This is a genomic window from Arthrobacter zhaoguopingii, from assembly GCF_009828595.1.
GTDB lineage: Bacteria > Actinomycetota > Actinomycetes > Actinomycetales > Micrococcaceae > Arthrobacter_D > Arthrobacter_D zhaoguopingii.
Genome location: NZ_WPNY01000008.1, coordinates 56101 through 170085, shown reverse-complemented (window position 1 = coordinate 170085; position 113985 = coordinate 56101). Strand labels below are relative to the sequence as shown.

The following is a 113985-nucleotide window of genomic DNA, read 5'->3' as shown; positions in this document are numbered from 1 at the left end:
CGCCGACGGACCAGCCGCTCCGCCACTGGCAGGAGGCGAATCGCCGGCTTCCGAACCCTGACAGCCTGACAGGAGCAGGGAGCCAACGACGACGACGCCCACACGCTGCATCCGCCTGCCCCGCAATGATCGCAGTGGGCGCACCGCAACCTCCAGCCCTGACTCGGATGTACCTTTGGCGGCTGTGATCCGGCCGCACCGGGTAAGCACTTTCAGATTAGTGGGCGCCGCACCACCGAGGCAGGGCGAATGACGGTATGCAAGAAGATTAGGTAGCCCGATTAGGGGTTTCGGGAACGCACCGGTGATCGGAGGCGGATTGCCGGTCCGCCTCCGCCGGCAAAGCCACCTACAGGATCGGCTGACCGCCGGTCACCGCGATACGTGCTCCGGACACGTAGGACGACTCGTCGGAGGCCAGCATCACATAGACCGGAGCCAGTTCCGCAGGCTGCCCGGCCCGCTGCATCGGCACCTGCTGGCCGAAGCTTTTCACCTCTTCCTCCGGCATCGTGGCGGGAATCAAAGGTGTCCAGATCGGTCCGGGCGCCACACTGTTCGCCCGGATCCCCCGCTCGGCCAGCAACTGCGCCAGCGACGCCGTCATGTTGGCGATCCCGGCCTTGGTCACGGAGTAGGGAACAAGGGTCGGCACCGGGTTGTCGGAATTTATCGAACTTGATCCGATGATGGATGCTCCGGGCCTCATGTGCGGCAATGCCGCCTTAGTGAGGTGGAAGAACGCGCTGAGGTTGATGGCAATGGTCCGGTCCCATTCCTCATCAGGGGTCTCTTCGATGGACTCACGGCTCATCTGGAACGCGGCGTTGTTGACCAGGACGTCGACCCGGCCGAACTCTTTCACCGCCCTGGTGATGACGGCCCTGCAGTAGGCGGGGTCGGCCAGGTCGCCCGGGAACAGCACTGCTTTCCGGCCGGCCTCCTCCACCCACCGGGCGGTGTCCCTTGCGTCTTCCTCCTCCTCTTCGAGGTAGCTGATGAGCACGTCCGCACCTTCGCGGGCATAGGCGATGGCGACGGCCTTCCCAATGCCGCTGTCCCCACCGGTGATGACGGCAGCCTTCCCTTCGAGCCTGCCCGACCCCCGGTAACTCTCCTCGCCATGATCAGGCTTGGGATCCATCGCGGCGGTGGTGCCAGGAGGCGTCTGCTGCTGGGCTGGCTGGCTCATTGGTGCTCCTCGCTGATGAGTGGCGTTTCCAAAATCGTTTGCAGAACAACCCTAGGCATCACCACCGGTAATTTGGAAGCACACTTAGTATTTAAGCATGACCCAGTCGACAGAAGGCGGCCGCCATGGTGTCAACGGTGGAGTACATCCTTCCCCTGAAGTGGACAGGAGAGGGGCCGATCGCCGAATTGGCCGACTACCTGGCGGCACTTCCGGACTGGGTCGAGGTCACTGTCGTTGACGGCTCTCCGCAAAACTGGTTCGAGCGACATGAGCGGGCGCTCCCCCCACGGGTCCGCATTCTCCGCCCCGACGCCTCCAGCACGGGCAACGGCAAGGTGATCGGCGTGCTCACCGGCGTGAGGGCGGCCCGCCATGATCGGCTGATACTGGCCGACGACGACGTGCGCTACAGCGCCGAGCAGCTTCGCGAGGTGGTATGCCGGCTCGACGACGCCGACCTCGTCCGTCCTCAGAACTACTTCCGCGAGCTGCCCTGGCATGCCCGCTGGGACACTGCACGCTCCCTCATCAACCGGGCCTTCGGCTCGGATTACCCCGGAACGCTTGCGGTCCGCCGGAGCATCCTCGAGGCGACCAGCGGATACAGCAGCGAAGCACTGTTCGAAAACCTTGAGCTGATCCGAACCGTCCATGCCGCAGGCGGCCGGGAGGCAAGGGCCGACGACGTGTTCGTCGCACGCATCCCGCCAACGGCACGCCATTTTCGAGCCCAGCGGATCCGCCAGGCGTATGACAGCTTCGCCCAACCCGGCCGCCTCGCAGCCGAGCTAGCCATCCTGCCGCTGGCCGCCTGCGCCGCGCGACGCCCTCACCGCCTCCTGGCGGGCATGGGCGCCCTGATCGCACTGGCAGAGGTGGGACGCCGACGGCAGGGGGGACGGCCGGTCTTCCCTCCGACCTCCGCCCTATGGGCGCCGCTGTGGGCCCTGGAACGGGGGCTCTGCATCTGGCTGGCCGTCCTGAGCAGGTTGCGGGGCGGCGCACCCTACGCCGGCGGACGCATGAGACTCGCCGCGCACTCCAAGGCGTGCCTGGGACGCCGTCACGCACAAGCACACACCCGACCGCGACAAGGAGCGGAAGCTCAGTAGACTGAGTAACAACCGAGCAGCCACCACGCGGGACCAGCCTGAAAGGAACTGACATGTCAGACACCCTAGGAAGCTCCACCCCTGAGCCGGCCGGCAACTTCGAACGCGACCCCTCCGACTGGGTCACCGGCGACGAACCGATGACCGATGCGCAGCGAAGCTACCTTGATACGCTCGCCCGGGAGGCAGGCGAAGAGATTCCGGCCGATATCTCCAAGGCGGAGGCGTCCGAGCATATCGACCGCCTGCAGCAGAAGAGCAAGCGACTCTCCGACTCCTAGGTCTCAGACTCACAAACAGCCGGACAGGCCCCCTCCGCCACGTGGCAACCCACGCTGGTGGCAGCGCCCGTCCACCGATGGGCGTCCCGACCGGTGAGCCCTGTACGCATCCGCGGGCTTACTGGTCTTACTGGGCTTACCCGGGCCCACCGGGCACGATGGCGCCGGGCGTACATCTCCGAGCGGACAGCAGCGCCAGCCGTTCGACTACGAGCGGACCGCAGCCCCGGCCTGGTCCCGTGCTGCGGCGAAGTTGAACTCCGTGCAGATGTCCTGGCCGAAGACGAATCTCCGCACCGGTGCTGTGCGTGCCTCGGCGAGCGCATCCGACCCCTCGAACCGCACACCGGGCACGCCGTCACCGACAAGCAGGGGCGCCGTCGTCAGGTAGAGACGATCCAACTCACCCGCCGCAAGGAAGGCGGACACGGTGCGGCCTCCGCCTTCGACGAGCACCCTGTCCAGCCCCTGTCCGCGCAGCAGCCCAAGGAGTTCCACCGGCTCAAACTGCCTGGGCTGCAGGCGAAGGATCCGGACATGAGCGGCCACTTCGTCCGGCACCTGGGCGTCGGTTCCAACGAGCCAGAGGGTGGGAGCGGCGCCGTCGGTGAGGATCCGGGATTCCGGCCGGACGCGCGCCGTGGGGTCGAGCACCACCCGGGTCGGGTTTGTTCCCGGAACGTCCCTTACGGTCAGCAGGGAGTCGTCGGCGACCACGGCGCCGGCACCGATGACGACGGCGTCGACCAAGGCCCGTAGACGGTGCAGGTGGATGCGGTCTTCGCGGGCATCGGCGACGGCGCCCTCGCCGCTGCGCGAGGCAATGAAGCCGTCGAGGCTCTGCCTGAGCTGGGCCAGGACGACCGGGCCCTCAGCTGCCGCGAGATACCCATAGCGGTGGACCAGGTCCTCAGGCTCCCCCACGAGCGGGGCAGCCGGCACCCTGCCGGCGGTGAGTTCGCCCCACGTGTCACTGGCCGGAGCGGGATCGTGGCGCATGCGCAACCGCTTCGTGGCGAGATACGCCGCGTTCTCAGCACGGTCGGGCACTGCGAGGTTCAGGCGCTCGGCGACAGAGATTCCCAGGTCTTCCAGCGCCTCCTGCTTCGCGGGGTTCCCCGAAAGCAACCGGATCTGGTCCACGCCGAGGTCCTGGAGAATTTCGGCCGCCTGGTGGTAGCTGCGCGAATCGACAGGCAGGCCAAGCGAGGTATTGGCGTCAACGGTGTCAACGCCCTGGTCCTGAAGGGCGTAGGCCTTGAGCTTTGCGAGCAGTCCGATCCCCCGGCCTTCATGGCCTCGGACGTAAACGAGCACCCCCCTGCCTTCATCGCTGATCGCAGCGAGTGCCGCGTCAAGCTGCTCGCCGCAGTCGCAGCGGAAGGAACCGAACGCGTCCCCTGTCAGGCATTCAGAGTGGACCCGCACCAAAGGCGCGGATCCGGCAGGCAGGGGCTCCCCGGCTGCCGTCGTCACATCATCGATCCCGCGCACCAGTGCGACGTGTTCGGTGTTTTCGGCGTCTCGGTATCCGACCATACGAAAAAGACCGTGCCGAGTGGGAAGCACCGTCTCGGTGACCCGCTCGACCGTTGAGGGAACGAGAAGCGGATCGAACGAAAAAGCCATGAATCAACCTTAGTCGGGAGCAGGGGGCGCACTAAATGGGGCCGACGGGTTGTTCCGTCGGCTCCACGTAGGAAGAACGTCCGGAGGGTGGGCTTTTATTGCCTGCTGGCTGTATCTTCCGCTGCTGTCTCCGTTCCCGGTCCGGCGTGACGCTCAGATCCGGCCGCCACCATGGCAGCCGAACGAGCCAGGACCTCCCTGCAGGCCAGCAGCGCCGGGCGGTTGGTGCTGGCCCGACGTGCCGAGGTGAAGACCGACCTCCTTGGATTGTCGGGAAGGTCGTAGAGCTTCACGGTGGTCTGCCTCCCGGTCCAGACGAGATCCGGCATGAGCGCCACCGCATTGCCTGACTCGATGAGGCGGATCTGCGCCTGCAGGTCCGCCGTCTCGTACCGGACGTCGGGCTCGAAGCCCGCGCGGCGGCATGCCTGCTCGGCCCAGTGGCGGGAGGCCGCGCCCCTGGGCTCCATCACCCACGCCGCATCGGCGGCCTCCGCGACCGTGCTGATCGGCGCTTGGTTGAGCGGACCGGGCGGCACGGCAAGCCGGATCGCATCCGTCGTGAGGGCGACCTGATCGAGCTCCGGATGCCGGGGCGCGGCATGGCCCGGGTACTGCTCGGCAATCACGAGATCGAAGTCACGGGCGAAGGTTTCGTAGAGCGCCGTTTCCGGTTCGCGCTGCACCATCTCGATCCGGACCTCCGGATACTCCTTCGTCATGATGGTCAGCGCATCGGGCATCAGCGCCAGCGCGGCGGATTGGAACACGGCAATGCGCACCGTGCCGGTGACCGTGGTGAGGGACGCCGCCAGGTCTGCCTCGGCGCGCTCCAGGATCTCAAGCAATTCCGCTGTGTGCGCCACAAGGACCTCCGCCTGGGGTGTCAGCGTCACCCCCCGCCCGGATTTCCGGAGCAGTTCAACCCCGACCTCCTTTTCCAGGAGGGCCAACTGCTGCGAGACCGAGGACGGACTGTAACGGAGGGCTGCGGCCACTTCGCTCAGGGTCCCGCGGATCTTCAACTCGCGGAGCAGGCGCAGCCGTCGGACGTCGAGCATTGTGCCACCAATACATTAGGGAATCTGAACAATATCATTCGCGAAACCTAGCTTTTCCTAAATGAAAATCGGCACCATAATGGATCAGTTCCCAAAGTGGCGGACACCACTGTGTTTCTCGTGCGACACCAGCGTGGCCGACCCTGCCCCTCTCCCAGACGGACCATTATGACGAACACATCAGACCGAGGCCTTCCGCCAACGGGTGGCTCTTCAACCTCCATTCTTCGGCGGAAGCCGATCGACGACGTCGAGGATGAAAAGGGTGGAACCAAGCTCTTCAAAAGCCTGGGACTGTGGCAGCTGACGGCCATCGGCGTCGGCGGAATCATCGGCGTCGGCATCTTCACCCTGGCCGGACTCGTGGCGAACGGCGGTGAGGACGGCCAGCCCGTTGGGCCCGCCGTCCTGATCTCCTTCCTCGTCGCAGGCCTGGCCAGCGCGGCGGCGGCCCTGTCCTACGCGGAGTTCGCGGGGATGATTCCGCGCGCCGGTTCCGCCTACACCTACGGGTACGTAGCCCTCGGGGAGATTATCGGCTGGTTCATCGGCTGGGACCTGCTGCTTGAGTACATTGCAATCGTCGCCGTCGTCGCCATCGGCATCTCCGGTTACTTCACCGAATTCATGTCCGGCATCAGTATCCAGGTCCCGGTCTGGATGCAGGGCACACCGGACACCATCGAGGGCGGGCTCGTCAACGTGCCCGCGATCGTGGTGTGCCTGCTCATCACCTTCATCCTCAGCCGCGGCACGAAGACCTTCGGCCGCTTCGAACTGATCGCCGTCGGGCTGAAAATCCTGCTGATCCTCGGCATCGTCGGCCTTGGGTTCTTCTACGTCAATGTCGACAACTACACGCCGTTCCTGCCCTCCGGCTTCGGTGCCATTTTCGCCGGCGCGGCCACAGTGTTCTTCGCGGTGTTCGGCTATGACGCCATGAGCACCGCCGCCGAGGAGGCGACGGACGGCAAGAAGCACATGCCCAAGGCGATCCTGCTCTCTCTGGCCATCGCCATGTTCCTCTACGTCCTGGCCACCCTCGTGCTGACCGGGATGCAGAACTACACCGAAATCAGTCCCACCGCCGGCTTCGCCTCCGCCTTCCAGTCGGTCGGCCTGCCCGTGATCGCGACCATCATCTCGGCGTTCGCCGTCATCTCGATCCTCACGGTCATGCTGACCTTCCTCCTCGGCGTCACCCGGGTTTGGTTCTCCATGAGCCGCGACGGCCTGCTTCCCGCCTGGTTCTCCGGGACCGACCGCCACGGCACCCCGCAGCGCGTCACCTGGATCGCCGGCATCGCGGCCGCCCTGCTCGCCGGGGTGTTCCCGATCCGCGCCGTCGCCGACCTCACGAACATCGGCATCCTCGCCGCGTTCGTCGTCGTCTGTATTGCGGTCATCGTCCTGCGCCGCAAGGCTCCTGACGCTCCGCGGACGTTCCGCCTGCCCTGGATGCCGGTCGTTCCGGCCTTCGGCGTGCTGGCCTCCGGTTTCCTGATGCTCCAGCTCGAATTCGAAACCTGGGTGCGGTTCGGCATCTGGCTCGTCATTGGCCTGATCATCTACTGGTTTTACGGCCGCAAGCACTCCCTGATGAACCCCAGCAGCCCGCGCCACACCAAAGTGTCCGGAACGCCTGACCCGGCGTAACCGGCCCCCGCTCCGCCCACCAGGGCGGCGCCAGTAACAGTTGAATGGATACAGAAATCATGACTAGCTCACTGTCCGACCGCGGAGACATCATCTCCGACGGCGGAACAGGCGCCGCTGGCGCCACCGGTCCGGACGCCGCAGGCTCCGGTCCAATTCCTGAGCACCTCGCGGCAGAGGCTACGGCGCTGGTGCGCCGCTGGCTCACGGAGGCTGCCAAGATTCCGGTCGACGCCTCCGCCGAGCAGCTGGCGGGCGTCCTCAAGGATCCGCACGGCCTTGAGTTCACCGTGGGATTCGTCGACGGCGTGATCCGCCCCGAGGATCTGTCGGTCGCGGCGCGCAACCTCGCCGCCATCGCCCCCAAGGTGCCCGGCTTCCTCCCCTGGTACATGCGTTCCGCTGTGCGCCTGGGCGCCACCGTGGCCCCGGTCCTGCCGCAGGTCGTCATTCCGGTGGCGCGGCGGGTGCTGCGTGAGATGGTCGGCCACCTGATCATCGACGCCTCCGACAAGAAGCTCGGCAAGTCGATCAGCAAGATCCGCAAGGACGACACCCGGCTGAACGTCAACCTCCTCGGTGAGGCCGTTCTGGGCGAGCACGAAGCAGAGCGCCGCCTCGAGGGCACCATGAAGCTCCTCGCCCGTCCGGATGTCGACTACGTCTCCATCAAGGTCTCCTCGACCGTCTCCCCCCACTCCCCCTGGGCGTTCGAGGAAGCCGTGCAGCACGTGACCGAGAAGCTGACGCCGCTGTACGAACTCGCTGTGTCCTCCACCCCGGCCAAGTTCATCAACCTGGACATGGAGGAGTACAAGGACCTCGACCTGACGATTGCGGTCTTCACCGCGATCCTTGACCGCCCCGAGTTCAAGAACCTCGAGGCCGGCATCGTGCTCCAGGCCTACCTGCCGGACTCCCTCGCGGCGATGATCCGCCTGCAGGAATGGGCAGCCAAGCGCCGCGCCGAAGGCGGCGCCGCGATCAAGGTCCGCGTCGTCAAGGGCGCCAACCTGCCGATGGAACAGGTCGAGGCCTCCCTCCACGACTGGCCCCTGGCCACCTGGGGCTCCAAGCAGGAATCCGATACCCACTACAAGCGGGTGCTCAACTACGCCCTTCACCCCGACCGCATCGGCAACGTACGCATCGGCGTCGCCGGCCACAACCTCTTCGACCTCGCGTTCGCCTGGCTCCTCGCCGGTGAGCGCGGCGTCCGCGACGGCATCGAGTTCGAGATGCTCCTCGGCATGGCCCAGGGCCAGGCGGAGGCGGTCAAGAAGGACGTGGGCTCGCTGCTGCTCTACACTCCGGTGGTGCACCCCCGGGAGTTCGACGTCGCCATCGCCTACCTGATCCGCCGCCTCGAAGAGGGCGCCAGCCAGGACAACTTCATGTCGGCGGTGTTCGAGCTCTCCTCGAACGAGGCCCTGTTCGCCCGTGAGGAGGACCGGTTCCTCCGCTCGCTCGAGGCCCTGGACGACACGGTGCCCGGCCCAAACCGCACGCAGGACCGCAACCAGCCCGAGCCTCCCGCGCCCGCGGCCGGCTTCACCAATACCCCTGACACCGATCCGTCCCTGCCGGCCAACCGCCGCTGGGGCCGCGCGGTGCTGAAGCGGGTCGAGAGTTCCGGCCTGGGCGAAGCGACGGTCGCCGCGACCACCCTGTTTGACTCCGAGGCCCTTGAGCGCGTCATCGCCGAGGCCATCGCCGAGGCCGACGCCTGGGGTGCCCTGAGCGGCGCTGAGCGTGCGGAGATCCTGCACCGCGCCGGTGACGCCCTGGCGGCCCGCCGTGCCGACCTGATGGAGGTCATGGCGGCCGAAACAGGGAAGACCCTCGACCAGTCCGACCCCGAGATCTCCGAGGCGATCGACTTCGCGCACTACTACGCCGAGCTCGCCCGCGGGCTCGACGACGTCGACGGCGCGGTCTACACGCCGGCAAAGCTCACCGTCGTCACTCCCCCGTGGAACTTCCCGGTGGCCATCCCCGCAGGGTCGACCCTGGCGGCTCTGGCGGCCGGCTCCTCGGTGATCATCAAGCCCGCTGGGCAGGCGCCGCGCAGCGGTTCGGTAATGGTGGAGGCACTGTGGGAGGCCGGCGTTCCGCGCGGCGTCCTCCAGCTCGTCCACCTCGATGAGCGTTCCCTGGGCACCAAGCTGATCTCCGACGCGCGCGTCGACCGGGTCATCCTGACCGGTGGGTACGAGACGGCCCAGCTGTTCCGTTCCTTCCGCCAGGACCTTCCCCTGCTGGCGGAGACTTCGGGCAAGAACTCGATCATCGTCACCCCGAGCGCGGACTTCGATCTCGCGGCCAAGGACGTGGCGTACTCGGCCTTCGGCCATGCGGGCCAGAAGTGCTCGGCTGCGTCCCTGGTGATCCTCGTGGGCAGCGTGCGGCACTCCCAGCGCTTCCGCAACCAGCTCGTCGATGCAGTCACGTCTCTGAAGGTCGGCTACCCCTCGGATCCGGCCACGCAGATGGGTCCGGTCATCGAGCCCGCCTCCGGCAAGCTGCTCGATGGCCTGACGAAGCTCGGCGAGGACGAGAACTGGCTGATCCAGCCCCGCAAGCTCGACGACACGGGCCGGCTGTGGAGCCCCGGCGTGCGCGCCGGCGTTAAGCGCGGCTCCGAATACCACCTCACCGAGTACTTCGGTCCGATCCTCGGCGTCATGACCGCAGAGACGATCGACGAGGCAATCGAGATCGCCAACCAGGTCGACTACGGCCTGACCGCCGGGCTGCACTCGCTCAACCCGGAGGAGATCGGCACGTGGATCGACTCCATCCAGGCCGGCAACCTGTACGTGAACCGCAGCACCACCGGAGCGATCGTCCAGCGTCAGCCGTTCGGCGGGTGGAAGAAGTCCGCCGTTGGTGCGGGCACCAAGGCCGGCGGACCGAACTACCTCGTCGGGCTGGGCAACTGGAGCACGCGCGAGTCAACCGCCTCGGCCGAGCCGGTTCCGGCTGCGCAGCCGCTCCTGGCCGCCGTGGCGCCCGACGCCGGCTCTGAGCTGCGCGAAGGCGACTTCGCGATGCTCCAGCGCGCGGCGGCCTCCGACGCAGCGGCCTGGGCGGACGAGTTCGGTGCGGCCAAGGACGTTTCGGCGCTCACGGCGGAGCGGAACGTGTTCCGTTACCTCCCGGTCCCCGTGACTGTGCGCCTCGCCGATGGTGAGCCGGTCGTCAAGCTGATCCGCGTCCTCGCTGCCGCGGCGGCCGCCGGTTCAACCGTTCGCGTGTCCTCGGCCGTGGAGCTGACCAGCGCGCTCTCGACGGCGGTCCGCACCTTCGCGGCTTCGGTCACCATCGAAACCGACGAGGAGTGGCTGGTGTCCGTTGCCCGCCACGAAGCCGGACGCATCCGCCTCATCGGCGGCGACCCAGCGTCCCTGGCCAGGGCAACCGGCGGACGCCCCGACCTGGCCGTGTACTCCCAGCCCGTCACCGAGGCCGGCCGGGTCGAAATGCTGCCCTTCCTGCACGAGCAGGCGGTCAGCATCACCGCCCACCGGTTCGGTACCAAGAACGAGCTCTCGGTGGGCCTGATCTAGCCCAGATACGCCCAACCAGAAGCGCCCCTCCCCGATACGGGGAGGGGCGCTTCCGCGTAGTCGGGACGACCATGGCACTGCGCGGGCGGCCGCCGGTGGTCGCCGTGCGGGCTGTCAGCGCAGGCCGGTCCTGCGCTCGAGCGCCAGTTCGATCAGCTCGTCGATGAGGTCGGTGTAGGTGAGACCCGACTTGGCCCACATCTGCGGGTACATGCTGATCGGGGTGAATCCGGGCATGGTGTTGATCTCATTGATGATCAGCTCGCCTGCCGGGGTGTAGAAAAAGTCGACCCGGGACAGCCCCTCGGCCCCCACCGCGTCGAAGGCCTGCGCAGCCAGGTCCCGGACCTGATCGGTGACGTGCGGCGGAAGGTCCGCGGGGCAGCTCAGCTGCGCGGCGTTCCCGTCGACGTACTTGGCCTCGAAGTCATACCAGTCGTGGCCGCCTTGGTGCACCGCGATCTCCCCGGGCAGCGAGGTCCGCGGATCCTGGGTGCCCCGGCCCTGCAGGACGGCGACCTCGATCTCGCGTCCGTCGATGCCCGCCTCGACGATGACCTTGGGGTCGAAGACCCGCGCGGCTTCGATGGCCTGCCGCAGGCCCGCCGCGGTGTCGACCCGGCTGATCCCCATCGATGATCCTGCGCGCGCCGGCTTCACGAACACGGGGAAGTCGAGGTCCGCGGCGCGCCGCAGGCACTCCTCGCTGTCCTTCTCCCACTGTCGGTTGGTGAACACCGCGTAAGGGCCCACCTTCAGTCCGGCCGACGCGAACACGACTTTCATGTAGTGCTTGTCCATGCCGACGGCGGAGGCCAGGACTCCGGCGCCGACGTAGCGGATGTCCGCCATCTCGAGCATTCCCTGGATCGTTCCGTCCTCACCGAACGGCCCGTGCAGCAGGGGCAAAACGACGTCGACGCCGCCGAGGCTGCGCGGCATCGAATCCGGTGCCGTCACCATCAGTTCCTGGCCCCGGGCAGCGCCGGGGAAGGCCGCCGAGGAGATAGCGACGGACTCGGATGAGGCCGTCACCTCGGGGAGGGTGCCGGAGCTCAGCGACCACTGGGAGGGATCCTCGGACACCAGCGCCCACTGCCCGTTCTTGGCGATGCCCACCGGAACGACGTCGTACTTCGACCGGTCGATCGCGTTGAGCACGCCGGCGGCGGTGACGCAGCTGACCGAGTGCTCACTGGAGCGCCCCCCGAACAGGACAAGGACGCGGGGCCTGCGCCCCGGAGTGGATTCACTTGTCACGGAGTATGTTCGCCTTCCGGTTTGAGGTCACGGGCCAGCAGGCGTGGTCCCAGATCGTTAACTGAAATACTCCCCTGGAGCACTGCCACAACATTATCGGTGATCGGCATGTCGACGCCGAGCTGGGTGGCGAGGTCGAGCACGGCCTGGGCCGACTTGATTCCCTCGGCGGTCTGGTTCATGCGCACTGTGACCTGCTCAAGGGTGAGGCCCTGGCCAAGCAGGTGCCCGGCGGTGTGGTTGCGGGACAGCGCGGAGGAGCAGGTGGCGATGAGATCGCCCATCCCGGCGAGTCCGGCGAGGGTCTCGGCCCGCGCGCCCAGCGCCACGGCCAGTCGAGTCGTCTCGGCAAGGCCGCGGGTGATGACCGAGGCCTTGGTGTTGTCCCCCATCCTCCGTCCCTCGCAGATGCCGACAGCCAGGGCGATGACGTTCTTGACGATGCCCCCGATCTCCACCCCGACCACGTCCGTGGTGGTGTAGGGCCGGAAGTAGGAGGCGGTGCAGGCGGTAGCGATCCAGGCGGCGACGTCGTGGTCCGAGCAGGCGACCACCGAGGCCGTGGGCTCCTGACGGGCGATTTCCATCGCCAGGTTCGGCCCCGACACCACGGCGACGCGGTCGGCGGGAAGGCTGAGCTCGGCGGCGATCACTTCGCTCATGCGCGCGTCGGTGCCGACCTCGAGGCCCTTCATCAGCGAGACGACGACGGCGCCGTCGGGGATCAGGGCCTTCCAGCCGGCCAGCTGGGGGCGCAGGGTCTGCGCCGGGACAGCCAGGACGACGAGCTGGGCATCCGCGAGGACGGCGCCGACATCGCTCGACGCGGTGATGTTGCCGGGCAGGACGACGTCACCAAGATACCTGCTGTTGCGCCGGGAGCCGTTGATCTCGAGGGTGACCTCTTCACGGCGGGCCCAGAGCCGGACCGTCGCATCCTTCGAGGAGTCGGCGAGGACCTTCGCGAAGGTGGTCCCCCAGCTTCCCGCTCCGAGGACGGCGACACGGGTGGGCACCGGGCGTCCCATGCGGGACGTTCCAGCACTCACTCGTTGTCCTCCTCCGCCGCGTCGAAGTCACGGCCTGTCCGTTTCTGGCGCTTTGCGGCCGGGTCCCAGCGCTCCGCCGGCGGCTGCTCTCCGCGCAGTTCGGCCAGGAGCGCGGTGACGGCGTCAAGGATGCGGTCGGTTGCCTCGTTCAGCGTGTCCCGGGTGATCGGGCGGTCCCGGAAGTCGCTGAGGTCCACGGGATCCCCGACGATGACCCGTGAGGTCTTCCGTGGGAAGAGGTAGAGGCGCCGGGCGTACCGGGGAAAGACCTCGTGCGCTCCCCAGTGCGCCATGGGCACCACGGGCGCGCCGGTCTGCAGAGCCAGGCGGGCGGCACCGGTCCGGCCCTTCATCGGCCACATCCCCGGATCGCGGGTGAGGGTGCCTTCGGGGTAGACGATGATCCCGCCGCCATCGGCGATGGCCTGCTGGGCCGCCTCGAGGGACCGGTTCGCTCCCGCGGTGGTGCGCTCCACCGGGATCTGCCGGGTGGCGCGCAGCGCGTGCCCCAGGACGGGCACCGAGAACAGCGACGCCTTCGCCAGGAAGTGGGGCATCACCTTGTTGTTGTAAAGGTAGTGCCCGATGACGATCGGGTCGATCTCGGTGACGTGGTTCGGGCACAGGATGAAGCCCGAGTCCCGGGGCAGTTTCTGCGTGTCAATCCACTGCTTGTTCATCAGCAGGTTCATGACCGGACGCAGGATTGCGGCGAGCACCGTAAAAGTGGCCCGTGACGTGCCTGTTTCACCCATGGCTGGTGCGCCCCGGGCCTAGAGGAGTCCCGCGGCGAAGAGCGGGGCTTCCTCCGTGATGTCGAAATCGGCGCCAAGGCCCTCGAGCTTGTCCTGGAAGCGCTCGTATCCGCGGTTGATGAGCTCGATGCCCGTCACCCGGGAGGTTCCTTCGGCCGCCAGGGCTGCGATGAGGTGGCTGAAGCCGCCCCGCAGGTCGGGGATGTCGATGTCTGCCCCGCGCAGCTGCGTCGGGCCCGAGATGACGGCGGAGTGGAGGAAGTTCCGCTGGCCGAAGCGGCACGGCACACTGCCGAGGCATTCCCGGTGGACCTGGATGTTTGCGCCCATGCGGATCAGGGCCTCAGTGAAGCCGAACCGGTTCTCGTAGACGGTCTCATGGACGATTGAGACGCCCGAGGCCTGGGTGAGCGCGACGACGAGGGGCTGCTGCCAGTCCGTCATGAACCCGGGGTGCACGTCCGTCTCGAGGACCAACGGCTTGAGCGGGCCGCCGGGGTGGTAGAAGCGGATCCCGTCGTCGTCGACGTCGAAGGCGCCGCCGACCTTCCGGTACGTGTTGAGGAAGGCGGTGAGGTCGAGCTGGCGTGCGCCCTCGACGTAGATGTCGCCCTTGGTGACCAGTGCCGCCGAGGCCCAGGAGGCGGTCTCGTTGCGGTCGGAGATGGCCTTGTGGTTGTAGCCGGTCAGTTCCCGGACGCCCTCGATGCGGATGACCCGGTCGGTCTGGACCGTGATGATGGCGCCCATCTTCTGCAGCACTGCGATGAGATCCATGATTTCGGGCTCGACTGCGGCGCCGGAGAGCTCGGTGATGCCTTCGGCGCGGATCGCGGTCAGCAGCACCTGCTCGGTGGCTCCGACGCTGGGGTAGGGAAGCGACAGCTTGGCGCCGTGGAGGCCCTTCGGGGCGGAGATGGAGATGCCGCCGGGGCGCTTGTCGACGACGGCGCCGAAGTTGCGCAGCACCTGGAGGTGGTAGTCGATGGGGCGGTCGCCGATCTTGCATCCGCCGAGGTCGGGGATGAACGCCTCCCCGATGCTGTGCATCAGGGGGCCGCAAAAGAGGATGGGGATGCGCGAGTCGCCGGCGTGCGCATCGATGTCCTTCGACTGCGCCATCTTCGCGGCGCTGGGATCCATGGTGAGGTCGCCGGTGACGGGGTCCTTGGTGACCTCCACGCCATGGAGGCGCAGCAGGCTGGTGACAACCTCAACGTCTTTGATCTCAGGGACGTTGCGCAGGACGGACGGGGTGTTTCCCAGCAGGGACGCCACCATGGCCTTCGGCACGAGGTTCTTCGCCCCGCGGACTGAGACCTTTCCGTTCAGTGGAACCCCACCGCGGATGGTCAGAACGTTACCCATGAATACCTAATTTCCTCATACAAATATGCCCCCGCAGAACGTGATTGCCCGAGTACAGCATAGGAGCTTGTCGAACCGAACTGAAATGCAAGGCTAGTTCATTCCTGCCTTGCCCAACGGTTAGAACCGCGGAACGGCGGGCAAGATTCCTTAACGCAAGCAGGATCACACCGGTTTTGGCGGGCAGTTCGGAACGGGGTCCGGAAAGCTTTGGCACTCCCTGAGCGGGGGGCGGTGCGCCGGACCGGGGCTAGGTGCGCACCGGGAGGGTGGTGGGCCGGAAACTCGGCCGGGTGGCCTCGAACGCGGTGATGTCGGGCTCATGGCGGAGGGTCAGCCCGATGTCGTCGAGCCCCTCGAGCAGCCGCCAGCGCGTGTAGTCATCGATCTGGAAAGGCGCACTCACCGGACCGCAGACGGCCGTGCGGGCCTGGAGGTCAACGGTCACTGTGGCCCCGGGCTCGTTCTCGAGCACCTTCCAGATCAGCTCGATGTCGTCCTGGGCGACCTGGGCGGCCACGAGTCCCTGCTTGCCCGAGTTGCCCCGGAAGATGTCGGCGAAGCGGGAGGAGAGCACGGCCCGGAAGCCGAAGTCCTTGAGCGCCCACACGGCGTGTTCCCGGGATGATCCGGTGCCGAAGTCGGGGCCCGCGACGAGTACCGAGCCGCGGGTGTAGGGCTCCCGGTTGAGGATGAAATTCTCATCCTTGCGCCAGGCCGCGAAAAGCGCGTCCTCGAAGCCGGTCCGGGTGATCCGTTTGAGATAGACGGCGGGGATGATCTGGTCGGTATCGACATTGCTCTGGCGCAGCGGAACACCGATGCCGGTGTGCGTGGTGATCTTTTCCATGGCGGCGCTCCTAGGCGGCTGGGGTAGCGGACGGGGTGGTCGCGAAGGCGCCCGGGGCGCCTCTTCCGCTGCTCGACGGCGGGACCGGGCCGAGGTCGGACGGCGAACTCAGGGTCCCCCGCACCGCCGTGGCGGCGGCGACGACGGGCGAGACGAGATGCGTGCGTCCGCCCTTGCCCTGCCGCCCCTCGAAGTTGCGGTTCGAGGTGGAGGCGCACCGCTCCCCCGGCGCCAGCTGGTCCGGGTTCATGCCCAGGCACATCGAGCAGCCTGCGAAGCGCCATTCGGCGCCGAAGTCCTTGAAGACCTGATCGAGGCCCTCCGCCTCGGCCTCGAGGCGCACCCGGGCGGAACCGGGAACGACCATCATGCGGACGTCCGGGTCCTTTGCCCGCCCGCGGATGATGTCGGCGGCGATGCGGAGGTCCTCGATCCGGCTGTTGGTGCACGAGCCGAGGAACACCGTGTCGACCCGGATCTCCTTCATGGGGGTGCCGGCCTCGAGCGCCATGTACTCGAGGGCGCGTTCGCAGGCGGCCCGGTCGTTCTCGTCGGCGAAGTCCGCAGGCGAGGGCACGGCCTGGGACAGCGAGACTCCCTGCCCCGGGTTCGTGCCCCAGGTGACGAACGGTTCGAGGTCGTCTGCGTTGAGGTACACCTCGGCGTCGAACACCGCGTCGTCGTCGGTGACCAGTCCGCGCCAGTTCTCGACGGCGGCCTCCCAGTCGGCGCCCTCGGGAGCGTGCGGCCGGCCCAACAGGTACTCGAAGGTCGTCTCATCCGGGGCCACCATACCGGCACGGGCCCCTGCCTCGATCGACATATTGCAGATGGTCATGCGCGCTTCCATCGACAGCGCACGGATGGCCGAACCGCGGTATTCAAGGACGTAGCCCTGCCCGCCTCCGGTGCCGATCTTCGCGATCACGGCCAGGATGATGTCCTTCGCCGTGACTCCGGGCTTGAGCGTGCCCTCGACCGTGATGGCCATGGTCTTGAAGGGCTTCAGCGACAGGGTCTGCGTGGCCATGACGTGCTCCACCTCGGAGGTGCCGATGCCCATGGCCAGGGCACCGAAGGCGCCGTGGGTGGAGGTGTGGGAGTCTCCACAGACGACCGTCAGTCCCGGCTGGGTGAGGCCCAGCTGCGGGCCGACGACGTGCACGATGCCCTGCTCGGCGTCGCCCAGGGAGTGGAGGCGGACCCCGAATTCGCGGCAGTTCGCCCTCAGGGTTTCGATCTGTGTCCGGCTGGTGGGGTCGGCGATCGGCTTGTCGATATCGAGGGTCGGGGTGTTGTGATCCTCGGTGGCAATGGTGAGGTCTGGCCGGCGGAGCCGGCGTCCAGCCAGCCGCAGGCCTTCGAAGGCCTGTGGTGAGGTCACCTCGTGGATGAGGTGGAGGTCGATGTAGAGAAGGTCGGGCTCGGCTTCGGCGCCAACGACCTCGCCCTTGCGGACGATGTGCGAGTCCCAGACCTTCTCTGCCAGTGTCTTGCCCATGGTGTTTCCTCCACCGCTCGTCCGCATTGGCGCAAACCTGCTGTTCGCCCGCCCTGCGGAGCCTTCGATCCCCAACTGTTCCAGTGACGCCACCCAACACGCCAGCGGAACGACTTGCGTCTCAGATATTGAGACGGCAATATCAGTCTATGGACAATTCTAGTGGTGTGGGAGTCATTGATAAAGCGGCAACCGTGCTGGATGCCCTCGAGGCGGGGCCGACGACGCTTGCACAGCTAGTGGCTTCGACGGGACTTGCCCGACCCACGGTGCACCGGCTGGCCCTTGCCCTCGTGCACCACCGGCTGGTCAGCCGCGACATTCAGGGGCGGTTCGTCCTCGGCAGCCGCCTGGTGGAGTTGGCCAGCGCGGCCGGCGAGGACCGCCTCATCGCCGCGGCCGGCCCGGTCCTGCAGCAGCTGCGCGATGCCACCGGCGAGAGTGCCCAGTTGTTCCGGCGGCAGGGCGAATGGCGCGTCTGCGTCGCCTCCGCCGAGCGTCCGGCCGGACTCCGCGACACCATCCCGGTCGGAACCCAGCTCTCAATGCGGGCCGGCTCGGCGGCCCAGTGCCTGCTCGCCTGGGAGGACCACGACCGGCTCCTTAAGGGGCTCCAAAATGCGCGGTTCACCCCGACAGTCCTCGCCGGCGTCCGCCGCCGCGGCTGGGCGCAGAGCCTCGGCGAACGCGAGCCGGGCGTCGCCTCGGTATCCGCTCCCGTGCGTGGTCCGTCGGGCCGCGTGGTGGCGGCTGTCTCAATCTCTGGACCGATGGAGAGGCTGACCCGCCAGCCCGGGCGGATCCACGCCGAGGTCGTCACCGAAGCGGCCCAGCAGCTTACCCTCGCCGTCAGCAAAGCAGCCAACGAGTGACGGCCGGCTCCGCGGCGGCCGTGCCCTGGGCCGTTTTCCTTCGGGGAGTCAACGTCCAGGGCACCACGATTCGCATGGCGGACCTGCTCAAGGCGCTCGAGGGGCTTCCGCTTTCCCATCCGAGCACCCTGCTGGCCTCGGGAAACCTCGTTTGTACTTCGGCGCTCGGGGCGCAGGAACTCAAGGACGCAATCGAACAACGCCTGCGCTCGGCCTTCGGCTACGACGCGTGGGTGGTGGTTCTGCCGGCGGCACGGCTCGCCGAGATTATTGAGGCCTGCCCCTTTCCCGCGGACGACCCTGCGGTGCATGCCTACGTCACCCTGAGCTCGGATCCCGCGGCGGTGGAGGACCTCGCCGCCGCCGCCCGGGCCGCCGGCGAGGCACTCACGCTGCTCGGACCCGACGCCGTCGCCTGGCAGGCGGCGCGGGGAGGAACCCTCGACTCCGGGCTGGGAAAGATCACGGCTAAGGGCCGCTTCAAGGCGACGACGACCACCCGCAACCTGCGGACGCTGGTGAAGGTCCACGCCGCGATGGCGGGCTGACTCCTGTCGCGATCCCGGCGTCCAGCACCCGCACCCACCGCGCGCCGCCAGCCCCGCCGAACCGCTCCGACCGCAGCCTCCGCTGGCCGTTGTCGTCTCCGCACCCGGCTTGTCAGGTGAGCCGCGGCCCGGTCATTTCGTGCGCGCCGCCGCCGCGAGCGCAGCGCGGAAGTCGTTGTACCTGCGGATTTCGGCGGTCACCGGCTGGGCGACCACCGTCTCGGCCACCTTCGCACAAGCGGCGCGGAGCCGGCGCCGCGCCTTGCGGCCGCGGGCCTTAGCCGCGAACCGGGCAATGACCGCGGCAAGTACCGCCAGGAGGATCCCCGCGGCAACACCGCCGGCGATCAGCAGGGTCGGCACCGGGAACCCCTCCATGGACGGAGCGTCGGGGACGTCGAATTGAAGGAATCCCATCGCCGCCATGACCCCGAGCCAGCCGATGCCGACGACGAGGGCGGCCAGCGCCAGCCACTGAAGCAGGCCCACCAGCGGCCACCACCAGGACCTTCGGCCGGTGTCGAGGTTGGTGCCGGCGAGGGCCTGGTCGAGTCCGTCGAGGAGCGTGGGCACGGTCCCGCGCGCCGCCGAGCGGATGGCGGAGCGCCAGGGCTCAACCGCCGATCCCGCTGCGGTGTCGGCGAAGGTCCGCAACGCCTGGTCGACCCGGGCCCGCTGGGCCGGCGCTCCGGAGGGCATCGAGGTCCGCCGCAGGGCTGCGTCGACGTCGCTCCGGCGCAGGTTGAGCCGCCGGAGCGGATCGGAACGAAAGGAACCCAGCCAGCGGGTCACGGGCCAGCCCGTAGCTGCGTGGGCATCACGGCGGTAGGAACGCACAACCGCGTCAACGACGGCGTCGACCCCGGCGGCCGCGGCAAGGCGGGCCGAGAGGTCGGCCTGGGCGGCCTTGCCGGGTATCGGAAGGTCCTCCGGTCCGGCAAACGGAGCAAGCTGTGTGGAGGCCGCCGCGACATCGGCCGCCAGGCGGGCGTTCGCAGCCTGTTTCCGCCCGGCGATCTGCCGGATGGCGCCAGCAAGGTCCTCGAGGCCGTCCCGCGTGCGGGCGGAGACGGGAAAGACCCGCACACCGCGAAGGCCTTCCTCTGCCAGGATCCCGGACAGGGAGGCGGTCACCTGCTCCTGCTGGCGGCCGGACAGCCGGTCCGCCTGGTTCAGCGCGACGAGGGTCACGGCGCCGTGGGAGGCCAGCGGGGCGAGGAAGTCATGATGAAGCGCCGCGTCCGCGTATTTCTGCGGGTCGACGACCCACAGCAGGACGTCCACCTGGCCCGACATGCGTTCGACGACGGTCCGGTGGGCTACGGCGGTCGAGTCGAAGTCGGGAAGGTCAAGCAGGATCAGCCCGCCGGTGTCCGAGCCAAGGAGCGCGGCGTCTGCGGGCATCTCATGGCGTTCATCGACCTCCAGCCAGTCGAGGAGCGGGCCGCTTCCCTCGGCCCCCCACACCACGGCCAGGGGCTTCGAGGTCGTCGGGCGGCGGGCCGCGACCCGCGCCACCTCGGTGCCGCTCAACGCGTTGATCAGTGAGGATTTGCCGCTCCCTGTGGGACCGAAGATTCCAATGACCGTATGGTCGGCGGACAGCGAACGGCGGCTGCTGGCCCGGTCGAGCACACCGAACAGGCCCTGCACGTGTTCGTCGGGAAGCCGCCCTTCGGCGAGCCCTCGCACAGAGTCGAGTGCCTCGAGTTGATTATGCAGACCGCTTCTGGACCCCGCACCGCGGTGCCGGCTCACCGGCTGCCACCGGCCGTGGTGCCTTCGGCGAGATCGGTTCCGGCGAGCCGGCGCGCATAGGCGAAGAGCGCTTCAGGCGGTGTCTGCGCTGCCACCGGGGTGAGGAGGACGATGAACTTTTCCTTTTCATCGTCGAGCAGGGCGCGGCACCGGCGCTCAAGGTTGTCGCGCGCCGTCTTGGCCAGCCGGCGGACGGCGTCCTCGCCGAAGACGGCCTCAAGGAGTTTCTGGCCGACGACGGCCGAGCCGCCGGCGATGCCGATCTCGGCACCGGACAGGCCACCGGTCGACGCAAACACGACCACCATCAGGGCCACCGCCACTCCGTTGACGCCGAAGGAAAGCATCCGTGCGGCGAAGCGCTTGTCGGAGCCTTCGGTGCTGACAAGCTCGAGCAGATCCTGCTGCCACTCCCTCACCTGCCGCGCGGCCTCGGCGGAAAACTCGTCGCTGACATAGGTGCCCCGGCCGGCAAGCAATGCCCGGCCGGCGTCGTCGCTGCGCCACCACTGCTCGGTCTGCTCGAACGCCTTCGCCGACTCCTCGACAATGACCGAGTGCAGCCCGGTCTCGATCGCCGCCGCAACCGTGGTTGCCGGGGCGGGCTGGCCGGTGAAGAACGCGGTGATCCGGTCACGCAGCCATCCCACCCGGGTCTCGATGCCCCGCATGAACTCTCCGGTGCCGACGAAGTCCTGCCAGCGGGCGAGGACCTCCCCACGGAGCATTGTTCCGTCCTCGGTGGAGCGGAGGATTGCAGCCAGGGCCTCCTGGTAGGCGGCCTCAGCCGCCCCTGAAAGGCGGGCAGCGGTCGCCTGCTGGACCTCGGCGGCCTCAGCAACCTCCTCGACGCGTCCAGCGAGAGCGCGCACCGCTCCGGCCAGGGTGCGGCGCGCGATGTCGGTGCGTCCCTCCGCGTCGGCGGCCAGCGCCCCGAGCCAGCGGCGGATGGGATCGACCGACCCGGCGGGGAGCATTCCGTTTTCGTCAAGGCCCGACTCCTGCACGACGAAGATCGGGGCGTGCCCGAGGGACTCGGCTGTGAGGAGGGTCATGAGGTCTTCACGGACATCCTCCTCCACCCCGGGCGGCACCCGGTCAAGCACCACGGCCAGGAGGATGTCGCGCCGGGCCGCCTCTGCGAGCAACTTCCACGGGACGGCGTCGGCATAGCGGTTGGCTGTGGTGACGAAGATCCAGAGGTCGGCTGCGGCGAGCAGCTGCCCGGCGAGGCGGCGGTTCTCGTCAGCGATTGAGTCGATGTCGGGGGCGTCGAGGATCGCCAGCCCGCGCGGAACTGTTGCCTCACCCTGCAGGAGGAGGGTTCCTGCTGCGGCTCCGACAGCATCCTGGGGGGCGAGTTCGCCCGCACCGGCCTGGACCCGGCTGAGCGACGGCAGAACCCGCTGGGAGGTAAACCATTCGGCTTCGGCGGGGTGGTGGAGCAGGATGGGCTGCCGCGTCGTTGGCCGCACCGCTCCGGTTCGGGTCACCGGGCGCCCGATGAGGGCGTTGACGAGGGTGGACTTGCCGGCCCCGGTCGATCCTCCGATGACGGCGAGAAGCGGAGCGTCGAGCCGGTCGAGCCGCGGAAGAATGTAGTCGTCGAGTTGCGCGGCGGCCGCGGCCGCCGCGGCGCGCGCTGCGGGGGCCCCTGCGAGGGAGAGCGGGAAACCGGCGCCCAGCAGTGCACCATGCACCTCTCGGAGGAATCCCGCTACCCCGCGGGCGTCGGCGGCGGTGAGGGATGCATTCATCTTTCCATTCTGCCAGCTTGCTTACTTTCCTGCTGGAGCAAACTGAATCACCCCAAAACACAAAGACGCCCCGGACATTCGATGAATGTCCGGGGCGTCTTTTCCGATGTCCTTCGATAAGGACGCTCGTGACCCCAGCGGGATTCGAACCCGCGTTACCGCCGTGAGAGGGCGGCGTACTAGGCCGCTATACGATGGGGCCAGTACTTTGATACTGCTTACTGCGAAACTACTTTTACTGCTGTACTACTTTACCTTACGGCTTGCATTTTACTGCGCTGGGGTACCAGGACTCGAACCTAGAATGTTGGTACCAGAAACCAGTGTGTTGCCAATTACACCATACCCCAATGGCACTCTCCGAAGCCCAGTGGTGCAGGCATCCGGCCGCGTTACCGCTCCGCGCCGAGAAATAACTCTACCGGAAAGATGGCAGGAACTGCAAAACGGCGTCGAGGGAGGTGATCCGGCGCAGCCCCTCCCCCGCCGTTCGGGCCTCCTCCGTTCCGCCCTCCGGGTCCTCGGAGGCCCTCGACGGAGAGGGTGAGCCGGCGGCACGCCGGTCCAGCCAGACGCCGACGAGGCCCGCGGAATCCGCAGCCCGGGCATCGATGGCAGGGTTGTCGCCGACATAGAGGGTGCGGGCGGGGTCCGTGCCAAGGCGCCGGGCACCTTCATGGAAAATAGCGGGGTCCGGCTTCGCGACGCCTACGGCATCGATCCCCACCAGCACCCGAATCCGGCGCAGCCCGGACCGGTCGAGCTTGGCCCGCTGGTAGTCGTGCACATTGTTGCTCACCGCGCCGTACGGGACGCCCCTTGCCTCGAGCTCGTCGAGGAGGGGCATCACGTCGTCGTACGGCCGGAAATGCAGCGGCAGCGTCGCCTCGTACGCGCTGGTCCACCGGTGGGCGGCCTCTCCCTCAAGGGGATCCGCGATAAAGGCAGCCTGGGCGTGGCGGGCGCGCCGAAGCCGCTGCTCGGCGAACGTCAGCTGGCCGGCGAGGAAGGCTTCGTAGTGGCCCAGGGGGTCCGTGGTGAAGAGCCGCTTGTATTCCATCCAATCGTCATCGCTCAAATGCCCGAAGGCATCCCCCGCGATGTGGTGGAGGGTCCTGCCCATGGCAGTCTCAAGGTCGACGAGCGTGTCATCGATGTCGAAGAGCACTCCCTCGATGACCGGCGCCCCCTCCCCCGGACCCGCGCTCATTAGCCGTTTGCCCCGGCGAAGGCGCGGATCCGTGCCAGGGAGGAGTCGCGGCCGAGAATGACCATTGACTCGAACAGGGGCGGGGAGATGCGCCGGCCCGACACGGCGGTGCGCACGGGGCCGAACGCAAGCCGGGGCTTGAGGCCGAGGTCGTCCACCAGGGCAGCCCGCAGGGCACCCTGAATCGACTCTGCGTCCCAGTCGGTCACGGCTTCCAGAGCCTCGCGCGTCTTGGCAAGGACCGCGGCGAGGTTGTCCGGCAGGCCCTTCCGCGCGTCGTCGGCGACGTCGATGGCGTCGTCCTCCTTGAAGAGGAAACCGAGCATCTCGGGGGCTTCACCGAGCAGGGTGATCCGTTCCTGGATAAGCGGCGCGGCCTCGGCGATGATTCTTTCCTCGCGCTCGGTCACCGGATGTCCAATCAGTCCGGACGCCTGGAGATAGGGGACGAGGCGTGAGCGGAAGTCCGCCGGATCGAGCAGCCGGACATGGGTGCCGTTGATCGCCTCGGCCTTCTTGAGGTCGAAGCGCGCGGGGTTGGCCAGGACGTCGCGGACGTCAAACTTCTCGACCAGCTGCTCGACGCTGAAGATGTCCTCATCAGCGGAGAGGCTCCAGCCCAGCAGCGACAAGTAGTTGAGCAGCCCCTCGCGGATGAAACCGCGGTCGCGGTGGAGGAACAGGTTCGACTCCGGGTCGCGCTTGGACAGCTTCTTGTTGCCCTGGCCCATGACATAGGGCAGATGCCCGAACAGCGGCATGTAGCGCGCGACGCCGATATCGATCAGGGCGCGGTAGAGGGCGATCTGCCGCGGGGTGGAGGAGAGCAGGTCCTCGCCGCGCAGCACATGGGTGATACCCATCAGGGCGTCGTCGACGGGATTGACGAGCGTGTAGAGCGGCGCTCCATTTGCCCGGACGACAGCGAAGTCCGGAACGCTGCCGGCCCTGAAGGTGATCTCACCTCGCACCAGGTCGGTGAACGTGATGTCCTCATCGGGCATCCGCAGCCGGAGCACCGCGCCCCGGCCCTCACTGCGGAACGCCTCGCGCTGGACCTCGGTGAGGGTGCGGTCGAAGTTATCGTAGCCGAGCTTGACGTCGCGCCCGGCAGACCGGTGGCGGTCCTCGACCTCCTCGGGTGTGGAGAAGGATTCGTAGAGGTGCCCGGCCTTCACGAGTTTCGCGATCACATCCTGGTAGAGGTCCCCCCGCTGCGACTGCCGGTACGGTTCATGGGGGCCGCCCACCTCGACGCCCTCGTCCCAGTCAATGCCGAGCCAGCGCATGGCGTCGAGCAGCTGGTTGTAGCTTTCCTCACTGTCGCGGGCGGCGTCGGTGTCTTCGATCCGGAAGATCAGCTTGCCGCCGGTGTGCCGGGCGTACGCCCAGTTGAAGAGGGCGGTACGGATCAACCCGACGTGCGGTGTGCCCGTGGGTGACGGGCAGAACCGCACGCGGACCGGGGTTGAGTCATTGACAGTGGGAATCTCGGCTGCAGTAGTCATGATGGGCCAATTCTAGTAGCCGGACCCTTCGCCCCCGGCCACCGGGCGCGGCAGCCGCAGCAGTCAGCGGCGGGCGGGGTTTGAAAGCCGCCCGATCCCCTCGATCTCGACCTCGTAGCGCTGTCCCTCGCTGATAAGCCCCACCCCTGCCGGCGTACCGGTGAGGATGATGTCGCCGGGAAGCAGGGTGAAGGCCTGGGACACGTAGGAAACGAGTTCCTTGGCTCCCCAAATCATCTGGCTGGTCGAGCCGTCCTGGCGCAGCTCGCCGTCGAGGCTTCCCTTGACCGCGAGGTTTTCGGGGTCAAGCTCGGTCTCGATCCACGGCCCGATCGGGCAGGAGGTGTCAAAGCCCTTGGCCCTCGCCCACTGGTCGTCGGTGCGCTGGGCATCGCGCGCGGTGAGGTCATTGGCACAGGTGTAGCCGAAGACAACGTCGTCGACCCGCTCGAGGGGCACGTCCTTGCAGATCCGCCCGATGACGATGGCCAGTTCCGCTTCGTAGGAGATCTCGTCCGAGAAGGACGGAAGGAGGATGGGGTCGCCGGGCCCGATGACGGAGGTGTTCGGCTTGAGGAACATCAGCGGAGCCGGCGGGACCTCATTGCCGAGTTCGGCAGCGTGGTCCGCGTAATTCCTGCCGATTCCCACCACCTTGCTGCGGGGAATCACCGGGGCCAGCAGGCGCACATCGGCCAGCAGGTGCCGCGCGCCAGTGAGCTGGATGCCGGAGTAGAAGGGGTCACCGTTGATGACCGCGAGCTCTTCGCTGCCGTCGGGGCCTTCGACGACGCCGAACATTGGATCGTTATCTACAACAAACCGGGCTATACGCATTGTCCTAGGCTACAGGCTCATTCCAGCCGACCCCGGGCAGCGGAAAGGCCGTGAACTCGCCCCCCAGGAAGCGGGTTCACGGCCCTTATCACACTGCCAGGCAGGTCCGGCCAGGTTTTTTCTTTACTTTCAACCGGTTCCCTTTAGAACCGACCGGAGAAAGAATCAGTACGGCCAGTTGTTGATGCGATCGGTGCTGACGGTCGTCGAACCCGACTTCGTCGAGGTCGAGCCGGCCGCGACGGCTGCAGAGCTTCCGGCTGTGACGAAAAGTACCGACAGCAGCAGCGCGGAGGTGAGCTTCTTCATGATTTGTCCTCAAGGTGAGATGGGAGCAAAAGACAAAAGCGGTCTTCTGCATTGCTATAGCAGATTCAGTCTACGAAATGTTGTTCCGCCACACCAGTCACAAACGTAACATTTTTTGACTAATTAATTCCGGGGGTCCATGCTGGCCTTCACTGGACGCTAGACTGCGCGGCGCCCACGTTGTTGGACGATGCCGTCAGGCGCCGTCCGCGAGCCGAAGGTGGTGAAGGTCCTGCAGGGAATATCAGGAGAGCAGGTCCTCCTCGAACTGCAAGCACGCAGTGCGTGGAACCAGCGGGATTACGAGCAGGCTCAGCGGATCGCCGAGCACGCGGCAGCCATGGCCGCCGAGCACAACGACGACAATGCCTGGTGGAACATGACCTTTCTGCAGGCCGAAAGCCTCCGCAAACAGGGACTCGTCAGAGAATCAGCACAGGTTGCCCGGACACTCCAGGATCACCCCATGACCGAGCAATCAGCGGCTCTCGTCGCGCGGGTGTGCACAATGACCTCGCTGGCACTGCAGGGCTCAGGCGACCTCGCTGATGCAGTAGTAGAAGCCCGTCGTGCGGCCGAGAGCGCCGCCCGCATTCCAGGGCAACAGGAACTGCACATTGAGGCACAGAATGCGTTGATCGCAGCGCTTGCCGACAGCGACCAGCTGCACGACGCCTGGACCGAATGCCTCGTCCTGGCCGATTTGCTCGAAGAAAATGCGAGCAAGCAGACCGCGGGCATGAGCTACTGGGCCATTGGCAACGTGGCATTCCTCCTCCAGCGCGTCGAAGATGGAACCAAATATCACCGCCTCGCTGCTGAGAACCTCTCACCGACCAACGACCTTGACCTGTGGGCGCGCTTCAACCGTGCTTCCGCTGCGCTGCGCCTCGCAGCGGGCGTCGTCGAGCCCGAGACCCTTGAATGCATCGACCGCGCAGAAATGGCCAGCTCAATTGTCGGGGGAAGTGAACGGGACCGGCTCGAACTGGCACTGACCCGCGCGCACTGGCTCGTACTGACCGGTCAGTTCGATGCGGCGATCGAACGACTGCGGGCAGTGACCTCCCAGGAGTCCCTGCTCGCTACCCACACCGCCGCCGAAGCCCGCTTCCTGCTGGGCCAGGCATATAACGCCCGGCATATCGAACTCGAAGCCCTGCTGAACCTCGAAGCGAGTGAGCAGCTCTTCGTCCAGTCCGGCGCCAATGACCGGGCCGCCGCCGCACGGCAGCTCATCCACCAGGTCCAGGGCGGCTGATCGAAGCGGCCGGCTCGAGCCACGGCACACCCGCCGACCGCCGTCCAGCGCTACGAATTCCCCTCTCAGCGAAGCGGACTTGCGGTTCAGGGTAGCTAGTTGTGTAGAGTCTTCTTTAAGCCCTGGCCGGGCTGGGCGTTTCCCCCCATTACTCCCACCCCGGCTGGGGCCTCTACATTTAAGCGCCGCTCCGCCGGTGACCCAATCGACTGCGGACCACCAACTCCGGCCCGGATTTTGTCGTGAGGAGCTCCGCCTGAGGGCGGGCCATGGTGCCGGTGTTGCGCGCATCCCACGGCGTGCGCTGCCATCGTGGCGAAATCATGGTCCGACGCCGTTCGGAGAGATTCCTGTCGGTGATCTCTGATATAACAAAGTTTCCGTCCTTCAATGGAGAAGTGGTGCAATGCAACGTTCGCCCCAAGGGGTGCTGCTGTTGCCGTATGGATGCTGGGGAGCATATGTCTAACTCGATCACCGGAACCTGCTCTTTCGAGCCGGAACAAAGTCCTGCCCGCAAACGTCGATGGGGCGCGGAAAGCCGCTCCGAGCCGCAAATGGTCCGCTGAATTTCGACACGGGATGGTTGGGGGACCGATGACCGACGAAATATTGCTCCACGACGACGCAGAAATGCTTGAGGCAGGCCCCGAGCCTGCCGCCGATGAACACCGGCGTGGTGAACAGACGCTTTCGCGGGATGGGATCACAGTGATCACGCTTCCCGCCGGAGAGCATGTGTCCCGGCGGCTGGCCGAATCCAGGGCGGAGGAGGCCCGTGCGCTCGCAGCGGGCGTGCCCCGACCCCTGCTGATCGATATCCGGGGCGTGAAGTCGATCGACCGCGATGCGCGCGCCGTCCTGGGCGCGGCCCAGATGTCGGCGGCGGTTGCCCTCCTGGGTGCCAGCCCGGTGGACCGCGTGCTGGGCAACTTCGTGATGGGAAGCCAGGAGCCACGATGCCCTGTGGCCTTCTTCGCATCGCGCAGCGAGGCGCTTGCATGGCTGGCGGGCTTCCTGCCGGTACCCTGAAAAAGATGAACGCCGAAAATAAGGATCCGCGGCTGGGCCAGCTGGTCGACAGTATCGTGCGCCTTTCGCGCGGCGAGTTGAGCAGCCGCATTGAGCCCTCTGAGGCAAGGGATGAAGTCGACGCGGTGATCACCGGCTTCAACCTGCTCGCCGAGGAACTCGAACAGGTCTACGACCAGTTCGAGAAGCGGGTTGAAAGCCGGACGGCGATGCTTCGCCAGGCCCACCGGGATATGAAGAAGATGGCAATGTCCGACGCCCTCACCGGCCTCGCGAACCGGGTGGCCTTAATGGAAGCCCTTGAGACCGCACTGGCCGAGGCCGCGGATGGGGCTCCCCCGCCGGCGCTGATCCTGCTTGACCTCGATTCATTCAAGAACGTCAACGACCGCTTCGGGCATGACGCGGGCGACCGCGTGCTCCAGGAGGTCGGCGTCCGGCTCAATGGTGTGGTGCGTGCGAGCGATGTCGTCGCGCGCCTCGGCGGCGACGAGTTTGCCATCCTCCTTCCAGCGGCCAGCATGGAGATCTGCATGCGCGTCGCACGCCGCGCCCTCGAAGTCCTTGGGGAGATCATCGAACTGGAGGACCTCCAGGTTCATTCGAGGGCGAGCATCGGGGTGCGGCTTGGTGATCCCCAGCAGAGCGCGGATGACCTGCTGCTCGATGCCGACACAGCCATGTACGCCGCAAAGCGAGAAGGCCGCAACATCATCAAGGTGTTCGAACCGGTGATGCAGTACTCCCGGCAGCTCCGTAGTCAGATGGCGGCGGAGCTCCGAGCCGCCGTCCGCCGTGACGAACTGGTTCTTCACTTCCAGCCGCTGGTTGAACTTGCGACAAGCCGCATCATTGGGCTTGAGGTGCTCGTGCGTTGGCAGCACCCGGTGCGCGGGCTCATCCCGCCGGACGTCTTCATCCCCCTCGCCGAGGAAATCGGAGTCATCCACGACCTCGACCGGTGGGTGATGTCGACGTCCCTACGCCACCTCGCCGAATGGCGCCGTGATCTCCAGCTCGACGACGACTTCCAGCTTCAGGTGAACCTCTCGGCTGTTGAGCTGAAGCAGCTGGACCTGGTCGACTTCGTCCGGGGCCTGCTGCGGGAAACGGGCGTCCCTGCCTCCTGCCTGGTCATTGAGATCACCGAATCGGCGATCGTGACGCGGGGCGAAGTGGAGATGTACTCGCTTCTCAGTCTGCAGCAGCTTGGCGTGGGAATCGAGATCGACGACTTCGGGACCGGCTATTCCTCAATCAGCTACCTGCGCGAGTTGCCCGTCAGTATGGTGAAGGTTGACCGCTCGCTTCTTGTCGACCTTGACACCAAACCCGGCCAGTTCGGGTTTGTCTCCGCCGTGCTTCAGCTGATCCGGGCGGCCGGACTTGAGGCTGTGTGCGAGGGCATCGAGACAAAGGAACAGGCCGACCAGCTGCGGGCCATGGGCTGCGCCAGCGGCCAGGGATACTACTTCAGCAGACCTCTGCCCATCGAGGAGATCAAGGCCCTGCTCGCTACGCACAGGTTCCTCAGCCTGCCGGCCTAGGCCTCGCGGCAACTCTCCAGCCCCGCGCGTGAAGCCCTTGGGCGGCACAACGGTGATGCTGCGCCGCCCAAGGAATGGAATCTAGACCAGCCGGGTCAGCCAGCCATGGATATCCTCGGCAGCGCCGGTCTGGATTCCCAGCAGTTGGCTGCGGATGGACATGGTCACCTCGCCGGGAAGGGCATCGGGTGCACCGATGATTTCCTCGCCGTCCTTCAGCTGCCCGATCGGGGTGATCACCGCTGCCGTGCCGCAGGCGAAGACTTCGGTGATGTCACCGGAGGCAATGCCGTCACGCCACTCGTCGAGAGTGATCTTGCGCTCGACGACATTCATGCCGCGGTCCCGGCCCAGCTGGATCACCGAGGAGCGCGTCACACCTTCGAGGATGGTGCCGGACAGCGCCGGAGTGACCAGCGAGCCGTCCTTGAACACGAAGAACACGTTCATGCCGCCGAGCTCTTCAACGGCGTTGTCATTGAACTGATCGAGGAAGAGCACCTGCTTGCAATCGTTGGCTTCCGCCTCAAGCTGGGCTGCGAGAGAGGCCGCATAGTTGCCGCCGCATTTCGCCGCGCCGGTCCCGCCCCGTCCGGCGCGGGCGAAGTTCCGGGAGACCCAGATCGAAACCGGCTTCAGCTCTCCGCCGAAGTAGTTTCCTGCAGGCGAGGCGATGACCCGGAAGGAAACCTCCCGTGCGGGCCGGACACCCAGGAACGCCTCAGTGGCAATCATGAAGGGTCGCAGGTACAGGCTTTCTCCATCACCGGTAGGGATCCAGTCACGGTCCGCTGAAACCAGCTGGCGCAGGGATTCGAGGAAGATCGGTTCCGGAAGCTGGGGAAGGGCCAGTCGAGCCGCCGACCTGTTGAGGCGTGCGGCGTTGGCGTCCGCACGGAAGGTCCAGATTGAACCATCGGCATGGCGGTAAGCCTTCATGCCCTCGAAAATCTCCTGGCCGTAGTGCAGTACGGCGGCGGCGGGGTCGAGTGCTATGGGGCCGTACGGCTCGACCCGGGCATTGCTCCAGCCACCCTCTCCATCGGCGTCGACCGAAAAGTCTACGATCGCTGTGTGGTCGGTGAAGTGGTTGCCGAACCCCGGATTGGCGAGGATGGCCTCGCGCTGCTCCACGGTCTTCGGAGTTGGAGAGAGATGCTGGGCGAACTCCAGATCGGTGGCTGTCATGATTCCTCCGCGCGTGACCTGCTCCGTGCGGAGCGGCGCTCCGGGAGGCTATTCGGTCAGTGATCAGGGCCGGCTGCTTCGCCGACGCTGGGTTAATGGTTCCTAACCACCTTAGGACAATGCGGCCGCAATCGCATCGCCCACCGCCGACGTCGTGCGCGGTTCTCCGGAGCGTCCGGCAATGTCGGCCTCAACCGCGTGCTCGATGCGTTCGGCTGCGGCATCCTGGCCCAGGTGCCGCAGCAGCAGCGCCGCCGATAGGATGGCGGCCGTAGGATCAGCCTTCTGCTGACCTGCGATGTCAGGGGCCGAGCCGTGGACCGGCTCGAACATTGAGGGGGCCGTGCGGTCCATGTTGAGGTTTCCGGAGGCCGCCAGGCCAATCCCTCCACTGATTGCCGCGGCGAGATCGGTGAGGATGTCGCCGAAGAGATTGTCTGTGACAATGACGTCGAACCGTGAGGGATCGGTTACGAGGAAGATTGTCGCCGCATCGACGTGCAGGTAGTCGTGGGTGACTTCGGGGAACTCCGCCGCGACCGCCTCCACAGTCCGCTTCCAAAGATGGCCCGCGAAGACCAGCACGTTGTGTTTGTGGACCAGGGTCAGCTTCCGGCGAGGGCGCTCGCTCGCGCGACGGAAGGCGTCCCGCACTACGCGTTCCACTCCGTGCGCTGTATTGAGCGAGACCTCGGTGGCAATCTCATGCTCCGTACCACCACGCAGGGTGCCTCCATTGCCCGCGTAGGGGCCCTCGGTGCCCTCCCGTACCACGACGAAATCGACGGCGCCGGGGGCGGCCAGTGGCGAATCCACCCCCGGGTACAGCTTGGAGGGGCGCAGATTGACGTAGTGGTCAAGTTCGAACCGCAGTTTGAGCAGCAGTTCACGCTCAATCAGCCCTGAGGGTATCCGCTTATCCCCTGGCGCCGCCCCCACCGCTCCAAAGAGGATTGCATCGTGGGCACGCAGCCGGATGAGGGTTTCCTCCGGAAGCGTCTCCCCGGTGACGAGCCAGTGCTGGGCGCCGAGGGAGTATTCGGTAAGTGCAAGTTCCACCTCATCGGGCAGTACCGCTGAGAGCACCTTCACCGCTTCCGCCGTGACTTCCGGGCCAATGCCGTCTCCGGGGATGATCGCGAGGTCGATTCGAGCAGTTGAGGCGTCCATCGACCCAGATTACGAAGTGGGCTCCCCTGCGGATAATCAGTCTCATTTTGTGAGACATCGGTGCATGGGGTCACCGGGTCCGATCACGATGCCGCTCGCACTGCACAAACAAGGACGGGCACCCTTTCGGGTGCCCGTCCCCTTAGTACTGCCTGATTCGTTCCTGCTAGATGCTAGCGTTCCGCTTCCGCTCAACGGCCCGGCCAGCCACCAGGCCCGCAGCGGTCAGGCTTGCCACGACAAGCCCTCCCAGCCATACCTGACCTGGGTCATCCGATGCCGCGGTCGCAGCCGACTGAACATTGAGGCCCTGGTTCGTACGAACCGTCCCCGTTGAAGCCGGCACGACCACTGTCCGCACCGTGACGGTGCCCGAAGTCTTCACTGGGACCGTTGTGACAGTTTTCCCTGGCACGACTGGGGCATGGGGAGCCTGCGGTACCTGAGGAGATTCTGGTGCGGAGGGAGTCTCCGGAGTTCCGGGGAGTTGCGGGCTCCCCTCGCCGGGGTTCTCACCGCCGGGGTTCTCACCGCCGGGGTTCTCACCGCCGGGGTTCTCACCGCCGGGGTTCTCACCGCCGGGGTTCTCACCGCCGGGGTTCTCACCGCCGGGGTTCTCACCGCAGTCGTCTTTGCCCTCGCCGGTGTTGTTCTCCCCGCCGTTGTTGCCCTCGCCGGTGTTGTTCTCCCCGCCGTTGTTGTCGCCGCAGCCGTTCCCGTTGCCGTTACCGGGGCCGTTCCCGTTGCCGGGGTTTTCACCGCAGTCGTCTTTGCCCTCGCCGGTGTTGTTCTCCCCGCCGTTGTTGCCCTCGCCGGTGTTGTTCTCCCCGCCGTTGTTGTCCCCGCATCCGTCACCGTTGCCGCCACCGGGGTTGTCGCCAGGGCCGTTCCCGTTGCCGTTGCCGGGGTTGTCGCCAGGACCGTTCCCGTTGCCGGGGTTGTCGCCAGGGCCGTTCCCGTTGCCGTTGCCGGGGTTGTCGCCAGGACCGTTCCCGTTGCCGGGGTTGTCGCCAGGGCCGTTCCCGTTGCCGTTGCCGGGGTTGTCGCCGGGGCCGTTCCCGTTGCCGGGGTTGTCGCCAGGGCCGTTCCCGTTGCCGGGGTTGTCGCCGCCGCCGTTGTTGTCGCCGGGGCCGTTCCCGTTGCCGGGGCCGTTCCCGTTGCCGGGGTTGTCGCCGCCGCCGTTGTTGTCGCCAGGGCCGTTCCCGTTGCCGGGGTTGTCACCGCCGCCGTTGTTGTCGTCGGGGCCGTTCCCGTTGCCGGGGTTGTCGCCGCCGCCGTTGCCGGGGTTGGTATCACCGCCGCCGCCGTTGCCGGGGTTGCTGTCACCACCGCCGCCGTTGCCGTTGCCGCCGTTGTTGTTGCCGTTGCCTCCGCCAGGATTACCAGCATTTGGCTTGCCGCCGGTTGCATTGCCTCCCTGGGCTGGAGATGCAGGAACGGTCGGCACCGCCGGAGCAGCTTCAGCCGGGGCTGCCGGAACGGCAGGAATGACGGCATCGACTGGAGTAGCCGGCACCGCTGGGACGGCAGGAGCAACAGGCGCCAACGGAGCGGCGGGCTCTGCCGGAACCACCGGAGCGGCGGGCTCCGCCGGCACCACAGGAGCGACCGGCGTTGTGGGCTGGGCGGGCGTTGCCGGCTGTACCGGTGCTCCCCCCTGGCCGCCACCGGAACAGTTTGCCCCGTTGCCCGCCGAGGCCTGTGCGCCGATGCCAGTGACGCCTGCCGAGTGGCAGGCATTATTCTGCGGAGGCGGTGCAGCGTAGGCGGGAGCGGTGGTGGCAGCGAAGGCGAAGCCTACGAGCCCGACAGTTGTAAGGATTGATTTCATGGCAGCTCTCCAACCAGATGGGGGCTTAACTGACCACTCCTGGGGGGATGAAATGCGGTGACGAATGGCGTTGCAAAAGACCGCTCGAATGCCGTGTGAGACCGACTCAAAACCTTGATGTTTCCCCAGCAGAATCATCAGTTCTTGATTACTTACTCAGGCTAGAAATGGCCCACTGGATAGTCGCGAGTGGTCAATACTCGACTGTTTTGGATGACTCCGAGTAATTACTCGAATTGCTACGCTTGCCTCGCTGAGAAGTACGTGGCGGTTCAAAAGCGCGTATCTTCAGCTTCAATGGGGTATCGATCCATCTACCCGGCGGGCTTGAGCCTGACACTTGACAGGGCTTCGGATAGTGTGAGCGCAAGCGACATGGGGAAGGGACGCCGTGAGCAAGCAAGACGTTAGCTGGGCCGGGTTCGGCGGCACAGCGGTCGTCGCATCGCCAAGCGATGAGGACGGCCAAGATCTCTGTGCCATTTTGCAGCAGGCCGGCTACGCCGCGGTCTCAGTAAGTTCAGGTTCGGCCCTCCTGGGGACCCTCCGTCAAAGCACGCCCGACATTGTTTTCCTCGACCTTCAATTGGCCGACGAAAGCAGCCGTGCACTCCTTGGCGTCCTCGAATCCGATTCCCGCTTCGCCGGACTTCCGGTCATCCTCCTCCTGCCCGACAGTGCGCCGTTGGAGCCTGGCGGGTTGCTCGAGAATCCGATCACCGATTTCGTTTTTAGGCCATATCAGGAGCGCGAGATCATTCAGCGCGCGGCGTCCGCCATCGCCCGACGCCGCCAGCACCGCGTACAGCGCGAGTCTGCGTCGCTGCTGCGCGAACGGATGCGCGAGATCTCCGCAGGCATCCGCGCCACCAACAGCCTCGAAACCATGGTCGGAAACTTCCTCGCCGGGCTCGGCCGCGCACTGGGCTCGGACTCGGTCTTCCTCCAGATTTTCCCCGACGACCGCGTGGCGGACCTGAGTTCACACTGGTCAAGTGCCGACGCTGACCCAATGGAAGTTCCTTCCCTGGCCCACTCCGGAAGGGCCAAAGCCCTAGCGCTCCGGCTGTGGGAGAGCTCCACCGGCGAACGCTTCCCTCCTGCGGAGGACTCCGCATCGGCGGGCACATCGGTCTTCGAGGATCTCGAGGACCTCTCCGGCATCACGAGCGGCGTCGTCGTCGCCCTTGGGGAGGGCACCACGCCGTTCGGGCTGGTCTGGCTGATCAATAACCACCGGCCCCTCGAGTGGACCCCGGTGGAGAATTCGCTGACCCAGCACGTGCTCGGCAACTTCGCCCACGGCCTGATCCAGGGTCAGCTGATCGCGCGGCAACAGCAGGCTGTAGAGAAACTCCGGCGCCTCAATAAGGCCAAGAGCGACTTCGTGGGAACGGTCAACCACGAACTGCGCACACCGCTCGCCTCAATGGCAGGCTACCTCGAGATGATCCTCGATGGCTCTGGCGGTCCGCTGCCCGAAGGAGCGCGGCGCATGCTCGAGACGGTCGAGCGCAACACGACCCGGCTCCGCGACCTGATCGAGAACATCACGGCCCTCTCGCCCACGCTCGACGAGCCGCACGGCCACCTCTCCGTGGACCTCGGCCATGTCGTTGCCGCAGCCGCCGGGGACCTCTCTGCCGCCGCGACGGCGAAGAACGTGGCTCTTCTCTGCCCGCCCAGCGAAGCGAGCATCCTCGTCGCCGGCCACTACGACCAGCTTAAGGAAGCAGTCGGGCTCGTCATCTCCAATGCCGTGAAGTTCACCGGCCCGGGCGGCGTGGTCGAGGTCAACACCCTCTGCCGTTCCACCGCCGGCCCGGCCGAAGTTGTCGTGCGGGACACCGGTATCGGTATCCCCGAAGCCGACATCCCCCGCCTCTTCGAGAGCTTCTTCCGTGCCTCGAATGCCACCGACGGCGCCGTCCCCGGCGCCGGGGTTGGACTGGCGATAGCGCAACGAACAGTGAACGCCCACAATGGTTCAATCACCGTCGACTCCACTGTCGGAGAAGGGACCACCGTGCGCATCGAAATGCCGCTGAAGGCTCCATCCACGGTCGCATCCCACAGCTAGCTGCCGGCATCGCCGGCGCCTTCGATTTGCACCCTGCCAAAGATCGATGAGGATGGGTATATGAACGATTACGAGCAGGCGCCTGACCGGACACGCCTCGATAAGGGAACTCTGTTCGCTTACCTCGACACCCATCTGCTGGGTGCCACGAACGGAGTCCGCCTCTTCGAAGCGGCCAGCCGTTCCTGGGACGGCACGGCAAGCGGTGCCGAGCTCGCCGAAATGGCGCGCGGCATCTCCGGAGAACGGGACACGCTCGTACGGCTCATCCACGCACTGGGACACCGCCCCGGCAGACTGAAGATGGCGGCAGCCCACACCGGCTCCCTGATTTCGTCGGTGAACCCGATCAACCTCCTGCGGCGGAGATCCGGCGAAGGAGCCCAGCTGGAGTTCGAAGCTCTCCAGTCCCTCCTGCGCGGGAAGGAAGCGCTCTGGGACACGCTGCTCTTTGTGGCTGGCACGCCCGCCGGCAGGCGCGAACCGGCGCTCGATCCCACTGAACTTGAACGGCTCCTGAAGGCCGCCCGGGAACAGCAGCAAACGGTCGCCCGGATCATGCGGGAGACGGCCGTCGAGCGGTTCTTCTCGAACTAAGGCATTGCGGCCCGGCTGCTACCCCTCGCTCGGCTCCTCGTACTTCGGGAAGATTGGCGCTGGGGCAGGAAGTTCAGTGCCCGGCAGCAGCGCCGTCGCGAGTGCCGCGAAGGCCCGCAGCGGGTCGGCGTCAGAGGTGCCCTGTCCCAGCACCGTGAGGAGCCGGGCGGCGCTCGTCGGCATCACCGGCTGGGAAAGCACTGCGACGATTCGCAGCACTTCCAGGGTCACGTAGAGAACGGTGTTCATGCGTTCTGGGTCGGTCTTGCGGAGCACCCACGGCTGCTGCTCGGCGAAGTAGGCGTTGGTGTCTCCCAGTACGGTCCACATCGCCTCCAGCGCGCGGGAAAACTCCTGCTTCTCGAAGGCCGACCGGCACGTTTCCAGGAGCGCCCCGGCGTCGGCGAGCAGCGCGGTGTCGGCCTCGGTGAAGGGACCCGGTGACGGCACGAGTCCGGCACAGTTCTTGGCAACCATCGACAGGGAGCGCTGCGCGAGGTTGCCGAAGTTGTTCGCCAGGTCCGAATTCATCCGGCCCACCACCGCCTCATGGCTGTAGGAGCCGTCCGCGCCGAAGGGAACCTCGCGCAGGAGGAAGAAACGGACCTGGTCCAGGCCGTATTGCTCCACCCAGTCCTGAGGCGCCACGGTGTTGCCCAGCGACTTGGACATCTTGACCCCCTTGTTGTGGAGGTGGCCGTGGATCATGACGCGCTTGGGCAGTTCAAGGCCGGCGGACATGAGGAACGCCGGCCAGTACACGGCATGGAAGCGCGAGATGTCCTTGCCGATGACATGGACGTCGGCGGGCCAGTACTTCCGGAACGACTCCGACTCCGTATCCGGGAACCCTGCACCGGTCAGGTAGTTGGTGAGGGCGTCCACCCAGACGTACATGACGTGCTTCTCATTTCCCGGCACCGGCACTCCCCACTCGAAGGTGGTGCGGCTGATGGAGAGGTCCTGCAGGCCGCCGCGAACGAAGCTGATGACCTCATTGAAGCGGGACTGCGGCGCGCCGAACTCGGGGTTCTTCTCGTAGAAGTCGAGGAGCCGCTGCTGGTAGGAGCCCAGCCGGAAGAAGTAGCTTTCCTCCTCGGTCCACGTGACCTCGGTGTCGGTCTCCGTGGCGTAGCGGATGCCGTCCTCGCGCAGTTCGGTCTCGTCCTCCGGCCAGAAGGCTTCGTCCCGGACGGAGTACCAGCCCGCATACTTATCCAGGTAGATGTCCCCGTTCGCTTCCATCCGGCGCCAGATCTCCGAGGCGGCCGCATAGTGGTCCTCGTCGGTGGTGCGGATGAAGCGGGTGTAGGAGATCCCGAGGGAGTCGTTCATCGCCCGGAAGGCCTTCGCGTTTCGCGTTGCCAGTTCCCGGACCGGAATGCCTTCCTTGTCCGCCGTCTGCTGCATCTTCAGCCCGTGCTCGTCGGTGCCGGTGAGGAAGCGGACGTCATAGCCGTCAAGCCGCTTGAACCGGGCCATGGCGTCGGTAGCGATCGTCTCGTAGGCGTGGCCGATGTGCGGGACGCCGTTGGGGTAGGAGATCGCCGTGGTGATGTAGAACGGAGTGTTTGAACCGGGAGAAGTCACTCTACGAAATTACCCTGTCCGCCGTCGAAACCCGATTCCGTTCCGGGTGTGCCGCGGGTGGGGCGGCTCACCGCACCGCGTCCCGGCCGAGCACGGCATGGACGCCCCACACCTCGTTGGCGATCTGCGTGACGCGCAGGTCAACCACGGTGCTCGCCAGCGCCAGGGCCTTCGTCCGATCCAGCCCGTACAGGGACTCCATCCACGTCAGCATCGCGCTCAGTGCTTCGGCGCTGGCCGCGTTCAGGTCGGAGTCGAAACCGAAGGTGATCCGGGCGGTGGGCGTGACCGCATGGATCGACTGCAGCGCTGAATCCTCCGCCAGGTCCAGCACCAGTTCCGAGGTCATGGGGCACTCGATCGCCGTACCGCCCACTTCCCCGTCCCCCTGGCGGGCGTGCCCGTCTCCCACGCAGAGCATCGCTCCGGGAACGGTCACCGGCAGGTAGAGGACCGACCCGGCGGTGAGCTCGCGGCAGTCGATATTGCCGCCGCCGGCGGCCCGCGGCGGGACTGTCGGGAAGTCCCCCGGCTCGTTGGGTGGCATGCCGACGACGCCGAGGAACGGGCTCAGCCCAACCGCATGCCCCAGCTGATTCACTCCCGTGCCCTGTTCGGGATCAAGGTCCCACAGGAGCCACTGGGGCTCGGCCTCGTCCATCCCGAGCGCACGGGCGAGGGCGTCCCGACGGTGGCCGGCGATCGTCCATCCCCAGTCCCCCGGTGTCAGGGCGGTGAAGGACACCGCAAGCACGTCACCCGGCACCGCTCCCCGGACCGCGATGGGGCCGGTCAGGCAGTGGCCCAGGCGGTCGGGGAACATCAGCGGTTTCGCCTCCCCCGGCGACGTCGGGGCCTCCAGGTGGCCCGCAGCGTCGAGGGAGGACACCACGACCGTGTCGCCCGGGTCGACCTCCAGCACGGAAGGACCCGACCGGTTGAACGACTGCAGGACCGTGCCGCGTCCGGCGGGAAGGGTGTGGACCGTCATCGGCTTCCTTTCGAAACGGCTGAAGGTCGGGCGTGCGGGGCTGGGTGTACTGCTAGGACTGCAGGTCGACCTCGCGCGCCACCGTTGCGCCGATCTCGGCCTTGACGGCGTCGAGCACGTTCTGGGGAACCGCGCTGTCCAGCGTCAGCAGGGACAGCGCCTGGCCGCCCTCCTTGTTCCGTGCCACCTGCATCCCCGCGATGTTGATGTCCTCCTCGCCAAGCAGCCGGCCGAGGGCGCCGATCACGCCCGGACGGTCGGTGTACAGCAGCACCAGAAGATGCTCGCTGATCGGAATCTCGAGGTCATACCCGTTGACGCCGACGAGCTTCTCGATCTGCTTGGGGCCGGTGAGGGTTCCGGCGACCGAGATCTGGGATCCGTCCGAGAGCGCGCCGCGGATCCGCAGGACATTGCGGTATTCCTCCGATTCCGACGTCGTCGTCAGCCGGGTGGCGATTCCCCGCTGCTCCGCGAGCACCGGGGCGTTCACGTACGACACCTGATCCGAGACGATGTCGGTGAACACACCCTTAAGCGCGGCAAGTTCAAGGGCCTTCACATCCAATGAGGCGATTTCGCCGGCGACCTCGACTTCGATCTGGGTGAGCGAGTCATGGGTCAGTGCCGTGAAGATCCGGCCGAGCTTCTCCATGAGTGGGATGCCGGGGCGGACGGCCGGGTCGATGATGCCGCCGGCGACGTTGACGGCATCGGGCACAAGCTCCCCGGCGAGGGCGAGCCGGACCGACTTCGCAACGGAGACACCTGCTTTTTCCTGGGCCTCGGCGGTTGAGGCTCCAAGGTGCGGCGTGACGACCACACTGTCGAGCTTGAAGAAGGGAAGGTCGGTGCTCGGCTCCGTGACGAACACGTCGACGGCGGCGCCGGCGATCTCGCCGCGCTCCAGCGCCGCATGGAGCGCCGGTTCGTCGATCAGACCGCCCCGTGCCACATTGACGACGTACGCGCTGTTCTTCATCTTCGCGAACGCCTCCTCGCCGAGCATGCCGACTGTCTCGGGCGTCTTGGGCATGTGGATGGTGACGAAGTCGGCCTCGGTGAGGAGCTCATCGAGGGTCACGAGCTGAACGTTCAACTGGGCGGCCCGCGCGGAGGTCACGTAGGGGTCGTAGGCGAGGATCTCTGTCCCGAATCCCTGCAGGCGCGCGGCGACGAGGGCCCCGATCCGGCCCAGGCCGATGATGCCGATCTTCTTCTCGTACAGCTCGATGCCGGAGTACCGGGAGCGCTTCCACTCCCCCGCCTTGAGCGCCGCACTGGCCTGCGGGATGTTCCGGGCGAGGCTGAGGATGTGGCCCACGGTCAGCTCCGCGGCCGAGATGATGTTCGAGGTCGGAGCATTCACCACCATGACCCCGGCGTGCGTGGCCGCCTTGATGTCCACGTTGTCCAGGCCAACCCCGGCCCTGGCGATCACCTTGAGCTTCGGCGCGGCCGCGATGGCTTCGGCGTCCATCTGGGTGGCCGAGCGGACCAGGACGGCGTCGACGTCGCCCAGGGCTGCGAGAAGCTGGGTGCGGTCGGCGCCGTCAGTGCTCCGGATCTCGAAGTCCGGGCCGAGGGCCTCGACGGTGGCGGGCGAGAGTTCTTCGGCAAGGAGAACTACGGGTTTTTCCACAGGGATTTTCCTTCACTGCTGCAATGCGGGGCGGGTGGATTGTACGGCCAGCTTAGGGTGCAGGAAAGGCCGGGCCCGCTATGTTACTCAGCAGTGAGCCCGGCCTTCGTGTCCTGATTGTTCCCCAGCGGGGGCGGGCAGCCTGGGGCTGCCCCGGCGCCTAGCGTGCGACCGAACCTTCGGTGTAGTCGTCGTTGGTCTGGATCCAGGAGAACAGCTTCCTCAGTTCCCGTCCGGTCTTCTCGATCGGGTGGTCCTCGCCCTTCTTGCGCAGGGCGGCGAACTCGGGGGCTCCGGCGTCCTGGTCATCGATGAACCGCTTGGCGAAGGCACCGCTCTGGATGTCGGCAAGCACCGCCTTCATGTTTTCCTTCACCGACGGATCGATGACGCGCGGGCCCGAGACGTAGTCACCGTACTCGGCGGTGTCGGAAACGCTCCAGCGCTGCTTGGCGATGCCGCCCTCGACCATCAGGTCGACGATGAGCTTTAGTTCGTGGAGCACCTCGAAGTAGGCGACCTCGGGCTTGTACCCGGCCTCGGTGAGGGTCTCGAAGCCGTACATGATCAGCTGCGACGCGCCGCCGCAGAGCACCGCCTGCTCGCCGAAGAGGTCGGTCTCGGTCTCCTCGGTGAAGGTGGTCTCGATGACGCCGGCCCGCGTACCGCCGATGGCCTTGGCGTAGGACAGCGCGAGCTCACGGGCCTTGCCCGAGGGATCCTGCTCGACGGCGATCAGGTCGGGGACCCCGCGCCCGGCCTCGAACTCGCGGCGCACGATGTGCCCGGGGCCCTTCGGGGCGACGAGGGCGACGTCCACGTCGGCCGGCGGCTGGATGTAGCCGTAGCGGATGTTGAAGCCGTGGCCGAAGAACAGGGCGTCGCCGGCCTGAAGGTTCGGCGCGATGTCCTCCGCGTACACGTGGCGCTGTACCTGGTCCGGGGTGAGGATCATGATGAGGTCGGCCTCGGCGGTGGCCTCGGCGACGGAGAGGACCCGGAGGCCCTCCGCCTCGGCCTTGGCACGTGACTTCGATCCTTCCTTCAGCCCGACGCGCACGTCGACGCCGGAGTCGCGCAGGCTGAGCGCGTGGGCGTGGCCCTGGCTGCCGTAGCCAATGACGGCCACGGTGCGGCCCTGGATGATGGAAAGGTCGGCATCGTCGTCGTAGAACAACTCGGTCACGTGGATATCTCCTCTAGTGGATTACCTGGAAAACTTGGTGGGTGAAAAGGGCGGTGCGGACTCAGGCGCTGCGGAGCGCCCGGTCGCTCATCGACTTCGCCCCGCGGCTGATCGCGAGGGTGCCGGACTGGACGATCTCCCGCACCCCGAACGGCTCGAGCACCGACAGGAGGGCGCTGAGCTTTTCGGGGGTGCCGGTGGCCTCGATGATCAACGAGTCGGTGGAGACGTCGACGACGGAGGCCCGGAACAGGTCGGCGGCCTGGGTGACCTGCAGCCTGGTTGAGGCATCGGCGCGCACCTTGACCAGGATGTGGTCGCGCTGCACCGACTGTTCGGAGGTGAGCTCGACAATCTTGATGACATTGATGAGCTTGTTCAACTGTTTGGTGACCTGCTCGAGCAGGTCACCTTCCGCCTCGACCACGACGGTCATCCTGGACATACCGGGAATCTCGGTGGGGCCGACCGCGAGGGAGTTGATGTTGAAGGCGCGGCGGGCGAAAAGGCTCGCGACGCGGGTCAGGACGCCGGGGACGTCCTCGACGAGTACTGAGAGCGTGTGACGGGTCATGGCTAGTCCTCCTGCTCCCAGACGGGGGTCATGTTGCGGGCGATCTGGATGAGGTCGTTGCTCACTCCGGAGGGCACCATCGGCCACACCATCGAATCGCGGCTTACGACGAAGTCGACGACGACGGGCCGGTCGTTGATTGCGAGGGCCTGCTGGATGGTGGCGTCGATGTCCTCGTCACGCTCGCAGCGGAGGCCGGCGCACCCGTAGGCGTCGGCGAGCTTGACGAAATCCGGGACGCGGACGGTGTCGTGCCCGGTGTTCAGGTCGGTGTTGGAGTACCGGCCCTCGTAGAACAGGGTCTGCCACTGCCGGACCATGCCGAGCGATGAGTTGTTGATGACGGCGACCTTGATCGGGATGTTGTTGATGACGCAGGTCGCGAGTTCCTGGTTGGTCATCTGGAAGCAGCCGTCGCCGTCGATGGCCCAGACCACCCGGTCGGGGTTGCCGACCTTGGCCCCCATGGCGGCCGGAACCGAGTAGCCCATGGTGCCGAGCCCGCCCGAGTTCAGCCAGGCGTGCGGGCGTTCGTACTGGATGAACTGGGCGGCCCACATCTGGTGCTGGCCAACGCCCGCAACATAGACCCCCTCGGGGCCGGTGAGCTCACCGATGCGCTTGATCACCTGCTGGGGCGCCGAGAGTCCGTCGTCGGGCTGGGCGAAGCCGATGGGGTACGTCTCGCGGAGCCGGTTGATGGTGTTCCACCAGGCCGAGGTGTCCGGGGCTGCCCCGCCGTCAAACTGCTCGCGGACGGCGGAGACAAGTTCGGGAATGATCTCCTTGACCGATCCCACGATGGGCACGTCGGCGGTGCGGTTCTTGGAGATTTCCGCGGGGTCGATGTCCGCGTGGATGACCTTGGCGCCCGGCGCGAAGCTGGAGAGCACTCCGGTGACCCGGTCATCGAAGCGCGCGCCCAGGGTGATCAGCAGGTCGGACTGCTGCACTGCGGTGACGGCCGAGACGGAGCCGTGCATGCCTGGCATCCCGACGTGCTGGGGATGGGAATCCGGGAATACACCGCGGGCCATGAGCGTGGTGACGACCGGCGCGCCGACCAGTTCGGCCAGCTCCTTCAGCTCCGCGGCGGCGTGGGCCTTGATGACTCCGCCACCGACGTAGAAGACCGGGCGGGTGGAACCGGCGATCAGGCGGGCGGCCTCGCGGACCTGCTTGGAGTGACCGCGCACCACGGTGCGGTAGCCGGGGATGTCGATCTTCGGCGGCCAGGAGAAGGTCATCTTGCCCTGCTGGGCATCCTTGGCGATATCGACGAGCACTGGTCCAGGGCGGCCGGTCGAGGCGATGTGGAAGGCCTCGGCGAGCACGCGGGGAATGTCGTTGGCGTTGGTGACCAGGTACGAGTGTTTGGTGATCGGCATGGTGATGCCGACGATGTCCGCCTCCTGGAAGGCGTCCGAGCCGATGACGGCGCTCGCGACCTGACCGGTGATGGCGACGAGGGGCACCGAATCCATGTGCGCGTCCGCGATGGCGGTGACGAGGTTCGTTGCGCCGGGACCCGAGGTGGCGATGCAGACTCCCGGGCGGCCGGTGACCATGGCATAGCCCTGGGCGGCGTGCCCAGCGCCCTGCTCATGCCGGACGAGGATATGTCGGAGCTTCGTGGAGGCCATCAGCGGGTCGTAGGTCGGCAGAATGGCTCCGCCGGGAAGTCCGAAGATGTCGTCGACGCCGAGCTCTTCAAGGGACCGGACGATCGCCGAGGAGCCAAGCATTTCGGTGGGGGGCACAACGTTGTTGGGCCCCCGGACTGCGCTTACCTGCACCGGCTGGGCGGTGTCCCTGCCCGGGGCTGCAGGAGCGGCCGGCCTTGCTGCCATCAGCGCCGGGCTGATGGGCGATCCCTTGGACATCTGAAACTTCCTTCGGAACGTGTACTGCATTGACGTGCTGGACAGTTGGTGCGCGATTTGTCCTGTGGAAACAAAAAACCCCTCCGCCTGGTGGGCTGGTGAGGGGTTGCGCGTGACGTAGGGTCTACCGGTCGGGCTTTAGGCCACGCGCTTGGTAAGGACGACGATTACGTTCACTGACTGCATATTTGAAGTGTCCTCGTACGGGTTGTGCAGTGTCAACAGCACTCCCCCGTGTCTCACATGCTGGACAAAGCGTCCAGTTAGTGGACACTAACTGATTCGGAAAGCCGTGCGCCCGGGGTGCATAGCTGGCGACAGAGGCACAAACCCAGCCCGCGCAATAAGGCGCTGAACCGAGGGCCCAAAGGTGCCATGCGCTTCAGCGCGTGGCTGGTGAGGAAGGCAGGAGGCCGGCCACCCACAATAAGGGTAGAAACCGAGGGGCCCCTAAGCCCGCGCGCTTAGCGCGCGGCGGCGACAGAGGCACCGAGCCAACTACCCACAATAAGGCGATGAACCGAGGGCCCCAAGGTGCCATGCGCTTCAGCGCGTGGCTGGTGAGGAAGGCAGGAGGCCGGCCACCCACAATAAGGGTAGAAACCGAGGGGCCCCTAAGCCTGCGCGCTTAGCGCGCGGCGGCGACAGAGGCACCGAGCCAACTACCCACAATAAGGCGATGAACCGAGGGCCCCAAGGTGCCATGCGCTTCAGCGCGTGGCACCTTGGGAGGTTCTAGCCGCAGTAAGCCCCCTCGGAGGCCGAGTGCACCAGCTTCGCGTACTTGGCCAGGACGCCCTTGGTGTAACGGGCCGGCAGCGGCTCCCATCCGACCTTGCGGGCTTCCAGCTCGGCCTCGTCAACGAGCAGGTCGAAGCTCTTGTTGGGGATGTCGACGCGGATGCGGTCGCCGTCGCGGATGAATGCGATCGGTCCGCCGTCCACGGCTTCGGGGGCCACGTGCCCGATGCACAGGCCGGTGGTGCCGCCGGAGAAGCGCCCGTCGGTGACCAGGAGGACATCCTTGCCGAGCCCTGCGCCCTTGATCGCCCCGGTGATGGCGAGCATCTCGCGCATGCCAGGGCCGCCCTTGGGTCCCTCGTAGCGGATGACGACGACGTCGCCGGCCTTGATGGTGCCTTCGGCGAGGGCGGCGAGGGCCCCCTGCTCGCGTTCGAATACGCGGGCCGTTCCCTCGAAGATGGAGGCGTCGAACCCTGCGGTCTTCACCACGGCGCCTTCGGGGGCGAGGGATCCCTTGAGGATGCTGATGCCGCCGGTCTTGTGGACGGGGTTGTCCATGGCCCGGAGGATCTTGCCGTCGAGGTCCGGCGGGTTGATCTCCGCGAGGTTCTCGGCAACGGTCTTGCCGGTGACGGTCAGGGCGTCGCCGTGGATGAGCCCGGCGTCGAGCAGTGCACGCATGATCACGGGAACGCCGCCGACCCGGTCGACGTCGGTCATGACGTACCGGCCGAAGGGCTTGAGGTCGCCCAAGTGGGGAATCCGGTCGCCGATGCGGTTGAAGTCGTCGAGGGTGAGGTCTACCTCGGCCTCGCGGGCAATGGCGAGGAGGTGCAGGACGGCGTTGGTCGAGCCGCCGAAGGCCATGGTGACGGCGATGGCGTTCTCGAAGGCCTTGCGGGTCATGATGTCCCGGGCGGTGATGCCGAGACGCAGCAGGTTCACGACGGCCTCGCCGGACTGGCGGGCGAAGTGGTCGCGGCGGCGGTCCGCCGAGGGCGGGGCGGCGGAGCCGGGCAGGGACATGCCGAGAGCCTCGCCGATGCAGGCCATGGTGTTCGCGGTGTACATGCCGCCGCAGGCACCCTCACCGGGGCAGATCGCCTTCTCGATGCGGGTGAGGTCCCCCACCGACATCTTCCCGGCGGCGCAGGCGCCGACGGCTTCGAACGCGTCGATCAGGGTGACTTCCTTCTCGGTGCCGTCCTCGAGCTTGACCCAGCCGGGCATGATCGTCCCGGCGTACAGGAACACGCTGGCCAGGTCGAGGCGGGCCGCAGCCATGAGCATCCCGGGCAGGGACTTGTCGCAGCCGGCGAGGAGGACCGAGCCGTCGATGCGCTCGGCTTCCATGACCGTCTCGACCGAGTCGGCGATGACCTCACGCGAGACGAGGGAGAAGTGCATGCCCTCGTGGCCCATGGAGATGCCGTCGGAGACGGAGATGGTGCCGAACTGCATAGGGAACCCGCCACCTGCGTGCACGCCCTCCTTGGCTCCCTGGGCGAGCCGGTTGAGTGAGAGGTTGCAGGGGGTGATCTCGTTCCAGGAACTGGCAACGCCGATCTGGGGCTTGACGAAGTCGTCGTCGCCCATGCCGACGGCCCGCAGCATTCCGCGCGCCGGCGCCCGCTCGATTCCATCGGTTACCGCACGGCTTCTTGGCTTGATGTCAGGGGTAGTCACGGTCATGCCTGAAAGTCTATGGGTAACCGTCGCGGCTTTCTGTTTTCTATTTCCGGGCTGTTACCGCCCGGCGGTTCGAACCTGCCCAACCTCCAGTTGGAAGGGTCCCTCCGGTACAATCGGCCGCAGTGGGCGAGCGCCCGCGGGCCGTGGGGGTTCGATGCCGCGGCCGACCCACCAGCCGGCACCCTAACTCCTTGGCGGAACATGACGTCCGAGCCTGCATCGTCTCCAGAGCATCTTTCCGGCGGCCAGGGGCTGAAGAACGCCCTCCGCCGGATCTTCGACTCGCAGATCCCGAACTACGGCGCCTACAACCTCGTCTTTGCCGCACCGGAGGAACCCGAAGAACCGGAGCAGGGGGAGCCTCCCGCGCCGGACGGGACGTCCTACGTGCTCGGCTACCGCTGGAAGCCGGCCGAACTGATGATTGCGCCTGTCCGGGTCGCGGACCTCAGTGGCGCAGGGTCCCCGGTGGAAATAAATATGACGAACCTGGCGCATGCGACCATGTGGGACGACAACACCTACGAGGTCGGCACCAGCACGGGGAAGGTCTTCCGGTTCGCCGTGGAGGACCAACCCGTACTCGATGTCGGTCCGGGCAACGGCATCGTCCTCGAGCAGGACGTCGACCGGATCGATTTCGACGCCTTCATGGAGGCCTTCATCGGGCTCGCCTAGCCCCTACCCCCACGGACCGCGCTGAACCAGATTCTCGGGGGCGGCGCTGCTGCCCAGCAGGTGGAGCTGACGCTCCAGGAGCCGGACGATGCGGGGCCAGAACGCCCCGGAATTGCCTCCGACGTGCGGGGTGATCAGCGCACCGGGCGCCCGCCACAGCGGGTGTTCCGCCGGCAGCGGTTCGGGATCCACGACGTCCAGGGCGGCGCGGAGCCTGCCCGCCACCACCTCCCGCGTCAGCGCTTCGGTGTCAACGACGGGGCCGCGGGCGACATTGACCACCAGGGCGCCGTCCGGAAGGGCGGCGAGCACCTCGGCCCCGATCAACCCCTGGGTCGCCTCCGTCAGCGGCGTGATGACGATGACCACGTCGTGGGTGGGCGCCAGTGCCACGAGCTCCGAGGCCGCGTGGACGTGCCCGGATTCGTCGTCGCGGGCGGAACTGCCGACCCGGGTGAGAAGGACGTCGAAGGCGTCGAGCCGGCGTTGAATCTCCCGGCCGATGCCGCCCACGCCGACCAGGAGCACGCGCCGGTCGGCGAGTCCCGGGTACCGCCGCGGCCGCCACAGGCCCTCGCGCTGATTGCGGACGGCGTCGTCGATTCCGCGCAGCGAGGCCAGGGCCAGGCCGACGGCGAGCTCGGCGGTCGCGGCGGCATGGACTCCCGAGGCGGTGGCGATGCCGACGCCGGGCCCGACGAGATCGGTCACCCCGTCGTAGCCGGTGGTCTGGGTTTGAACGAGCTTCAGGCCCGGCGCCGCGGGCAGGGCGGAGCGCAGGTCTGGGCTGCCGGTGTAGGGAAGGACAACGGCGTCGACCTCCGCCGGGTCAATTCCCGCCGGGGCGCTGTCGAAGTCCCAGACCGCCAGCCGGATGGCGCCGGCGGCGGGGGCGAGGGCCTCCCGCAGCTCCTCCGAGGGGACGGTGAGGGTTCGAATCGCCTGGCCGGGACTGCCGCTGGTCTCCATCGGGCCAGCCTAACGGCCGCCGCGGGCCGGAGCGCACCGCCGGTGCGGCGGCGCCGCCGCTGCGGGGGCGTGTGTGATCATACAAGGACCGGCGCCGCCTGCGAATGAGCTGCCGCCTGCCCACCACAGTTCAATCACCCCCGTTCAGCCACCTCCGGAGCCGCAGCTTGGATCGAGCCCTGTCGTACCTTACGTTCAACCCGGAGCACTTCGAGCGGCTCTCTCCGCGCCGTCGGATGCTGCTCAGCCAGGTGCCCCTTACCGCGACGGCCCTGATCCTCCTGGCCGTGGTGGCCATCTTCGCGCCGGCTCTCCTTGCAGGGACCCTGCTGCAGCTGTGCATGCTGATGCACCTGCTGCTGCTCGTACTCTGCGCCGCAGTCCCCTGGCACCGGCTCCCCCTGGCCGCGACGCTCGCGATACCGGTCCTCGAATTCGTTCCGATCGCCCTGATGCGCGAAGGAGCCGGCACCGAATTCACGGCCCTCGGCTTCCTCGCCGTCTTCCCGGTCATCTGGCTGACCGCATCGGGGATCCACCCCCGCGCCGCGATTCTCACCGGGGTGCTCGCCTCCCTGGCCGTGGTGTGGCTGCCGCAGTTTCTTCGGGGGCCCGTCACCGCCGAGGAACTGGCCCGGCCCATGCTCCTGCCCATCATGATGCTGGCCATCGGAATCACCATCAGCGCCATCACCGGGGGCTTTAGGAGCCAGCGGAGGATCCTTCAGAGCAAGGACGCCGAACTCCGCTCGCTCCTTCAGGCCAGCGCCCTGCGCGAACGGCTGCTCCACACCGTGGTGAACGCCGTCGACGTCGGGGTGCTCGCCGTCGACTCCTCAGGCAAGGAGATTCTCGCCAACCAGAAGCAGCGGCGGCTCATGCCCTCCACCGCGGCACCGGGCGGCGCCGTCCACGGCGAGGCCGCCGCCCCCATGTTTGAGGAAGACGGAACCACCGTCCTGCCGCCGGAACGGCGTCCGCTGTACCGGGCGGTCGGCGGCGAAATCTTTTCGAAGGAAGTGGTGCGGATCGGCGCCGGCCCGGAGCAGAAGACCCTTTCGGCGTCGGCGGCCCGGATGAAGTCCGACGACGGGCGCCATGACGGCACGGTTGTCACCTTCAGCGACGTGACCGAACTGATGTCGGCGCTGAACGCGAAACAAACCTTCATCTCCAACATCACCCACGAACTGCGCACCCCGCTGACCTCGATCGTGGGCTACGTGGAGATGCTCTCAGGCGTCGACGGCGCACCTGCACCGATGGTGGCCGGCCTCGACGTCGTCTCCCGCAATGCACAGCGCCTGCTCGGACTGGTCAACGACCTGCTGGGGACCGCCGACGGCCCGACGGCGCTGGACCCCTCCCCCATCGACTACGTCCAGGTGGTCTCCCAGGCCATCGCCTCGGCCACGCCCCGCGCCATCGAGGCGGGGGTCGTGCTCGACACCGATCTGGCGGACGGCCTGCGGGTGGTGTGCGACCCGGGGAAGATCGGGCAGGTGCTCGATAACCTCATCTCCAACGCAATCAAGTATTCGCCGCGCGGCGGCACCGTCACGGTTCACGCCCGGTCCGAGGACGGCCGGCTGCTGTGCACCGTGGCGGACACCGGGATGGGAATGAGCGAGGCCGACTGCCGCAACGTGTTCACCCGGTTCTTCCGCAGCCCGGAGGCGGTGCGTGCGGCGATCCCGGGCGTGGGGCTGGGCCTGGCCATCGTGAAGGAGATCATCGACCAGCACGACGGCGGGATCGAGTGCCGGAGCCGGCTCGGCGAGGGCACGTCCATGACCTTTTACCTGCCCCTGAGGCAGCCGGCCCTGAGCGTAAGCTGAGCGGCCGGTCCCTCGATTTTTCGATTCCGCAGGAGTGCTGGTAGAGTTTCATGCTGTTGCGGATGACACGGACTCGCAAAAAAGACCGTCTCGACGCCACGCACCTCTAGCTCAATTGGCAGAGCAATTGACTCTTAATCAATGGGTTCCGGGTTCAAGTCCCGGGGGGTGCACAGGGAAAATAGCGGCTCCTGCCCGACATCATGTCGGGTAGGGGCCGCTTTTCTTTTGCCTCAGGCCAGACCCCACTGGGCGACGTCGGGCCGGCCGTGAGGGGTTATGGAAATCCCTGGTTGGATCGGCCCATACCCAATCCATACTCGGGCCCGGCCCGCGGACCCCACGCCGGTGGTCACGGGCTGGCCCGGGCTGCGTCTATGCTTAAGACAGAAGCTCCCAGCGGGCTTCGAGGAACCCGGCAAGCTCTCGCCAGCTGCCGGGTTCCGTTCGTTGTAAGGTAAGTACGTCGCCACAGCCCAACCCGTGGGGCCGCAATCGACTCCTTCCGGCCTTCAGGAGCTCCGCGTGAAATCCAACGCCGATGACCCGCAGCGGTTCGACTTCCATCCCTGGCCGCAGCTGCCGCGTTCCGGCGGACGCTCCACTGCACGGATCGTGATCGGCAGCATCATTGTGGCCGTCATCGTCATCGACACGGCCCTTTCCGGGCCCAACCTCGGCCGCATCATCGTCGCCTGCATCATCCTGTACGTCGTGACCGTCTGGATGAGGCGCCAGCGCCCGCAGCAGCCGGACCGGTAGCCCGGCAGCGCTAGTCGTCGGCGGAGTGGCGTGACTCCTGGACCGCCGCGGACATAGCCACCGGCGGGCCGTCCACCGCGCAGTGGCGCAGGGTCGCGGCACCGGTCACAGCCGACCCGGTAGTCCATGCACCGGCAGCGCGGGCGGTGTCGGCGGTCTCAGCGCCGGTGGCGCCGGCGTCTGCGGGCTTCGGCGTCTTTGTTGTCGGTGCCGCCGGGCGATCCGCCCCTTCGGGCAGTGCGGGGTTGCGGATCGTCACTGCGGCCAGGACCGCTGCGGCGGCAAGGACCCCGGCGCACATCATCGCCGCGAACCGGAACCCTTCGGCGAAGACCGGCGGATCCGTGTAGGCGTCCCCGGACAGTCCGGCGAGGGCCGGAAGCACCGCGATGGCGAGAAGGCCCGCGGCGCGGGCGACCGCGTTGTTGACGCCGGATGCGAGGCCGGCCTGCGCGTCGGGGACCGAGGACAGCGCCGTGGAGGTCAGCGGCGCGACCAGCAGGGAAAGCCCGAGCCCAAGGACGACAACCGAGGGAAGAACATCGATCCAGTAGGAGGACCCCTCGCCGATGCCCAGCATCATCAGCGCCGCTATTGCGCAGATGGCCGGGCCCACCGCCATGGGCACCCGCGGCCCGATACGCACGCTCAGCGCACCTGCCCGGGAGGACAGCAGGAGCATCAGCACGGTGACCGGCAGCAGGGCAATTCCCGCGGCAAGCGGAGAGAACCCGGCGACGACCTGCAGGTGGACGACGAGCAGGAAGAAGATGCCCCCGAAGGCACCATAGATCAGGAAGGTGACGGCGTTGGTGGCACTGAACTGGCGCACCGCGAAAATGCCCAGCGGCAGCATGGGCCGCGCCAGCCTGCTTTCCGTGACGAAAAAGGCGATGGTGCACACCGTGCCAAAGGCGGCCGCGGTGACCACCGGCGCGGCCAGAGGCCCGGCGGTGGGGATGTCGATCAGCGCGTAGGTCCAGCCGCCCAGCGCCCCCGCCCCCAGCAGGCCGCCGAGGTAGTCGGGGGTGCCGGTGGCAGAGGGATTGCGGGTTTCCGGGACGTGGCGGTGGGAGATGATGACGACGACGACGGCGATCGGCACGTTGATGAGGAAGATCCACCGCCAGGAGACGCTCTCGACAAGCCAGCCGCCCAGGAAGGGCCCGATGGCCGTCGCCACACCTCCGAGTCCCGACCACGCGCCGATGGCCCGCGCGCGGTCCTCCCACACGAATGATGCCTGGATCATGGCCAGACTGCCCGGCGTCAGCAGGGCCCCTCCGATGCCCTGCAGGGCACGCGCGGCGATCAGGGTGCCGGCATTGGGGGCCAGCCCGCACAGCAGCGAGGCCACGGCGAACCATACGACGCCGATGACGAACACGCGCTTGCGGCCGTACCGGTCGCCGAGCGATCCGCCCAGCAGGATGAAGGCGGCCAGGGTCAGCGTGTAGGCCGTGATCGTCCACTGCAGGACCTCGAAGGGGGCATCGAATTCCTCGCCGATCGCGGGAAGCGCCACGTTGACGACCGTGGCGTCGATTCCCGCGATTGCCGACCCCAGAATGGAGGCCAGCAACAGCCAGCGGCCTGACGCCGACCCAAACCGTACAACCTCGTTCATGAATTCTCTGCTTCCCGGCAGGCCTCCCGTCGGCTGCCAAGAGTCAGTGTCCCATCCACCCGAAAGCCAAACAAGGAAGGGGCCCGGGAACCTGCCAGCATGACGCGGCGGCTCCCGGGCACCGGCGGGCGCTCAGGAGCTGGAGGCCTCCTTGTTGACGTCCGTCGGTGAGTCATACTCCCGGTCGGGCAGCCCCCGCAGGGTCTGCATCACCTCGTCACCGGCGCCTGAGCCCTCCGCGTGCTTCACCAGGTCGTCCTTGGATACGGGGTAGTCGATCCCCCCGAGCGCCTTCTGGATATCGATCGGGCTTGGATTGGCCATTGCGTGCATCCCTTCTGTTGATGGACCGATTCACTGGCCGAGGATCGCCCCGGCAGCGTCTGTGGCACGGTCGGTGACCGTCGTCGGGTCGGCGGCCCCGGCCGGCACGCCCCGGTCCTCCGACCCGCGCCGGGTCACGACGCGCCCTCCACCACCGGGCCCGGCCCCCGGATCTTCCGCACCACCGCCGAGGTGGACCGTTCGGGAACGTAGTCGAGGATCCGCACCGACCCGCCGCAGGCCTCCACGGCCGGTGTCTCGGCGAGCATCTGTTCGGAGTAGTCGCCGCCCTTGGCGTAGATGTCCGGGCGGAGGGCCTCGATCAGGGGCACCGGGGTGTCGGTGCTGAACACCGTGACGTAGTCGACGCAGCTCAGGGCGGCCAGCACACCGGCCCGGTCGGCGACCGGGTTGATGGGGCGGTCGGGGCCCTTGAGCCGCCGCACGCCGTCGTCGTCGTTAACGGCGACGACAAGCACGTCACCGAGCTGCTTGGCCTGGTTGAGGTAGGCGGTGTGGCCGCGGTGGAGCACGTCGAAACAGCCGTTGGTGAGCACGATCCTCCGTCCCTCCGCCCGCTCCCGCCGGATGGCCTGCAGCAGCTCGTCCGGTTCGAGCGCCGTCCCCGCGAAGCTGCCCAGGTGCTGGGCGAGGTCGGCGGCCGAACAGACCGAGGTGCCGGCGCGGTGCACCACGATGTCGGCGCCTGCCTGGGCGAGGTCGAGGCTTGTCGTCAGCGGCAACCCGGCGGCGCGGGCGGCGGCCAGGCAGGCCACGAAGGTGTCCCCCGCGCCGGAGGCCTGCTTCTCGGTGGCGGGCCTCGCCCAGGTGCGGTGGAACTCCCTGTCGGCGGTCAGCAGGACCGTGCCGTCCCGGTCGAGGGTGACGACGACGGCGGCCGCTCCACTGGCCTCGAGCAGGTCGGCGGTGCGCTCGCGCACCGCCCGGGCCCGGTCCCCCCGCGGGTCGAGCCGCTCCCCGAGCAGTCCTGCCGCCTCGCGGGCGTTGGGCGTGACCAGGTCGGGGCGCAGTGCGGCCCACGCGGCCGGGTCGTGGGCGTCGACGAGGGTCAGACGGTCCCCTGGTGCGGCCGCGAGCGCGTCGCGGACCTGACCGTCGAGGACGCCGGAGCCGTAGTCGCACACGATGACGGCGTCGCTGCCGTCGACCGCAGCCGCGGCCTCGGCGGCTACCCGCGCAGCGGCACCGGCCGGCACCCTCCGTGGGGTCTCATCGAGGCGCAGCAGCACCTGGTCGCCGCCGAGGATGCGGTACTTGGTGGTGGTGGTGATGGCCGGATCCTCGACGAGGTGGGTGACGTCCACACCCGCCGCGGCGAGTAGTCCGCGCAACCGGGCGCCGGCGTCATCGGCGCCCGTGAGCCCGCACAGGCGCACCCGGGCGCCGAGGGCGGCGAGGTTCATCGCGGTGTTGGCCGCGCCGCCCGGTGCGTAGTCCCGGCGGTCGAGCTCCACCACCGGGGCCGGAGCCTCCCGGCAGAGCCGCTCGATGGTGCCGCTGAACCAGCCGTCGAGCATCACATCACCCACCACCGTGATGACCGGCGATATCCCGGCGATGCTCAGCGGAACCCAGCCGGCCAGGCCGCGGACCTCCTCGAGGCCGCCCATCAGGGTTTTCCCACCGGAGGGGAACTGATGTGCACCACCTTGACCAGGGTGAACTCGTCGAGCAGTTCGGGCCCGTAGCCGAACCCCTCGCCGCTGATCCCCCGCGGCTGGGCCGAGCCACCGGGGGCACCGCCGAAGACGGCGTTCACCTTCACGGTGCCCACGGGAAGGGTGGCGACGGCGCGCTGGGCGTTGGCGATGCTGCCGGTCAGCACGGTCGCGGCCAGGCCGTACCGGCCGGACGCCGCGCGGGCCAGGCCCTCTTCGAAGCTCTCGACGACGCTCACCGGGGCCACCGGGCCGAAGGTCTCCTCGGTCATCACCCGCATCACCTCGGTGCAGCCCAGGAGCACCGTGGCCGGGTAGTGGGCGCCCGGGCCCTCCGGGATCCTCCCCCCAATGGCCCGCACCGCGCCGAAGGTGATCGCCTCGGAAACCTGGGCGTGGACCTCCTCGCGCAGCCGAGTGTCAACAAGGGGCGCGAATGCTCCGCCGTCGTTGCGGCGCCGGGCCTGCTCGACGAGCGCCTCGGCGAAGCGCCCGAAAATCCCGCGGTGCACGTAGATCCGCTCAACGGCCGTGCAGATCTGCCCGCTGTTGCTGAACGCGCCGACCGCGGCCTGTTCCGCGGCCCACACCGGGTCCACGTCGTCGTCGATGACGAGCGGATCATTGCCGCCGTTCTCCCGCAGCACATGCGAACCGGTAAGCGCAGCGGCACGGGCGATGCGCTCTCCCGTGGCGCTTGAGCCGACATGGGCGAAGACATCGACCCCGCTCTGCCGGGTCAGGATGGCGCCGACCTCGGCTCCGCCGGTGAGGGTGATGAGCACCCCGTAGGGGAAGGCCTGCGAGAGGACCTCCCCGAGCCGAACGCCGAGGTGGGGGCAGCGCTCACTGGGCTTGTGCACCACGGTGTTGCCCGTCACCAGCGCCGCCGCGATCAACCCCACAGCGACGGCCACCGGGTCGTTCCAGGGGGTCAGCAGGACGGCGACTCCACGGGGCCCGGCCAGTGTGTAGTCCGCCGCGAGCACCGCTCCGCGCAGGGCGTGACCACGGTGCACCGGCCCCAGCTCGGCGTACTGCTCAAGGGCCGACACCCCCGCGTGCACCCCGGCCAGTGCCTCCTCCACCGGGCGTCCCGTCTCGCGGGCGTTCAGCTCCGCGAGCTCCCGCGCCGCGGCCCGCAGGGCATCGGCCGCCGAGCGCAGGTGGCGGCCGCGGGCCGCCGGGTCGGTGGCGGCCCACTCGGGGTGGACGGTGCGGGCGAGGGACAGGGCAATCTCCACCTGCTCCGGGGTCGAGGATTCGAGGGTCCCGACAAGCGTCCCGTCCCGGGGATCCAGCACGGTAATTGCGTCGGCCGCCGCGGGCGAATCGACGTGGGAGTTGGTGGACATCGCGCTCCTTGGCAGGTTCTCCGGGTCGGCCCTCGGCGGCTCAGATATTCCGGCGGGTAGCTAGACCAATACCCCGGCGTCCATGAATTTACACAGCCCCGGCGTGGAGATTTAGAAATTGTCCTGCGTCCCTGCCGGAACCTATGGTTTCCTCAGCACGGCCAGCGGAGACGGTGCGTCAACGCCGGAATGGACCCGGGATGCGGCCCGGAGGTGAATCAGGAGGGATCATGAACCACGCCCTGCCGGCGGTGGCCGAAAGCACTGACGCAACCACCCGGGGAGTCGGGCCGGTGGGTCCGGCCTTCGAGGATGTCCAGCGCATTGCGGTACTGCGCGGCGGAGGCCTCGGGGACCTGATGTTCGCCGTGCCCGCCATCGACGCCCTCAAGGCCCGGTACCCCCAGGCACGCATCACCCTGCTGGGCACCCCGCTCGCCGCCGCGCTGCTCCGGGACCGCCCCGGCCCGGTGTCCGACGTCGAGATCCTTCCGGTGGCGCCGGGTATCCGCGAGGGGTTGGCCGACCCGCTGGCGGTGGAGGAGTTCTTCCACCGGATGGCTGCGCTGAACTTCGACCTGGCCGTCCAAATCCACGGCGGCGGGCGCAACTCCAATCCGTTCCTGCTCCGCCTCGGCGCCCGTCACACCATCGGCACCCGGACCCCCGACGCTGCGGCACTGGAACGCACGATTCCCTACATCTACTACCAGCACGAAGTCTTCCGTGCCCTTGAGGTTGCCGGCCTCGCGGGGGCCGAACCGCGGATCCTCGAACCGCGGATCGCGGTACGGGCCGGCGAACTCGACGACGCCGCCCGGCTCGTGCCCGGCGACGGCCCGCTGGTGACCCTCCATCCGGGCGCGACGGATCCGCGCCGGCGCTGGCCGGCGGAATCCTTCGCGGCGGTGGCCGCCCTGGCGGCCGCGGACGGCGCCCGGGTCCTCGTCGTGGGCGACGAGGGAGACATCCCGGCCGCGCAGGAGATCCTTCGGCGCGCACGCCGGCAGGCGCCCGGCTCCTCTATCACCTCACTTGCCGGAGACCTTGACCTGGGCCAGCTGGCCGGCGTGCTCGCCGCAAGCACCGTAGTCGTCGGCAACGACAGCGGACCACGCCACCTGGCGCAGGCCGTGGGCACCCCGACCGTCGGGGTCTACTGGATCGGCAACGTCATTAGCGCCGGCGCCATCGGCCGCGCACTGCACCGGGTCCACCTCGCCTGGGTCATCGCCTGCCCCACCTGCGGGGTGGACGTGACCCAGGTGGGCTGGACGGCCGAACGGTGCGAGCACGACGACTCGCTGGTCGGGTCCGTCCAGCCCGACGCCGTCTACTCGGACGTACGCGAACTCATGGCCACGAACCTTCCTCTTCGTGGCAGATGAGCATCTGGCGCACCTCGCAGCCCGTCGGCTGCGACAGGGCGAACAGGATGGCGGCGGCCACCCGCTCGGGGTCGTTGAGCCGTGAGTCGTCCTGCGGCTTGTATCGTTCGTCGCGGTCGTCGAAGAACCGGGTCTTCATGCCCCCCGGGATGATGGTGGTGACCCCGATCCGGCCGGAGGTTTCGGCTGCGAGGGCGTGGGAGAAGCCGACGACGCCGAACTTCGAGGCGCAGTAGGCGGTGGCGTCGGCCACCGCCCGGATGCCGAGGGTGGAGGCGATCGTTACCACCCGTCCGTGGACGGGCAGGAGGTAGGGCAGGGCGGCGCGGACGGTGGAGACGGTGCCGAGCAGGTTGACGCCCAAGACCTTCTCCCACTGCTCGGCCGGGACGTCTTCGAGCTTTCCGCAGCGGTCGATGCCGGCGGCGGTCACCACGGCGTCGAGCCCGCCGAGCGTCTCGCCCGCCTCCCGGACGGCGGCCTCGACCGCGCTCCGGTCGGCTACGTCGACCTCGAAGGCCTTGACCCCGGAGACCCGGCTGACGTCGAGGTCAAGGACGACCGGGGTGCCGCCGGCGGCCAGGACGGCCTCCACGACGGCGGCGCCGAGGCCGGAGCCTCCCCCGGTGACGAGCACCCGCCCGGGGTTGGACGCGGCCGGGGACTGGTGGTCAGTTGCTGGAGGTGTCATTTCTTCCTTTCGGTTGCTGCTTCAGGTGCCCCGGCCCGGCGGATCGACCGGGCCGTCAAGAGAGCGGGGCCGCTCAGCCCACGCGGGCCAGGGCGGCCGCGAGTATCGTGGTGGAACGGGCCGGAATGTAGGGAACGGTGACGGTCCTGCCGCCCCAGCCGGCGACGAGGCGCGCCTCCGGCAGGTCGGCGGCGGCGTAGTCGCCGCCCTTGACCCAGATGTCCGGCCGCAGGCGTTCCAGGGCGTTTTCCGGGGTCGATTCCTCGAAGACCAGCACCGCGTCGACGCATTCAAGGGCAAGGAGCAGTTCCACCCGGTCCTGAAGCTGCATGATCGGCCGGGTTTCGCCCTTGAGGCGGCGCACCGAGGCATCCGAATTCAGGCACACAATGAGGCAGTCTCCCAGCCCGCGGGCGGCGGCGAGGGTGCGGGCATGACCGGCGTGGAGCAGGTCGAAGCAGCCTCCGGTGGCCACCACCGTGCCGCCCGCCCCGCGCGTCCGCCGGGCCGTGTCCAGGGCATCCGCGCCGGGGACCGCGAGTGCCGCCGGTTCCCGGACGGCGCGGAGGGAGGACACCCCGCCGGCGCCCAGGAAGGCGGCTGCGGCCTGCACCGCCTCCTGTGCGGCGGCGTCGAGGGGATACCCGCTGGCCAGGGCTACAGCGAGGGTGGCGGCGAAGCGGTCTCCCGCGCCGCAGGGATCGGGGGCGGTGACCTTCGGGGCGGGCACGGCCTGGGGCAGGGCATCCTCCGCCGAAACCAGTGCACCCCGTTCCCCCAGGGTCACCACCACGGCGCGGGCCTTCCACCGCGTGCGCAGGCGGTCTGCGGCCTCGGCGGCCGCGGCGGTGGGCTCGCCGTCGACCCCGGCGAACCGGAGCGCCTCGGCGAAGTTGGGCGTCACCGCGGTGGTTCCGGGCAGCGGGTCGGCCCCCGACGGGTGCGGGTCCCAGACCACCGGGACCCGTCCCACCTGCCTCGCCAGCGCCCGGCGCAGGTCGTCGTTGAGCAGCAGCCCCCGGCCGTAGTCGGCCGCCACGATCGCCTCGGCGCGCTCAAGGGCGGCCACCATCTCCGGGGTGCAGGCCGGCACCGGTGCCGGCGCGCACCCCTCATCGAAGCGCACGATCGCGTGCCCGGCGGCCCGGACCCGGGTCTTCACCGGGGTCGGGGCGCCGGACGGGCCTGCGGTCACGGTGATCCCCTTGAGCTCGGCGCGCAGGAAGACCGCGGCGTCGTCGTCGGAGAGCACCGTGACCAGTTCGGTGTCGTGGCCGTCCCGCTGGAGCATCCGCGCCACCAGCCCGGCGCCGCCGGCCCGCCGCTGCACCGTGTCGACGTCGACGACCGGCACGGGGGCATCCGGGGAGAGGCGTTCCGCCGCTCCGGACAGGTCGGCGTCCAGGAGGACATCGCCGATCACCAGGACCCTCATGAGCGTTCCTCCCGGTACCGGCGCACTTCCGAATCGAACGCCCGGCAGAGCGCGTGCAGGGCGATCAGGTGTCCCTCCTGGGCGTTGGCCGAGGCCGCCTCCACCGCAACGTAGTCGTCGACGCAGCAGCTGAGCGGGTTGGGCGCCGGACCGGTGAGGGCCCAGGTGATGATGCCCGCCGCGCGGGCCGCCTCCACCGCGTGCAGCAGGTTGGGGCTTTTCCCGCTCGTGCTCAACAGGATCAGCACGTCGCCCCGCCGGCCGTGGGCGCGCACCTGGCGGGCGAACAGCTGGTCGTACCCGTAGTCGTTGGCGATCGCGGTCACCGCCGAGCTCTCGGCATGGAGGGAAATCGCGGAGAACGGTTCGCGCTCGCCGTCGAACCTTCCGACCAGTTCGGCGGTGAGGTGCTGCGCCTCAGCGGCCGACCCGCCGTTTCCTGCGGCGAGCAGCCGGCTCCCGGCCAGGAGGCGCCCGGCCAGCTCCACTCCCCAGCGGGCGAGGTGGTCCGCCTCTGCGCGCAGGGATTCGAGGGCGGGAAGGACCGCCGCGAGGTGGTCCACGACGGCCTTCAGGGAGTGCGCATGCCGCTCGTCGGAGAATCCGTCGAGTCCGGCCGGAAGGTCCCGGTGGTGGGCCGGCAGGGTTCCAAGTGGCCGGCCGGCGTTGAGGTATTCGGCGGTCACAGCGCCCTCCCTCCCGTGCTCTCCAGCGGGCGCGGCAGCGGAAGCCCCTGCGCCTCATCGGCCAGGCGTGCGCTGCCCAGTGTCAGCAGGTAGGCCTTTTCGGTGTCCGCGGCGATCCGGTTCCAGGAATACCGGGCCCGGACCCGCCGGTTTCCGTTCCGGCCAAGTTCGGTGCCCCAGCCGGGGCTGTCGAGGATCTCCTTGACCGCACCGGCGATGGCACCGGGGTCCTGCGGCGGAACGTGCCTGCCGGTGCGTCCGTCGACCACCGTGTCGACAAGTCCCCCGACGGCCGCGGCGACAACGGGAACCCCGCACGCCATGGCCTCGAGGGGGACGATGCCGAAAGGCTCATACCAGGGGGCGCAGACGACGGCATCGGCGCTGCGCAGGACCGGGGGCATGTCCTCCCGCCCCACCTGGCCCGCGAACACCACCCGGTCCTCGACCTCCAGGTCGGCGGCAAGGGCCTTCAGCCGCCGTGCCTCAGGATCCTCCTCGAGGCGGGCCGCGTTTCCGGGGCCGCCGACGAGCACAAGCTCGACGTCGTAGCCGCCGTCGGCGAGGATCCGCAGGGCGCGGATCGCCAGGTCCATGCCCTTGCGTGGAACGAGGCGTCCGACCGAAACGATCCGGTGTGCGCGCCCGCGGGGAGCTGCGGGCCCCGACGGGGAAAACAGGTCGAGGTCGACCCCGCACGGTGCAATGGAGACCCGGGTGCCGGGGATGCCGAGCGCCTTGAGCTCGAAAACCTCGTCGCTGCAGGTGGCGATGATCCGGTCCGCATCCCGGCCGACGGCCGTCTCAAGCCGGATGCGCTCCGCGGGACTGGTGTCCTCACCGCCCTGATGTCGCCGCTTCACCGTGCCCAGGGCGTGGAAGGTCTGGACAACCACCGGCCGGCGGGTGGGAGGGCACTGCGCGGCCGCGTCGAGGCAGGCCAGCCCGGACATCCAGAAATGTCCGTGCACCACCTCGGGCGGGCGGGCCCCCCAGTCCGCCAGGATGCCCCGGGCGAAGTCCGGCATGAACGGCAGCAGCTGGTCCTTCGGCACTGCACGGGGAGGACCGGCATCCACGTGGACGATGTCGAGGCCCGCGGCGGAACGCACGCGCCGGGGCAGGCCGGGATCGTCCCGTCGGGTGTAGACCGTGACGTCGTGGCCGCGCTGCGCGAGGGCACGGGACAGCTCCGCGACATGCACGTTCTGCCCGCCGGCGTCGACTCCGCCCAGGGCCGCGAGCGGACTCGCGTGTTCGGAAACCAGGGATATCCTCACTGCGCTCTCCTTTTGGTTACTGCCAGGACCCGTCCGCGCCCGGCGGCGGCATCCAGCACGTCGTCCCAGTCCGCAAGGAACCGGGCGAGGGAATAACGGTCGAGGGCCGCCCGGCGGGCGGCGCGGCCGCGGGAACGGGCCTCGTCCGGGTCGGCCAGCAGCCGCGCCGCCATGGCCGTGAGCTCACCGACGTCCGTCGAGACGGCTCCGGCCTCGGGCGGGACAGCCCGGACTGCCTCGGTGGTCGCGAGGACCAGCACGGGCATGCCAAGGTGCATCGCCTCGAGCAGGGCGAGGCCAAGCGAAGTCCACCGCAGGGGGTGGAGGTAGGCGCGGGAGCGGGCCAGCCGGGAGTGGAGCTGCGCGGTGGGCAGGTCGCCTCCGAGCCGCAGCCGTTCCGGGGGCAGCCCGAGCAGGTCCGGAAGGCCGTCGCCGCCCATGCCGAACACCTCAAGGGGTGCGGTGGGGGCGAAGCGGGCCAGCAGGTCGGTGCCGGTGACGCGTCCCCTGCGGACGGGTTCGTTAATGACCACCGCGAGCTGTTCCAGGTCCCCGGTGTAGAGCGGGCCGGGATCGACAATGCCGTGTTCGACGACGGTGGTCCGGGCCATCCCGTTGTCCCACATCAGCTCGTTGAAATGGGTGACATGGACCACGGGGATGAGGTCCTGCCCCCCGAGGGGATGAAGCGCCGACGGAACGTCGCCTTTGGGGGTGTTGTGCTCGAGGAAGACGGCCGGCAGGTCCCGTCCGGGCGTGCGGTTCAGGAGCCGCTCGCACTCCGCGATTTCCTCGACCCGCTGCAGGACGACGACATCGATGTCCTGCCCGGCGAGCTCCCCGGGCTCCACCTCACGCACAGAATCAGGCCAGTCCCTCCCCGCGCGTCCCAGACCCCACGGCCCGCCCTCGGCGGTGGTGGGAAGCAGGTAGGTGTGGCTGCCGCGCACGAAGGCGTCGGTCCACCCTCCATGGACGTGCCAGAGCAGGATTCTCATTGGCTTCCCCGTTCCCGGCCGCGCGCCTCCGCGCGGCCGATGCGGCGCCGCGAACCGAGCGATGCCACCCCGGCGGTCAGCCGGCGGACGGCGTCGACGACCTCCTCGGGCTGGACGCTTGAGAGGCACGGATGGCCCGGCACCGGGCAGGTCCGGGCGCGGCTCCCGGCGCAGGACGCGCCCTGGTCTCCGAGGAGTTCAACGGGCACCTTGTAGGGCGCCCACCGCACGGCGGGGACCACGGGGGAGAACAGGCAGGCCACCGGAGTCCCCACGGCGGCGGCGAGGTGGGCCGGCCCGGTGTTGCCGGTGATGACGGCCGCAGCGCCCTGCACGACGGCGGCCAGGGAGGCAAGGTCCGTGCGGCCTCCGAGGTCGAGGCCCTCGGGGCCGGCGACCGTCGCGGTGAGCCCGGTCTCCGCAGGTCCGCCCGTGACGACCACCCGGAAGCCCGCGGCGGTGAGCAGTTCGACGGCGGCCGCATGGTGCAGCGGAGGCCAGGCACGCGCCGGTACGGCGGACCCGGGATGCACGACGACATAGGGTGCCTCCCCCACCAGGGCCGATATGTCGGGGAGACCGGTGACGTGGAGACGTCCGTCATCGTCCGGGGGGAGCTGGTAGCCGGCGGCCGCGGCGATGCGCAGCGCGCGTTCGGCCTCGGGCTGGTCCTCGGGGAAGTCCTCGCCCGGCTTGAGCCGGACATCGAGCAGGGACCCGGCGTAGTCGACCGACGCCCCCGTGATGCGCCCGATGCCGGCGAGCCGCAGCGCGAGGGCCAGCGGCAGCGGCGACTGGTGGAAGGAGGTGAGGATGACCGCCTCCGCGGCGCCGGATGCCTCGGCGTGGTCGATGACCTCCCGCAGCAGGCCGGAGGTGACCGGCGGTGCCGGATCGACGATCCAGGGCGCCGCCCAGGTGAGCACGTCCACGACGCCGGGCAGCAGCCGGGCCGCCGGGGCGCCCTGCGGCCCGCACAGCATGACAACCTCGGAGGGTGCTCCCCCGCGCCCGGCGGCGACGGCGCGGACAGCCGGTCCGGCGAGCAGGACGTCCCCCACGCTGTCGAGGCGGGCCACCAGCACGCGCCCGGTCACCGCGGATCCCGCCAGAGCAGCTCCACGGCGGCCCCGAGGGAGGAGGCGACGGCAGGTGCGGCCGCGATCTCCTCCGGGCGGGTGACGGCGGTGGGCACCAGGACACCGGCCGCCCCGGCGGCCCGGGCGGCCCCCATGTCGGCTCCGATGTCCCCGATCACCGCCACCTGGCCGGGCTCGAACCCGAGCCTGCGGCAGGCGCCCAGGACCATGCCGGGCTCCGGCTTCCGGCAGGCACACCCGTCGGCCGGGCCGTGGGGGCAGACCTCCCAGACGGCGAAGGGGCCAAGGATCTCCTCGATCCTGGCGTGGACGGCATCCACCTGCGCGCGGGTCAGGATCCCCCTCGCGATCCCGGACTGGTTCGTCACGACCCCCACGGCGACGCCGGCGCCCCGCAGCCGGTCGAGGACCTCCCGGGCACCGGGCATCTCCTCGACGAGCGCGGGCTCGCCGTTGTACGGGACGTCGACTACAAGCGTCCCGTCGCGGTCGAACAGGACCGCCTTCGGAGCGGCCGCAGCCAAAGCCCTGCTTCTCATACAAGCTCTGTTCCCGAGAAGAAGCAGTGCTAAACACTTGAGGGTCAACTTCTTTCCGCCCGGCCGCCGGGAAGTGCCCGGCCCGGCGTCCGCTTCCTCTGCGAGGATGGGGCCATGGCATCGAACGTCTCCGCGCCCCCGCCCCCGGACGGCCGGCCGGAACTGCTGGCTCTGCGCGCCCTGAAGCTGGGCGATCTCCTGGTAGCCGTGCCCGCACTGCGCGGACTGCGCCGTGCCTTTCCCGGGCACCGCATCCGGTACGCCGCCCAGGCCTGGCTGGCACCCATCGTGGCGCTGACCGACGCCGTCGATGAGCTGCTTCCCACGCACGGACTCGACGACCCCCTGGACCTTGCCCCCGGGAGTATCGACATCGCCGTCAACCTCCACGGCAACGGACCGGAGAGCCGCGGGCGGCTCGAGGAGATCGTTCCGGCCCGCCGCATGGGCCACCGCTCACCCGGGTGGGACGGCCCGGCCTGGCAGGACGGCGTCCACGAGCGGCACCGGTGGGCCGACCTCGTGTCCTGGCACGGCGTGCCGGCCGATCCGCTGGACCTGCGCCTGCGCGTCCCCGATGAGGAAAGCCCCGCGCCCGGGGCCGTCGTCGTGCACGTCGGGGCAGCGTATGGGAGCCGGCTGTGGCCGGTGGACCGCTTCGCCGCCGTCTCCAAGGCCCTCACCGGGGCCGGCCACAAGGTGCTGTTGACCGGCAGCGCCGGTGAGCGGGCGCGGGCGCTGGCGGTTGCCGAGGCCGCGGGGCTTCCCGAGCGCGCAGTCGTTGCCGGGGAACTGCCGCTCGAGCGGTTCGCGGCGCTCGTGGCCGGGGCTCGCCTCGTCGTGTCGGCCGATACCGGTGCCGCCCATCTCGCCTCCGCCTACGCCCGCCCCTCCGTTGTGCTCTTCGGGCCGGCGCCGGTCGAGGAGTGGGGCCCTCCGCCCGGGCCGCACATCGTGCTCACCGACGCCTCAAAGCGGGTCGGCGAAACCTTCGCCACAGACCCGGACCCGGCGCTGCTCGCGGTGACCCCCGATGCGGTGCTCGCCGCGGCCTCCCGGCTCGGCGTGTACTAGCGCGGGCTCGATGGCCCTTGCCCACCGGACACCCCTGGGCGGACCGCACGGGTTCAGGCGATCCGGATGTCCGCAGGTCCGCGGCCCGCCGCGCCCGTCAGCCGCTCCTGAAGCAGCACCAGGATGCGGGCCAGCTTCCGGGACACCTGCATCTGGGTCATCCCGAGGTGCTCACCGATCTGCTGCTGGGTCTCCTCCTTAAAATACCTCCGGTACAGCAGTTCCTTCTCCGCAGGCGTGAGGCCGTTGACCGCCGCCCGCAGCGAAACGATGTCGTCGCTGCGCTCGATGCAGTTATCCGGCGAGGGCAGAGTGTCCCCCCAGCTCTTGCCGTCGAAGGGTGCGTCGAGGGATTCCGGCCGCAGGCTCGTTGCGCAGGTCAGCGCCTCGGCCACCACCGACTCCTCGGCGCCCAGCTCGGCCGCCAGCTCCCTCGCAGTCGGTTCCCGCCCGAGCCGCTGCGCCAGCACGGGGGCGGCCCGCACGGCTTCGGTCCTCAGATCCTGGAGGTGGCGTGGCGGACGGATCACCCAGCAGCAGTCGCGCAGGTACCGCTTGATCTCACCGGTGATGGTGGGAATGGCGAACGAGGCAAAGGGCACTCCCCGAGCTGGATTGAACCGCTGCACGGCTTTGATCAGGCCGAGGTAGGCCACCTGCCGGATGTCCGCGGCGTCCGGGCCGAACGAGGAAAAGGACCGCGCGACCGACTCGGCAAGGTCCAGGTGGCGCAGTGTGATGTCGTCCCGCAGGGCGGTCCGCAACGGTCCGTCGGTCCTGCCTTGAGGCTCGAACGGGGGCGTCGGGGCGTCGGCAGGATTCGGCATATGGTTCTCCAGTTCGGCGTGTCCAACTGACCCCCCCAAGGAACCATGGGCACTTGTACCCTGCAACGATTAGCTAAAAGTTCTGCTCCCGAAAATCTTCTATTTTCAATTCCGATGGAGTATGCGTTCTGACGCCGGGTCAGGTGCTGATGGTGGCCGCCGGCCCGGAGGACTCCGGCCCGGGAACGGCGTCGTCCTGGAGTGCTGAGGCGACCTCCGGGGCTGCCGCGGCGGCCGCCCAGTTCCATCGGGGGGCGCCGAGTTCCTTAATCACGCTCTGGAGGTGCGTGCGGAGTTCATCGGAGACAAGGCCGCCGCCTGCCACGAGGGTGCGTTCGACGTCGTCGGCCCGGATGAGCACCTCACGGCCAGCGTCGGTGATGGAGACAAGGTGGGACCGGCGGTCGAGGTCGTTCCGCACGCGGGCCACATGGCCGCGGGATTCGAGCCGGGCAAGGGTTTTGCCCATGGTCTGGGCCTGGACCCGGACGATCTGGGCAAGGCTCGCCTGCGTCATGGCGCCCTGCGACGCGAGGACTCCCAGTGCGATCACTCCGGCGTGGGTAACGCCAATGTCCACCAGCCGCTCATTCCAGGCGTGCTCGACCAGGCGGGCAGCCGTCGTCAGCAGTCGGCCCGTGGGCCATTGCTCCAGATCCGGCATGAAATTGTGCACTCCCTTTCGCTAAGCTGATCAACGCTCATGGATGGCGCCAACCCGTCCCCTTTATGATAACTAGGCGTCCCAGTCATTTTTAATGCCTTCGCGCCGCCCCTATTGAACTGAGGAACCCGCATGACACAACAACTGTCGGCCGGAGATCATGCCCCCGACTTTACGCTCACTGACGCGTTTGGCAACTCGGTGTCGCTCTCGGAGTTCCGCGGCGAGAAGGTCGTCGTCTACTTCTACCCGGCGGCCGCCACCCCCGGCTGCACCACCCAGGCGTGCGATTTCCGTGACAACCTCTCCTCCCTCGCAGCGGCCGGGTACCGGGTCCTGGGAGTATCCCCCGACGCCCCGGACAAACTCCGTGCCTTCAGCGAGGACGAGCACCTGACGTTCCCGCTGCTCTCCGATGAGGACCACACGGTCGCCGAAGCGTGGGGCGCGTGGGGCGAGAAGAGGAACTACGGAAAGACCTACGAGGGCCTGATCCGCTCGACCGTCGTCCTCGACGGGGACGGGCACGTGGCGCTGGCACAGTACAACGTCAAGGCCACCGGACACGTCGCCAAGCTGCGCCGCGACCTCGGGGTTTCCTGATTCCCGTAGACTAAAGGCCGACGCTGCGCTTTCGCGCAGCGTCGGCGCGCGAGTGGCGGAATTGGCAGACGCGCTGGATTTAGGTTCCAGTGTCTTCGGACGTGGGGGTTCAAGTCCCCCCTTGCGCACTTCAACGCCGGCCCCTGGCCGGCACCCAACGGCACCTTGGTCTTCGGACCGGGGTGCCGTTCTTTCGTTGGGCCCCGCCGGCCCCGGCCCCGCCGGCCCCGGCCCGCCCCGGCGAGAATTTTCAGGTCCGACCCATCCGACTTCGACGCACTGTCGAAGTACCTCCGAGACATCGACACGATGCGCTCCACCCCCCCCCCAGCAAGCGGCCCCGAACTTCCCCCACCGGGCCAGGTTGATCAAGGAGAAATCTCATGGAACTCACCAAGCGCAGGAACCTTTCCGTCCTCGGACTCGCAGCCGTCTCGGTGCTCGGTCTGTCGGCCTGTGGCGGCGGCGAAGCCGCCTCCGAGTCGGCCCCCAGTGCCGAGAGCATGGAGACCGAGGCAGCCGAGTCGATGGCACCGGAAGCCACCGAAGAGGCCTCCGGCGAGGCAATGGACCCGGCGGCGAACCTCGTCGGGCCCGGCTGCGCCGACTACGCGGCCGAGGTTCCCGACGGCGCCGGCTCGGTCGAAGGCATGGCCCTCGACCCCGTCGCAGTAGCGGCCTCGAACAACCCCATCCTGACCCAGCTCACGGCCGCCGTCTCCGGCGAGCTGAACCCCGACGTCAACCTCGTCGACACCCTCAACGGCGACGAGTTCACCGTCTTCGCCCCGGTCGATGAGGCCTTCGAGGCGCTCCCCGCCGAGACCGTCGAGGCCCTCAAGACCGACAAGGACCTGCTCACGGGCATCCTGACCTACCACGTGGTCCCCGGCAGGATGCTTCCGGCCGACCTTGAAGGAACCACCCAGACCACCGTGCAGGGCGGCGACGTCGAGATCACCGGATCGGGCGACGAGCTGATGGTCAACGGCATGAACGTCATCTGCGGCGGCGTCCAGACAGCCAACGCGACTGTGTACCTGATCGACGGCGTCCTCACGCCGCCGGCCGGCTAGGAACCTCCCTGGTGTAACTCCTCTAACGTGACCAGGGAACCTGGATGGGCCCCCGCACTCGCCGTGCGGGGGCCCGTCCTCTGTGCGGAAGGGTCGTCGGCCGGCATGTGCGGGACGCCGACGCCTTCGCGGCCGGACCGGCCGCATCGCCTAGACTGAACTCTTCAACCACCTAGCCCGGGCGCTGCGCCCCTTTGGAGAATCTGGCTGTGAAGAATACCGCCGGGCGCGTCCGGTCCCGTCGCGTCCTCCGAGTCCTTGCCGCGGCCGCCGTAGCGCTCACCCTTCCCGCCTGCACCGCCGCGCCGCCCGCGCCGCCGTCCCCGTCGGCCCCGGCGCCGGCGACCGCCGCAGCCCCCGACACCACGTTCCGGTTCGGGGCGGCAGCTGACCCGACCGGACTTGACCCCGCGATGGCCACCGACAGCGAGACTTTTCGGGTCACCCAGCAGCTGTTCGAGGGTCTTGTCGGCGTCGACCCGCTGACGTCCGAGCCGGCACCGCTGCTGGCCGAATCGTGGGAGGAGCGCAACGAGGGCCGGGCCTACGCCTTCGAGCTCCGGAAGGACGTCGTCTTCCACGATGGGGAGTCCTTTAACGCCAGGGCGGTGTGCGCCAACTTCTCGCGCTGGTTCAACACTCCCCCCGCGGCGCGCGCCGCGGCAGCGGCAGCCCTACCCTTCGAAACAGTCTTCCTGGGCTTCTCGGACAACGCCGAGGCTTCCCTGTACAAGGGCTGCCGGCCCCTGAGCGAGTATGAGGTGCTCATCGAGCTGAACAGCCGGATGACCGAGTTCATCCCCGCCCTCGCGCAGCCCTCCTTCGCCATGTCCTCCCCGCGGGCACTGGAGCAGCTGGCGGCGGATGAACTGACCGAGACCCGGGAGGGAGTCCGGCTGTCCCGGTATGCGCTGGCACCCGTGGGCACCGGGCCGTTCCGGTTCGAGAGCTGGACCGGGGACGAGGTGCGGCTGACTGCGTCCGACTCCTACTGGGGGGACCCCGGCGAAGTCGCGGACGTGGTGTTCACCACCATCGCCCAGCCAGATTCCCGCCTGCGCGCCCTGAAGGCGGGCCGCATCGACGGCTACGACTTCGTCACCGTGGAGAACGCCGCCGAACTGGCCCTGGCGGGCCAGCAGCTGCTGCAGCGCGACCCCTACTCCGTGCTGTATCTGGGGCTGAACCAGAACTTCCCTGGCGTCGACGACGTGCTCTTCCGCCAGGCCGTTGCCCACGCCATCGACAAGGAGGCGCTGATCGAGGGCCGCTTCCTCAACGGCACCAAAGCGGCCCGCCAGTTCCTTCCCCAGAAGCTCGGCGTGAGCAGCGAGGCCGTCCCCTCCTACAACCATGACCCGGACAGGGCCCGGGAGCTGCTTGAGGAAGCGGGGTATACGGGCACCCCCCTGCCCTTCTACTACCCGCGCAACATCTCCCGGCCGTACCTGCCGGCCCCGGAGAAGATCTACGCCGAACTCAGCAGGCAGCTCACCGCCGCCGGGTTCAACCTCAAACCCGTGCCGGTCGACTGGAACGAGGGCTACCTCGACCGCGTCCTTGAGGACGGCGACCGCGCCTTCCACCTGCTGGGCTGGAGCGGGAGCTACCAGGACCCCGACAACTTCGCCGGTGCGCTCTTCGGTAAATATTCAAGCGAGTTCGGCTTCGAGGACCATCAGCTGTTCAGTAAGATCACCCGGGCCGGGACCCTCCCCAACGGCGAGGACCGGCGGCAGGCCTACGCCGACGTCAGCAGCCAGATCGCCACGCGGCTGCCGGCCGTTCCGCTGGCCTTCCCGATCTCGGCACTGGCCATGGCCCCCCGGGTGGCCTCCTACCCGGTGAGCCCCGTCATGAACGAAGTATTCAACCGGATCGACCTCGCCGGGGTACCGGCTCCCGGTGGCGACGCAAGCGCCGGCTGATTTAATTAAGGGGGCTCCCAGCCGTTAGGCTTCAAGGGCTAGGACCTCGCGACTGGAGACAACGTTGACTGCACAAAGCCAGGCGGCATCACCCGCATCCACCACCGACGTTGTCCTGATCGGCGGGGGCATCATGAGCGCCACGCTGGGGGCGTTGCTGAAGCAGCTTCAGCCGGACTGGGACATCTCCGTCTTCGAGCGCCTCGACCGCGCGGGCCTCGAAAGCTCCGACCCGTGGAACAACGCCGGGACCGGCCATTCGGCGCTGTGCGAGCTCAACTACTCCCCTGCGGGCAAGGATGGTTCGGTCGATCCGGCCAAGGCCGTGGCGATCAACGAGCAGTTCCAGGTATCACGCCAGTTCTGGGCCTCCATGGTCTCCAACGGGCACCTCGGGGACCCCCGCAACTTCATCAACCCCGTGCCCCACATGAGCTTCGTCTGGGGCACCGCGAACGCGGCCTACCTCCGCCGGCGGCATGAGGCCCTCAGTGCACAGCCGCTCTTCCGCACCATGGAGCACTCCGAAGACCCGGCAACGATCGCCGAGTGGACCCCCCTGATCATGAAGGACCGCAACCCGGGCCAGCCCGTGGCCGCTTCCCGGGTCGCCGGCGGGACCGATGTCGACTTCGGCGCCCTGACGCGCGGGCTCACGACCTACCTCGAGGGCAACGGCGTCGAACTGAACTACCACCACGACGTCGTCGATGTCTCCCGCGCCTCCAGCGGGCGCTGGGACATCAAGGTGAAGAACCGCGGCACCGGTGCCACCCGCACGGTCAGCACGAAGTTTGTCTTCATCGGCGCCGGCGGCGGCGCCCTCCACCTGCTGCAGCGCAGCGGCATCCCCGAGGGCAAGGGCTTCGCAGGCTTCCCGGTGTCCGGGCAGTTCCTGCGCTGCACCGACCCGGACACGGTGAACCAGCACAACGCCAAGGTGTATGGCCAGGCCTCGGTCGGCGCCCCGCCCATGTCGGTGCCGCACCTGGACACCCGGTTCGTCAACGGGGAGCGGTCCCTGCTGTTCGGGCCCTATGCCGGGTTCTCCACCAAGTTCCTCAAGCGGGGCTCCTTCCTGGACCTGCCCGGGTCGGTCCGCCCCTCCAACCTGGTGCCGATGCTCGCTGTCGCCAAGGACAACGTCCCGCTCACCAAGTACCTGATCTCCGAGGTCCTGAAGAACCGCGACGCCAAGAACGAGGCCCTCAACCAGTTCGTTCCGTCGGCCAACGGCGGCGCCTGGGAACTCATCACCGCCGGCCAACGTGTACAGGTCATCAAGAAGGCCCCCAAGACGGGTGGAATTCTGCAGTTCGGAACGGAAGTCATCACCTCGGCCGATGGGTCGGTGGGGGCGCTCCTCGGCGCATCACCGGGGGCGTCCACAGCGGCTCCGATCATGGTCGAACTCCTGAAGCGGTGCTTCCCGGCGAAGATGTCTGGCTGGGAGGCGAAGCTGAAGGAGATGATCCCCGGATACGGCGTGAAACTCAATGAGAACGAGGAGCTTGCCGCGGAAGTCCAGTCGATGACGGATCGGGTCTTGAAACTCCAGTAAGCCGCGGCTGCCCCGGGACACCAGGCACCGTCAGCACCGAAGGCAGGCCCATGTTCCGTCTGGCGCAGCTCTCCCTGGGAAACCGGGCCCTGATTGCGTTGATCACCGTTTTCGCCTCGGTGTTCGGCGTGATCACCGTCGGCTCGCTCAAGCAGGAACTCATCCCCTCGCTCGAGTTCCCCCGGATCACCGTGATCTCCTCGGTGCCCGGCGCCTCCCCGGAATACATCGACAAGCAGGTCAGCGGCCCGCTCGAGACCGCGCTCAGCGGTGTCGAGGGGCTCGAAACCTCTTCGGCCACCTCCCGCAGCGGCGTCTCCACCGTCAACCTTGAGTTCGTCTACGGGACGAACCTCGACCGGGCCCGCGCCCAGGTGGACCGTGCCATTTCCGCAGTGCGGCCCAACCTCCCCGAGGACGTCGAGCCGCAGGCCCTGGCCGGCAGCATCGGCGACTTCCCGATCGCCTTCCTGGCCATCTCCTCGGACCGTACGCTCAGCGAGCTCAATGACGAGCTGACCCGGCTGACGGTTCCCCGGCTGCAGAAGCTCGAGGGGGTCCGCTCGGCGGACATCACCGGCGGCTCACGGCAGCACATCTCGGTGCTTCCCCGCGACGGCGCCCTCGCCGAGGCCAGGGTGCAGGTCGGGGACATCGTCGACACCCTGGAAGCCAACGGCGCCCTCTTCCCGGTGGGCACGCTCGAGGAGGAGCTGCGGTCCCTCACCATCCAGGCCGGCAGCCCCGTCGCGTCCCTCGACGACATCCGGGGCCTGCCCGTGCTGCCCTCCGAGCCGGCCGGGACGGCCGAACCGGCCCCGGAGGCCCCCCAGCCTCCGGCCGCCCCCGGCTTTCCGGCGCCCGGCGTTCCCGGTGGCGTTCCGGGCTCCCCCGGCGGCACGGAGCCGGAGACCGCGCTGCCCGCCGAGCCGGCACCTGCGCCCCCTGCCGATCCGGTCACCATCGGCGAGATCGCCGACGTCGAACTCGCCGACGACGCCGCCACCTCGATCACCCGGACCAACGGCGTCGAAACCCTCGGCCTCACCATCACCAAGGTGCCCGACGGCGACACCGTGCGCATCTCCCGGGCGGTCGGCGAACTCATCCCCGAGCTTGAGACGGAGCTGGGCGACGGCGCCAACATCACGGTGGTCTTCGACCAGGCGCCCTTTATCGAACGCTCCATCAAGGACCTCACCACCGAGGGGCTGCTCGGCCTCGCCTTCGCCGTCGTCGTGATCCTGGTGTTCCTGCTTTCGGTGCGCTCCACCCTGGTCACCGCGATCTCCATCCCGCTCTCACTGCTGGTGACCTTTATCGGTCTCTACGCGGCCGGGTACTCCCTGAACATCCTCACCCTCGGGGCGCTGACCATCGCCATCGGCCGGGTGGTCGACGATTCGATCGTCGTGATCGAGAACATCAAACGGCACCTGAGCTACGGCGAGGAAAAACGCACGGCCATCCTGACGGCGGTGCGCGAGGTCGCCGGGGCGGTGACCGCCTCGACCCTGACCACCGTGGCGGTGTTCGCGCCCATCGCGTTCGTCGGCGGGCTTGCCGGTGAGCTGTTCCGTCCCTTCGCCGTCACCACCGGGATTGCCCTGCTGGCCTCCCTCGCGGTGTCCCTGACGATCATCCCCGTCCTCGCCTACTGGTTCCTGCCCCGCACCCGGACCACGGACCTCGACGACGGCGCCGCGTCCGAGGCGGCCCGGCAGGCGCGCGCCCGGGCGGTCGAAGAGGCCCACCGGGCCGAACGCCGCTCCTGGCTGCAGCGCGGCTACCTCCCGATCCTCCGCGGAACCCAGCGCCACCCCGTCTGGACGCTCACCGCCGGCGTGCTGGTGCTTGGGGCGACCGCCGCCATGGTCCCGCTGCTCCAGACCAACCTGCTCGGCAGCAGCGGCCAGAACAGCTTCAGCATCTCCCAGACCCTGCCGGCCGGCTCAAGCCTCGCCACCACGGCCGCGGCGGCCGCACGCACCGAGGAGGTGCTGGCCCGGGATCCGGCCATCCGCGACATCCAGCTGACCGTCGGCAACGCCCAGGGCGCGTTCGCCGCCCAGTTCTCCGAAGGGGCCTCGGTGGCAAGCTTCACCGTCACCACGGACGAGGACGCCGACCAGGACGCACTTCAGGCCCGGATTCGGGACGACCTCGAGCAGCTCACCGGTGCCGGGGAGTTCTCGCTCTCGAGCCAGCAGGGTGGCTTCGGCACCTCAAGCACCATAGACATCAACATCACTGCTCCGGTCCCGGAAGACCTTCAGCGCGCAAGCGACGCGGTGGTTGAGAGCCTCCAGGGCATCGACGGCGCCGGCGAGGTCACCAGCAACCTCTCCGCAGCCCAGCCGCAGGTCCAGATCAGCGTGGACCGGGCCGCAGCGGTCGCCGCGGGGCTCACCGAAGGGCAGATCGCCGGCCTGCTCGGCGGCAGCATCAGCCCGGTCCCCGCCGGAGTGCTCCGGCTGGAGGCCACCGACTATCCCGTCCTCATCGGGGAGGGAACGCCCATCACCAGCCTTGCCCAGCTGCAGGACCTGGTCATCCCGGCGGCCGGACGCCCGGTGCCCCTGACCGAGGTCGCCACCATCGAGGAGGTCCAGGTCCCGCTGACGGTCACCAGCGCCAACGGGGAACGCACGGCACGCGTCTCGGTCACCCCGGCCGGGGACGACCTGGGCGCCCTCACCGCGGCGGTGTCCGCGCGCCTCGACGGCGTGGACCTGCCGGCCGGAGCCACCGCCACGGTCGGCGGGGCGGCAGCGCAGCAGAGCGAATCCTTCGGCCAGCTCTTTCTTGCCCTGTGGGCGGCCGTCGCCATCGTCTACGTCATCATGGTGGCCACGTTCAAGAGCCTGCTCCAGCCCCTGATCCTGCTCGTCTCCATCCCGTTCGCCGCGACCGGGGCGATTGCGCTGCTGGTGATCACCCGCATTCCGCTCGGACTGCCCTCGCTCATCGGCATGCTCATGCTCGTGGGAATCGTCGTGACGAACGCCATCGTGCTGATCGATCTGATCAACCAGTACCGCAGGCCGCGGGACGGCGAGCCCGGGCTGGATGTGGCCGAGGCCATCCTGCAGGGCGCCCGGCAGCGGCTCCGCCCCATCCTGATGACCGCGCTGGCCACGGTCTTCGCCCTGACGCCGCTGGCCCTGGGGCTGACCGGCGAGGGTGGCTTCATCTCCCAGCCGCTCGCCGTCGTCGTCATCGGCGGGCTGGTCTCCTCCACCGCCCTGACCCTGATCCTGGTGCCCGTCCTCTACCGGCTGATCGAGGGACGGCGGGAACTGCGCGCCCGCCGCCGCGAAGCATCCGACCGCGCGGAGCAGGCCCGGGAAACGGTGCCGGCCTAGTCCCCGCTGGTCCGCCGGCCCCGGCGCCGGTCCGAAGCGGCGTATAATGGATGCAAATGCATCTACCCGAACGAGGAGACCCCGTGCAGATCGGCATATTCACAGTCGGTGACGTCACCGTTGACCCCACCAACGGGACCGCGCCCACCGAATACGAGCGCATCAAGGCGATGGTGACGATCGCGAAGCATGCCGAGGAGGTCGGGCTCGACGTCTTCGCCACCGGCGAGCACCACAACCGGCCGTTCGTGCCGAGTTCGCCGACCACAATGCTCGGGTACATTGCCGCGCAGACCGAGCGGATCATCCTCTCGACCTCCACCACGCTGATCACCACCAATGACCCGGTGAAGATCGCCGAGGACTTCGCGATGCTGCAGCACCTGGCCGACGGCCGCGTGGACCTGATCCTGGGCCGCGGCAACACCGCGCCGGTCTACCCCTGGTTCGGCAAGAACCAGCAGGACAGCGTCGAACTGACGGTGGAGAACTACAACCTGCTGCGCCAGCTGTGGGACAACGACGTCGTGAACTGGGACGGCAAGTTCCGCACCCCGCTGCGCAACTTCACCTCCACCCCGCGCCCGCTCGAGGGCGTGGCACCCTTCGTCTGGCACGGCTCCATCCGCACCCCCGAGGTCGCCGAGATCGCCGCGTACTTCGGCGACGGGTTCTTCGCGAACAACATCTTCTGGCCCAAGGAGCACTACCAGCAGCTGATCGGGCTCTACCGCGAGCGTTACGCCCACTACGGCCACGGAACGCCCGAGCAGGCGATCGTGGGACTGGGCGGGCAGTTCTTCATCCGCCGCAACTCGCAGGACGCCGTGCGGGAGTTCCGGCCGTACTTCGACAACGCCCCGGTCTACGGCCACGGCCCGTCCCTTGAGGAGTTCACCTCACAGACTCCGCTGACGGTCGGCAGCCCGCAGGAACTGATCGAGAAGACCCTGACCTTCCGTGAGTTCTTCGGCGACTACCAGCGCCAGCTGTTCCTGGTCGACCACGCGGGCCTTCCGCTGAAGACCGTCCTCGAGCAGCTGGACCTGCTGGGCTCCGAGGTCCTGCCGACGCTGCGGGCGGAGTTCGCCAAGCGCACCCCGGCTACGATTCCGGCTCCTCCGACCTTCGAGAACCGGCTCGCCGCGGGGGCAACCTCACCGGCGGTGTCCCGTGGGTGAGGGCCCGGAACTCCCTCCGGTGCGCCTCACGGCCGAGGCGTGGGAGTCGCTGTTCCGCGCCCAGGTCGCAGTGATGAAGGTCCTGAGGCAGGACGAGGCCTTCAAGCAGCTCGGCATCCGCGACTACGACGTGCTCTTCAACCTGAGCAGGTGCCCCACCGGGTGGGCACGGCTGAATGAGCTGAACGCGAACCTGCTGATCAGCCAGCCGAGCCTGAGCCGGATGGTGGAACGGCTCGAGGCCAAGGGGCTGATCCAGCGCCGGCAGGCCAAAAACGATCAGCGCGGCGTGGAGCTTTCCCTGACCGAAGAGGGCCGGGCGCTCCAGAAGCGCATCGGAACCTCGCACGTGCGGGTAATCCAGGAAACCCTGGGGCCGGTCCTGAGCGTCGAGGAACTCGAACAGCTCCGCCTGCTCACCACCAAGATCAGTGCCGGGGTGGAGCGCCCCTCCTGACCCAGGGCCGGGTGCCGGCCCCTATGCTGGGGACACGGCACCCACCAGGGGTCAGCCGTACGAGCGAAGGCGGCCCCATGCACAGCTTCACCCCCGACGACGTCCCCGACCTCACCGGCCGCCGCGCCATCGTCACCGGGGCCAACAGCGGCATCGGCCTCCGGGCCGCCGTGGCCCTGGCCCGGAAGGGCGCCCACGTGGTGCTCGGCTGCCGCGACGCGGGGCGGGGGCAGGAAGCCGAGCACCACGTGCGCTCCCTCAGCGGAAATTCGGCGGTGGAGATGCGCCTGCTCGATCTGGCCAGCCTCGCCTCCATCCGGCAGTTCGCCGCCGGCTGGGAGCACCCGTTGGACCTGCTGATCAACAACGCGGGGGTTATGGCGCCACCGCGCAGGGTTCTCACCGAGGACGGCTTCGAGTCGCAGTTCGGAATCAACCACCTTGGCCACTTCGCCCTCACCGGGCTCCTCCTCGGGCAGCTGCGGGCGGCCGGCGGTTCCCGCGTCGTCACCGTCTCAAGCCTCGCCCACAAACGCGGGCGCCTGAACTTCGGGGACCTCCAGTCTGCCCGGGCATACCGTCCCTGGGCCGCCTATGGCCAGAGCAAGGCGGCCAACCTCTACTTCACCATCGAACTCGACCGGCGCGCACGGGCGGCGGGGTGGCAGCTCACGGCAGCGGCGGCGCACCCGGGCCTCGCCCGCACCAACCTGGTGCGGAACCGCCAGGCGGGACCGGTGCTCGACCTGCTCGGCGGATTCCTCGGCGTGCTGAGCCAGTCCGATGAGGCCGGTGCGCTTCCGGTGCTCTATGCGGCCACCGGCCCCGACGTTGAGGGCGGGGACTACTACGGGCCGGACGGCCCCGGAGAGACCCGCGGAAACGTCCGCCTCGTGGCGCCCTCCCCGCGCGTCCTCGATCGCGAAGCCGCCGCACGGCTCTGGGATCGCAGTGTCGAACTGACCGGCGTCGACTACCGGGCCTTGATGTCCCGCAGCTGAAACCCGGGCGCACGGCCCCACAGCGGGCCGGGCTCCCGGCCGCCGGCACGCGGGAACCGGGGCAGCGGCGATCCCAGGCAGGTATGAGCAGGCAGCAGCGGCCTAGAGCCGTGCGGCGTGCGGGGCCCGCACCCGGCCAACGGCCTCGACGACCGCCGCGGCGGCCGCCTCCAGGTCCGCCGCCGTCACTTCCGAGGTCCAGGAGAGCCGCAGCGCCGTGGTGGCGGTATCGGCGTCGAGACCCATTGCGAGGAGGACGGCGGAGGGCTCATCCGACCCTGCGGCACAGGCGGAGCCGGACGATGCCACCACGCCGAGGCGCTCCAGTTCAAGCAGGACCGATTCGCCGCTGAGGCCGGGAAAGCAGAAGGACGCGAGGTTCGGCAGCCTCCGCTCCGGATGCCCGGTCAGGACGGCGCCCGGCACCCCGGCCAGGACGTGGGCGGTGAGCCGGTCCCGCAGCGCGGTGGAGACCTCCGCGGCAGCGGCCCAGCCCCGCCGGGCGGCCGTCAGCGCCGTCGCCGCGCCGACGGCGCCGGCCACATTCTCCGTCCCTGAGCGGCGCCCCCGCTCCTGGCCGCCGCCGTGGATCACCGGCTCCACCTGCACCCTGCGGCGGAGGTACAGCACCCCGGAACCCTTCGGTGCCCCGAGCTTGTGGCCCGAGATGCTCAGCGCGTCGACACCCAGCGCCTGGACGTCGAGGGGAAGCCACGCCGCGGCCTGGACGGCATCGGTGTGGAAGTACACCCCCCGGCTCCGACAGATTCCGGCGAGTCCGGCGATGTCCTGCACGGTGCCGACCTCGTTGTTGGCATACATCACGCTGCACAGCGTCGTCTCCGCGGTCAGTGCTGCCGCGAGCCCCTCAGGGTCGACCTTCCCTGCACCGTCCACCGGCAGGACAGCGATCCGGAAGCCGTGGAACCGCTCAAGGTACGACAGCGGTTCGCGGACCGCGGCGTGCTCGAGCGCGCTCGTGACGATGTGCCGTCCGCGCGGTGCCGCGAGGGCTATCCCCTTCAGCGCAAGGTTGTTCGCCTCGGTGCCGCCCGAGGTGAAGACCACCTCCGCCGGCCGGCAGTTCAGTTCCGCAGCGACGGCCTCCCGCGCGGAAGCGAGGGCGGCCGCGGCGGCCTCCCCGACCGCGTGGTGGCTCGAGGGATTGCCGAAACCGCCCGTCAGCAGCGGCCACATCGCCTCAAGCACCTCCCGCCGCACCGGCGTCGTGGCGGCGGCGTCGAGGTAGATCATGACCGCAGCTCCGCCGGGGACCGCCCAGCCGCCGCCGCGCCCGCCCCCGCACCGGCGTATCCGGAGACGGCGGGCCGGAAGTCGAGGCCGAGGTCGAGGCTGCGGACGCTGTGGGTCAGGGCCCCGGAGGAGATCAGGTCGACGCCGGTCGCGGCGATGGCGGCAACCGTCTCAAGCGTGACGTTGCCGCTGGCCTCGACCAGGGCGCGGCCCCCGACCCGGCGGACGCCCTCGGCGAGTTCGGCCAGGGAGAAGTTGTCGAGCAGAATCGTGTCGACCCCTGCGGCGAGCACCGGTTCGATCTGGTCAAGCCGGTCGACCTCCACTTCGAAATGCACGGTGTGCGGGAGCCGTGCCCGGGCGTCCGCGAGGGCAGCGGTGAGCGCCTCCGGGCCGTCCGCGGACAGCAGTGCAAGGTGGTTGTCCTTCACGAGCACCGCGTCCGAGAGGCTGAACCGGTGGTTGAACCCGCCGCCGCAGCGCACCGCATACTTCTCCAGCGCCCTCAGGCCGGGGGTGGTCTTGCGGGTGTCGACAATGCGCGCACCGGTTCCGCGGACCGCCTCGACATACCGGGCGGTGAGGGTGGCGATGCCGCTGAGCCGCTGAGCCAGGTTGAGCGCGGTGCGCTCGGCGGCAAGGATCCCCGCGGCGGGACCGGAGAGGGTTGCGAGCACGGCGCCCGGGGCGAAGGCGTCGCCGTCGTGCAGCTGCGGCTCCACGGTGATGCGCGGGTCGGTCAGGCGCATCGCGGACTCGATGACGTGCGCCCCGCAGAAGATCCCTGCCTCCCGGGCCGTGACGGCGCCGGTGGCCAGGACCGACGGCGCGATGAGGCCCTGACAGGTGATGTCGCCCCAGGGTGAGTCCTCGGCGAGCGCGGCTAGAATCACCGCGTCGAAGACCGCGGCGGACGGGGCGGAGGCGGCTGCCGGTGGGGTCATTGCGGGAATCCTTCCTGGGGGGTGGAAGCGCGGACGTACGCCGTGCTCTTAGGAATTGATCGCGGATCGGTCAGCGGGAAATCCGACCGGTGGTGGGCACCCCGGCTTTCCCTGCGGGCGGTGGCGGCATGCACCAGCAGCCGCGCACACAGCAGGAGGTTGGCGGTTTCGAGTTCCTCGGCGGTGCTGCCGGCGGGCGCATAGGCGGCCAGCTGCTTGGCGGCCAGTTCGAGCCCGGCCGCGTCCCGGACGACCCCGGCCTGCCGGGTCATCAGGCGCTGCAGCTGGGCCCGGTCGAAGGGTTCTCCGGCGTCCGGGGCTTCAAGGGCGAGGGGGTCGGCGGAGAACGCTGGCCACGGGGCCTCCGGCGCGGCCAGGGCTTCGGCCGTACGCTCCGCGAAGACGAGTCCTTCGAGCAAGGAGTTCGAGGCGAGCCGGTTGGCGCCGTGGACCCCGGTGCAGGCGGCCTCCCCCACCGCGTACAGGCCGGGGAGCGAGGTCCGGCCCGAGGTGTCGGTGCGGATCCCGCCCATCCAGTAGTGCGCGGCGGGCACCACCGGGACCGGTCCGCGCGCCCAGTTCAGGCCGTGGCGCGCCGTCAGGGACGTCAATGAGGGGAACCGGCGGGCGAGGAACGGACCGCCCAGGGCGGTCGCATCGAGGTACACACACCTTTCACCCCGCACGGCGAGGTGCTGCGCGATGCTGCGGGAGACGACGTCGCGCGGTGCCAGTTCACCGTCCGGATGGTAGGCGGGGAGGAAGCGGGTGCCGGAGGCGTCGCGGAGGACCGCGCCCTCCCCCCGCACCGCCTCGGAGATGAGCGGGCTGCCGGGGACATCGAGCGCTGTGGGATGGAACTGGAAGAACTCGGCGTCGGCCACCACCGCCCCGGCCCGCCAGGCCAGGGCCACGCCGTCGCCGGTGGCCACCGCCGGGTTGGTGGTGTGCTCATAGAGCCTGCCGGCCCCGCCGGTCGCGAGCACGACGGTGTCGGCCGCGATCTCCCGTTCACCAGCATCCCCGCCGGCGGAGGGGCCTGCAGGGCGGATGCGCACGCCCGTGACGCGGGGTTCGCCGGGCGGACCCGCCTGCAGCAGGTCCGTGACGAAGATGGATTCAAGGATCCGGACGGAGGGGTCGGCGCGCACCGCGCCGATCAGCGCGCCCGCCAGCGCACGGCCGGTCGCGTCGCCGCCGGCGTGGAGGATCCGGGCCGCGCTGTGCGCCGCCTCCCGGCCGCTGGACAGCGCTCCTCCGACGCTGTCGAAGCGGAACCCGAGGGACTCAAGCCAACTCACCTGGCCCTCTGCCCCGGCGCATAGCAGCCCGACCGCGTCCGGGGCGGCGAGCCCCGCGCCGGCGGCCAGGGTGTCGGCCGCGTGGGCAGCCACGCTGTCCGGACCGCCTGCCCGGGCGCCGGTCCCGGACGGGTCCTGTCCGGGAGCACCAGACAGCACCGCCGCCATGCCGCCCTGGGCGTACCAGGTGTTGCTCTCCTCGAGGGCGGCCTTCGTGATCAGGGTCAGCTGCGCGCCCGGCAGGGAACGGCGGATCCGGAGCACGGCTGCCAGCCCTGCTACACCGCCGCCCACGACGACCACCCGGTGCGGGGCGGCCGGGTAGTCAGCCGGGGCCGGGGTCATGGCCGGACCGCGAGCATGCGCTGCAGGGCGGTGCGGGCGGGGGCTGCAGTCGCGGCCGGCACGGTGATCCGGTTGCGCACCTCGCCCTCAAGCAGGCCCTCGAGCACCCAGGCGAGGTACCCGGGGTGGATCCGGTACATCGTGGAGCACGGGCAGATGACGGGATCGAGGCAGAAAATCGTGTATTCAGGATGTTCTGCGGCCAGGCGGTTCACGAGGTTGACTTCGGTGCCGATGGCGAACGTGGTGCCCGGAGCGCCGGCGGCGATCGCCCTGCGGATGTAGTCGGTCGACCCGGCCTCGTCGGCGGCATCGACGACGGCCATCGGGCACTCGGGGTGGACGATCACGCGCACCCCCGGGTGCTCGGCCCGGGCCTTTTCGATCTGGGCGACCGTGAAGCGCTTGTGGACGGAGCAGAAGCCGTTCCACAGGATGACGCGCGAGTCGAGGAGCTCCTGCTCCGCGAGGCCGCCAAGGTCCTTGCGCGGGTTCCACAGCGGCATCCGCTCCAGCGGGACACCCATCGCCTTGGCGGTGTTGCGGCCCAGATGCTGGTCGGGGAAGAAGAGCACCCGCTGCGCCCGCTCGAAGGCCCACTCCAGCACCGCGGCGGCATTGGAGGAGGTGCAGACGATTCCGCCGTTCTCGCCGCAGAACCCCTTGAGCGCCGCCGAGGAGTTCATATAGGTGACCGGGAGCACCGGAACCCTGCCCTCGGCGTCGGGTTCCGTGCCGTACACCTCGGCGAGCTGCTCCCAGCAGTCGGTCACCGAGTCGATGTCGGCCATGTCCGCCATCGAGCAGCCGGCGGCGAGGTTGGGCAGGATCACCGCCTGGTCCGGCCGGGAGAGCAGGTCTGCGGTCTCGGCCATGAAGTGCACGCCGCAGAAGACAATCGCCTCGGCCTCGCTGCGCTGGGTTGCCGCGCGGGCGAGCTGGAAGCTGTCCCCGACGAAGTCGGCGTGGCGGATGACCTCGTCGCGCTGGTAGAAGTGCCCGAGGATGACCACCCGGCTGCCCAGGGCGTGCCGCGCCGCGGTGATGCGCCGGTCCAGTTCGTCGTCGCCGGCCCTCCGATATTCCTCGGGCAGTTCGCCCTGGCGGGGGGTCGCGGCGGGCGCGGGGTCGGCCATCGAGGCGCCCGGTCCATAGGTGGGCACAGGGGTGTCGAAGGCCCACGGGCCCTCGGCGAGCGCGGGTGAACAGGTGCCACCGGCGGCCGGGGCGGCCTGTGCTTCGGCCCGGGTGATGAGCTGGACCGCGGTGTTGACAGAGGTCATGGGGTTCTCCTGGGGAAGCCGGGATTGGGTGAGGCGGCGCCGGTGTAGCGGTAGAGGCGGGGCGGACGGTGCCTGCCGCCCTGCTGGAACGTGTCGGTTGGAACGATGTCGGGGGTGGCCCGAAGGTGGCGGCGGAAGTTGGCCGGGTCGAGCTCCCGGCCAAGGACCGCCTCGTAGACCCCGCGCACCTGGGCGAGGGTGAAGGACTCACCGAGGAAGGAGAAGGCGATCGGCCCGTATTCCATCTTGTTGCGCAGCCGCCAGAGGGCGTATTCGACGATCGTGTTGTGGTCGAAGGCGAGGTCCGGCAGGGCGTCGGCCGGGAACCACTTCACGTTTTCCGATTCGCGCGCGAGGTCCGCCTCCCCCGGCTGCACGAGGGCCCAGTAGACGATGGAGACAAGCCGCTGGGTGGCGGCGCGGTCGAGCCCGCCGAAGGCGTAGAGCTGTTCGAGGTACCGGGGGGCGAGCCCCGTGGTTTCGTTCAGGTTCCGCGCCGCGGCGTCCTGGAGGGACTCCCGGCCCGACAGCGGCCCCCCGGGCAGTGCCCACTTGCCCAGGTGCGGCTCGCGGATCCGCCGTACCAGTGGCATCCAGAGCGCCTGCCGGCCGCCGTCGGAGCGGAGGGCGAAGATCACCGTGGAGATCGCCAGTGCCGGGGGGAGCTGGCTGCGTTCGGTCACGTTCGCCGAGCTGAAGTCCATGCCTGCACCGCCCTTAAAGTTCAGTCCGCCGCGGCAGCCTCGGTTAAAGTCACTATGACTATAACAGGCTTCCAGGTCCTGCGGCAGGGCCCCCGAAGGCCGCGGCCCGCATCAGCGGCAGGGTCCGCGCCTCGAAGTGGGTGTTGAGGACGATGACGCTCGAGGAGCGGATGACGGTCCGGGTTGCGATGATCGCGTCGATCACGCGCTGCAGATCGGCGTTGGAACGGGCTGTGACCCGTGCCAGCAGGTCGCTCTCCCCCGACACGGTGTGCAGCTCCTGAATTTCGGGGATCTCCGCGAGCGCCTCGGCCACCGCGTCGTGACCCGAATCCTGATGGATGATCAGCGAGCAGAAGGCCGTCACGCCGTACCCCATGGACCCCGGGTCGATGCGGGGGCCCCAGCCGCTGATCACCCCGCTGCGCTGCATCCGTTCAAGCCGCGCCGACACCGTTGCCCGCGCGACCCCCAGGACGCGCGATGCCTCGAGCACCGAGATCCGGGGGTTGTCGGCGAATAGGTCAGCGATGCGGACGTCGAGCCGGTCAATCTCCATGGGTTGCCTTCCTCCCGGACACACCGTGCCCTGCCGCGGCGGCGCCCTGACCACCCGGGCCGAGACTGTCCGGGCCGGGGCCGGCTAAGGGCGGACGCCTGTTTGTACAGACGATAACGGCTGAACGGAGCAGTCTGTACAGCCGGTTGCGCCCAGGCACCGTTAACTGCGGCAAACTGCGGAGGATCGACGCGGCAGATTGCGCAGGAGCTCGGGTACGGATACCGTCGCCCAAGACCCTCTACACAAGGACGCACCATGGAATCTCCGACACCTGCGGATCCGAGCGAGCTCGAGGAGCTCTACCGGCTCCTCGCCGCCGTCCGGCAGCTCGATACCGCCGCGGTCCGCTGGCAGCGCCAGGGCATCATCCCCGGCTACGCCCCCCTGCTCGGGCAGGAGGCGGCCCAGGTGGGCAGCGGCTACGCCGTTGACCCCACGCGGGATTTTCTATTCCCGACCTACCGGGAACTCGGCGTTGCACGGGCCGTGGGCGTGGACATGGTCGAATACATGGCCACCCACAAGGCCACCTGGCATGGCGGGCTCTATAACCCCGCCGCCACCCACTTCGCCCCCATCCAGGCCGTGGTCGGCGGATCGGTGCTCCACGCCGTGGGCTGGGCGCACGGCCAGAAGCTGGCCGGGCCCGGCGAGGACGGCTACAACGTCGCCCTGACCTACTTCGGCGACGGCGCCAGCTCCCAGGGCGATGTCCATGAGGCGATGAACTTCGCGGCCGTGATGAAGTCACCCGTCATTTTCTTCGTGCAGAACAACGGCTGGGCCATCTCCGTGCCCACCGAGCGCCAGGTGGCGGGCGGGTCGGTCGCCGCCCGGGCCGCCGGGTACGGCATGCCGTCGCTGAGCGTGGACGGCAACGACGTCACGGCGGTGCTTGAGGCCACCCGGCAGGCCCTCGCGCACTGCCGGGACGGCGGCGGCCCGATCCTCATCGAAGCCCGGACCTACCGGCTGGGGCCGCACTCTACGAGCGATGACCCCGGACGCTACCGCAGCCTGGATGAGGAGCAGGCGGCCCGCCGCTCCGATCCGCTGGCCGCCTGCGAGGCCCTGCTGCGCACACGCTTCGGCACGCCCGACCCCTTCTTCGCCGCGGCCCTCGCCGCGGGCGAGGCCGAGGCCGATGCCGTCCGGCAGGGCCTTGAGGGCCTTGCTCCCCGCCCGGGAAGCGAGATGTTCGACTTCGTCTTCCAGGAGCCGACCCCCGCACTGAAAGCCCAGGCCGCCGCCTGGAGGACGGAATCCGAGCATGTCTGAGACCCTGTCGAGCCCCCTGTCCCCCGCCGCCGGCGGCGACGGGCCGGCCGCACCCGCGCCGCTGACGCTCTCGATGCAGGGGGCCCTGAACCGTGCGCTCGGGGAGGTACTTGAGGACAACCCCAAGGCCCTCATCTTCGGCGAGGACGTCGGCCGCCTGGGCGGGGTCTTCCGCATCACCGACGGGCTGCAGGCCCGCTTCGGCGCCGAGCGCGTCTTCGACACCCCGCTCGCCGAATCCGGCATCCTGGGCATGTCCGTCGGCCTGGCGATGGCGGGCTTCCACCCCATCCCCGAGGTGCAGTTCGACGGCTTCGCGTATCCGGCCGTGAACCAGATCGTCTCCCAGGTCGGGCGCATGAACTACCGCAGCCGCGGGGCCCTGCCCATGCCGATCACCCTGCGGGTGCCCAGCTTCGGCGGGATCCGCGCACCCGAACTCCACGGCGAGAGCCTCGAGAGCCTCTTCGTCCACGTGCCGGGCCTGAAGGTCGTCTCCCCCGCGGACCCGCACCAGGCCTACCACCTGCTCCGCCTCGCCGGGTCGATGCCCGATCCGGTGATCTTCATGGAACCCAAGGCGCGCTACTGGCAGAAGGGCATCGTCGATCCCGCGGACGCCGGTGCACTTGAGGGTGCACGGATTGCCCGGCCCGGCCGTCACCTGACCCTGATCGCCTGGGGCGCCATGGTCGCCCGCTGCCTGCAGGTCGCCGAACTGGCGGCCGAGGACGGCATCGAGGTGGAGGTGCTCGACCTGCGCTGGCTCAGCCCGATCGACGCCGACGGCCTCGCAGAATCCGTCTCGCGCACCCGCCGCGCCGTCGTCGTCCACGAGGCGCCGCGCAGCAGCGGGCTCGGCGCGGAAATCGCCGCCCTCGTCACCGAAAGGTGCTTCAATACCCTCAAGGCGCCGGTGGAACGGGTGACGGGATTCGACGTCCCCTATCCGTCAGGCGACCTTGAGGACGAGTACATTCCCAACATTGACCGGATCCTGTTCGGAATCCAACGCGTATTGGAGCACCGCCGTGGCTGAACTCTCATTCCCCCTGCCCGACCTCGGCGAGGGCCTCATCGAGGCCACCATCCTCGAGTGGCTCGTCGCCGAGGGCGACCAGGTCGAGCGGAACCAGCCCCTCGTCGAGGTCGAAACCACCAAGTCCGCCGTCGAGCTGCCCTCCCCGCAGGCCGGTACAGTCGTGAAGGTCCACGGCGATGCGGGCGCGGTGATCGCCGTCGGCGATCCGCTGATCGTCTTTGAGGTGCCGGACGACACGGCCGGCATCGTGGGCACGGTGCCCGCCGAGAAGGCCCCGGCCCGGCGGGTACGGCTCAGCGCCGTGCTCGACGACGACTAGGCACCGGCCCGCGGAGCGGGATTTCAACGGCAGGAAAGGACAAGGCATGGGAAGGCACCGCGACCACCTGGTGGAGGGATCGGATCCGCAGCTGAGCGTGGCGCTGCATCCGCCCGCCTCCGACGCCGGGCTGCGCCCGGTGCTGCTCCTTCACGGCTTCGCCTCCTCGACGAAGCTCAACTGGACCGACACCGGCTGGATCCGCTTCCTCAACGAGGCCGGCCGGGCCGTTCTCACCGTCGACCTGCCCGGACACGGCGCCAGCGCCGCACCGGAGGCGCGCGACTCCTACTCCCCCAGCCGCATCCGCGCCGATGTCCTGCAGGTCCTTCAGGACCATCACGTGGTGCCCCTGCGCGAGGGCATGCCGGCCAGCGGCGTCGACATCATCGGCTACTCCCTCGGCTCCCGGCTGGCGTGGGAATTCGGCGCCACCCAGCCCGAACTGGTCCACCGCATGGTGCTGGGCGGCCCCGGCAGCGGTGACCCGCTTGCCGAATTCGACCTCGCCGCGGCGCAGGAGCTCCTCGCTGAAGGCACCCCGATCCAGGATGCCCGGACCGCCGAGCTGATGCGGATGGCCAGGCTCGTGCCGACCAACGACGTATTCGCACTGCTGACCATGGTGGAGGCGGTGAAGGACGAGCCGTTCATCCCCTCCGAGGCCGTGCCCCGGATGCCGCTGCTGCTGGTCGCCGGCGAGAACGATGACCTCGCCGCGACGGCGCAGGAACTGGCGGATCTGGCCCCGCAGGCGGAGCTCCTGAAGCTGCCCGCCCGGACCCACGCCAACGCGGTGACCTCGCGCGCCTTCAAGTCCGCCGCCGTGGCGTTCCTGTCCGCCTGAACCCGCCCCCGCGCAGGCCGCCGCCCGCTGCGGGTGGCTGGCGCAGCGGATAAACTTTAGGTAAAGGGACCTGCGCCGCAGGGCAAAAGACCGTAGGGGCAGGATACAATCGAGCCAAGTGCTCAGTAGACTTACCTTTTCTGCGCGCCCCACCTTGACCTTTCCAGCCACCACTTTCCCGGGAGAACACCCATGGATGTGCTCCTTGCCGAGCGGTACCAGACCACCGACCTGCTCGGCGTCGGCGGCGCCGCCTCCGTCTATAGGGCGGTCGACCGCAACCTGCAGCGCGATGTCGCGGTGAAGGTCTTCCAGCCCACCACCGCCGATGACGACGACTACCGCCGGCAGCACACCGAGACGCTCCTGCTCTCCACCCTGAACCACCCCGGGCTGGTGACCCTCCACGATGCGGGGCTGCACCAGGATGAGGACGGACGCACCACCGGCTTTTTGGTGATGGAACTCGTTGACGGCGAGGACCTGCGCAAGCTGCTGAAGAAGGGTCCCCTCGCCCCCGCCGCCGTCGCCCAGGTCGGAGCCGACCTCGCCGACGCCCTCGCCTACATCCACTCCCACGGGGTGGTGCACCGCGATGTGAAGCCGGCGAACATCCTGATGTTCCACTCCGGCGACAACGACACCCGGCTCTACCCCAAGCTCACCGATTTCGGCATCGCGCGCATGGTGGATTCCACCATGGCCACCGCCGTCGGGGCCACCATCGGCACGGCCAACTACCTCAGCCCGGAGCAGGCGCAGTCGGGCAACATCGACGAGCGCAGCGACATCTACTCCCTCGGCCTGGTCCTGCTCGAGTGCCTCACCGGCGACAAGGCCTTCCCCGGGCCCGTCGTGGAGGCGGCCCTGGCCCGCCTGCTCCGTGATCCCGAGATCCCGGAATGGCTGGGCGCCGACTGGGCGAGCCTGCTCACCAGCATGACCGCCCGGAACCCGCAGGACCGTCCGGACGCCCACGAGGTTGCCCTGCTCCTGCGGGTCCATTCCGACGAGGGCGCGGGCTTCTCGGGGATCGGGACACCCCAGGCGGCCGCAGGCTCCGCCCCCGCCGACGACGGCGACGGGGTCTCGACCGGCGGAATCACCACCGGGAACATCCACATCCCCGACCCGCCCTCGCACGCCCCGAGCCTCGGATAGTCCGGGACAGCGCTAGTCCGGGGCAGCGCTAGTCCGGATCAGCGCTGCTCCAGGGCAGCGCTCAGCGGGGTTCGCCGCCCTCGACGTCATCCTCTTCGGGCTCGAAGTTTGAGGGCTCATCGAGCGTCGTTGCGCCGATTCCCTCCTGGTTGTCGGGGATGGTGCCCTCGGGACCCTCCCCTGTGTCCTGCCCGTTGGTGCCTTGCCCGCTGGTGTCCTGCTTCTTGCCGTTCGGCGTCTCGGTCATTTCATCCTCCGGCGTAGGTGTTTGTTCCTTCGATCCTAGGAGCCCGGGGGGGCAACGCAAAAGACCGGAGGGCCAGGTTGGTTTCCTGGCCCTCCGGTCTTTTGTCTGCTGCGCGTGTGCGCCCGGACGCCCCGGTTGAAGGTCCCGGGCGTGCCGGCTCAGTGCTGGGAGACTCCAAGCGGCGCACCGCGGGTCTCCCGGGCCAGGGTGACCCCGACGAAGGAGATGGCGCACAGGATCATGATGTAGATCGCCACGGCCCCCGACCACTGGTAGGTCTCCAGCAGCAGCTGCGCGACCATCGCCGCGAACGCCCCGCCCAGGATCGCGCCCAGCGCGTACCCGATGGAAATGCCGGAGTAGCGCACGTTCGCGGGGAACATCTCCGCGTACATCGCGGACATGGGCCCGTAGGACAGTCCCAGGCCGATGGTCAGGACGAACAGGCCCAGCCCATAGAGGAAAATGTTGGCGGTGTCGACGAGCATGAACATCGGCAGCATCCACACGAACACCAGCGCATAGCCGATCTGGAAGGTCCGCACGCGGCCGATCCGGTCGGAAAGCCAGCCGCCGACCATGGTGAAGATCAGCCAGCCGAAGGAGGCGAGCGTCGTGGCCAGCAGCACCGGCACCACTGGCATCTCCAGCGCCGTGGTGGCGTAGGAGATGAAGAACGCGATGACCAGGTAGCCCGCGGCATTGTTGCCGATGAAGATGACGGCGGCAAGGAGCACCTCGCGGGTGTTCTTCCGGAACAACTGGCGCAGCGGCGCCTTGCTCTCACCCTTGCGGGCCAGCATCTCCTTGAAGACGGGGCTTTCACTGACGGCACGCCGGATCAGGTAGCCGACGATGATCAGCACCACCGACAGCAGGAACGGCACCCGCCAGCCCCACTCGAGGAACTGGTCCTCGGGGATGGCGGTGCGCAGCAGCAGCAGGGTGCCTGTGGCCAGGATCATGCCGATCGGAACGCCGATTTGCGGGTAGGCACCGAACAGGCCCCGCTTGCCCACCGGGGCGTGTTCCACCGACATCAGCGCCGCACCGCCCCATTCACCACCGGCGGAGAACCCCTGGACGATGCGCAGGAGGATCAGCAGGATCGGCGCCCACACCCCGATGGAGGTATAGGTGGGGAGGATCCCGATCAGCGCGGTCGCCGCGCCCATCAGGATCAGGGTAAAGACCAGGACCGACTTACGGCCGATGCGGTCACCGAGGTGCCCGGCGACGATCGCTCCGAGGGGCCGGAAGAGGAAGCTGATGCCGATCAGGGAAAAGGCGAGGACCTGGGCCAGGCCCGGGTTGGACTCCCGAAGCGGAGTGAGGAACAGCGCGCCCAGGACCGTGGCGGTGAGCTGGGCGAAGATGAAAAAGTCGTACCACTCGATGGTTGTTCCAACGAGGGTCCCGGCCAGGACGCGGCGCTCCTCGCGTGAGGTGCGATGCTCCGTGGCGTTCGCAGCGGTGAAAGACGTCATTGTCACTCCAAGGGACGGGAAAACATTACCGACAGAACGTTCGGTTACGTGAGCTAAATCATACGCAGGACCTCCCCGGGATGGGGGAGGTCCTGCGGATCAATTTCCGCGCGTCAGGAGTCCGCTGTGGCCGAGGTGCCGGCGGAGGCGGGGGCTGATCCCACAAGAGGCTGTCCGCGCGTCAGGAGCCAGTGGGACCGGAAGCGGCGGCGGTGGCCTCGACGGACCGGCGGTGCGCCCGGAGTCCGGCCGCACCGGCCAGGCCCAGCACCAGGAGCGCGGCGGCTGCCAGCACCGGCACCGCGAAGGCGGCATCGGTTCCCACCCTCTCCGCGAGGGACCCGGCGACGGCGGAGCCGAGGGCCGAGCCGGCGACAATGCCGCTGGCGAGCAGGGTCATGACCGTGCCGAGCAGGCGTCGGGGTGCCACCATCGACCCGATGCTGAAGATCGAGACCATGGTCGGCCCGACGGGGATGCCGAGGAGGAACAGCACGAGCACCATTGCCGGGATGCCCGAGGGCAGGAACAGCAGCGCCGCCAGGCCGACCATGCCGGCCGCCGAGGCGATCCACCGCCAGGAGTGCGCGAAGGTGGCGGGCCAGAACGCCACCGACAGGGCAGCGCCCGCCGAGCTCAGCCCCATCACCGCGTAGAGCAGCCCCGCGGCGGAGGCGGCGTCGAACTGCCCGGCGAAGGCGGTGAGCGTCGTCTGGGTCCCCCCGAAAAAAGTGCCCATCGCGACCATGCCCAGGACGGGAATGGAGATCAGCAGGCGAGACCGCCGGCCGGTCACGGCCGGCCCCGGCTCCTGGACGTCAGAGCGGCCGCGCGAGGATCCGACCAGGCGGCCGGTGGGGTGGACGGCGAACGCGCTCACCATGGCCAGGGTCAGCACCGCGGCAAGGGTCAGGGGGACCCAGGGGGCGGCGAGGCTTGCGAGGAGGCCGACCAGGGCGGGACCGAGGACGAACGTCAGCTCGTCGGCGGTGCTTTCGTAGGACATGGCCGTGTCGAGGTCGGAGGGCCTGCGCGTCATCGCCACCCACCGCACCCGCGCCAGCGGCCCGATCTGGGGAGAGGTGAAGCCGGTGAGGAAGGCGGCGGCCATGACGGGAACGGCGGCCGCGGCGGCGGTCCCGGTGAGGGCAAGGGCGAGCACCACCAGCGCCACGGTGGCGACGGTGTTCAGGGCCGCCGCCGGCAGCAGGACGACCCGCTGGCCGAAGCGGTCAGCGAGGAAGCCGAGGATCGGCGCGCCGAGGGCGGAGCCGATGCCGACGGCGCCGGCCGCGAATCCGCCCAGCGCGTAGGAGCCGCTGGCCGAGGTCACGATGGTGAGGGCGCCGACGGTCAGCATGGCGAGGGGCAGCCGTGCCAGGAACCCGACGGAGAGGAAGGAGGTGCCGGCCAACTGCGGGAGGCGGCCGAAGCGGCCGAACCGGCGGGGCCGCTCAGGGCCGGCGGGCGAACGTTCGGCAGCGGGGCTGAGGGAAGGAATTGCGTTCATTGTCATCCGGGTACTTCGAATCGCGCATCGTCCCTCCTCCCGATGCGCCCTACCCGGTAACTGAGTGAATTTACACCATCTGGAGCTGATCCACAAATTCCAGGCGGGAGCCCTCGCGGTCCTTGTGGACCTGGAGCTGGGCCGGGATGCGCAGTTTCAGTTCGGCGACATGGCTGACGAGGCCGACAACCCGGCCTCCACTGCGCAGGCCGTCGAGCGCATCCATCACCTGTTCCAGTGCCTGGTCATCGAGCGAGCCGAAGCCCTCATCGACGAAGAGCGTCTCGATGTCGATGCCGCCTGCCTCCTGCTGCACGACGTCGGCGAGGCCGAGTGCCATGGCCAGGGACGCCATGAATGATTCCCCACCGGAAAGCGTCGAGGTGTCCCTGCGGTTTCCGGTCCACCCGTCGATGACACTCAGCCCCAGCCCTGCCTTCTTGTTCCCGGTAAGCGCGTCGCTGTGCACGAGGGCGAAGCGCCCGTCCGTCATGGCCAGCAGCCGCTCGGTGGCGGCCTCGGCGACCTGCTCGAGGCGCGACGCGAGGACGTAGGTGCTCAGCGGCATCTTGTACCGGTTGTCGCCGCCGCCCCGGGCGGAGTCGGCCACCGAGCGCAGCAGCGCGTGCCGCTCCCGCAGCGGCGCAACGGCCGCTTCCTGTTCCACCAGGAGGGCGTTGTAGGCCTGGAGCTGGCTCAATGACTGGTCAAGCAGCCGCAGGGCCACCGCCTCATCGGCTGCCCTCTCCCCCAGCGCGGCGTAATCGCGGCCAGCGGCCTGGACCTCGTCCTCGGAGGGGACGGAGCGGCCCTCTGCCTCGTCCTGAAGGGCGGCGGTGATATCGGGGCTTTCCCCCTCGGCCTCGAGCCGGTGCCCTGCCGCCTCATGGGCGCGGATGCGGCGCAGGGTCTCCTCAAGCGCTTCTGCTTCGAGGAGGGCCTCCCGGACGGCAGCGGCCCCGTCGAAGTGGGAGCCGGCGAGGGCATCGGCGAGGGCGCTTACGGCCTTGTCCCTGCGCCCTGCGGCCCGGTCGAGGGCCTCGAGGGCCTCCCGGGCCGCGACGAGCACCGCACGGGCGGAGTCGACCGCCTCCGCGCGCTCGTGGAGGGTACCGAAACCGCGCCGGTGGTGTTCGAGGCGCGCGGCGAGCTCCGCGGCCTGGTCCTCAAGGCTCCGCAGCTGGGCGGCGGCCTCGGAAGCGGCCCGGCCCGCGTCCTCCAACTGCGCAAGGATCTGCTGTTCCCTGGCGACGAGCGCGTCGATCCGTGCCGCAGCGTCCTCAAGCTCCTGCTGGGCCCGGCGCGCTTCGGTGAGCCGGGCCTGCGCCTGCTGGGTCGCCTCCCGGGCAACGGCCGCGTCCCGTCCGCCACCGAGGGCGGCGAGCCGGGCCGCTTCAAGCGCCGCTGCGTCCCGCAGTGCCCGCGCCTCGTTCAGGCGTGCCTCCGCCGCTGCGTGGGCCTCCCGGGCCGCCTGTTCGTCGGCGTGGGTGACCCTTTCGTCGTCGCCGGCCCGGGCCGGGTCCGGGTGCTCGAGGCTGCCGCAGACGGCACACTCCTTGCCGTCCTCAAGCTGGGCCGCGAGCTCGACGGCGGCCTGCTCAAGGCGCAGCTGCAGCCGGGTCAGCCACATCTCCTTGCGGCGGAGGTGCTCCTCGTGCGCTGCCGCGTAGTTCTTCTCGGCTACCGAGCGCCGCTGGTCCGCCTGCGCATGCTCGGCGATGGTGGCCTCAAGCGCCCGGGCGGCCTCAAGCGCCTCGGCGCACCGGGTCTCCTCCCCCGCGGTTTCCCTCAGCCCAACGGCCTCCTGCTCAAGCAGCGCCTTGTCCGCGCGCAGCTCGGCCAGCCGTTGCTCCAGCCCGATCGTCCGCTCGGCCAGTGAGGCGCGCTTCGCCGAGATGTCCCGGATACGTTCGTTGAGTCCCTGCAGCCTGTCCTCGTCAGGGAGCGCAGCCTGCAGCACTCCCAGATCCGAGGCCGCGGCACGGGCCGCGGCCTCGAGCCGGGCGGCAGTGGGCGCCAGGTCGAAGAGGGCGTCGGTACCGTCACCGGCACCCGCGAGGTAGGTGGCCGCGGTGCCGTCGGCCCGCAGCGTGTCGAGGGCTCTGTCGCAGCGCGTGCGGCAGTCTTTGTGTTCGAGGCCGGCGTCTTCGGCGGCGTCGAGGACCCCGGCCAGCAGGCGGGCATCCTGGTGCCGCTCCACGGCCGCGGCCAGCGCCGCCGCCTCTGCGGCACCGGCTTCGTGTTCGGCCTGCGCGGTACGGTGCCGTTCGAGCGCGACCGCCCGTGCCCGAGCCGCGGCGAGCCCGGAGTAGCGCGCCTTGTCCTGTTCCAGCTGCCGTCCGGTCCGGTCCGCCGCCGCCGCCGCTTCGGCAGAACGGGCAGCGACGGCTTCGAGCAGCGTGTGCACGACCGCCTGGCCGCCCGGCGCCGGCTGACCCTCGGCCGGAACGTCGGCTTCGATGCCGTGCCGCGCCGCCTCGTCGAGCGCCCGTTGGATGGTCTGCCGCTGTCCGTCCTCCGCGGTGGCCAGGCGGGACGCCGCCTGGCCGGCCTGCTCGCTCAGCAGTTTTTCAATGTTCTCGAATCGATCCGTGGAGAACAGGCGCTGAAGCAGCTCCCGCCGGGAACCGGCATCGGCGCGCAGGAAGGCAGCGAACTCGCCCTGCGGCAGCATCACCACGCGGGTGAACTGTTCCTTGTCCATGCCCAGCACATTCAGCAGCTCCAGGCCGGCCTCGTCGTTGCGGGCGGACTTCTGAACCCAGGCGCCGTCGACGAATTCGGAAAGCAGGGTCCGGGCCTGCTCGGTCGTGGTTCCACCGCCGCGCTTCGAGGGCCGCTCCCACTGCGGGGACCGGGTGACCGAGAACCTGCGCGCGCCGACGGTGAACTCAAGCTCGACCTCCGGAGCGAGCCCGATGGGCGCATGGTCGCTGCGCAGGCGCTTGGCGCCCTGCCGGACTCCGGGCACCGATCCGTACAGCGCGTAGCAGATCGCGTCGAGGACACTCGACTTCCCCGCACCCGTCGGGCCGTTGAGCAGGAACAAGCCCTGGGCGCTCAGCGCGTCGAAATCCACGACCTGCCGCCCGGAGAAGGGACCGAAGGCCTGGATTTCAAGGCGGGAGATCCTCACGCTGCGTTTCCCCTGTTCATGTTCACTGGGCTGCTTCCGGGCCCGTCATCGTCTGCGTCTGGTGCTTTCCAGGTCTGGTCTCCCGCCACCGCCGCTCACCGCTCGGAGTTGAGGCTGAGGGCGGCGTCCACGGTCGCGGACAGGAGTTCCCGCTCTTGGGGTGAAGCCTCGCGCGAGCGCACGTGCTCGAGGAATCCGCAGCAGATTTCGGCGTCATTCGTCGCCGCGGCGATGCGCTGGCTGTAGGTGCGCAGGTCACCGGCGTGCCCGCCCTCAGGCTCGAAGGCGAGGACGAGGGTGTCCGGGAAGCGGGCGCGGAGCCGTTCCATGGCGCGCGGCGGGCGCTCGGCATCGGTGAGGGTGATCGAGCAGTACGCGTGTTCGGCGTCGGCGAGGGACTCATCGCTCAGGAGGTCCTCGATGCGGCCCCTGAGCACGGCGAGTTCCTTGGGTGCCGGCCACTGCACGGGCGTCACCGGGCCCAGTCCCGCGGCCGTGATCTCCACGAGCCAGGCACCCTTAGTCTGGCGGGCCTCGGAGAAGGAGTAGGCAAGCGGCGAACCGGAGTACCTCACCGTGGGCGAAAGCTTCTGTTGCCCGTGCAGGTGGCCCAGGGCCGTGTAGTCGAAGGCATCGAACAGGTCCAGCGGTACCGCGCCGAGCCCGCCCTGTGCCAGTTCCCGCTCGCTGTCCGAGCTGATGCCGCCGCTGGCGAACGTGTGGGCCATCACCACGGAGTGCACGGTGCCTGCGGACCTCCGGCGGCGCAGGTCCTCCTGGATCAGCCCCACGGCGGCCCGGGTGACGCTTGAGTGGGTCGGCTCGGCCGACAGGGCGCCGGCAACGACCCGGGGCTCCAGGTAGGGGATGCCGTAGACGGCGAGGTCGGCCCCGGGCCCGAGCGGAAAGGTGACCGGCCGCCCGATGTCCTCGGTCCGGGTCCGCAGGTGCACTCCTCCGCGTTCGAGGATGCGGCCGCCAAAGCCCAGCCGGGTCGCGGAGTCGTGGTTGCCGCTCGAGATGATGACCTCGGCGCCCGCCCCGCGCAGCCGGTCGAGCGCCTCGTCGAAGAGCGCGACGACATCCACCCCGGGCAGGGCCCGGTCATACACGTCCCCGGCGACGAGCACCACGTCCACCTGGGCGTCACGCACCGTCTTCTCGAGGTTGTCTAGAAACATCCGCTGGGCCGCGAGGGTTCCCGCTCCGTGGAAGGAACGGCCGAGGTGCCAATCCGAGGTGTGGAGTAACAGCATATTTTTACGCTACCGCCCGCCCCGGACATTCCTGCGGGCACCGCGCGGGCGCCGGCGAAATTCCACCCCCGAAGGAGTTTCCCGGCGCCCGCGGCCGGGGAGAGGAGCCGTTAGCCGCGGCCCGTCGTCCCGGGTCCCTTGTCGAAGAAGGAGCGCGCGTCGTCCGGGGAACCTATAGAAGCCGCCGGGCCGGCTGGGGGCGCCGCCGGAGCTGCAGCGCCGGTTCCGACCGTATCCGTGCCGGTGGAGTCGGAGGGGGCAGCGGTGGTGGCTCCGACGGGCGCAGCGGGCGCCGATACGGACTTCCGGCCGGCCGCGTCGAAGCTTCGGAAGGCCAGGCCGGCGATGATCGCTCCGACGAGCGGCGCCGCGAAGAACAGCCACAACTGGGCGGTGGCCCAGTCACCGGTGAACAGGGCCGAGGCGGTGGATCGTGCCGGGTTGAGCCCGCCGTTGGTGACCGGGAGCAGCAGGGTGAGCAGGGCGGCATAGGTCAGGCCGACCGCGAACGGTGCCGTGCTCCGGCCGGCGTGCCCGGCGGTGGCGCCGAGGAACACGGCGACCAGGAGGGCCGTGCAGACGGCTTCGGCCAGGAACACGCTGCTCAGCGGGAACTGCGCCGCCGAGTGCTCCTCGAAGCCGTTGGAGGCCGCCGCGAAGAGTCCGTTGACGTCGGTGAGCTGGGAGTTGGCGCTGAGCAGAAGCCACAGCAGGCCGGCGGCGGCAAGGCCGCCGACAAGCTGGGCCAGGATGTAGGGCAGCACGGAGCCCCACCCTGTGCGTCCGGCGACGGCCGAGCCGAGGGTGACGGCGGGGTTGAAGTGCCCACCGGAGATGTATCCGAAGGCGATCATGGCCGCGAGCAGCGCGAATCCGAAGGCCAGGGTCGGAGGCACGCCCGACTGGGTGTTGAGCATGGTGACGCCCAGTCCGGTGAGGACGACAGCAAACGAGCCGACTGCCTCGGCGGCAGTCCGGGCAGCCGGGCCGTAGGAGCGCAGGGGCAGGGCTCCGGTCCGGTCCTGTCCGGCGTCCGTGGAGTGATGGATTCCGTGCGACATAAGGCAGTGCGTCCTTCGGTTGGGGCCATTGGCTGTGCCCGCCGCCCTCGCTCGCGCTCCCGGGCGGCGGGCACAGCCGTCCAGTCTCCCATCCTAGGCGGACCTAGACTTGAACGATGGCATACCACGCAACCTACCCCCAGCGGGTCTCCGGGAGTCTGCTCGGCGGCGCGCTCGGAGACGCCCTCGGCTACACGGTCGAACGCGACAGCCTTGAGGCGATCCGTACCCGGTTCGGCCCCGGCGGGGTAACCGCTCCGCCGGAGGACGGTTCGCCGTTCGTCTTCTCGGACGACACCCAGCTGACCCTGTACACGGTCGACGGACTGGTCGAGGCGCTTGAATGGGCAAATGACGGCGTGTCGGCCGATGAGATGGCCATTCTCTGGCTGGCCTACCTGCGCTGGCTTGCCACGCAGGGCGAAACCCCTCCGGATCCCGCGCCGGTTTCGCCGCCGCGGTGGATCGACGCCCAGGAGGTCCTGCACCACCGCAGGGACCCCGGCAAGGCCTGCCTCTCCGGGCTGCTCACCGGGGTGATGGGAACCCGGAAGCGTCCGCTCAACCCTCAGGCCAAGGGGTCCGGGGCGCTGATGCGCTCCGCTCCGTTCGGCCTGGTGCCCCGGATTCCCGGGGAGATGGCGGACCGGTTGACCCTCGACGCCGCGGCCCTGACGCACGGCCATCCCGCCGCGCAGACTCCGGCCGCCGTCTTCAGCCACCTCATCCGGTCCCTGGCCCTCGACGAGCTGGGCCTTGAGGCCGCCGTGCAGTCCGCCGTCGCCCATGCCGGGATCCTCGGCGATACCGAGCTCGCCGGGAACCTCACGGCTGCGGCCACCCTTGCCGCCGACGGTCCTGTCGCGCCCGAACGGCTGCCCGACGAGCTGGGCCGCGGATGGCTTGCCCCGGAGGCCCTCTCCCTCGCCGTCTATGCCGCGCTCGCCTCCGCCCGGCCGGACCCCGCGCAACACTTCACCGCCGGCGTCGTCCTGGCCGTGAACCACGACGGCGACAGCGACACGACCGGCTCGGTCACCGGGAACATCCTGGGGGCACTGTACGGGGAGGCCGCCCTGCCACGGCCGTGGCTCGACCGCCTGGACGGCACCGAGGTGATCAGGGCCGTGGGCTCCTCCCTCATCAAGGCGGCAACCGGCGAGTAGCCGGGCCCGGCCCGCGGTGGAACCTGCGGCGGGGCCTACTGGCTGCCGACGGGCCAGAGGCCGCCGATCATCTGCAGGAACTCCGCTTCCGAGAGCACCTCGATCTGCTGTCCACGCTCGTGCAGTTCAAGCACCCGGCGCGCCTTGCCCGTGACGCGGCCGTTGCGCAGGTCGGAGGCCACGAAACCATTGCCGACCACCAGCACCGTGGTGCGCCGGGTGACCGCGCTGGCCGGCTGAGCCCCCACCCGTGCCGCCCGTTCCTTCGCCTGCGGGCGGGGCATGCCAAGGTCGCCGGTGAAGACGACGGTCTGCCCGTAGAGCGGGTGGTTCGCATCGGCGGCCGGGTTGGGCGGCGGGTTGTCGCCCTCCTCCGGCCATCCGGCCCACCCTGCCGCAGCGCCGCGCTCCAGCGCCGTCCGGGTGGCCTTTGAGAGTTCATCGATACCGGGCTCATAGGGCTCGGCGCGCGAAAGCGGGAGCCGCTGCACGGCCATGAGCTCCTCAACCGTCGACGCGCCGCTGCGCCGAGCGATGTCCACGAAGATGCCCGCGCAGGCCCGCGCGTCCTCCACGGCGTCATGGTGGTTCAACAGCGGAACCCCCGCCGCCTCGGCAACGAACGGAAGGGAATACGAGGCCAGGGAGTAGCTGCGGCGCGAGAGCATCACGGTGCACGCATAGTCCCAGCCGGGCCCTGAGAGCTCCGACACTTCGAGCGCCGAGCGGATCACCCCGAGGTCGAAGGCGGCGTTGTGAGCCACCAGGATGTCCCCGCCGATGAAGCCGCCGATCTCGGGGAACAGCTCTCCGAACCGGGGCGCGGTGGCCACCTGGTCGGCGGTGATGCCGTGGATGGCGGTATTGCGGGAATCGAAGTAGTCGTGGCCGGCGGGTGGACGCATCAGCCAGGAGGCCTCGTCCACGACGCGTCCGTCCCGGACCTTCGTGAGTCCCACTGCGCAGGGTGACCCCCGAAACCCGTTAGCTGTTTCAAAGTCGATCGCCGTGAACTCAATTCCCACTCTCCAAGGCTACCTGTGCCGGATGGCGAAACCGTTCATCCAACGTTCACCCCGGTGGCGTGCCGGGAACCGCCGGGTGGTCGTACGCTGAACCATGCCCGGTTTCCTCCCTCCCCCGCAGTGGTATCTCTTCGATTACGGAATGGTGATCTCCACCGAGCCCACGAGCGAGGACTGGGACCGGCTGGAGGAAGAGGCCGGCGTTCCGGGGCTGCGGGAGCGCTCGTCCGCCTACTGGCAGCACCGCGACGGCTACGACGCCGGAGACCTGAGCCCGGTGCTGTACTGGTCGCGGGTGACCGGACACGCAGTCAGCGACGCCCGCGCCTCATGGCTCGATGTCCTCGACGCCAACCAGTGGTCGCACTACAACCTTGAGACCCTCGACGTGCTCGATGAACTGTCCGGGTCCGGCGCACGCCTGGCGCTGCTTTCCAATATGCCTGCCCCCATGGTGGGGCACTTCGCCGGAGCCCCGTGGACTCGACACTTCGAAAAGCTGTTCTTCAGCTCGTCGCTGCGCCTGATCAAGCCGGACGGCGCCATCTTCTCCCACGTCCTCGCCGAACTGGGCACCGAGCCCGGCCGCGTGCTGTTCATCGACGATTCGGCGGCGAACATTGCGGCCGCACGCGGCCTCGGGATCGACGCCCGCCTGCACCTGCGGGAGACCGATCTCTCGCGCGAGCTCAGGCGCCTGCCAGTATAGGCCGGACGGCCTCGACGCCTTCCACGGCAGCCGTCCACTCCGGGCGGCGGAAAACTTCACGTGCCAGCAGCAGCAGCTGCTGTTCGCGGACCTCGCCCGGGCGTGCCTCGGCGAGGGTGGTGCCGTTGGGCTGGTACCCAAGCGCCGCCGACACCCCGAGCGAGGCCGCGTTCCAGACGGCGGCGTCGGAGACGGCCGAGTGCGCCCCGAGGTGGTCGAAGGCGAAGGAGAGGACGGCGGAGCGCATCTCCTTGCCCAGGCCCCTGCCCTGCGCTTCCAGCGTCAGCCATGAGCCGGTGCTGACCCGGCGCAGCAGCGCGAAGCTGCGCGCCGAGAGGTCCTGGACGCCGATGATGCGGCCTTCGTGCTGGACCGCGAAGCTGATGGTCCAGTCCTCGGGGCTCAAAGCAGCCCGGAGGCTCCACTGGTACTTGAGGCTTTCACGGATGAGGATATCCCGGGGCGCATCGGTCCAGGGGACGCCAAAGGGCATGACCGAGCGGTCGTGGACGCCGGCGAGGATCGCGTCAACGAGGCCGGGCAGCTGGTCGTCGCGCACCGGGGTGAGGATGAGCCGGGGGGTGCGGATCGACAGCCCGAAGAGCGGCCAGAACTCAGCGAGGCGCGTGCCGGCGGTCCCCGTCACCGCACGATCCCGGTCATCGCGCTTCCGGCGCCCTGCGGCGCTTGAGGATCCTGCTGATGATGAAGTAGGCGGCGCAGAGGGCCACCGCTGCGATCACGATCTTCTGGAAGGTGTCCGCGTACCGCTCCACGAGGTGCCAGCTCTCCCCCAGGTAGAAACCGGCGAGGACGAAGATGAGGTTCCAGATCAGGCTGCCTGCGGCGGTCAGGACCAGGAACTTCCCCTGCGGCATCTTTTCGATCCCGGCCGGAATGGAGATCAGGCTGCGGAAGAGCGGGATCATCCGGCCGAAGAAGACGGCGCGGTAGCCGTAGCGGGCAAACCAGGCCTCCACCCTGTCGATGTCCTCAAGGTCGACAAGCGGAACCCGGGCCACGATCGCGCGCATGCGCCGGCGGCCCAGCGCCGCGCCGAGCGCATAGAGCGCGTAGGCGCCCACCACCGAACCGAGGGTGGTCCAGAAGATCGCTTCGAACAGCGTGAAGTTGCCGCGGCTCGCCGTGAATCCGGCGAGGGGAAGAATGACCTCGCTCGGCAGCGGGGGGAAGAGGTTCTCCAGGGCGATCGCCAGGCCGGCGCCGGGAGCGCCGATCGTCTCCATCACGTTCACCGCCCACTCGGCAACCCCGCCCAGTGCGGATCCGTCGGACTCAGTGGTCAGGCCCTGCTGCAGAAAAATAGTCATCGCCACCAAGTCTGCCCTATGTCCGGCGCCTGCCGCCAAAAAACGGTCAGGACCGGAGACCATCCCGGCCGCCGTCGAGGGCCCTGATCAGGTGCGGCAGCAGCGCCCTGAAGGCAAGGCCGCGGTGGCTGATGCGGTTTTTCTCCTCGGGGGTGAGTTCGGCGCAGGTCCGGTCGAGCCCTGCGGGGACGAGCACCGGGTCGTAGCCGAATCCGCCGGTGCCCCGCAGCCCGGTCAGCAGCGTGCCGCGCAGTTCGCCCAGTTCCACATGCACGGCACCGCCGGGCACGGCGAGCGCTGCGGCGCAGTGGAAGGCCGCGCCGCGGTGCTCCGGGCCGATATCCGCCAGCTGGGCGAGCAGGAGGTCAAGGTTCGCGGCGTCGTCGCCGTGGCGGCCGGACCAGCGGGCCGAGAAAATCCCGGGGGCTCCGCCGAGGACGTCGACGGCGAGGCCGGAGTCGTCGGCCACGGCCACCAGCCCCGTGGCCGCCGCGGTCTGGCGCGCCTTGATCACGGCGTTCTCCTCGAAGGTGACTCCGCTTTCAACGACGTCGGCCGCGCCCGCGGTCTCGGCGTCAACGACCTGGGTGTCGACGTCGAGCCCGGGAACCTGTCCGCGCAGCAGCTCGCGGAGTTCGCGCAGCTTGCCCGGGTTGCGCGTGGCGAGTACCAGCCGGTGCACCTGCTCAGGCACCGGCTGCTTCCTTGAGGGTGTCGAGCTGGATCTGCGCGAGCTGGGCCGTGCCCAGCAGCGCCAGGTCGAGCAGCGCGTCGAGTTCGGCCCGGTCGAAGGGCGCACCCTCGGCGGTGCCCTGGACCTCGACGAACTTCCCCGAGCCGGTGACCACGACGTTCATGTCGGTCTCGGCGCGCACGTCCTCGACGTAGGGAAGGTCGAGCATGGGAACGCCGTCGATAATGCCGACGCTCACGGCGGCGACCGTGTCGACCAGCGGCTTGGCACCGGCCGGGATCAGCTTCTTGTCCTTGGCGTACCGGATGGCGTCGGCGAGCGCCACGTAGGCGCCGGTGATCGCCGCGGTGCGGGTGCCGCCGTCGGCCTGGAGCACGTCGCAGTCAAGCACGATGGTGTTCTCCCCGAGCGCCTTGGTGTCGATGATCGAGCGCAGCGACCGGCCGATGAGGCGGGAGATCTCGTGGGTGCGCCCGCCGATCTTCCCCTTGACCGATTCGCGGTCGGAGCGGGTGTTGGTGGCCCGGGGCAGCATGGCGTACTCGGCCGTGACCCAGCCCTTCCCCTCCCCCTTGAGCCAGCGCGGGACTCCGCTGGTCAGCGAGGCCGTGCACAGTACGCGGGTGTTGCCGAACTCGATCAGCGCCGAGCCCTCGGCCTGGTTCGACCAGCCCCGGGTGATGCTGATGTTCCGCAGCTGGTCCGGGGTGCGGCCGTCGGCCCGCCGCACCGTCGGCGGGGCGGGAGTGGCGCCGTCGGGGGTGGCCGTGGCGGTGGTGGACGGGGCGGGGTGCGGATCGGCTGGGCTCATGGAGCCAGTCTAAACCGGCGGCGTGCCCGGCCCGGCGGCGCGGAGCGGGCGCGGGACGGCTGCAGGACGGGCCGGGGCGGGTAGGGGCGGGTAGGGACGGCAGCCGCGAGGCTGCCGCCGGGGACCGCCGCGGTTGCCGGGATGGGCCGGCCGCCGGTCAGCCCGCTGCCGGTGGAACCGGTGAGGCGGTCACCACGACGTTCTTGCCCCAGGGGTCCTCGGTGTAGCAGCTGATGATGACGAGGCGGTTCGGGACGATGTTCCAGATGTCGCTGGTCTTCAGCGTGTCTTTGTCATGCGTGGTGATCGAGTCGACGGTGTAGCGCAGGGTGCCCGTCTTCGTCGTGACACTCACCGTGTCACCGACTTCCGTGTGGGTGCTGAACCGGTCGAAGGGCGCCTCCCTGCCCTCCCAGCTGTGCCCGGTGATGTAGGTCGTATTGACCGACCCGGCGCCCGGGGTGCCGTAGGAGGAAAGCCAGTAGCCCTCGTCGGTGAACGGCGGCACGATCGACTGGCTCGCCACTTCGGCGGCGGTGGGCTGCAGCGGGAGCACCGCGACGTCGATGCCGGCGGCCTCCACCTGAATGTGGGTGGGAGCTGCGGCGGCCGGCCCGGCGGGTGCCTTGGGGGGCGCCTTGGCGGGGGGCGTGACGGGGGGCGTGACGGGGGCCGCGCTGGGAGCGGCAGGGGCGCTGGTCGCCGAGGGGGCCGGAGTGGGCGTCGAGGTGGGGCGGTCATCACCGGCCGCCGACGATCCCTGCTGCAGCTGGGGAAGAAGCACCAGCAGGACCAGCATGAGCGCCGCGGCCGCGCCCAGGAGTGCAACGAGGGTCCGCCGGCGCCTGCCCTGCTGCGGATGCCCTGACGGGGTCGGTTCCGCGGGTGCCGGGGGCTCGTCGGGGTGCGCCGAGGGTGCCATGCTGCGCCTTTCAATCGGAGAGACCTACCGGTCCGCTCGGGACCGGTACTTCCGCATAGGGTACAGGCCCCGCGGCGGTTGTGGCGGAGGCCGGTGCCCAGGCAGGTCGAAAAGGCAGCCGGTCAGACGGTGTAGGACACCCCGGCGACGGCGACGGCGAGCTGCCCGCTGTAGCGCGAGCGCGCCTCGCCGATCGAGACATTGGCGTCGTTCCACACCGGCAGGTGGGTGAGCAGCAGCCGCTTGGCGGCGGCGGCCTCCGCCATCTCACCGGCTCGCAGGCCGGTCAGGTGCACCCCGCTGATGCCGTCGTCGCGCCCCTCCTGGAACGCCGCCTCGCACAGGAAGAGGTCGGCTTCGGCCGCCGCCTCGATCAGGCCCTCGCACGAGTCGGTGTCGCCGGAGTAGGTCAGCACGCGGGTTTCGGGCACCCCGTCCGCGTTCGGCTCGGTGACCTCGATGCGCAGGGCGTAGGCCTCCTCGGCCGGGTGCAGCACCGCGAAGGGGGTGATGCTGAAGGGCCCGAGCCGGACCGCGGTGCGGTCCTGCCAGGAGTGGAACTCGAAGTCCTCGTGCATGCCCGGGTTAAGGGCCAGGCCGTACGCGGTCGCCATGCGGTCGGCCGTCGCCGCCGGGCCCCAGACGGGGATCCGCTCCCGGCCCCAGCCGGCGGGATCCCAGTGGACGGCGACGTGGAGCCCGCACAGGTCCATGCAGTGGTCGGGGTGGAGGTGGCTCAGGAAGACCGCGTCGATCTGCCGCAGGTCCATATACCGCTGCAGGGCCCCGAGGGAGCCGTTGCCGAGGTCAAGCAGGATCCGCCAGGTCCGGCCCTCGGCCTCGGCGGTGATCAGGTAGCACGACGCGGGCGACTGCGGGCCGGGGAAGGAGCCGCTGCAGCCCACGATCGTCAGCTTCATCGCGGTCCACCGGAGGCCGTGATCATGTCCGGGGTGATCCTCGCCAGGCTTCCCGTCGGGTACTGCGCGGCGACGTGGTCGACGTGCTGGACGCTGAGCACCTCGGGACCGAGGAAGCGCCGGGCGAGGACTTCGAAGCTCCCGGCGTCACCGGTGGCCAAGAAGCGGTGGACGGCCGGACCGCTGCCGCTGCTGAGCAGGTCGTGGGAGACGAGGGCGCGGTAGACGTCCTTGGCGGTCTCCTCGGCGCTGGAGACCAGACTGACGCTGTCCCCCATCACGTATGAGATGACACCGGTCAGCAGCGGGTAGTGGGTGCAGCCGAGCACCACGGTGTCCACGCCGGCACGCTTCAGCGGCTCAAGGTAGCGCTTCGCGGCCGAGAGCAGCCCGGGCCCGGCGGTGACCCCGGCCTCGACGTACTCGACGAACTCCGGGCACGCGGCCGAGGTGATCCGCAGGTGCGGGGCGGCGGCGAAGGTGTCCTCGTAGGCCCGCGAGCCGATGGTGGCAGAGGTTCCGATGACGCCGATGTCCCCGCTGCGGGTGGCCGCCACCGCGCGCCGGACCGCGGGCTGGATCACCTCGATCACGGGGATGCCGTACCGCGCCGTGTAGCGTTCCCGGGCGTCGCGGAGCACCGCGGCGGAGGCCGAGTTGCAGGCGATGACGAGCAGCTTCACGCCCGAGTCGACGAGCTCGTCCATGACGGCGAGCGCGTGGGCGCGCACCTTGGCGATCGGCAGGGGACCGTACGGGCCGTTGGCCGTGTCGCCCACGTAGAGGATCGATTCATTGGGCAGCTGGTCGATGACGGCGCGGGCGACCGTCAGGCCGCCGACTCCGGAGTCGAAAATACCGATCGGCGCCCCGATCTTGCTCAAGGGCGATGTTCCCGCAGGCTCTGAACTCATAATCTACTGAGAATAGGGTGTGTCGGGCCCGGACACTAACGGATTCCGCGTGGGATCCATCACATCCGCCCGGGAGCCCGCGGCTACCGGGCGGTGCGGGTGCTGCTGAGCAGTGCCTGCAGCAGGGACTCCTGGAGCCAGGTCAGGAAGTTGTACACCAGCGCCAGGTACGCCTCGACGTCCTCGGCGTCGGCGAAGTCGTCGATCCCGTGGAGGCGGGCGGCGTCCTCGTCGGTCTCGATCCCCAGCCGGTCCGCCAGCACCAGCCGGACGTCGTTGAAGGCCTGGGCCATCAGCCGCCCCTGCTCGGGATTCAGGGTCACCGGGTTGTTTTCGATCAGCAGGGCACTGCTGCGGAGCGCTCCGATCTTCTGCTCCCGCAGGGAGCGCTCGGTGAGCCGGCGGAACTCGAGCGCCTCGGCGTCGTCGTCCCGCACCGCGTCGGGCAGCAGCCGCTGCAGCGCCGAATCCTCGGGCCGTGCCGCCTCGGCGTCGACGCCCACCATCGCGGCCAGCGGATCGGTGCTGGGGGCGGTGTCCGGTTCGAGCATGGTGATGATGTCGCTGAACAGGGTGCCCAGCAGGCGCACCTCACCGGGCTCGAAATGCCCGGTGATCCCGCGGCGGGTTGACTTGAAGGGTTTCGCCATGGGGCCCTACTCGCTTCCGGCTTTTTCGAAGGTGGCCCACAGTCCGAAGGAGTGCATGGCGACGGTATCCCGCTCGGCCTTTTCCCTGCTGCCGGTGGCCACCGCCGACCTGCCCTGCTCGTGGACCTCGAGCATCAGCTTGCGCGCCTTGGATTCGCTGTAGCCGAAGTAGGTCTGGAAGACATAGCTGACATAGGTCATCAGATTCACCGGGTCGTTCCACACCACAACGACCCAGGGCTGGTCAAGGCCGGCCTCGGAACGTGTCGAGGCCTCATCCCGCGCACGGGTATCGGTCGCAGTGCCAAGTGTCATGTACCTCATTCTAAGATGCGCCGCGGACCCGGGCGGCCCCGGTACTCACAAAGCGAACGCACGGCTAATGTTTTGACTGTGACTTCTCCCAGCAGCGCTCCGGCGCCCCGGCAGCCCAACACCGCACTGTTCACCGACCAGTACGAGCTCACGATGCTGCAGGCGGCCCTGCACTCGGGTGCGGCCCACCGCCGCTCGGTCTTCGAGGCCTTCGCCCGCCGCCTGCCCGACGGCCGCCGGTACGGCGTCACCGCTGGCACCGGCCGCCTCCTCGAAGCGCTCGCCGCGTTCCGGTTCGGGGATGACCAGCTGGGGTTCCTCTCCGACAATTCAATCGTCGACGACAAGACCCTGGACTGGCTCGCCGGCTTCTCCTTCACCGGCGACATCTTCGGCTACGCCGAGGGTGAGGCGTACTTCCCCAACTCGCCCATCCTGATCGTCGAGTCGACCTTCGCGGAGGCGTGCATCCTTGAGACCCTCGTGCTCTCGGTGCTCAACCACGACAGCGCCATCGCCTCTGCGGCCTCCCGCATGACCAGCGCCGCCGCGGGCAGGCCGTGCATCGAGATGGGCTCCCGGCGCACCCACGAGGAGTCGGCCGTGGCCGCCTCCCGGGCGGCGATCATCGGCGGATTCGCCAGCACCTCCAACCTTGAGGCCGGGCGGCGCTACGGGGTGCCGACCGTGGGCACCGCCGCCCACTCCTTCACGCTGCTCCACGACACCGAACGCCAGGCCTTCGAGGCGCAGGTCCAGGCCCTCGGCCGGGGCACCTCCCTCCTCGTCGACACCTACGACGTCGAGCAGGGGGTGCGCACCGCCGTCGAGGTGGCCGGCCCTGAACTGGGCGCGGTGCGGCTGGACTCGGGGGACCTGGTGACCCAGGCCCGCTGGGTGCGCGAACTGCTCGACGATCTGGGCAACACCAACACCCGGATCGTGGTGACCTCCGACCTCGACGAGTTCGCCATCGGCCTGCTGGCCTCGGCCCCCGTTGACGCCTACGGCGTCGGCACCTCGCTGGTGACCGGCTCGGGCGCCCCGACCGCCGGAATGGTCTACAAGCTCGTCAGCCGCGAGGACAACAACGGCACCTTTGTCTCCGTGGCCAAGGCCGCCAAGAACAAGGCCTCCGTGGGCGGCCGGAAGTACGCCCTTCGCCGGCTCGACGAGAACGGGACGGCCACCGCCGAAGTGGTGGGCATCTCCGCGTCGCCCTCCGACGACGGCAACGACCGGCCCCTGCTGCAGCAGCTGGTCAAGGGCGGCGAGGTCCTTCCGGGCTGGACCGGGCCCGAGGGCGTCCAGCGGGCGGCACTGCGCCACTCCGAGTCCGTCGCCGAGCTCCCGGAGTCGGTGCACCGGCTCCAGCGCGGCGAGCCTGCCATCCCCACCGAGTACGAGGAGACCCTTCCATGACGCGTGCACTGATCATCATCGACGTCCAGAACGACTTCTGCGAGGGAGGATCCCTCGCGGTGCAGGGCGGCGCCGAGGTGGCGGCCGCCATCAGCGACCACGCCGACGCCCGCGCCGCCGACTACGACTACGTCGTCGCGACCCAGGACTGGCACATCGATCCGGGCCCCCATTTCTCCGAGACCCCCGACTTCATCGACTCCTGGCCCGTCCACTGCGTGGCCGACACCCGCGGGGCGGACTTCCATCCCGACCTCGACACCGAGAACATCGACGCGGTGTTCCGCAAGGGCCAGTTCGAGGCAGCCTACTCGGGCTTCGAGGGGGTCCTGGCCCCCGAGGACGAGGTTCCCACCGGGGAGCGCAAGCTCGGGGCGGCCCTGACCGAACCCGATGAGACACCGCTGAGCCTCGACGACTGGCTGCGCGACCGGGACGTTGACGAGGTGGTGGTTGCCGGTCTCGCCGCCGACTACTGCGTGCGCGCCACCGCCCTCGACGCCGTGGCCGCCGGCTACTCGGTGTCGGTGCTGACGGGCCTGACGCGGGCCGTCCACGCCGGAAGGCTTGAGGACACCTTCGATGAACTCGTAGCGGCAGGGGTCGAGGTCCAGCGCTGAGCACCGTGCTTCGGCACCTGTGACCGCGCTCCGGCACCCCTTGCCCGGGGTGCCGGAGCACGCGGGAGGAACTATTTCCGCCCGATGAACCAGTCCTGGAGCTTCTTCAGCCGGCGCTGCAGCTGCTCCTCGTTGGCCTGGGCCACCGCCGGGCCGCCGCAGGCCTTGCGCAGTTCGGTGTGCACCACGCCGTGGGGGGTGCCGGTCCGCGCCGACCAGGCCGAGACGTTCTTGGCGAGCTGCCCACGCAGTTCCGTCAGCTGCCGGTGGTCGGGCACCGCGGGGTCGGCCGGTGCGGGCTCGGGGGCGCGTCCGCGCCGCCGCGACTGCTGCTCCTGCTGCCGCTGGCGGAGCAGCTGCCCCACCTGGTCGGCGTCAAGGAGCCCCGGGATGCCCAGGAAGTCGAACTCCTCCTCGCTGCCCATCTCACCGCCCGTGCCGAACTCGCCGCCGTCGAAGAGCACCCGGTCGAAGGAGGCCTGGGACTCGAGGGCTTCGAACATCTGCTTGGTGAGCGAATCGGAGGCCTTCTCCTCGCGGTTCGCCGCCTCCATCAGGCCCTCCTCGAGGGCGAAGCCGTCCTCCTCCCCCGTCGTGGGGCGGTCCAGGGCATGGTCGCGCTCGGCCTCGAGCTGGTTGGCCAGGGCCATCAGGTTCGGAACCGAGGGCAGGAAGATCGACGCGGTTTCGCCGCGGCGCCGCGCACGCACGTACCGGCCGACGGCCTGGGCGAAGAAGAGCGGCGTCGCGGTGGAGGTGGCGTACACCCCGACCGCCAGGCGCGGCACGTCGACGCCCTCGGAGACCATGCGGACTGCGACCATCCAGCGCGTGGTGTCGGCGGAGAATTCCTCGATCTTCGAGGAGGCCTTGACATCGTCGGAGAGGATGACCGTCGGGGATTCCCCGGTGATCTTCTTCAGCCGGCCGGCGTAGGCGCGCGCGTCGTCGTGGTCGGTGGCGATGACGAGGCCGCCGGCGTCCGGCACGGTCCGCCGCACCTCGGTGAGGCGCTTGTCGGCCGCCGCCAGCACCGCGGGAATCCACTCCCCCGCCGGGTTCAACGCGGTGCGCCAGGCCTGGGCGGTGATGTCCTTGGTGACCGCCGCCTCGCCGAGGGACGCCGCCATCTCGTCGCCGGTGCTGGTGCGCCAGCGCATCTGGCCCGAGTAGGCCATGAAGATCACCGGGCGCACCACGTGGTCGCGCAGCGCCTGGCCGTACCCGTAGGTGTAGTCGGAGCGCGAGCGGCGGATGCCGTCGCCGTCCTCGACGTACTCGACGAACGGAATGGCCGCGGTGTCGGAGCGGAAGGGCGTTCCGGTCAGGGCGAGCCGGCGGGTGGCCGGCTCGAAGGCCTCACGGATCCCGTCGCCCCAGGACAGGGCGTCGCCGCCGTGGTGGATCTCGTCGAGGATCACCAGGGTCTTCGCGGCCTCGGTCTTGGCCCGGTGCAGCATGGGCTTGCTGGCCACCTGGGCGTAGGTGACGGCGACGCCGATGAAGCCGTTGCCGTGGCGGCCGTCGGCGTTCTTGAAGTTCGGGTCGATGGCCAGGCCCACCCGCGCGGCGGCGTCGGCCCACTGGCGCTTGAGGTGGTCGGTCGGCGCCACCACGGTGACCCGGTTCACGATGCCCCGCTCGACGAGCTCGGTGGCGACCCGCAGGGCGAAGGTCGTCTTTCCCGCCCCGGGGGTGGCCACGGCGAGGAAATCCTGCGGCGAATTGGCGAAGTACTTCTCCAGGGCCTCGCTCTGCCACTGCCGGAGCTTGGGTGCCGTGCCCCACGCCGCTCGCTCCGGGTAGGCGGGCGGCAGGGCTGGGCCGGCCCCGAACAGGGTGTCACTACTCACGCCGGGACAGTACCTTCCATTGACTTCTTGGTGTCCTTCGTGGGGCCGGCCTTGGGTGCCTGTGCCCCTCTCAGACCGGAAACTATACCTGCTGCCGCGAACAGGCACAGAGCCAGCCAGATCGCAACAAACACCTCGACGCGCCCCGGCGCCGCGGGATCGCGCAGCAGGGCGAAGAGGGTGCCGGCCCCGGCCGTGCCGGCCACCCCACCGAGCTGGTCGGCGATCTGCAGCGACGCCGAATTGCGCCCCTGTTCGGCCTTCGGTGAGAGCGACAGGACGAGGACCGAGGTGCTCGAGAGGGTCATCCCCATGGCCATTCCGGCGAAGGCCCAGATGAGGATCAGGACCGGAAGGGGCGCCTGGGCCCCCGAGGCGAGGGCGAAGCCGCCCAGGGTGAGCGAGAGGAGGGTCGAGCCGGCCACCAGCAGCCACTGGCGGCGGAAGCGCACGCGGGTCTGCAGGAAGGCCCCGGCGCTCCAGCCGAGGGCCCCGGCGCTCAGGGCCAGCCCGGCGGTGGGCGCGTCGACGCCGCGGGCGCTGACGAGCATCAGGGGGATGAACGCCTCGGCGCCGAAGAAGGCGACGTTCACGAGGCCGCGGGTGCCGATGATGCTCGGCAGGCCCCGGCCGAAACGCAGGGTGCCGCGCGGCAGCAGCCCCGGGAGGGTGATGAACACCGCCGCCAGTCCGACGGCGGCGAGGGCCACAAGCAGGCCCGTCGCGGCGGCACTGTTGCCGTCGGCCGCCAGCCGGATAACGGCCCACTGCACGGCGAATACTCCGCCCGACAGCCCGAGGCCCCGCAGGGCGCGGCGCCAGCCGGCGCCGCCGGTTCCGCCGGGGGCGGGGTCCGCCGGCGGGCCCAGGGAGCGGATCCGGGGAGCTACAACCAGGCCGGCCGCCGCGACCAGCGGGGCCACTCCGAGGAACACCCACCGCCAGTGCAGTTCCTCGGCCACCACCCCCGCCACGAGGGGCCCCACCAGCGAGGGCACCACCCAGGCGGCCGAGAGCCAGCCGAAGACCACGGGCTGCGCCCCGGCAGGGAAGGCCCGGCCGATCACCACGTACACGGCGACGATCAGGAAGCCGCCGCCGAGCCCGGAGACCGCCCGTCCTGCCGTCACCACCCAGAACTCCGGCGCGGCTCCGGACAGGAGCAGGCCGGCGATCATCAGGGCCATGCCGACCCTCAATGCGGGGCGCGGCCCCTTCCGGTCCGTCCAGGACCCCGCGAGGACCGTGCCCAGCAGGGAGGCGGTGAGGTACATCGAGAAGGCCAGGCCGTAGCTGGCCTCCCCGTCGAGCTCGTCCGCCACCGCGGGCATGGCGGTGGCGACGGCCATGGCCTCGAAGGCGGCACAGGTGATGATTGCGATCAGCCCGAACGTCAGCGGGCGCAGGCGTGCCGCCATTGCGGATTCGGGCGCGGGGGTATCCGTCATGGCACCTCACGCATCGTTGCTTCCCTCCCGCGCGGCGCAGGAGGCGGTGGGGCTGGACACCGGCCCGGAGGCCTACTTCGGCGTGTCGTCCTTGCCGGGGCGCAGGCCGTTGTAGATTTCCTTGCACTCGGGGCAGACCGGGAACTTCTCCGGGTCGCGGCCCGGCGTCCAGACCTTGCCGCACAGGGCGATGACGGGCTCTCCGGTGAGTGCCGACTCCATAATCTTTTCCTTGCGCACGTAATGCGCGAAGCGCTCACTGTCGCCCGGCTCCACCTCCTGGCGCTGTTCCTCCCGCTCGAGGGTGGCGGTCGAGCCGGCGCCGGGGCTGTCCAGGGGGTCGTTGGCAAAGGGGTCTGCGGGCATCGTCATGGAACCAGTCTACCGCCGGCCCCCTGCCGGTTACCTGGTCCGGCCGAAGGATCCGGCCCGCTGGTACTGCGGCACCGGGGCGAGCTCGCGCTTCAGGACGTGCGCGGCCCGGAGCCACCAGTGGGGGTCGCGCAACGCGGCCCGGGCGATCAGGACGACGTCGGCCTTCCCCTCGCGGATGATGCCTTCCGCCTGCTCCGGGTCGTCGATCAGGCCGACGGCGCCGGTGGGAAGCCCGGCCGCCCGCACCGTCTCGGCGAACTCCACCTGGTAGCCCGGACCGACGGGGATCCGCACATGCGCCACCGCTCCGCCGGAGGAGACATCGACGAAGTCGACCCCGTGCTCGGCGGCCTTCGCAGCGAGCCGCGCCGATGCGGCACCGTCGAGGCCCCCCTCGACCCAGTCGGAAGCGGAGATGCGCAGGAGCAGCGGCATCTCGGCCGGGATGTTCCTGCGGACCTCGTCGATGACCTCCAGCGTGAGGCGGAACCGTGCCTCCTCGGAGCCTCCCCAGCCATCGGTGCGGGTGTTGACCAGCGGGGTCAGGAACTGGTGCAGCAGGTAGCCGTGGGCGCCGTGGATTTCGACGGTGTCGAAGCCGGCCTCCACGGCACGGCGGGCACCCTCGCCGAAGTCGCGGATCACCGCGAGGATGTCCTCCTCGGTCATCGCCCGCGGGGCGGCATAGCCGTCGAAGGCCTCGCCGGTGGGGCCGAGTGTTTCCCAGCCGCCCTCGGCCTCGGGCACCGACCCGTGAAGCCTGCTGAAGGGCCAGTAGGTCGAGGCCTTCCGCCCGGCATGGGCGAGCTGGATCCCGGTGAGCGTGCCGGGCGTCCCCTGGGTGTGGATGAAGTCGGTGATGCGGCGCCAGGCGGCGACCTGCTCGGCGTTGTA

99 protein-coding genes and 4 tRNA genes (2 of these 103 cut by a window edge) are annotated in these 113985 nt (G+C 69.0%); 35 read left to right on the top strand and 68 right to left on the bottom strand.

What is annotated here, in order from left to right:
• Window positions 1-111 carry the start of a DUF6318 family protein gene (locus GVV86_RS12245; protein ID WP_159802962.1) on the bottom strand. 474 nt of this gene lie to the left of the window's left edge, so the window shows 111 of its 585 coding nt (coding positions 1-111); the start codon lies at window positions 109-111; the stop codon falls past the left edge of the window.
• Between the two features lie 238 nt (window positions 112-349).
• Entirely contained in the window at window positions 350-1192 is an 843-nt protein-coding gene (locus tag GVV86_RS12240) for an SDR family oxidoreductase (RefSeq protein ID WP_159618320.1), read from the bottom strand.
• Window positions 1193-1317: 125 nt separating this feature from the next.
• Between GVV86_RS12240 and GVV86_RS12235 the strand changes: the two genes are divergently transcribed.
• Window positions 1318-2307, top strand: a complete 990-nt coding sequence (locus GVV86_RS12235; protein ID WP_159802961.1) for a glycosyltransferase family 2 protein — start codon at window positions 1318-1320, stop codon at window positions 2305-2307.
• A 53-nt stretch (window positions 2308-2360) separates the two neighbouring features.
• Window positions 2361-2588: a DUF3072 domain-containing protein gene (locus tag GVV86_RS12230; protein WP_159618324.1), complete on the top strand. Its 228-nt coding sequence runs from the start codon at window positions 2361-2363 to the stop codon at window positions 2586-2588.
• Between the two features lie 207 nt (window positions 2589-2795).
• Here GVV86_RS12230 and ribA read toward each other — a convergent pair whose 3' ends face one another.
• Window positions 2796-4217, bottom strand: a complete 1422-nt coding sequence (gene ribA / locus GVV86_RS12225) for a GTP cyclohydrolase II (protein ID WP_159802960.1) — start codon at window positions 4215-4217, stop codon at window positions 2796-2798.
• Window positions 4218-4312: 95 nt separating this feature from the next.
• Window positions 4313-5278, bottom strand: a complete 966-nt coding sequence (locus GVV86_RS12220; protein WP_159802959.1) for a LysR substrate-binding domain-containing protein — start codon at window positions 5276-5278, stop codon at window positions 4313-4315.
• Window positions 5279-5446: 168 nt separating this feature from the next.
• Between GVV86_RS12220 and GVV86_RS12215 the strand changes: the two genes are divergently transcribed.
• The gene (locus tag GVV86_RS12215) at window positions 5447-6934 is read left to right on the top strand and encodes an amino acid permease (protein WP_159618330.1); all 1488 of its coding nucleotides are present in this window, start codon (window positions 5447-5449) and stop codon (window positions 6932-6934) included.
• Window positions 6935-6993: 59 nt separating this feature from the next.
• Window positions 6994-10503, top strand: a complete 3510-nt coding sequence (locus GVV86_RS12210) for a bifunctional proline dehydrogenase/L-glutamate gamma-semialdehyde dehydrogenase (protein WP_159802958.1) — start codon at window positions 6994-6996, stop codon at window positions 10501-10503.
• A gap of 114 nt (window positions 10504-10617) precedes the next feature.
• On the opposite strand, the gene GVV86_RS12205 is transcribed toward GVV86_RS12210, so the two are convergent.
• The 6 genes from GVV86_RS12205 to leuC form a co-directional block, all read right to left on the bottom strand.
• Window positions 10618-11763, bottom strand: coding sequence for a D-alanine--D-alanine ligase family protein (locus GVV86_RS12205; protein ID WP_159802957.1), 1146 nt, complete (start codon window positions 11761-11763; stop codon window positions 10618-10620).
• Complete coding sequence (locus GVV86_RS12200) at window positions 11760-12791, bottom strand: NAD(P)H-dependent glycerol-3-phosphate dehydrogenase (RefSeq protein ID WP_159802970.1); 1032 nt, start codon at window positions 12789-12791, stop codon at window positions 11760-11762. Before GVV86_RS12200 ends, GVV86_RS12205 begins: the two co-directional genes overlap by 4 nt.
• 17 nt (window positions 12792-12808) lie before the next feature.
• Window positions 12809-13567: a lysophospholipid acyltransferase family protein gene (locus GVV86_RS12195; RefSeq protein ID WP_159618336.1), complete on the bottom strand. Its 759-nt coding sequence runs from the start codon at window positions 13565-13567 to the stop codon at window positions 12809-12811.
• Between the two features lie 18 nt (window positions 13568-13585).
• Entirely contained in the window at window positions 13586-14935 is a 1350-nt protein-coding gene (gene murA / locus GVV86_RS12190; protein ID WP_159618338.1) for a UDP-N-acetylglucosamine 1-carboxyvinyltransferase, read from the bottom strand.
• A 250-nt stretch (window positions 14936-15185) separates the two neighbouring features.
• Entirely contained in the window at window positions 15186-15785 is a 600-nt protein-coding gene (gene leuD, locus GVV86_RS12185) for a 3-isopropylmalate dehydratase small subunit (protein WP_133402138.1), read from the bottom strand.
• Between the two features lie 10 nt (window positions 15786-15795).
• The gene (leuC, locus tag GVV86_RS12180) at window positions 15796-17286 is read right to left on the bottom strand and encodes a 3-isopropylmalate dehydratase large subunit (RefSeq protein ID WP_159618340.1); all 1491 of its coding nucleotides are present in this window, start codon (window positions 17284-17286) and stop codon (window positions 15796-15798) included.
• Between the two features lie 149 nt (window positions 17287-17435).
• Here leuC and GVV86_RS12175 point away from each other — a divergent pair, with 149 nt between their 5' ends.
• Complete coding sequence (locus GVV86_RS12175; RefSeq protein WP_120165289.1) at window positions 17436-18158, top strand: IclR family transcriptional regulator; 723 nt, start codon at window positions 17436-17438, stop codon at window positions 18156-18158.
• The gene (locus GVV86_RS12170; protein ID WP_281406958.1) at window positions 18155-18706 is read left to right on the top strand and encodes a DUF1697 domain-containing protein; all 552 of its coding nucleotides are present in this window, start codon (window positions 18155-18157) and stop codon (window positions 18704-18706) included. The genes GVV86_RS12175 and GVV86_RS12170 overlap by 4 nt, the downstream gene beginning before the upstream one ends.
• Before the next feature lie 132 nt (window positions 18707-18838).
• On the opposite strand, the gene GVV86_RS12165 is transcribed toward GVV86_RS12170, so the two are convergent.
• From GVV86_RS12165 to GVV86_RS12130, 8 genes are all read right to left on the bottom strand, one after another.
• Entirely contained in the window at window positions 18839-20398 is a 1560-nt protein-coding gene (locus tag GVV86_RS12165) for a GTPase (protein ID WP_246199767.1), read from the bottom strand.
• A 62-nt stretch (window positions 20399-20460) separates the two neighbouring features.
• The gene (locus GVV86_RS12160) at window positions 20461-22221 is read right to left on the bottom strand and encodes a dynamin family protein (RefSeq protein ID WP_159802956.1); all 1761 of its coding nucleotides are present in this window, start codon (window positions 22219-22221) and stop codon (window positions 20461-20463) included.
• A gap of 129 nt (window positions 22222-22350) precedes the next feature.
• Window positions 22351-22423, bottom strand: a tRNA-Glu gene (locus tag GVV86_RS12155).
• Window positions 22424-22499: 76 nt separating this feature from the next.
• Window positions 22500-22571: transfer RNA gene (locus tag GVV86_RS12150), tRNA-Gln, on the bottom strand.
• Between the two features lie 68 nt (window positions 22572-22639).
• Window positions 22640-23431, bottom strand: coding sequence for an HAD family hydrolase (locus tag GVV86_RS12145; protein ID WP_159618346.1), 792 nt, complete (start codon window positions 23429-23431; stop codon window positions 22640-22642).
• On the bottom strand, window positions 23431-24939 hold the full coding sequence (gltX, locus tag GVV86_RS12140) for a glutamate--tRNA ligase (protein ID WP_159802955.1): 1509 nt from the start codon (window positions 24937-24939) through the stop codon (window positions 23431-23433). Before gltX ends, GVV86_RS12145 begins: the two co-directional genes overlap by 1 nt.
• A 63-nt stretch (window positions 24940-25002) precedes the next feature.
• The gene (locus GVV86_RS12135) at window positions 25003-25776 is read right to left on the bottom strand and encodes a fumarylacetoacetate hydrolase family protein (protein WP_159618350.1); all 774 of its coding nucleotides are present in this window, start codon (window positions 25774-25776) and stop codon (window positions 25003-25005) included.
• 165 nt (window positions 25777-25941) lie between these two features.
• Window positions 25942-26085: a hypothetical protein gene (locus tag GVV86_RS12130; protein ID WP_159802954.1), complete on the bottom strand. Its 144-nt coding sequence runs from the start codon at window positions 26083-26085 to the stop codon at window positions 25942-25944.
• A 190-nt stretch (window positions 26086-26275) separates the two neighbouring features.
• On the opposite strand from GVV86_RS12130, the gene GVV86_RS12125 reads away from it, so the two are divergent.
• The 3 genes from GVV86_RS12125 (at window position 26276) to GVV86_RS12115 (ending at window position 29925) form a co-directional block, all read left to right on the top strand.
• Complete coding sequence (locus tag GVV86_RS12125; protein WP_246669971.1) at window positions 26276-27346, top strand: hypothetical protein; 1071 nt, start codon at window positions 26276-26278, stop codon at window positions 27344-27346.
• A 597-nt stretch (window positions 27347-27943) separates the two neighbouring features.
• A complete protein-coding gene (locus GVV86_RS12120) occupies window positions 27944-28378 on the top strand; it encodes a DUF7793 family protein (RefSeq protein WP_159618354.1) in 435 nt (144 codons plus the stop codon).
• Between the two features lie 5 nt (window positions 28379-28383).
• Window positions 28384-29925, top strand: a complete 1542-nt coding sequence (locus tag GVV86_RS12115) for a putative bifunctional diguanylate cyclase/phosphodiesterase (RefSeq protein WP_159618356.1) — start codon at window positions 28384-28386, stop codon at window positions 29923-29925.
• Between the two features lie 81 nt (window positions 29926-30006).
• Here the strand turns inward: GVV86_RS12115 and GVV86_RS12110 are convergent, their stop codons facing one another.
• The 3 genes from GVV86_RS12110 to GVV86_RS12100 all read right to left on the bottom strand — a co-directional run bounded on the left by GVV86_RS12110 (window position 30007) and on the right by GVV86_RS12100 (window position 33730).
• A complete protein-coding gene (locus GVV86_RS12110) occupies window positions 30007-31113 on the bottom strand; it encodes a branched-chain amino acid aminotransferase (protein ID WP_159618358.1) in 1107 nt (368 codons plus the stop codon).
• Window positions 31114-31224: 111 nt separating this feature from the next.
• A complete protein-coding gene (locus GVV86_RS12105; RefSeq protein ID WP_159618360.1) occupies window positions 31225-32283 on the bottom strand; it encodes a 3-isopropylmalate dehydrogenase in 1059 nt (352 codons plus the stop codon).
• Window positions 32284-32449: 166 nt separating this feature from the next.
• Entirely contained in the window at window positions 32450-33730 is a 1281-nt protein-coding gene (locus tag GVV86_RS12100; RefSeq protein WP_159802953.1) for a hypothetical protein, read from the bottom strand.
• Between the two features lie 775 nt (window positions 33731-34505).
• Between GVV86_RS12100 and GVV86_RS12095 the strand changes: the two genes are divergently transcribed.
• Together GVV86_RS12095 and GVV86_RS12090 are read left to right on the top strand one after the other, a co-directional pair.
• Complete coding sequence (locus tag GVV86_RS12095) at window positions 34506-36194, top strand: ATP-binding protein (protein ID WP_159802952.1); 1689 nt, start codon at window positions 34506-34508, stop codon at window positions 36192-36194.
• A 60-nt stretch (window positions 36195-36254) separates the two neighbouring features.
• Complete coding sequence (locus GVV86_RS12090; RefSeq protein ID WP_159618366.1) at window positions 36255-36791, top strand: hypothetical protein; 537 nt, start codon at window positions 36255-36257, stop codon at window positions 36789-36791.
• 18 nt (window positions 36792-36809) lie between these two features.
• Here the strand turns inward: GVV86_RS12090 and metG are convergent, their stop codons facing one another.
• The 7 genes from metG to ilvD form a co-directional block, all read right to left on the bottom strand.
• Window positions 36810-38381: a methionine--tRNA ligase gene (gene metG / locus GVV86_RS12085; RefSeq protein ID WP_159618368.1), complete on the bottom strand. Its 1572-nt coding sequence runs from the start codon at window positions 38379-38381 to the stop codon at window positions 36810-36812.
• 67 nt (window positions 38382-38448) lie between these two features.
• Window positions 38449-39372 (bottom strand): acetamidase/formamidase family protein, encoded by a 924-nt coding sequence (locus GVV86_RS12080; protein ID WP_159802951.1) that lies wholly within the window; start codon window positions 39370-39372, stop codon window positions 38449-38451.
• Window positions 39373-39424: 52 nt separating this feature from the next.
• Entirely contained in the window at window positions 39425-41014 is a 1590-nt protein-coding gene (gene serA, locus GVV86_RS12075; protein ID WP_159618372.1) for a phosphoglycerate dehydrogenase, read from the bottom strand.
• A gap of 160 nt (window positions 41015-41174) precedes the next feature.
• Window positions 41175-42200, bottom strand: coding sequence for a ketol-acid reductoisomerase (ilvC, locus tag GVV86_RS12070; RefSeq protein ID WP_120165273.1), 1026 nt, complete (start codon window positions 42198-42200; stop codon window positions 41175-41177).
• A 61-nt stretch (window positions 42201-42261) separates the two neighbouring features.
• Window positions 42262-42774, bottom strand: a complete 513-nt coding sequence (ilvN, locus tag GVV86_RS12065) for an acetolactate synthase small subunit (RefSeq protein WP_159618374.1) — start codon at window positions 42772-42774, stop codon at window positions 42262-42264.
• Window positions 42775-42776: 2 nt separating this feature from the next.
• Entirely contained in the window at window positions 42777-44657 is a 1881-nt protein-coding gene (locus tag GVV86_RS12060; RefSeq protein ID WP_159802950.1) for an acetolactate synthase large subunit, read from the bottom strand.
• 735 nt (window positions 44658-45392) lie between these two features.
• Window positions 45393-47093, bottom strand: coding sequence for a dihydroxy-acid dehydratase (ilvD, locus tag GVV86_RS12055; RefSeq protein WP_159618378.1), 1701 nt, complete (start codon window positions 47091-47093; stop codon window positions 45393-45395).
• Window positions 47094-47294: 201 nt separating this feature from the next.
• Here ilvD and GVV86_RS12050 point away from each other — a divergent pair, with 201 nt between their 5' ends.
• Entirely contained in the window at window positions 47295-47771 is a 477-nt protein-coding gene (locus tag GVV86_RS12050; protein ID WP_159802949.1) for a hypothetical protein, read from the top strand.
• Window positions 47772-47774: 3 nt separating this feature from the next.
• Here GVV86_RS12050 and GVV86_RS12045 read toward each other — a convergent pair whose 3' ends face one another.
• A complete protein-coding gene (locus GVV86_RS12045) occupies window positions 47775-48740 on the bottom strand; it encodes a 2-hydroxyacid dehydrogenase (protein ID WP_159802948.1) in 966 nt (321 codons plus the stop codon).
• A 167-nt stretch (window positions 48741-48907) separates the two neighbouring features.
• Here GVV86_RS12045 and GVV86_RS12040 point away from each other — a divergent pair, with 167 nt between their 5' ends.
• The 3 genes from GVV86_RS12040 (at window position 48908) to GVV86_RS12030 (ending at window position 51340) form a co-directional block, all read left to right on the top strand.
• On the top strand, window positions 48908-50578 hold the full coding sequence (locus GVV86_RS12040) for a sensor histidine kinase (protein WP_159618384.1): 1671 nt from the start codon (window positions 48908-48910) through the stop codon (window positions 50576-50578).
• Window positions 50579-50678: 100 nt separating this feature from the next.
• Window positions 50679-50751, top strand: a tRNA-Lys gene (locus GVV86_RS12035).
• A 352-nt stretch (window positions 50752-51103) separates the two neighbouring features.
• A complete protein-coding gene (locus GVV86_RS12030; protein WP_159802947.1) occupies window positions 51104-51340 on the top strand; it encodes a hypothetical protein in 237 nt (78 codons plus the stop codon).
• Window positions 51341-51350: 10 nt separating this feature from the next.
• On the opposite strand, the gene GVV86_RS12025 is transcribed toward GVV86_RS12030, so the two are convergent.
• The 4 genes from GVV86_RS12025 to GVV86_RS12010 all read right to left on the bottom strand — a co-directional run bounded on the left by GVV86_RS12025 (window position 51351) and on the right by GVV86_RS12010 (window position 56325).
• On the bottom strand, window positions 51351-52967 hold the full coding sequence (locus tag GVV86_RS12025) for an MFS transporter (protein ID WP_159802946.1): 1617 nt from the start codon (window positions 52965-52967) through the stop codon (window positions 51351-51353).
• Window positions 52968-53099: 132 nt separating this feature from the next.
• Window positions 53100-53291 carry a DUF2795 domain-containing protein gene (locus GVV86_RS12020; protein WP_159618390.1) on the bottom strand — a complete coding sequence of 64 codons (192 nt, stop codon included), beginning with the start codon at window positions 53289-53291 and terminating at the stop codon, window positions 53100-53102.
• Window positions 53292-53425: 134 nt separating this feature from the next.
• Window positions 53426-54922, bottom strand: coding sequence for a D-glycero-beta-D-manno-heptose 1-phosphate adenylyltransferase (rfaE2, locus tag GVV86_RS12015; RefSeq protein WP_159802945.1), 1497 nt, complete (start codon window positions 54920-54922; stop codon window positions 53426-53428).
• Window positions 54922-56325, bottom strand: coding sequence for an aldehyde dehydrogenase family protein (locus GVV86_RS12010; RefSeq protein WP_159802944.1), 1404 nt, complete (start codon window positions 56323-56325; stop codon window positions 54922-54924). Before GVV86_RS12010 ends, rfaE2 begins: the two co-directional genes overlap by 1 nt.
• Window positions 56326-56555: 230 nt before the next feature.
• Here GVV86_RS12010 and GVV86_RS12005 point away from each other — a divergent pair, with 230 nt between their 5' ends.
• A complete protein-coding gene (locus tag GVV86_RS12005) occupies window positions 56556-57713 on the top strand; it encodes a glycosyltransferase family 9 protein (protein ID WP_159802943.1) in 1158 nt (385 codons plus the stop codon).
• On the opposite strand, the gene GVV86_RS12000 is transcribed toward GVV86_RS12005, so the two are convergent.
• The 7 genes from GVV86_RS12000 to GVV86_RS18700 all read right to left on the bottom strand — a co-directional run bounded on the left by GVV86_RS12000 (window position 57679) and on the right by GVV86_RS18700 (window position 64442).
• Window positions 57679-58404, bottom strand: a complete 726-nt coding sequence (locus tag GVV86_RS12000; protein ID WP_159802942.1) for an SDR family oxidoreductase — start codon at window positions 58402-58404, stop codon at window positions 57679-57681. The two genes, GVV86_RS12005 and GVV86_RS12000, sit on opposite strands and share 35 nt — an antisense overlap.
• Window positions 58405-58477: 73 nt before the next feature.
• Complete coding sequence (locus GVV86_RS11995; protein WP_159802941.1) at window positions 58478-59839, bottom strand: PfkB family carbohydrate kinase; 1362 nt, start codon at window positions 59837-59839, stop codon at window positions 58478-58480.
• Complete coding sequence (locus tag GVV86_RS11990) at window positions 59836-60525, bottom strand: D-sedoheptulose-7-phosphate isomerase (RefSeq protein ID WP_425483358.1); 690 nt, start codon at window positions 60523-60525, stop codon at window positions 59836-59838. Before GVV86_RS11990 ends, GVV86_RS11995 begins: the two co-directional genes overlap by 4 nt.
• Entirely contained in the window at window positions 60522-61805 is a 1284-nt protein-coding gene (locus GVV86_RS11985) for a glycosyltransferase (RefSeq protein ID WP_159618402.1), read from the bottom strand. Before GVV86_RS11985 ends, GVV86_RS11990 begins: the two co-directional genes overlap by 4 nt.
• On the bottom strand, window positions 61802-62803 hold the full coding sequence (locus GVV86_RS11980; RefSeq protein WP_159802940.1) for a glycosyltransferase: 1002 nt from the start codon (window positions 62801-62803) through the stop codon (window positions 61802-61804). The genes GVV86_RS11985 and GVV86_RS11980 overlap by 4 nt, the downstream gene beginning before the upstream one ends.
• Window positions 62800-63900 carry a glycosyltransferase family 9 protein gene (locus GVV86_RS18705; protein ID WP_246199769.1) on the bottom strand — a complete coding sequence of 367 codons (1101 nt, stop codon included), beginning with the start codon at window positions 63898-63900 and terminating at the stop codon, window positions 62800-62802. The genes GVV86_RS11980 and GVV86_RS18705 overlap by 4 nt, the downstream gene beginning before the upstream one ends.
• Window positions 63897-64442, bottom strand: a complete 546-nt coding sequence (locus GVV86_RS18700; protein ID WP_246669970.1) for a D-glycero-alpha-D-manno-heptose-1,7-bisphosphate 7-phosphatase — start codon at window positions 64440-64442, stop codon at window positions 63897-63899. Before GVV86_RS18700 ends, GVV86_RS18705 begins: the two co-directional genes overlap by 4 nt.
• Before the next feature lie 114 nt (window positions 64443-64556).
• Here GVV86_RS18700 and GVV86_RS11970 point away from each other — a divergent pair, with 114 nt between their 5' ends.
• The gene (locus tag GVV86_RS11970) at window positions 64557-65516 is read left to right on the top strand and encodes a glycosyltransferase family 9 protein (protein WP_159802938.1); all 960 of its coding nucleotides are present in this window, start codon (window positions 64557-64559) and stop codon (window positions 65514-65516) included.
• Between the two features lie 53 nt (window positions 65517-65569).
• Here the strand turns inward: GVV86_RS11970 and GVV86_RS11965 are convergent, their stop codons facing one another.
• Window positions 65570-66343, bottom strand: a complete 774-nt coding sequence (locus tag GVV86_RS11965) for a sigma-70 family RNA polymerase sigma factor (RefSeq protein WP_159802937.1) — start codon at window positions 66341-66343, stop codon at window positions 65570-65572.
• A gap of 139 nt (window positions 66344-66482) precedes the next feature.
• Complete coding sequence (locus GVV86_RS11960; protein ID WP_159618596.1) at window positions 66483-67007, bottom strand: MarR family winged helix-turn-helix transcriptional regulator; 525 nt, start codon at window positions 67005-67007, stop codon at window positions 66483-66485.
• 132 nt (window positions 67008-67139) lie between these two features.
• Between GVV86_RS11960 and bcp the strand changes: the two genes are divergently transcribed.
• The 9 genes from bcp (at window position 67140) to GVV86_RS11915 (ending at window position 78179) form a co-directional block, all read left to right on the top strand.
• Window positions 67140-67610 carry a thioredoxin-dependent thiol peroxidase gene (bcp, locus tag GVV86_RS11955; protein ID WP_159802936.1) on the top strand — a complete coding sequence of 157 codons (471 nt, stop codon included), beginning with the start codon at window positions 67140-67142 and terminating at the stop codon, window positions 67608-67610.
• 46 nt (window positions 67611-67656) lie between these two features.
• Window positions 67657-67738 (top strand) — tRNA-Leu (locus tag GVV86_RS11950).
• A 255-nt stretch (window positions 67739-67993) separates the two neighbouring features.
• A complete protein-coding gene (locus GVV86_RS11945; protein WP_159618414.1) occupies window positions 67994-68686 on the top strand; it encodes a fasciclin domain-containing protein in 693 nt (230 codons plus the stop codon).
• Between the two features lie 209 nt (window positions 68687-68895).
• A complete protein-coding gene (locus tag GVV86_RS11940) occupies window positions 68896-70614 on the top strand; it encodes an ABC transporter substrate-binding protein (RefSeq protein WP_159802935.1) in 1719 nt (572 codons plus the stop codon).
• A 64-nt stretch (window positions 70615-70678) separates the two neighbouring features.
• Entirely contained in the window at window positions 70679-72175 is a 1497-nt protein-coding gene (locus GVV86_RS11935; protein ID WP_159802934.1) for a malate:quinone oxidoreductase, read from the top strand.
• Between the two features lie 50 nt (window positions 72176-72225).
• The gene (locus GVV86_RS11930; protein WP_159802933.1) at window positions 72226-75540 is read left to right on the top strand and encodes an efflux RND transporter permease subunit; all 3315 of its coding nucleotides are present in this window, start codon (window positions 72226-72228) and stop codon (window positions 75538-75540) included.
• 83 nt (window positions 75541-75623) lie between these two features.
• Window positions 75624-76721 (top strand): LLM class flavin-dependent oxidoreductase, encoded by a 1098-nt coding sequence (locus GVV86_RS11925; protein WP_159802932.1) that lies wholly within the window; start codon window positions 75624-75626, stop codon window positions 76719-76721.
• Entirely contained in the window at window positions 76714-77178 is a 465-nt protein-coding gene (locus tag GVV86_RS11920; RefSeq protein WP_246199771.1) for a MarR family winged helix-turn-helix transcriptional regulator, read from the top strand. The genes GVV86_RS11925 and GVV86_RS11920 overlap by 8 nt, the downstream gene beginning before the upstream one ends.
• Before the next feature lie 77 nt (window positions 77179-77255).
• Window positions 77256-78179, top strand: a complete 924-nt coding sequence (locus GVV86_RS11915; RefSeq protein WP_159802931.1) for an oxidoreductase — start codon at window positions 77256-77258, stop codon at window positions 78177-78179.
• A 102-nt stretch (window positions 78180-78281) separates the two neighbouring features.
• Here the strand turns inward: GVV86_RS11915 and GVV86_RS11910 are convergent, their stop codons facing one another.
• From GVV86_RS11910 to GVV86_RS11885, 6 genes are read right to left on the bottom strand one after another with little or no spacing between them, the layout of a single operon-like run.
• Window positions 78282-79433, bottom strand: coding sequence for a cysteine desulfurase family protein (locus GVV86_RS11910; RefSeq protein ID WP_159802930.1), 1152 nt, complete (start codon window positions 79431-79433; stop codon window positions 78282-78284).
• Complete coding sequence (nadC, locus tag GVV86_RS11905; protein ID WP_159802929.1) at window positions 79430-80377, bottom strand: carboxylating nicotinate-nucleotide diphosphorylase; 948 nt, start codon at window positions 80375-80377, stop codon at window positions 79430-79432. The genes GVV86_RS11910 and nadC overlap by 4 nt, the downstream gene beginning before the upstream one ends.
• The gene (gene nadB, locus GVV86_RS11900; protein ID WP_159802928.1) at window positions 80374-82023 is read right to left on the bottom strand and encodes an L-aspartate oxidase; all 1650 of its coding nucleotides are present in this window, start codon (window positions 82021-82023) and stop codon (window positions 80374-80376) included. The genes nadC and nadB overlap by 4 nt, the downstream gene beginning before the upstream one ends.
• Window positions 82020-83306: a quinolinate synthase NadA gene (gene nadA, locus GVV86_RS11895; RefSeq protein ID WP_159802927.1), complete on the bottom strand. Its 1287-nt coding sequence runs from the start codon at window positions 83304-83306 to the stop codon at window positions 82020-82022. The genes nadB and nadA overlap by 4 nt, the downstream gene beginning before the upstream one ends.
• A complete protein-coding gene (locus tag GVV86_RS11890; protein ID WP_159802926.1) occupies window positions 83303-84010 on the bottom strand; it encodes an NUDIX hydrolase in 708 nt (235 codons plus the stop codon). The genes nadA and GVV86_RS11890 overlap by 4 nt, the downstream gene beginning before the upstream one ends.
• A gap of 58 nt (window positions 84011-84068) precedes the next feature.
• Entirely contained in the window at window positions 84069-84569 is a 501-nt protein-coding gene (locus tag GVV86_RS11885) for an Lrp/AsnC family transcriptional regulator (RefSeq protein WP_159618436.1), read from the bottom strand.
• A gap of 258 nt (window positions 84570-84827) precedes the next feature.
• Between GVV86_RS11885 and GVV86_RS11880 the strand changes: the two genes are divergently transcribed.
• The 5 genes from GVV86_RS11880 to GVV86_RS11860 all read left to right on the top strand — a co-directional run bounded on the left by GVV86_RS11880 (window position 84828) and on the right by GVV86_RS11860 (window position 89219).
• Window positions 84828-85850, top strand: a complete 1023-nt coding sequence (locus GVV86_RS11880) for a thiamine pyrophosphate-dependent enzyme (protein WP_159802925.1) — start codon at window positions 84828-84830, stop codon at window positions 85848-85850.
• On the top strand, window positions 85843-86889 hold the full coding sequence (locus GVV86_RS11875; protein WP_159802924.1) for an alpha-ketoacid dehydrogenase subunit beta: 1047 nt from the start codon (window positions 85843-85845) through the stop codon (window positions 86887-86889). The genes GVV86_RS11880 and GVV86_RS11875 overlap by 8 nt, the downstream gene beginning before the upstream one ends.
• Window positions 86882-87211, top strand: coding sequence for a biotin/lipoyl-containing protein (locus GVV86_RS11870; protein ID WP_159618442.1), 330 nt, complete (start codon window positions 86882-86884; stop codon window positions 87209-87211). The genes GVV86_RS11875 and GVV86_RS11870 overlap by 8 nt, the downstream gene beginning before the upstream one ends.
• 46 nt (window positions 87212-87257) lie before the next feature.
• Window positions 87258-88058: an alpha/beta fold hydrolase gene (locus GVV86_RS11865; protein ID WP_159802923.1), complete on the top strand. Its 801-nt coding sequence runs from the start codon at window positions 87258-87260 to the stop codon at window positions 88056-88058.
• 192 nt (window positions 88059-88250) lie between these two features.
• On the top strand, window positions 88251-89219 hold the full coding sequence (locus tag GVV86_RS11860; protein WP_159618446.1) for a serine/threonine-protein kinase: 969 nt from the start codon (window positions 88251-88253) through the stop codon (window positions 89217-89219).
• Window positions 89220-89280: 61 nt separating this feature from the next.
• Here GVV86_RS11860 and GVV86_RS11855 read toward each other — a convergent pair whose 3' ends face one another.
• The 6 genes from GVV86_RS11855 to GVV86_RS11830 form a co-directional block, all read right to left on the bottom strand.
• Entirely contained in the window at window positions 89281-89466 is a 186-nt protein-coding gene (locus GVV86_RS11855; RefSeq protein ID WP_159618448.1) for a hypothetical protein, read from the bottom strand.
• Window positions 89467-89624: 158 nt separating this feature from the next.
• Window positions 89625-90953: an MFS transporter gene (locus GVV86_RS11850; RefSeq protein WP_159802922.1), complete on the bottom strand. Its 1329-nt coding sequence runs from the start codon at window positions 90951-90953 to the stop codon at window positions 89625-89627.
• A 181-nt stretch (window positions 90954-91134) separates the two neighbouring features.
• Entirely contained in the window at window positions 91135-92463 is a 1329-nt protein-coding gene (locus GVV86_RS11845) for an MFS transporter (protein WP_425483360.1), read from the bottom strand.
• 70 nt (window positions 92464-92533) lie between these two features.
• Window positions 92534-95599 carry an AAA family ATPase gene (locus GVV86_RS11840; RefSeq protein ID WP_159802921.1) on the bottom strand — a complete coding sequence of 1022 codons (3066 nt, stop codon included), beginning with the start codon at window positions 95597-95599 and terminating at the stop codon, window positions 92534-92536.
• A 95-nt stretch (window positions 95600-95694) separates the two neighbouring features.
• Window positions 95695-96855, bottom strand: a complete 1161-nt coding sequence (locus GVV86_RS11835) for an exonuclease SbcCD subunit D (RefSeq protein ID WP_159802920.1) — start codon at window positions 96853-96855, stop codon at window positions 95695-95697.
• A 110-nt stretch (window positions 96856-96965) separates the two neighbouring features.
• A complete protein-coding gene (locus GVV86_RS11830; RefSeq protein WP_159802919.1) occupies window positions 96966-97916 on the bottom strand; it encodes an aquaporin in 951 nt (316 codons plus the stop codon).
• A gap of 116 nt (window positions 97917-98032) precedes the next feature.
• On the opposite strand from GVV86_RS11830, the gene GVV86_RS11825 reads away from it, so the two are divergent.
• Window positions 98033-99082 carry an ADP-ribosylglycohydrolase family protein gene (locus tag GVV86_RS11825; RefSeq protein ID WP_159802918.1) on the top strand — a complete coding sequence of 350 codons (1050 nt, stop codon included), beginning with the start codon at window positions 98033-98035 and terminating at the stop codon, window positions 99080-99082.
• A gap of 35 nt (window positions 99083-99117) precedes the next feature.
• Here the strand turns inward: GVV86_RS11825 and GVV86_RS11820 are convergent, their stop codons facing one another.
• The gene (locus GVV86_RS11820; RefSeq protein WP_159802917.1) at window positions 99118-100107 is read right to left on the bottom strand and encodes a 3'-5' exonuclease; all 990 of its coding nucleotides are present in this window, start codon (window positions 100105-100107) and stop codon (window positions 99118-99120) included.
• Between the two features lie 94 nt (window positions 100108-100201).
• Between GVV86_RS11820 and GVV86_RS11815 the strand changes: the two genes are divergently transcribed.
• Complete coding sequence (locus tag GVV86_RS11815; protein WP_159802916.1) at window positions 100202-100816, top strand: HAD family hydrolase; 615 nt, start codon at window positions 100202-100204, stop codon at window positions 100814-100816.
• Here GVV86_RS11815 and GVV86_RS11810 read toward each other — a convergent pair.
• The 9 genes from GVV86_RS11810 to clpS form a co-directional block, all read right to left on the bottom strand.
• Window positions 100797-101462 (bottom strand): GNAT family N-acetyltransferase, encoded by a 666-nt coding sequence (locus tag GVV86_RS11810; protein ID WP_159802915.1) that lies wholly within the window; start codon window positions 101460-101462, stop codon window positions 100797-100799. The genes GVV86_RS11815 and GVV86_RS11810 overlap by 20 nt on opposite strands.
• Window positions 101463-101475: 13 nt before the next feature.
• Window positions 101476-102147, bottom strand: coding sequence for a DedA family protein (locus tag GVV86_RS11805; protein WP_159802914.1), 672 nt, complete (start codon window positions 102145-102147; stop codon window positions 101476-101478).
• A gap of 46 nt (window positions 102148-102193) precedes the next feature.
• Window positions 102194-102841 carry an RdgB/HAM1 family non-canonical purine NTP pyrophosphatase gene (rdgB, locus tag GVV86_RS11800; protein ID WP_159802913.1) on the bottom strand — a complete coding sequence of 216 codons (648 nt, stop codon included), beginning with the start codon at window positions 102839-102841 and terminating at the stop codon, window positions 102194-102196.
• A complete protein-coding gene (gene rph, locus GVV86_RS11795) occupies window positions 102834-103652 on the bottom strand; it encodes a ribonuclease PH (RefSeq protein WP_246669969.1) in 819 nt (272 codons plus the stop codon). The genes rdgB and rph overlap by 8 nt, the downstream gene beginning before the upstream one ends.
• 157 nt (window positions 103653-103809) lie before the next feature.
• Window positions 103810-104574: a class F sortase gene (locus tag GVV86_RS11790; RefSeq protein ID WP_159802912.1), complete on the bottom strand. Its 765-nt coding sequence runs from the start codon at window positions 104572-104574 to the stop codon at window positions 103810-103812.
• Between the two features lie 122 nt (window positions 104575-104696).
• Entirely contained in the window at window positions 104697-105494 is a 798-nt protein-coding gene (locus GVV86_RS11785) for an MBL fold metallo-hydrolase (protein ID WP_159618473.1), read from the bottom strand.
• Window positions 105491-106408, bottom strand: coding sequence for a glutamate racemase (gene murI, locus GVV86_RS11780; protein ID WP_159802911.1), 918 nt, complete (start codon window positions 106406-106408; stop codon window positions 105491-105493). The genes GVV86_RS11785 and murI overlap by 4 nt, the downstream gene beginning before the upstream one ends.
• A gap of 83 nt (window positions 106409-106491) precedes the next feature.
• Window positions 106492-107058 carry a DUF2017 domain-containing protein gene (locus GVV86_RS11775; protein ID WP_159618477.1) on the bottom strand — a complete coding sequence of 189 codons (567 nt, stop codon included), beginning with the start codon at window positions 107056-107058 and terminating at the stop codon, window positions 106492-106494.
• Between the two features lie 6 nt (window positions 107059-107064).
• Window positions 107065-107373 carry an ATP-dependent Clp protease adapter ClpS gene (gene clpS / locus GVV86_RS11770; RefSeq protein WP_159802910.1) on the bottom strand — a complete coding sequence of 103 codons (309 nt, stop codon included), beginning with the start codon at window positions 107371-107373 and terminating at the stop codon, window positions 107065-107067.
• Between the two features lie 78 nt (window positions 107374-107451).
• Here clpS and GVV86_RS11765 point away from each other — a divergent pair, with 78 nt between their 5' ends.
• The gene (locus GVV86_RS11765; protein ID WP_425483359.1) at window positions 107452-108795 is read left to right on the top strand and encodes a nicotinate phosphoribosyltransferase; all 1344 of its coding nucleotides are present in this window, start codon (window positions 107452-107454) and stop codon (window positions 108793-108795) included.
• Window positions 108792-109415, top strand: coding sequence for an isochorismatase family protein (locus GVV86_RS11760; RefSeq protein ID WP_159802909.1), 624 nt, complete (start codon window positions 108792-108794; stop codon window positions 109413-109415). The genes GVV86_RS11765 and GVV86_RS11760 overlap by 4 nt, the downstream gene beginning before the upstream one ends.
• A 71-nt stretch (window positions 109416-109486) precedes the next feature.
• Here GVV86_RS11760 and GVV86_RS11755 read toward each other — a convergent pair whose 3' ends face one another.
• The 4 genes from GVV86_RS11755 to GVV86_RS11740 all read right to left on the bottom strand — a co-directional run.
• On the bottom strand, window positions 109487-111268 hold the full coding sequence (locus tag GVV86_RS11755; protein WP_159802908.1) for a DEAD/DEAH box helicase: 1782 nt from the start codon (window positions 111266-111268) through the stop codon (window positions 109487-109489).
• Entirely contained in the window at window positions 111265-112716 is a 1452-nt protein-coding gene (locus GVV86_RS11750) for an MFS transporter (protein WP_159802907.1), read from the bottom strand. Before GVV86_RS11750 ends, GVV86_RS11755 begins: the two co-directional genes overlap by 4 nt.
• A gap of 72 nt (window positions 112717-112788) precedes the next feature.
• Window positions 112789-113088, bottom strand: a complete 300-nt coding sequence (locus GVV86_RS11745) for a DUF3039 domain-containing protein (RefSeq protein WP_120165215.1) — start codon at window positions 113086-113088, stop codon at window positions 112789-112791.
• 30 nt (window positions 113089-113118) lie between these two features.
• Window positions 113119-113985, bottom strand: the 3' portion of a protein-coding gene (locus tag GVV86_RS11740; protein ID WP_159802906.1) for an NADH:flavin oxidoreductase/NADH oxidase. It continues 264 nt past the right edge of the window; 867 of the gene's 1131 nt are visible here — the last part of the coding sequence; its start codon lies beyond the right edge, outside the window; the stop codon is at window positions 113119-113121.

Excerpts from the sequence above, each read along its gene's own strand:
- GVV86_RS12240 (WP_159618320.1), bottom strand. The coding sequence starts at position 1,192 with ATGAGCCAGCCAGCCCAGCAGCAGACGCCTCCTGGCACCACCGCCGCG.
- GVV86_RS12235 (WP_159802961.1), top strand. The coding sequence starts at position 1,318 with ATGGTGTCAACGGTGGAGTACATCCTTCCCCTGAAGTGGACAGGAGAG.
- GVV86_RS12230 (WP_159618324.1), top strand. The coding sequence starts at position 2,361 with ATGTCAGACACCCTAGGAAGCTCCACCCCTGAGCCGGCCGGCAACTTC.
- ribA (WP_159802960.1), bottom strand. The coding sequence starts at position 4,217 with ATGGCTTTTTCGTTCGATCCGCTTCTCGTTCCCTCAACGGTCGAGCGG.
- GVV86_RS12220 (WP_159802959.1), bottom strand. The coding sequence starts at position 5,278 with ATGCTCGACGTCCGACGGCTGCGCCTGCTCCGCGAGTTGAAGATCCGC.
- GVV86_RS12215 (WP_159618330.1), top strand. The coding sequence starts at position 5,447 with ATGACGAACACATCAGACCGAGGCCTTCCGCCAACGGGTGGCTCTTCA.
- GVV86_RS12210 (WP_159802958.1), top strand. The coding sequence starts at position 6,994 with ATGACTAGCTCACTGTCCGACCGCGGAGACATCATCTCCGACGGCGGA.
- GVV86_RS12200 (WP_159802970.1), bottom strand. The coding sequence starts at position 12,791 with ATGGGACGCCCGGTGCCCACCCGTGTCGCCGTCCTCGGAGCGGGAAGC.
- GVV86_RS12195 (WP_159618336.1), bottom strand. The coding sequence starts at position 13,567 with ATGGGTGAAACAGGCACGTCACGGGCCACTTTTACGGTGCTCGCCGCA.
- murA (WP_159618338.1), bottom strand. The coding sequence starts at position 14,935 with ATGGGTAACGTTCTGACCATCCGCGGTGGGGTTCCACTGAACGGAAAG.
- leuD (WP_133402138.1), bottom strand. The coding sequence starts at position 15,785 with ATGGAAAAGATCACCACGCACACCGGCATCGGTGTTCCGCTGCGCCAG.
- leuC (WP_159618340.1), bottom strand. The coding sequence starts at position 17,286 with ATGGGCAAGACACTGGCAGAGAAGGTCTGGGACTCGCACATCGTCCGC.
- GVV86_RS12175 (WP_120165289.1), top strand. The coding sequence starts at position 17,436 with ATGGACAATTCTAGTGGTGTGGGAGTCATTGATAAAGCGGCAACCGTG.
- GVV86_RS12160 (WP_159802956.1), bottom strand. The coding sequence starts at position 22,221 with ATGAATGCATCCCTCACCGCCGCCGACGCCCGCGGGGTAGCGGGATTC.
- GVV86_RS12145 (WP_159618346.1), bottom strand. The coding sequence starts at position 23,431 with ATGAGCGCGGGTCCGGGGGAGGGGGCGCCGGTCATCGAGGGAGTGCTC.
- gltX (WP_159802955.1), bottom strand. The coding sequence starts at position 24,939 with ATGACTACTGCAGCCGAGATTCCCACTGTCAATGACTCAACCCCGGTC.
- GVV86_RS12135 (WP_159618350.1), bottom strand. The coding sequence starts at position 25,776 with ATGCGTATAGCCCGGTTTGTTGTAGATAACGATCCAATGTTCGGCGTC.
- GVV86_RS12130 (WP_159802954.1), bottom strand. The coding sequence starts at position 26,085 with ATGAAGAAGCTCACCTCCGCGCTGCTGCTGTCGGTACTTTTCGTCACA.
- GVV86_RS12125 (WP_246669971.1), top strand. The coding sequence starts at position 26,276 with ATGCCGTCAGGCGCCGTCCGCGAGCCGAAGGTGGTGAAGGTCCTGCAG.
- GVV86_RS12120 (WP_159618354.1), top strand. The coding sequence starts at position 27,944 with ATGACCGACGAAATATTGCTCCACGACGACGCAGAAATGCTTGAGGCA.
- GVV86_RS12115 (WP_159618356.1), top strand. The coding sequence starts at position 28,384 with ATGAACGCCGAAAATAAGGATCCGCGGCTGGGCCAGCTGGTCGACAGT.
- GVV86_RS12110 (WP_159618358.1), bottom strand. The coding sequence starts at position 31,113 with ATGACAGCCACCGATCTGGAGTTCGCCCAGCATCTCTCTCCAACTCCG.
- GVV86_RS12105 (WP_159618360.1), bottom strand. The coding sequence starts at position 32,283 with ATGGACGCCTCAACTGCTCGAATCGACCTCGCGATCATCCCCGGAGAC.
- GVV86_RS12090 (WP_159618366.1), top strand. The coding sequence starts at position 36,255 with ATGAACGATTACGAGCAGGCGCCTGACCGGACACGCCTCGATAAGGGA.
- GVV86_RS12080 (WP_159802951.1), bottom strand. The coding sequence starts at position 39,372 with ATGACGGTCCACACCCTTCCCGCCGGACGCGGCACGGTCCTGCAGTCG.
- ilvN (WP_159618374.1), bottom strand. The coding sequence starts at position 42,774 with ATGACCCGTCACACGCTCTCAGTACTCGTCGAGGACGTCCCCGGCGTC.
- GVV86_RS12060 (WP_159802950.1), bottom strand. The coding sequence starts at position 44,657 with ATGTCCAAGGGATCGCCCATCAGCCCGGCGCTGATGGCAGCAAGGCCG.
- ilvD (WP_159618378.1), bottom strand. The coding sequence starts at position 47,093 with ATGACCGTGACTACCCCTGACATCAAGCCAAGAAGCCGTGCGGTAACC.
- GVV86_RS12050 (WP_159802949.1), top strand. The coding sequence starts at position 47,295 with ATGACGTCCGAGCCTGCATCGTCTCCAGAGCATCTTTCCGGCGGCCAG.
- GVV86_RS12045 (WP_159802948.1), bottom strand. The coding sequence starts at position 48,740 with ATGGAGACCAGCGGCAGTCCCGGCCAGGCGATTCGAACCCTCACCGTC.
- GVV86_RS12025 (WP_159802946.1), bottom strand. The coding sequence starts at position 52,967 with ATGAACGAGGTTGTACGGTTTGGGTCGGCGTCAGGCCGCTGGCTGTTG.
- GVV86_RS12020 (WP_159618390.1), bottom strand. The coding sequence starts at position 53,291 with ATGGCCAATCCAAGCCCGATCGATATCCAGAAGGCGCTCGGGGGGATC.
- rfaE2 (WP_159802945.1), bottom strand. The coding sequence starts at position 54,922 with ATGGGCGGCCTCGAGGAGGTCCGCGGCCTGGCCGGCTGGGTTCCGCTG.
- GVV86_RS12010 (WP_159802944.1), bottom strand. The coding sequence starts at position 56,325 with ATGTCCACCAACTCCCACGTCGATTCGCCCGCGGCGGCCGACGCAATT.
- GVV86_RS12005 (WP_159802943.1), top strand. The coding sequence starts at position 56,556 with ATGAACCACGCCCTGCCGGCGGTGGCCGAAAGCACTGACGCAACCACC.
- GVV86_RS12000 (WP_159802942.1), bottom strand. The coding sequence starts at position 58,404 with ATGACACCTCCAGCAACTGACCACCAGTCCCCGGCCGCGTCCAACCCC.
- GVV86_RS11995 (WP_159802941.1), bottom strand. The coding sequence starts at position 59,839 with ATGAGGGTCCTGGTGATCGGCGATGTCCTCCTGGACGCCGACCTGTCC.
- GVV86_RS11980 (WP_159802940.1), bottom strand. The coding sequence starts at position 62,803 with ATGAGAATCCTGCTCTGGCACGTCCATGGAGGGTGGACCGACGCCTTC.
- GVV86_RS18700 (WP_246669970.1), bottom strand. The coding sequence starts at position 64,442 with ATGAGAAGCAGGGCTTTGGCTGCGGCCGCTCCGAAGGCGGTCCTGTTC.
- GVV86_RS11970 (WP_159802938.1), top strand. The coding sequence starts at position 64,557 with ATGGCATCGAACGTCTCCGCGCCCCCGCCCCCGGACGGCCGGCCGGAA.
- GVV86_RS11965 (WP_159802937.1), bottom strand. The coding sequence starts at position 66,343 with ATGCCGAATCCTGCCGACGCCCCGACGCCCCCGTTCGAGCCTCAAGGC.
- GVV86_RS11960 (WP_159618596.1), bottom strand. The coding sequence starts at position 67,007 with ATGCCGGATCTGGAGCAATGGCCCACGGGCCGACTGCTGACGACGGCT.
- bcp (WP_159802936.1), top strand. The coding sequence starts at position 67,140 with ATGACACAACAACTGTCGGCCGGAGATCATGCCCCCGACTTTACGCTC.
- GVV86_RS11945 (WP_159618414.1), top strand. The coding sequence starts at position 67,994 with ATGGAACTCACCAAGCGCAGGAACCTTTCCGTCCTCGGACTCGCAGCC.
- GVV86_RS11930 (WP_159802933.1), top strand. The coding sequence starts at position 72,226 with ATGTTCCGTCTGGCGCAGCTCTCCCTGGGAAACCGGGCCCTGATTGCG.
- GVV86_RS11915 (WP_159802931.1), top strand. The coding sequence starts at position 77,256 with ATGCACAGCTTCACCCCCGACGACGTCCCCGACCTCACCGGCCGCCGC.
- GVV86_RS11910 (WP_159802930.1), bottom strand. The coding sequence starts at position 79,433 with ATGATCTACCTCGACGCCGCCGCCACGACGCCGGTGCGGCGGGAGGTG.
- nadC (WP_159802929.1), bottom strand. The coding sequence starts at position 80,377 with ATGACCCCACCGGCAGCCGCCTCCGCCCCGTCCGCCGCGGTCTTCGAC.
- nadB (WP_159802928.1), bottom strand. The coding sequence starts at position 82,023 with ATGACCCCGGCCCCGGCTGACTACCCGGCCGCCCCGCACCGGGTGGTC.
- nadA (WP_159802927.1), bottom strand. The coding sequence starts at position 83,306 with ATGACCTCTGTCAACACCGCGGTCCAGCTCATCACCCGGGCCGAAGCA.
- GVV86_RS11890 (WP_159802926.1), bottom strand. The coding sequence starts at position 84,010 with ATGGACTTCAGCTCGGCGAACGTGACCGAACGCAGCCAGCTCCCCCCG.
- GVV86_RS11885 (WP_159618436.1), bottom strand. The coding sequence starts at position 84,569 with ATGGAGATTGACCGGCTCGACGTCCGCATCGCTGACCTATTCGCCGAC.
- GVV86_RS11880 (WP_159802925.1), top strand. The coding sequence starts at position 84,828 with ATGGAATCTCCGACACCTGCGGATCCGAGCGAGCTCGAGGAGCTCTAC.
- GVV86_RS11875 (WP_159802924.1), top strand. The coding sequence starts at position 85,843 with ATGTCTGAGACCCTGTCGAGCCCCCTGTCCCCCGCCGCCGGCGGCGAC.
- GVV86_RS11865 (WP_159802923.1), top strand. The coding sequence starts at position 87,258 with ATGGGAAGGCACCGCGACCACCTGGTGGAGGGATCGGATCCGCAGCTG.
- GVV86_RS11860 (WP_159618446.1), top strand. The coding sequence starts at position 88,251 with ATGGATGTGCTCCTTGCCGAGCGGTACCAGACCACCGACCTGCTCGGC.
- GVV86_RS11855 (WP_159618448.1), bottom strand. The coding sequence starts at position 89,466 with ATGACCGAGACGCCGAACGGCAAGAAGCAGGACACCAGCGGGCAAGGC.
- GVV86_RS11850 (WP_159802922.1), bottom strand. The coding sequence starts at position 90,953 with ATGACGTCTTTCACCGCTGCGAACGCCACGGAGCATCGCACCTCACGC.
- GVV86_RS11845 (WP_425483360.1), bottom strand. The coding sequence starts at position 92,463 with ATGAACGCAATTCCTTCCCTCAGCCCCGCTGCCGAACGTTCGCCCGCC.
- GVV86_RS11835 (WP_159802920.1), bottom strand. The coding sequence starts at position 96,855 with ATGCTGTTACTCCACACCTCGGATTGGCACCTCGGCCGTTCCTTCCAC.
- GVV86_RS11830 (WP_159802919.1), bottom strand. The coding sequence starts at position 97,916 with ATGTCGCACGGAATCCATCACTCCACGGACGCCGGACAGGACCGGACC.
- GVV86_RS11825 (WP_159802918.1), top strand. The coding sequence starts at position 98,033 with ATGGCATACCACGCAACCTACCCCCAGCGGGTCTCCGGGAGTCTGCTC.
- GVV86_RS11815 (WP_159802916.1), top strand. The coding sequence starts at position 100,202 with ATGCCCGGTTTCCTCCCTCCCCCGCAGTGGTATCTCTTCGATTACGGA.
- GVV86_RS11805 (WP_159802914.1), bottom strand. The coding sequence starts at position 102,147 with ATGACTATTTTTCTGCAGCAGGGCCTGACCACTGAGTCCGACGGATCC.
- rph (WP_246669969.1), bottom strand. The coding sequence starts at position 103,652 with ATGAGCCCAGCCGATCCGCACCCCGCCCCGTCCACCACCGCCACGGCC.
- GVV86_RS11790 (WP_159802912.1), bottom strand. The coding sequence starts at position 104,574 with ATGGCACCCTCGGCGCACCCCGACGAGCCCCCGGCACCCGCGGAACCG.
- GVV86_RS11785 (WP_159618473.1), bottom strand. The coding sequence starts at position 105,494 with ATGAAGCTGACGATCGTGGGCTGCAGCGGCTCCTTCCCCGGCCCGCAG.
- murI (WP_159802911.1), bottom strand. The coding sequence starts at position 106,408 with ATGAGTTCAGAGCCTGCGGGAACATCGCCCTTGAGCAAGATCGGGGCG.
- GVV86_RS11775 (WP_159618477.1), bottom strand. The coding sequence starts at position 107,058 with ATGGCGAAACCCTTCAAGTCAACCCGCCGCGGGATCACCGGGCATTTC.
- clpS (WP_159802910.1), bottom strand. The coding sequence starts at position 107,373 with ATGACACTTGGCACTGCGACCGATACCCGTGCGCGGGATGAGGCCTCG.
- GVV86_RS11760 (WP_159802909.1), top strand. The coding sequence starts at position 108,792 with ATGACGCGTGCACTGATCATCATCGACGTCCAGAACGACTTCTGCGAG.
- GVV86_RS11750 (WP_159802907.1), bottom strand. The coding sequence starts at position 112,716 with ATGACGGATACCCCCGCGCCCGAATCCGCAATGGCGGCACGCCTGCGC.
- GVV86_RS11745 (WP_120165215.1), bottom strand. The coding sequence starts at position 113,088 with ATGACGATGCCCGCAGACCCCTTTGCCAACGACCCCCTGGACAGCCCC.